Below are 115,343 nucleotides of genomic sequence, written 5' to 3'. Positions count from 1 at the left end.
AATTGGCGCAACCGCTGTTATTAGAAAATACTTGGCAAGAGTTAGAGCCTTTATTAGGACTAAAAAACAGCAGTAATCGCTCCCAATAGAACAATTTTTCGCGAGTGCTGTTACAAGCTACTGTTTTAGGCTAATGTAGCGCCCGATTTTAGGGGCTCGACATGGCACGCTTGGTGTGGTCTTTACATGCTTATCAGATTATTTTGCCGGACGAGCAAATGGATCTGTTCGCCTGTCAAAAAGAGCGCGTACACGCCGTCAGTCGCCAGTTAGAGCTTGGTAGTCAGGCTGATCGCACCTTATGTGGCAGCCTGTTACCTGCGCAACCCCATTGGCATGTCTTGGATCGCCAGCAATTGCGTACCGCACATTTTTGTCCGCAATGTCGTGACGTTATTCAAGCGCAGCGCAAACAGGCCAAGCCAGGCTGGCAGTCAGCATAAAGGTCTGTGTATCTGATGGGTAAATCCCGTACTATGCAGGCGCTAATACAAACTTTTCCGGTAGGGTTACTTCGATGTTGTTAAACATGCTCTCGTTTAAGTCTTTGCGCTTATACGGACTGTCAGTGCTGTGTGTCGCGCCTTTTGTATCGGCTTTAGAATTACCGCTGCCGCCGCCTGGTGAGGATGTCGTTGGCGAGGTTCAGGTCATTCAAGCGCGCTATGAAGATACCTTTGCTGATCTGGGTAAAACCCATGATTTAGGCTACTTGGAAATGGTTGCGGCTAATCCTAGCGTTGATGCATGGTTACCTGGCGTCGGCACTGAGATTGTGCTGCCTACACGCTATATTTTGCCGCCGGGTCCGCGTGAGGGTGTAGTGATTAACTTGGCCGAATACCGCCTTTATTACTACCCAAAAGACAAACCTGTGGTGTACACCTACCCTTTGGGTATTGGTCGCGAAGGCTGGGATTCGCCAATCAGCAACACTTCGATTACCGTGAAAACGCCTAATCCAGGTTGGACTCCACCACAGTCAATTTTGCGTGAACATGCTGAGGCCGGCGATCCATTGCCTGGTTATGTGCCGCCAGGACCGGATAATCCGTTAGGGCCTTACAAGCTGACTTTAGGGTTGCCTGGTTACTTGATCCACGGATCAAATAAAAAGTTTGGTATTGGTATGCGTGTTAGCCATGGTTGCTTTCGCATGCTCAATCATAACGTTTTGGAGTTGGCCAGCTTAGTGCCGGTTGGCGAGAAAGTGCGCATTATTAACGAGCCTTATAAGTTTGGCATTGCGCAAGGTACGTTGTATTTAGAAGCACATACACCACTCAGTGATGACGGTGAGACGTCTATTGTCGATAAACATGCAGCAGTGGTTAACGTATTACTTAAACGTGAAGATATTCAAGGTGCTCATCTTTTAGATTGGCAACGTGTGCGTGACATTGTGGCAGAAGAGCTGGGATTGCCCGTCTCTATTGCTAAGCAGGTTGATGTGGCTAGAGGTGACGGTGTTGCGGCCCAATAAATAGGGTGTTGCTCGCTAAGTGATGAAAACGATTGACAATGATTAATTTATCCGTAGAATACGCGACCATTGTAGGCACATAGCTCAGTTGGTTAGAGCACCACCTTGACATGGTGGGGGTCGTTGGTTCGAATCCAATTGTGCCTACCAAACAATTCAAAAGGTCGCCTCGTGCGGCCTTTTGTGTTTTTACTGCAGTTTTAATTTTTATGATTGCATTTTTTTCCAGTGAATCCGATTTGTGTGAGGTGGGTAAAACCTTCTGCCGCTGTAGGGCAGGTGAGCCTCAAAATAAATCGCTCTTACTGGCTCATCCCACCCATGTGACCTTTTGTAGGGGTCACCACTAGGCAGAGGAGGCGCCATGCCCGTAATTACTCTTCCTGACGGCAGTCAGCGTACATTTGATCATCCTGTTTCTATTCTCGATGTTGCCCAATCAATTGGTGCAGGTCTTGCGAAAGCTACCGTGGCCGGCCGAGTGAATGGTCGCTTACTGGATGCAACCGATTTAATTAGCAGCGACGCAACGCTGTCGATCATTACCCCTAAAGATCCCGAAGGCGTTGAGATTATCCGTCACTCGTGCGCGCACTTAGTGGGTCATGCGGTTAAGCAGTTATTCCCTGAAGCAAAAATGGTGATTGGCCCGGTGATTGACGAGGGTTTTTATTACGATATCGCCATTGCTCGTCCGTTTACGCCAGATGATATGCAAGCGATTGAAAAGCGCATGAATGAGCTGATCAATCAAGATTATGACGTGATCAAAAAGCTGACACCGCGTGCTGAAGTGATCGATATTTTCACTCAGCGTGGTGAGGATTATAAATTACGTCTGATTGAAGATATGCCTGAAGAGACAGAAATGGGCTTATATTTTCACCAAGAGTACGTGGATATGTGCCGTGGGCCGCACGTGCCTAATACGCGTTTCTTGAAATTCTTTAAGCTCACTCGATTTTCTGGTGCGTACTGGCGTGGTGACTCTAAAAATGAGCAGTTACAGCGCATTTACGGTACCGCCTGGGCCGATAAAAAACAGTTGGCTGCTTACGTTAAGCGTATTGAAGAGGCAGAAAAGCGCGATCACCGTAAACTCGGTAAGCGCTTAGATTTGTTCCATATGCAAGAAGAAGCGCCAGGTATGGTGTTTTGGCACCCGAATGGCTGGACGTTGTATCAAGTGCTTGAGCAATACATGCGCAAAGTGCAGCGTGAAAATGGCTACTTAGAGATTAAAACACCACAAGTGGTTGACCGTATCCTTTGGGAGAAGTCAGGGCACTGGACCAATTACGCTGACAATATGTTCGTGACTGAGTCAGAGTCGCGTGATTATGCAATTAAGCCGATGAACTGTCCTTGTCACGTGCAAGTGTATAATCAAGGTTTAAAGAGCTATCGCGAGCTGCCACTGCGTCTGGCTGAGTTTGGTGCCTGTCACCGTAACGAGCCGTCCGGTGCATTGCATGGTATAATGCGTGTGCGTGGTTTTGTTCAGGATGATGCACATATCTTCTGTACAGAAGAACAGATGCAAGCAGAGTCCGCTGACTTTATTCGTTTAACTCAAAAGGTTTATGCGGATTTTGGTTTTGATGAAATTGAATTAAAGCTGTCTACTCGGCCTGAGCAGCGTGTCGGTTCCGATGAGCAGTGGGATCTGGCTGAGAAAGCTCTTGCTGATGCGCTGGATTCTGCGGGTTTAGAGTATGAGTTGCAGCCTGGTGAAGGTGCTTTTTACGGCCCGAAAATTGAGTTTTCTTTGCGTGACTGTTTAGGTCGTGTTTGGCAGTGCGGTACACTGCAGCTCGACTTTAACTTGCCGGTACGTTTGGACGCTGAATACGTCAGTGAAGATAACGGACGTAAACATCCAGTGATGTTGCACCGTGCAATTTTGGGGTCGTTTGAGCGTTTTATTGGTATTTTGATTGAGCATTACGAAGGTGCATTTCCAGCTTGGTTAGCACCAACGCAAGCAGTTATTATGAATATCAGTGAGAAACAAGGCGATTTTGCGAAGAAAGTTGAAAAAAACCTATTAGAAAGTGGATTTAGAGTCTCTAGTGACTTGAGAAACGAGAAGATAGGCTTTAAAATTCGTGAGCATACTTTGCTCAAGGTTCCTTATTTGCTAGTCATTGGTGATAGGGAAGTTGAGACACAAACCATTGCAGTGCGAACTCGTGGCGGTGAAGACCTCGGCAGTATGTCGGTCGACCAGTTCAGTGAGTTATTAAATACTGCGATTTCCCGGCGTGGTCGCCAAGATTTGGAGTGATAATTATCAAGCGAGATATGAGACAAGACAGACGAGCTGCCCCTAAGGCACCCATTAATGAGAACATCACAGCCCGCGAAGTGCGCCTGATTGGTGCAGAAGGTGAGCAGGTCGGGATCGTCTCGATTGATGAAGCACTGGCCGCTGCTGATGAAGCGAAGCTGGATCTGGTTGAAATTTCTGCGGATGCATTGCCGCCTGTATGTCGCATCATGGACTACGGCAAGCACGTGTTTGAGAAAAAGAAACAAGTTGCTGCTGCACGCAAGAACCAGAAACAAATTCAAATTAAAGAAATTAAGTTTCGACCAGGGACGGAAGACGGGGATTATCAGGTAAAACTACGCAACCTGATACGTTTCCTAGAAGATGGGGATAAAGCCAAGGTTTCATTACGATTCCGTGGCCGAGAGATGGCCCACCAGGAGCTGGGAATGGAGTTGTTGAAGCGGGTTGAAGGTGACCTTGCTGAATACGGCACCGTTGAACAGCATCCTAAGATGGAAGGACGCCAGCTGATAATGGTCCTCGCCCCCAAAAAGAAAAAATAACCCCCTAGGGCACAGGCAGGCCTTAAGGTTATAGCGTATCAATCTGAATGCGGAGTATTCAACATGCCAAAGATGAAAACGAAAAGTGGCGCTAAAAAGCGCTTTAAAGCGACAGCGAACGGTTTTAAACATAAGCACGCTTTCAAGAGTCACATCTTGACCAAAATGACAACTAAGCGTAAGCGCCAACTGCGTGGGACATCTATGATGCACCCAAGTGATGTTGCTCGCGTTGAACGCATGTTGCGTGTTCGTTAATTTCGGTCTGGATAAATAAAGGTAATAGTTTATGGCTCGTGTAAAACGTGGTGTGTTAGCCCGTCGTCGTCACAAAAAAATATTGAAACTTGCTAAAGGTTACTATGGTGCGCGTTCACGCGTATTCCGCGTAGCTAAGCAAGCGGTTATTAAGGCTGGTCAGTACGCGTACCGTGACCGTCGTCAGCGTAAACGTCAATTCCGCGCTCTGTGGATTGCACGTATCAATGCTGGTGCTCGTGTTAATGGTTTGTCTTACAGCCGTTTCATTGCTGGCTTGAAAAAAGCTTCAATTGAAATCGACCGTAAAGTACTGGCTGACTTAGCAGTAAACGAAAAAGCAGCATTTGCGGCAATTGTTGAAAAAGCTAAGTCCACTTTGGCCTAAGTTTTAAAACATTGCGACATGCGTTTTTTGATAAGGGAAGGGCTTAGGCTCTTCCCTTATTTCGTATAGCATCCTTATTTTTAAAAGTCATAGTAAGAGCACCTTGCAAAGCCTGAGCGCTATGTTTTGCAAGGTCCTCTGGAGTAATGTATGGATAATCTTGATGCGTTGGTAGCACAGGCTTTAGTGGTCGTTGCAGGCAGCGAAGATTCGCAAGCGTTAGAGCAGTTACGGGTTCACTATCTTGGTAAAAAAGGTGAACTCACGCTACAGATGAAACAGCTCGGTAAGTTGTCTGCTGAAGAGCGGCCGCAAGCGGGTGCGTTAATCAACGCAGCGAAAGAGCAAGTTCAAGATGCACTAAACGCTCGTAAGCAGCATCTGGATAGTCTTGCTCTAGCCAGCAAACTGGCGGCTGAGACGATTGATGTGACCTTGACAGGTCGTGGTCAACAAAGTGGCAGTTTGCATCCGGTGACGCGTACGCTTGAGCGCATTGAACAGTTCTTTACCAAAATCGGTTATGGTATTGCTGAAGGCCCAGAAGTTGAAGATGATTATCACAACTTTGAGGCGTTAAATATCCCCGGTCATCACCCCGCGCGGGCGATGCACGACACCTTCTACTTCAACGCTAATATGCTGCTGCGTACCCACACCTCGCCGGTGCAAGTACGTACCATGGAAGCTCAGCGTCCACCAATTCGTATTGTTTGCCCGGGTCGTGTGTATCGCTGCGACTCAGATATCACTCACTCGCCGATGTTCCATCAAGTGGAAGGTTTGTTGATTGATAAAGACATCAGCTTCGCAGACTTAAAAGGCACTATTGAAGAGTTTTTACGGGTGTTTTTTGAGAAAGATTTGGGCGTACGTTTCCGTCCATCATTCTTCCCCTTTACTGAACCGTCCGCGGAAGTGGATATGCAGTGCGTGATGTGCAATGGCGAAGGTTGCCGTGTATGCAAACAAACGGGCTGGTTGGAAGTGATGGGTTGCGGCATGGTGCATCCGAATGTGCTGCGCATGTCAGACATTGATCCAGAAGAATTTCAAGGCTTTGCCTTTGGTATGGGCGTTGAGCGCTTAGCCATGTTGCGTTATGGCGTAAATGATTTACGTCTGTTCTTCGATAACGACCTGCGGTTTTTAACCCAGTTTCGCTAGGTCGATACCCTTTAGAGTTTAGGAGAGCAGCATGAATTTCAGTGAACAATGGTTACGCAGTCTGGTTGACCCACAAGCTTCCCGTGAAGAGCTTGTCGCGCGTTTGTCTATGGCTGGTTTAGAAGTCGACGCGGTGACCCCTGTGGCCGGTGTGTTTAGCGGCGTGGTAGTCGGTGAAGTGCTCAGTGCTGAGCAGCATCCAGATGCCGATAAATTGCGTGTTTGCCAAGTCAGCGATGGCGCACAAACCGTACAAATCGTTTGTGGTGCACCGAATGTGCGTGCGGGCTTAAAAGTACCCTTCGCACGCGTTGGTGCGATGTTGCCCGGCGACTTTAAAATTAGCAAAGCTAAGTTGCGCGGTGTCGAGTCATTCGGCATGCTTTGTTCGGCCAGTGAGTTACAAATCAGCGATGAAAATGATGGCTTATTAGAGTTGCCATCTGATGCTGTAGTCGGTCAATGCGTTCGTGACAGTTTACATCTCAATGATGTCTGCATTGAGGTGGATCTCACGCCGAATCGTGGTGACTGCTTGTCTCTGCAAGGCTTAGCCCGTGAAGTCGGTGCGCTGTATAATGTGCCAGTGCAATTGCCTGCAATTACAGCAGTGGCTGCCAGCCATGAGCAAACTGTTGCGGTTGAACTTGCAGCTGCGCAAGCCTGTCCGCGCTATGCGGGGCGTGTGATTACCGGTGTTGATCTAACTCAACCTACGCCTGCATGGATGATTGAGCGTTTACAGCGCAGTGATATTCGCAGTATTGATCCTGTTGTTGACGTGACTAACTACGTCATGATTGAACTCGGTCAGCCGCTGCATGCGTTTGACTTAGCGCAAATCAATGGCAGCATTTGCGTACGTATGGCGCAAGAAAACGAGCAGATCACTTTGCTCGATGGCCAAGAAATCAAACTCAAAGCCAATACCTTGGTGATTGCTGATCAGCAACGTGCTTTGGCGATTGCCGGTGTGATGGGTGGTGCAGGCAGCGGTGTGGAAGTGGGTAAAACCACCGATATTTTCCTAGAGAGTGCGTTTTTTGAGCCAGTGGCGATTGCCGGTAAGGCGCGTTCCTATGGTTTACATACCGATGCTTCACATCGTTTTGAGCGTGGAGTGGATTGGCAGTTGCCAGCGCAAGCTATTGAGCGTGCAACTGAATTGCTACTTAGCATCGTTGGCGGCAGCGCAGGACCTGTGAGCGTCACAGAAGATGCGCAACATTTGCCTAAACTAGCATCCATTACTTTACGTGCTGAGCGCGTTAAGCAGATGTTTGGTCTGAGCTTAAGTAATGAGCAGATTGAGTCTTTGTTGATTCCGCTCGGCTTAAAACTGACAACGCAAGCGTCAGGTGTTTGGACGGTAGATGTGCCAAGTCATCGTTTTGATATCACCATTGAAGTGGATTTGCTAGAAGAGATTGGCCGTTTATATGGTTATGATCAGTTGCCTGTGCGCTACCCAGCTGCACGCTTAGCGCCACAAGCACAGACCGAAGCACAAGCGCAGTTGCCAGTGTTGCGTCGTTTGCTGGTTGCTCGTGGCTATCAAGAAGCTATTACTTATAGCTTTATTGAGCCGGAATTATTTACTGCGTTTCACCCTGAGCTGAAAGCGCTGACCTTGGCTAACCCCATTTCAGCAGAATTATCAGTGATGCGTGCATCGCTGTTGCCAGGTTTATTAAAAGCGTTGCAACATAACTTAAACCGTCAACAAGATCGTGTACGTTTATTTGAAAGTGGCCTAAGATTTGTTGGTCAGCTCGAAGACTTAAAACAAGAGCGTATGCTCGCCGGTGTGATCACTGGTGCGCGTTTACCCGAGTTGTGGACGCATGGCAAAGACACTGTTGATTATTATGATATCAAAGCGGATGTTGAAGCCTTGCTCGGTGCGGCCGGTGATCGCGACAGCTTCACCTTTGTTCCTTGTCAGCAGCATGCTTTCCATCCGGGGCAGTGCGCACGGATTGAGCGCAATGGTCAGGCTGTTGGTTTTGTCGGTACTTTGCACCCGCAATTGGCTACTGAATTAGACATCGATCAGCAAGTATTGATGTTTGAAGTAGAACTGGATGCGATCAGCGCAGGACGTTTGCCCACCTTTAGTGAGCTGTCACGCTTCCCTGAAGTGCGCCGTGATTTGGCCTTAGTCGTCAATGCGGATATACCGGCACAGCAGCTGATGGATGCGATGCGCAGTGCTGCAGGCGAATGGCTGACGCAGATTCGTCTGTTTGATGTCTATCAAGGCAAGGGCGTGGAAGAGGGCTGTAAAAGTTTAGCGGTTGGCTTGACCTGGCAGCATCCTTCGCGCACTCTAACGGATGACGAGGTTAGCGCAGCAACGCAAGCGATACTGACCCTTTTGTCTGATAAGTTTTCTGCAATATTAAGGAAGTGAGTGTATGGGGGCTTTAACGAAAGCAGAGATGGCTGAGCATCTGTTTATGGAAATTGGCTTGAATAAACGCGAAGCCAAAGAATTGGTGGATACCTTCTTTGAAGAAATTCGTTTAGCCCTCGAAAACAATGAGCCGGTTAAGTTGTCTGGTTTTGGCAACTTTGAATTGCGTGATAAAAGTCAGCGTCCTGGGCGCAACCCGAAAACAGGTGAAGAAATCCCCATTAGCGCACGTCGTGTGGTGACTTTCCGTCCAGGGCAAAAGCTGCGTGATCGAGTAGAAGCCTATGTTGGAACCTAGTCATAATCGCGAATTGCCAATTATTCCTAATAAACGCTATTTCACCATTGGCGAAGCCAGTGAATTATGTGCGGTGAAACCGCATGTGTTGCGTTATTGGGAGCAAGAGTTTCAGCAGTTGGCGGAGATTAAGCGTCGTGGCAATCGCCGCTATTACCAGCGCCACGATGTGTTAATGATTCGTCAAATTCGCGCTCTACTGTACGATCAGGGCTTTACCATTGGCGGTGCTCGCTTACGCTTGTCCAGCACCGAAGTAAGCGATGAAAGCAGTCAAGTTAAGCAGGTTTTACGGCAGATGGTCGCCGAGCTTGAAGAGGTTTTAAGCCTATTGCGCAGTTAACTATAGAGTGATTCAGGCATGTCATCGAGCAGCTAACCGGTGTTAGATGTCTGATTTGATACGTTGTAATGGACTAATAAAAATTACGTTGTCGCTCAGATTGCATCAATAAGAGGATGCCCTGTGTCATCAGTTACTATCGTTATTCTGATTTTTATCGCCATTGCTGCGTTGTTGTTTATTGGCTATATTAATCAGCTGATAGAAAAAACCTCATTAGAAAAAGCCCGTCTTAAAGCCGATCTGTTAGATCGTTATCGCCGTTGCGGCATTCTCTCCGAGGCCTTGCCGGGACAGCTGATGAGCGTCGAGCTTAAGCAGTTGCTGAATCGTTTAGAACTACATTTTGTTGAGCAACTCAGCACGATTGATAGTCAAGAAGCTAAATATAAGTTGCGTGAAGAAGAGTTACGCCAATCGATAGCTGAAGCAGATGAGTTGCGGATTAAAAATCTTCCAGTCACTATTATTAGCGATCAGCAAGCTAAAGATGTGCGCTTTCAGTTGGAAAGCTTACAAGCACAAATTATTCGCGCGGTTGAAGAAAAACTACTGCCTGGTGCAGAAGGCAAGTATTGGCTGGGGCAGCTAAAACACATGTTGGTGACTGTCTATATTGATTATTTTAATAATAGTGGTCGTCAGTTTCTTGAGCAGGACAATACAGCTCAAGCACGTTTAATGTTTGAACGCGCGATACAGTATTTAAAAAAACAGAATGATGCTGCGCTGTATAAACAGCCCATGGCGCAATTTGAATCCCTCTTGGCGCGTACCAATGCTTCAATGCTGGAAGGGAGCAATCCAAGCTCTGAGCAGATCAGTGAACTGACTGAAGGTCTGGAGTTGCAAGACCAAGAAAATGAGTGGAAGAAAAAACATATTTACGATTAATCGAGGTCTCCATGAGCTTAATATTATACGGCGCTTCTTTATCTCCTTTTGTGCGTAAAGTGAGAACATCCTTATTAGAAAAAAAGCTCGATTACAGCATGGAGATGATCATTCCACGCAATCAGCCTGATTGGTATTATCAAATTAATCCGTTGGGACGCATCCCAGCTCTGCGTGATGGTGAGTTTGAAATCTGTGACTCGGCAGTGATTTGTGCGTATTTAGATGAAAAATACCCAGATACTCCAGCGCTGTGTGGCAATACCATCGAAGAAAAAGCACGTATTCGTTGGTTTGAAAAGTACGGCGACTATGAGCTTGCCCCCTTGGCAACCTTTACTGTGTTTTTTAATCGTGCTTTAGCCAAGAGCATGGGGTTGCCCAGTGATGAAGATGCTGTACAAAAAGCATTAATAAAACTAGTGACCCACTTTGATTATTTAGAGCAGCAGTTGGCTGATAACGATTATTTTGTCGGTAATCGTTTTACCTTGGCTGATATTGCAATTGTTACCCAATGGGTGAATTTATCTTATGGCCAAGAGCAGTTGAATGCCGATAAATGGCCTAAACTGGTTGCACATCAGCAGCGCGTGTTAGCTCGTGAGTCTTTGCAAGTGCTAAAAGCGGATGAGACGAAGATGCTTGCACGTATTGCTTAAGCTATACGTAAAGTTGACGTGAGACGTGTCGGTGACTGTTTTTGCGTATCGCGTCATTTTAGAATATATCGTTGTTTCGTGCATTTTTTGTGAATAAGGTCATAATAGAGTCTTTATTTTTGACTGGATAGTTCTAGTATGCAAAAAGAGTCCCGTAAGGTGCGTGAATTTCGCCGTCGTGAACAAGAAATTCTTGATACCTCTCTAAAGTTGTTTCTTGAACAAGGTGAAGACTCAGTCACTGTGGAAATGATTGCTGATGCGGTGGGCATTGGTAAGGGCACCATCTACAAACACTTTAAATCCAAAGCAGAAATCTACTTACGCTTAATGCTCAATTATGAGCGTGAGCTCAATCAGTTGTTTCAGTCGGATAGTGTTTCCAGTGATAAAGAAGCGTTGTCACGTGCTTATTTTGCTTTCCGTATGCGTGATCCACAGCGTTATCGCTTATTTGATCGCCTTGAAGAAAAAGTTCTTAAAGGTCATCAAGTCCCAGAAATGGTCGAACAACTGCATACCATTCGTGCTTCCAATTTTGAGCGTTTAACGCGTTTGATCGAAGGACGTATTGATGAAGGTAAATTGGAAGATGTGCCACCCTATTTTCACTATTGCGCCGCTTGGGCCTTGGTACATGGTGCGGTCGCCTTATACCACTCGCCATTCTGGAGCAATGTATTAGAAGATCAGGAAGGCTTTTTTCAGTTTCTAATGGATATTGGTGTGCGCATGGGTAACAAGCGCATCAAGCGTGAGGATGCGCCGCAAGATATCCAAGATACGCCTGATCAGGCCTGATAGAGGTTTTGAAAGATGACGCATAGTTTTCCTATTGATTATATTGAACCGGTATTTCGTCCGCCCAGTGAAGCCCAGTCACTGATTCTGCCAGTGACTAATGGTTGTTCGTGGAATAAATGTACCTTTTGTGAAATGTATACTGCACCACAGAAAAAATTTTCTGTGCGTGATGAAAAACAGGTACTCACAGAGATTCAGCGTGTGTCTGAACAGATGATTGTGCAGCGGGTATTTTTAGCGGATGGCGATGCGCTTGCGCTGTCAACGCGACGTCTGCTGACTATTTTACACGCCATTCAAGAGTATTTACCGACGGTGCGCCGCGTCACCAGTTACTGCTTGCCGAGCAATCTTAAAAATAAGTCTATCAGTGAGCTGCAAGAGTTGGCTGATGCTGGTTTGAAGATGGTCTATGTCGGTGCTGAATCCGGTGATGATGAAGTGCTGCGCAAGGTCAATAAAGGTGAAACCTATGCTTCGACCTTAAGTGCTTTAAGTAAGTTGGGTGAGGCGGGCATTAAGCGTTCAGTGATGATTCTTAATGGCCTCGGTGGGCGCAGCTTAAGTGCCCAGCATGCTGATCAATCCGCCGCCTTGATGAACGAAACTCAACCGGAGTTTCTTTCCACCTTGGTGGTGAGTTTTCCACAGGGAAATACACGTTTTAAGAAAAGCTTTCCTGAGTTTGAGTCTTTACAGCAGCAGGAATTGTTTATTGAGCTGCAGCGGTTTATTGGGCAGCTGCAGTTGAAAAACACAGTATTTCGCAGTGATCATGCTTCGAACTACTTACCACTTAAAGGTACCTTGGGCGCTGATAAGCAGCGTTTCTTAGCGCAATTACAGCAGGCTATCGAACAGCCCGATACCATGCCTCTGCGTGAAGAGTGGCAGCGCGGTCTTTGAACTTTTAAAAGTATAGATTGGCGCAAAACCTGCTTGTAAAATTCAAGGATTATTCTTTTGACGCTAGAGGTGGACGTTATATGCGCCAATTATTATTGATTTTATTGGTTGTTGCTTTGGCATCCTGTATGAAGGTCAGTGATTTAACAGCAGAAACTGAGTACCAGATGCGTGATGCAGGTCTGCTTAATCACAGTGAAATTAAGCGTGCTAATAATTGGCGTTTGCAGGCTGATTCTTATATCTATATCAGCCAAGGGCTGTTTATTCCGTTGGGCCATGCGTCGGCGCGCCCAAATATTGTTGCGGAAGAAACCTTTAATGCCTTTGTTGAGTATTTTCCGCGGCTAAGCCTTGCCCCTGTGCCGATGGGCTTTGAAGAGGCGTTGCAGGCTGCGCGCCATAGTGGCGCGCATTACTTGTTGTATACCCGCTTTGCGCAAGGCAACGATCGCATCGGTAATTGGGATGAGTTTAAAACAAGAAAAGACAGCGGCGCGCGTCTAGGGGTGGACCGCGGAGCAATTCATTTGATGCTGGTGGAGGTCGGTAATGGCTATTTGGTTGATACCGCTAATATCCGTAATCGCGGTGGCTTTTTAACCTTTCATAATAAGAAGCCCGAAGACATGATTCGTCCGCCGTTACGCAACTATGCGCGACGCTTGCTGGGTTTAAACCCTTAATACAGGCTTATTTTATGCACAACCCTGATCATAATGATGTATTACAGTGCTTGGCTGATAGTGCAGAGCGCTTATCCTATAATGCTGATTGGCAGCCAGCACAGTGCGGTGACAGTGAGATGCGTATTGCTCGTGATGGGCGCTGGTATCATCAAGGTGGTGTGATTGAGCGAGTGGCTTTAGTAAAGCTTTTTTCGCGATTATTGCGCAGAGAGGGCGATCAGTATTTTTTGGTGACACCGGTTGAGAAACTCAGCATTGACGTTGAGGACGCGCCCTTTGTTTCTATTAATACCTTTGTGCAGGGTGAAGGGCGTGAGCAAAATGTGTACGTGACGACTAATTTAGACGATGTTTTGATGATTGGTCCTGAGCACCCTGTGCATGTGGAGATTGACCCACAAACGCAAGAACCGTCGCCGTATGTCTCGATTGGCAAGAACCTCCGCGTGCTGTTGCAACGTAGTGATTTTTATCAGTTGGTGGAGTATGGCGAAGAGGGTGTGATAGAGGGGCAGCAGGTGCTAGGGCTGTGGAGCCAGGGCAAATATTATTCCTTGGGCGCGCTGTAAGGCTATTGTTGCCCAATGTCCGCTTGTAAAATCACAACTCAGCCCCCATCTTTATAGATTAAATCTAAATACTTGTGTGCAATTATTATGACTTTGGCGTTATCCATTAAGCAGTTAAAAAAAAGCTATGAAAATGGCTTTGAGGCCCTGAAAGGGGTTGATTTAGAAGTGGCGGAAGGTGATTTTTTTGCCCTGTTAGGTCCTAACGGCGCAGGTAAATCAACCACCATTGGCATCCTTTCCACCTTGGTCAATAAAACCAGCGGCAGTGTGCAGGTATTTGGCCATGATTTAGATACTGATCCGCTGGCGTTAAAGCGCTGTATTGGCTTGGTCCCACAAGAGTTTAATTTTAACCAATTTGAAACTGCGCAAAATATCTTAACCACACAAGCGGGTTATTACGGTATTAAGCTTAAAGATGCGCTTGTGCGTGCTGAAGAGCTGCTTAAGCAGTTAGGCCTATGGGATAAGCGTGACTCGGCTTCACGGATGCTTTCTGGTGGGATGAAGCGTCGCTTAATGATTGCTCGTGCGTTAATGCATAAGCCTCGTTTATTGATTCTCGATGAGCCAACAGCGGGTGTGGATATTGAGTTGCGCCGCTCGATGTGGGAATACCTTACGCAACTCAACGAGCAGGGAACTACTATTATTCTGACCACTCACTACCTTGAGGAAGCGGAACAGCTGTGTCGTAATATTGCCATTATTGATCACGGTACTATTGTCGAAAACACCAGTATGCGCTCTTTGCTAGGTCAGTTATCGAATGAAACTTTTTTGCTTGATTTAAAAGAGACGCAAACACAAACGCCAGAATTACATGGTTATCCTGCGCAACTACTGGATGAATGTACCTTGCAAGTACAGGTTGAAAAGCACCGAGGCTTAACTGATTTATTTACTCAGCTTTCAGCGCAAGGCATTGAAGTGCTGAGTTTGCGTAATAAAAGTAACCGACTGGAGGAACTCTTTGTGTCATTGGTAGAAAAGAACCTGGAGGGTGATCAGCTATGAACGCAGAGTTAAAATCCAATTGGGTTGCCTTAAAAACCATTGTCTACCGTGAAGCACGACGATTTCTGCGTATTTGGCCACAAACCTTATTGCCGCCGGCTATTACTATGGTTTTATACTTTGTGATCTTCGGTAATTTGATCGGTAGTCAAATCGGTGACATGCATGGCTTTACTTACATGCAGTACATCGTTCCGGGTTTGATCATGATGTCGGTGATTACCAACTCATACAGCAACGTGGTGTCGAGCTTTTTTAGTGCTAAATTTCAACACTCTATTGAAGAGTTGATGGTGTCACCGGTATCGCCACATACTATTTTGATTGGTTTTGTGATGGGTGGTGTTTTGCGTGGGCTGGGCGTAGCGGTGATTGTCTCGGTTTTATCACTGTTTTTTACCAACCTGCAGGTGCATAACTTAGCTATTACCCTTGTAGTGATTGTTTGTACATCAGCTGTATTTGCTTTAGGTGGTTTTTTAAACGCGGTATTTGCACGTAATTTTGATGATATCTCGATTATTCCTGCTTTTGTACTGACGCCACTGACCTACTTAGGCGGGGTGTTTTACTCAATTGATATGCTGGGTCCATTCTGGAAAACACTCTCTCTCGCTAACCCTATTTTGCATATGGTTAATGCGTTTCGTTACGGTATTTTAGGCGTCTCTGATATTGATATCAGCGTGGCGATTAGCCTGATGCTAGTTACGGCCTTGATTTTGTATACCGTGTGCGTACGTTTATTAATCTCTGGTCGAGGTATGCGTAGCTAGCAGATCTTGGGTTAAGCTTAAGTTGGCCTGAAAATTGCTCTTATCTCTATATGAATCGCAAAGCGTCAAAGAAGCGATAGGAGATAAAAATGAGCCAAGGTATAGAATTTAATCGGTTGATGTTAGAAATGCGTGCTATGCAGACGGATGCAATGGCGCGCGTTAAGCCCCCAGCTGTATCAGAAGTCCCTGCGGCTGGCGGCCCTAATTTCGCTGAGATGCTTGGCCAAGCCGTCGGTAAAGTGAATGAAACACAACAGGCCTCAAACCAGCTCGCTAAAGCTTTTGAAATAGGGCAGAGTGGCGTCGATTTAACTGACGTGATGATTGCCTCACAAAAAGCCAGCGTCTCATTTCAAGCAATGACACAAGTTCGCAATAAGCTGGTTCAGGCTTATCAAGATATTATGCAGATGCCAGTTTAGGGGCGATAGATCATGGTTGACGCAACCGCAAATACTCCGCAAACCACCACGCAACCAGGCAAGCCTGCTTTTGCTGGATTGGCGTTTTTGGACAGTTTGGCGCAAATGCCTGCGTTACGCCAGGTCGCTCTCTTGGTCGGTTTGGCTGCCAGTGTGGCCATTGGTTTTGCCGTTGTCTTGTGGTCGCAGGAACCTGATTATCGTCCGCTGTATGGCAGTTTGGCGGGTTTAGATGCTAATCAAGTGATTGAAACTTTGGGCACCGCTGGTATTGCCTACCGTGTTGAGCCTAACTCGGGGGCATTGTTAGTTAAAGCTGCCGATTTATCCAATGCGCGTTTAAAGCTCGCAACAGCAGGAGTGACGCCCAGCGATAATAACATTGGTTTTGAAATCCTTGATAAAGAGCAGGGCTTAGGTACCAGTCAGTTTATGGAAACCACACGTTACCGTCGTGGTTTAGAGGGCGAGCTGGCGCGCACGGTCTCCAGTTTAAATAACGTCAAAGCCGCACGTGTACATTTGGCTATTCCAAAAAGCTCAGTGTTTGTTCGTGATGAGCGTAAACCGAGCGCCTCGGTATTGGTTGAGCTGTATTCAGGGCGCAGTCTTGAACCGAGTCAGGTGATGGCGATTATTAATCTCGTCGCCACCAGTGTGCCGGAATTAGATAAATCACAAGTGACGGTGGTCGATCAGAAAGGTCATCTGTTATCCGATCAGCAAGAGCTGTCAGAAATGACCCGCGCGGGTAAACAGTTTGATTACTCGCGCCGCTTAGAAACCTTGTTTACGCAACGAGTGCATAATATTTTACAGCCTATTTTAGGGGCTGATCGCTATAAAGCAGAAGTGTCGGCAGATGTGGACTTCAGCGCGATTGAATCCACTTCGGAAACTTTTAACCCTGATCAGCCAGCGCTGCGCAGTGAACAATCTGTGATTGAGCAGCGTCAAGTTAGCAGTGGTCCACAAGGTGTGCCCGGTGCGCTGAGCAATCAACCTCCAGGCGCTGCGACAGCACCTGAGGTGGCGGGCGGTGCGCAAGCAGCAGGTGGTCCTGTTGCCGCAGGTCAGCCGTTGTTGGATGCCAATGGTGAGCAAATTATTGATCCGGCCACTGGGCAAGCAATGTTGGCACCTTATCCAAACGATAAGCGTGAGCAGTCGACCCGTAACTTTGAATTGGATCGTTCGATCAGCTATACCAAACAAGACCAAGGTCGTTTACAGCGCTTGTCTGTTGCGGTGGTGGTGGATGACCAAATTATTATTAATCCAGAAACTGGTGTGGCGACTCGCGTGCCATGGACAGAACAAGACGTTGCGCGTTTTACGCGCTTAGTACAGGATTCTGTCGGTTTTAGCGCCAGTCGAGGTGACAGCGTTAGCGTGATTAACGCCCCCTTTGCACCACTGATGCCTGAAGAAATTATTGATATTCCTTTTTACACCCAACCTTGGTTCTGGGACATTGTTAAGCAAGTATTAGGCGTCTTGTTTATTTTAGTGCTGGTCTTTGGAGTGCTGCGTCCCTTGCTACGTAATGTGGTAGGTGGCGGTACATCCAAAGAGCTGGCAACCCGTGATCGGTTAGCTGATGCTGAAATGGGTGGATTGGATGATCTCGATGCTGGCTTAGCTGAGGATCGAGTCAGTCTAGGTGGTCCACAAAACATTTTATTGCCGAGTCCCAGCGAAGGGTATGATGCCCAGCTTAATGCGATTAAAAGCTTAGTTGCCGAAGATCCTGGACGCGTGGCACAGGTCGTAAAAGAGTGGATTAACTCTGATGAGTGATAATGCTATGACAACTAAACTCAATAAAATCGATAAAGCTGCGATTTTGCTGTTATCTCTGGGCGAGAGTGATGCTGCGCAAGTGTTGCAGCATATGGGACCTAAAGAAGTACAGCGCGTCGGTTCAGCCATGGCACAGATGCGTAATGTGCATCGTGAGCAGGTCGAACAGGTGATGAGTGAGTTTGTTGAGGTGGTCAGCGATCAAACCGGCTTAGGCGTTGGTGCGGACGGTTATATCCGCAAAATGCTGACCCAGGCCTTAGGTGAAGACAAAGCTGGCAGCTTAATTGACCGTATTTTGTTGGGCGGTAATACCAGTGGTTTAGACAGCTTAAAGTGGATGGAGCCACGTGCAGTCGCTGATGTGATTCGCTATGAGCACCCACAGATTCAAGCAATTGTTGTGGCCTACTTAGACCCCGATCAAGCTGGTGAAGTGTTAGCGCATTTTGATCATAAAGTGCGTCTGGATATTGTCTTGCGGGTCTCTGCGCTGAATACCATTCAGCCGGCGGCGCTAAAAGAACTGAACAGCATTTTGGAAAAACAGTTTTCTGGAAACTCCAATACCTCACGGACCACCATGGGTGGGGTTAAGCGTGCTGCTGATATTATGAACTTCTTAGACAGTTCGATTGAAGGACCCTTGCTGGATGCTATTCGCGAGCTGGATCATGATCTGTCTGGGAAAATTGAAGACCTGATGTTTGTCTTTGATAACTTGGCTGATGTCGATGATCGCGGTATTCAGTCCTTGTTGCGAGAAGTGTCTTCCGACGTATTAGTGCTGGCGCTGAAAGGTGCTGATGAAGCCATTAAAGAAAAAATCTTTAAAAATATGTCAAAACGAGCGTCTGAACTGTTGCGTGATGACTTAGAGGCCAAAGGGCCGGTGCGCATCAGTGAAGTAGAGTCGGCGCAAAAAGAAATTCTTACCATTGCTCGCCGTATGGCGGATGCCGGCGAAATTGTGCTGGGTGGTAAAGGTGGCGAAGAGATGGTGTAGCGATGCCTGATAAAAAGCCAAGCAGTGAGCTGCTTTCAGCACAAGAAAGCCAGCTCTTTAGTCGTTGGGATTTACCCAGCTTTGATGCGCCTATCGAAGAAAAGCAGCCTGAGCCGGTTGCAGTTGAGGCAGAGGCTGAGACAGAAGTGCGGGTTGAAGACGTTACGATTGAGGACGTCAAACCGTTGACGCTTGAGGATGTTGAAAGTGTACGCCAAGGGGCTTGGAATGAAGGCTTCAGTACTGGCGAGAAAGATGGCTTTCATGCTGGGCAGCTAAAGGCGAGTCAAGAAGCGGACGGGGTACTGCGCAATAAAGTACAAGCACTAGAAAATATTATGCGCGAGTTTTTTCAGCCGATCGCCCAGCAAGATCAACAGCTTGAAGAAAGTATGCTGGATCTGGTGATGCAGATCAGTCGTCAAGTGATACAGCGCGAACTGAGTATTGACTCCAGCCAAATCAAACAGGTTGTCCGTGAAGCCTTAAAGTTGTTGCCGATGGGCAGTGAGGCCGTGCGCGTCTATGTTAATCCGCAGGATTTTGAACAGATTAAAGCCTTGCGCGCGCGCCATGAAGAACACTGGAAAATTGTTGAGGATGACGATTTACTGCCAGGTGGTTGCCGTTTTGAGTCGCTCAATACTCAAATCGACGCGAGTATTGAAACGCGTATCGAACATATTGCTACACAGATTTTAGAGCAGCAGCGCGAACTGCAAAGTCGACCGCTGGCGCCTGATCTGCAGGTGTCCTTGGATGCTGTCGATATGCCTGCTGAGCCGGCTGCGGCAGCGCAAGAACTCGGACTAGACGCTGTGATTGAGGAGGATGCCGCACAGCAGCCTGACGCTGTGACTGACGAGCCGAGCATCGATGATGATACTCAGGCTCTGAACTGACGAGGAGACGCTATGCACCTGCAACGCACGCGCTTTGCGACCCGCTTATCCAGTTATAAAAACGCTACACAGTTGTCAAAGCAACCGCTGGTTGAAGGTCGTCTGATTCGGATGGTGGGCTTGACCTTAGAGGCGCAAGGTGTGCAAGTGCCGGTTGGTAGTCGCTGTTTGGTGATTAATAATGATGGTTATCAAGCGGTGCAAGTGGAAGCTGAGGTGATGGGGTTTTCTGGTGAGAAAGTCTTTCTGATGCCAATCGGTAACCTCACAGGTATTGCTCCCGGCGCGCGAGTTGTGCCTGTTGCGGGCACTGATCGGATGCCAATGGGGCTGTCGATGCTGGGGCGCGTTTTAGATGGTGCCGGCCGCCCGCTGGATGGTAAAGGCCGTATCGAGCCGGAAGAGTGGGTGCAAATGGAAGGGCCTGCCATCAACCCACTGAAACGTAACCCTATCAGTGAACCTTTAGATGTGGGCATTCGCAGTATCAATGGCTTATTAACTGTGGGACGTGGTCAGCGTTTGGGTTTATTTGCCGGTACTGGGGTTGGTAAGAGTGTGCTGCTGGGAATGATGACGCGTTTTACCCAAGCCGATATTGTCATTGTTGGTTTGATCGGCGAGCGGGGCCGCGAAGTTAAAGAGTTTATTGAAGATATTCTTGGTGAGGAGGATTTAAAACGCGCGATTGTCGTGGCCTCACCGGCGGATGATGCGCCTTTGATGCGCCTACGCGCGGCCATGTATTGCACGCGGATTGCTGAATATTTTCGTGACAAAAACTATAACGTCTTATTACTGATGGATTCCTTAACCCGTTACGCTCAAGCGCAGCGGGAAATTGCCTTGGCCATTGGCGAGCCGCCGGCCACCAAAGGCTATCCACCTTCCGTGTTTGCTAAATTACCTAAGTTGGTTGAGCGTGCCGGTAACGCTGAAAAAGGTGGCGGTTCGATCACTGCTTTTTATACCGTATTATCTGAAGGTGATGATCAACAAGACCCCATTGCTGATGCGGCACGTGGTGTACTGGATGGTCACTTTGTGCTGTCGCGCGATTTAGCCCAAGAAGGGCATTACCCGGCGATTGATGTCAGCGCCTCGGTCAGTCGGGTGATGCCGCAAGTGGTCTCTGCAGAGCATCTGCAAGCTGCGCAACGCTTTAAACAACTATGGACACGTTACCAGCAGAGTCGTGATTTGATCAGTGTTGGCGCTTATGTGGCAGGCGGTGATAAAGATACTGACTTGGCGATTGAGCGTTATCCGTATATGTCAGCCTACTTGCGTCAAGGTTTACGCGAGACTGAATCACTGGAAAAAAGTACCGAGCACTTATTAGCGGTACTGAATCCGGCAGCCTTAAGTTGATCGTCGTATGAATAAACGTGCGCAACGCTTACTGCCGGTGGTTGATATGGCGCAAACCACTGAGCGAGAAGCGGCCGGCAAACTGCGTCAATACCAACACGCATTGCAGCAAGCACAACAACAACTGCAAAACTTGCAGCAATACCGTGATGATTATCAGCAGCAGTGGATTGATAAAGGGCAAACCGGCGTTAGCGGTCAGTGGCTGATGAACTATCAACGCTTTTTGTCCCAGTTGGAAGTGGCCATTGTTCAGCAAGAGCAGAGTTTGGCTTGGCATCAGAATAATGTCAGCGTCAGTCAAGCGGCGTGGCAGCAAGCCTATGCGCGCTTAGAGGGTTTGCGTAAGCTGGTGCAGCGTTACCGTGAGGACGCACAGAAAATGGCCGATAAGCAGGAACAGAAGCTGTTAGATGAAATGGCCCAGCGTTTAATGATGCAGCATGCTAAACAGGATTAACTATCTGCTAACGACATGTTTAGAACAGACTATAGACTGGATGGATCACTGTTATGAGAGATTTTCAATGGATGCTGGAGTATGGCATCAACCGTTTTGGTTCATTGGCTGCCTTAGATGCGCGTCTACCTATGCCAGCCAGCGCTGCTGAGCTGATTGCCGTGCCTGACGATCGCTACTTGTCATTAATTGCTCTGCGAGTGTTTCGAGCGGGTTTACGACACAGTGTCGTTGATGCCAAGTGGCCAAATTTTGAAGATGTTTTTTGGCACTTTGATCCCGATAAAGTCGTGCTAATGAGTGCTGAGCATATTGAGCGCTTAATGCAAGATACGCGCATTATTCGTCATTTGGGTAAATTGAAAAGTGTTCCGCGTAATGCGCAAATGCTGTTAGATATTCGCCAAGAACATGGTGGTTTTGGCCGTTTTCTAGCGCAGTGGCCTGAGCAAGATATTGTTGGTTTGTGGCGCTACTTAGCTAAACAGGGTTATCAGTTGGGTGGTTTGTCAGCGCCACGTTTTTTGCGTATGGCCGGTAAAGACACCTTTGTCTTGAGTGATGATGTTGTGGCGGCATTAGTTGCACAGAATATAGTTACTAAACGGCCCACCAGTCAGCGTGATTTAGCGGCGGTACAAGAGGCTTTTAATACCTGGCATAAGCAGAGTGGGCGGCCTTTATGTCAGCTATCGATGTTGCTCGCTCTGACGGTTAACCACTGAGAAAGTCACATTTGGGATCAAAAGATTTGCACTTTGTGGCAATGCAAGGCATATTACCTCGCTAAATCAGAAAGAATTTTGTATGTATGTCTAAATTGATAAAGGCCATCGCTTGCGGTGTGAGTTGTTTATTTTTGGCGTCTTGTGCCAACGTAAACACCGAACAGCGTGCTGCAACCTCAGTTGAGCGACAATCAATCGAACTGAATTCACGTGCATTGGTCGCGGTGTTAGACCGTTTTGACGAAGCACAACAAGCTGCTCTGCAATTGCAGGAAGAGCTTACTCTTGACGAATATAAGTTGCCGGGCCTAAGCGATAGTTTATTAGACCGCGGTAAAACTTTATTAGGTACGCCCTATCGTTACGGTGGTAGCAATCGTAAAACTGGTTTTGATTGCAGTGGTTTTGTCGGTTATGTGTATAAAGAAGAACTAGGCATTCAGTTGCCACGCAGTACACGTGGTTTATTGAGTATGGATGCGCCCATTGTTGCCCGCGCTGATTTAGAACCCGGTGATCTGATTTTGTTTAACGATCGCGGTCGTGGTCGCGTCACCCATGTGGGTATTTATATGGGCGACGATCAGTTTATTCACTCGTCGAGCAAGCGTAGTGGTGGTGTACGTGTGGATAGTCTCAACAGCCGCTATTGGAATTCCAGTTATTTACAAGCTAAACGCGTTTTGACCGAGCAAGAAGTGAATCAACCCATTCAGACTGAAGAGTTGCTTTCTAAAATTGTTGAGTAAACTATAAAGAATCTCTAAATACCGCTGTAGCTTGCCGACAGCGGTATTTTTTTGCCTACATTATAGGTTTAACAAGCCAGCTACATAGTCGGCATCTTTATCACCACGCCCAGATAGATTAATCAAAATCGTCTGATCAGTGTTCAGAGTTGGTGCTTTACGAATTGCCCATGCCACCGCATGCGCGCTTTCCAGTGCTGGAATAATGCCTTCTACACGTGATAAACGCATAAACGCATCTAAGCATTCTTTGTCGGTGACGCTGTCGTATTGCACACGGCCTAGGTCTTTTAAGTAGCTGTGCTGTGGTCCTACGCCTGGGTAGTCTAAACCTGAAGCAATGGAGTGAACAGACGCTGGGTTGCCATCAGCATCTTCCAGCACGTAGCAAGCCATGCCATGCAGTTGTCCTGGCTTGCCTTTGCTGAGCGTGGCTGAGTGGCGTTGTGTGTCTAAGCCTTCACCTGCGGGCTCAACGCCCACCAGTTGAACTGCGCTATCGTTGAGGAATGCAGTAAACATGCCGATGGCATTGGAGCCGCCACCGACACAGGCGGTGATGTAGTCAGGCAGGCGTTGATGACGATCTAAAAACTGCTGACGTGCTTCTTTTCCGATAATCGATTGAAAATCGCGAACCATTTTAGGGAAGGGGTGTGGGCCAACGACAGAACCAATTGCGTAAATAAAGTCTTCAGGGTTCTTAAGGTACTCTTCAAAAGCACTATCAACGGCTTCTTTTAAGGTTGCTGCGCCTGCGGTAACTGGAATTAGATCACAGCCCAAAATTTTCATCTTGACGACATTGGGATGTTCTTTTTCGATATCTGCTTGACCCATATGGATTTCACAGGGAATTCCAACTAAAGCGCAGGCCGTCGCTAATGCGACGCCATGTTGACCCGCACCGGTTTCAGCAATCACTTTCTTTTTGCCCATAAATTTAGCCAATAAGGCTTCGCCAAGGCAATGGTTAATCTTGTGCGCACCGGTGTGGTTTAAATCTTCACGCTTTAAATAAATCTGCGCACCACCCAATTGCTCACTCAGACGTTTTGCATGAAAAATTGGACTTGGACGTCCAACATAGTCAGTAAATAAACTGGCTAATTCTGCTTGGAACTCAGGGCAAGCACAGATTTCTTCGTAGGATGTATTGATCTCATCCATGATTTTTTTTAGGTGATCAGGAACATATTGGCCGCCATAAGAACCAAAGTAACCCTTGGCATCGGGCATGGCTGCAAAAGAATCAGTGCTCATCGGTAAGGTCATCCTTCAAAACGTATTGAGCATACGAGGGCATGCTTTAAAAAATAAACTTCGCGCCACGATGAGCGCTATTAAAACCATAGTTTACGACAAAGTATAAGCTTGTGTCCTGCGCGCTAAGGCTTTAGCGCGCAGATGATTGACATTAAAAATCTGTTTAGTTGGACTCTGTACGCAAGCGTAAAGTCAGACCTTTCAGAAATTGACGCAGCAGTTGATCACCACAGACTCGGTAATTGCTATGGCCTGCCTTTCTAAATAACGCACTGAGCTCAGGTTTGGAAACATCAAAATCAACTGATTTTAAAATATCCATCAGATCTGTTTCTTGTAAGGTAAAGGCAACGCGTAGTTTCTTTAAAATCGTATTGTTGGTCAGCGGCAGTTCAGTGGCTGGCGCAGCCTGAGGGCTTGGGCCGCGGCGGCTAACGATTAAACTGTCTAAAAACCCAACCATTAATTCATCGTGCATGCGTACAAAGGATTCATCTTCTTCGCTAGCTAAGTAGCTGCGCAGGGTGGCTAAGTCCAGCTCTGGTTCAACGTCGTTGAGCATCTCTAACAGCGTGTTATCACTTAAGTTGAGGGTGTAGCGAATGCTGCGCAGTACATCATTATTAAGCATAGAATCTCTCAGTTAACAGTCTTAAATAGGGTGTTAGAATTTTTGTGTGGTTGTGCAGTAACGCCATTCGCCGAGTGGCAGTTTACCCATGGACATCGCACCAATGCGCAGACGTTTCATGGCCACAACTTCAAGGTTAATGCTTGCGCATAAACGCTGAATCACGCCTGGCGATGGGTCTTTAAGAACCATACGTAGGTTCTCTTCATTTTGCTGGCTGACTTTGCAACCAGGCAAACCTGCGCCATTAAACATTTGTGCGTGGGTTAAACGTTTGAGTTTATCTGCGCTGATTTCGCCGCTCACTTGCACCACGTATTCTTGCTCAAGGCGGGTGCGGTCATCGGTTAGTTTACGTAGGGTACGCCAATCTTGGGTAAAGACTTGCAAGCCGCTGGCATGCTCTTGCAACGGCAACTCACTGCTTAAACGAGCAAAATGGCCCTTAAGCTGCAATATTGGGCTAGGGTCTTCAGCCCAGTGAGAGTCTGGATTGATCAGTGCTAATTGTTGCTCAAGACTTACATTGAGCAGCACTGGCTGATTGAGTAACAGAGTAATTGATGGCAAAGGTTCAGCGACCGCGTTAGGGCGTAACTCAACCTGTTGATCGATAATTGCAAATTGCGGCTCGTCGATGATGGCACCATTGACCAGCACCCAGCCACCTTCAATGTAAAGCTGTGCTTCACGTCGTGAGCAGCCGGTGAGATCGATTAAACGTTTAGAAAGGCGAACAGAATCAGTCATAGTAAAAAGCCAAAAGAGGAGTGCACAGTATACTGCGTCTGCCTGTTTTATACAGTGTGACACGACTATTATGCGCGGCACTTGCCTATTGTACGTGCTGCTAGCGGCCAATAAGGGTACAATCGCGGCCTTTTTACGCGTTCGCGTCTCGACTACTCAGGATTTATTTGTGATTTCCACTGCTAATATCACCATGCAATTTGGTGCAAAACCTCTATTTGAAGATGTCTCTGTAAAGTTTGGCAACCGTCACCGTTATGGTTTGATTGGTGCCAATGGCAGTGGTAAATCAACCTTTATGAAAATCCTCGGCGGCGATCTTGAGCCCTCTGCTGGCCACGTGATGCTTGAACCCAATGTTCGTTTGGGTAAGTTACGCCAAGACCAGTTTGCCTATGAGCAGTTTACCGTGATTGATACGGTGATTATGGGTCACGAAGAACTGTGGAAAGTCAAAGCTGAGCGCGATCGTATTTACTCGTTACCAGAAATGACTGAAGAAGACGGTATGGCAGTGGCTGAGCTGGAAACTGAATTCGCAGAAATGGACGGCTACACCGCGGAATCGCGTGCCGGCGAATTATTGCTGGGTCTGGGTATTGGCGTGGATGAGCATTTTGGTCCGATGAGTGAAGTGGCTCCGGGTTGGAAGTTGCGTGTGCTATTGGCGCAGGCTTTGTTCTCCGATCCTGAAGTGCTATTGCTCGATGAGCCCACCAACCACTTGGATATCAATACTATTCGCTGGTTGGAAGATATTCTGAGTAACCGTAACTGCACCATGATCATTATTTCCCACGATAGACACTTCTTAAACAGTGTCTGCACGCATATGGCTGATTTGGATTACGCTGAAATTCGTTTGTATCCAGGCAACTATGATGAGTATATGACCGCAGCCACCCAGCTGCGTGAGCGTCTATTGGGTGATAACGCCAAGAAAAAAGCACAAATTGCTGAGCTGCAAACCTTTGTTAGCCGCTTCTCAGCTAACGCCTCGAAAGCCAAGCAAGCCACCAGCCGTGCTCGTGCGATTGATAAAATCCAACTGGATGAAGTGAAGCCATCGAGCCGTATCAGTCCGTTTATTCGCTTTGATCAGGCGAAAAAGCTGCACCGTCAAGCTGTGGTATTGCATGATCTGAGCCAAGGTTTCGATGGTAAAGTCTTATTCGATACCTTGAATTTGCAAGTCGAAGCAGAAGAGCGTGTGGCCATTATCGGTCCGAACGGTATCGGTAAAACCACCTTGCTGCGCACCTTGATGGGTGAGTTACAACCGATGAGTGGTCATGTGAAATGGACTGATAGCGCAGACATCGGTTATTTCGCACAAGATCATGCCAGTGACTTTGCTGATGATATGAACTTGTTTGATTGGATGGGTCGTTGGACTCAAGACGGCGAACAAATGGTACGCGGCACATTAGGCCGTATGTTATTTTCTGGTGATGATATTGAGAAATCAGTCAAAGTGATTTCTGGTGGTGAGCAAGGTCGTATGCTGTTTGGCAAACTGATTTTGCAAAAGCCTAACGTCTTGCTGATGGATGAGCCGACCAACCACTTGGATATGGAATCCATTGAAGCCTTGAACTTAGCCTTGGAAAACTACCCCGGCACGTTGATCTTTGTCAGTCACGACCGGGAGTTTGTATCATCCTTGGCCACGCGCATTATTGAGCTGACTGAGCACGGTATCAATGACTTCCATGGTACTTATGATGACTACTTACGCAGCCAAGGTGTTTTGCTGTAAGGCTGCCTAGGTAAAACCACTTAGTCACGGAAAAATACTTGCACTAAGTGGTAACCAAACTGTGATTTAACTGGCCCGTGTATCATTCGTACGGGCTTGTTAAACACCACATTATCAATGGATTTGACCAGTTGCCCCGGGCGTACTTCGCCTAAATCGCCGCCTTTTTTTCCTGAGGGGCAGGTTGAATACTTGCGTGCCAGCTTATCAAACGCATCACCCTTATCCAGCCGATCTTTAATCGCCTGCGCCTCTGCCATTGTTTTTACTAAAATATGTCGTGCCATTGCCTTGGCCATAGCGCTTGTCTCCCAATCAGATAAACACAGCAGTTTAACCTAATTTTATCGACAATTTATGTGCAATAACGACAACGTTTGCTCTTTTGTTGCGGTATCTGCGAACATACCTTTTTGTTTTTCCAATACAACCTGACATAAAGAGAGATCTATGGCTGTTGAACAGTTTCAGGCAACTGCACATTTGCAGAGCGGTACCCAAGTTAAAGTACGTTCACGCGGATTTGAATTCACTCTAGATGAGCCGACAGAAGATGGTGGTACTAATTTAGGTATGAATCCTGTCGAGGCATTGCTGGGTGCTTTAGGCGCGTGCCAGGCTATTGTTGCGCGTGTTTATGCAAAGCGTTTTAACGTGCAGTTGGATGATTTTTGGGTGGAGTTGGAAGGTGACTTAGACTCAGATGGCTATATGGATAAGGCTGATGTGCGTTGCGGTTATTCAGCGGTGCGTTACACTTATCATATTAAGTCACCATCAGCGCAAGCAGATATAGATGCTTTTATTGCCTTTATCGGTACGAAGTGCCCTGTGGGTGACAGCTTAATGCAGTCGGTTGCTTTGCAGTTGACAGGTGTTATTCATGAAAAATAATGACTGATAAAAACCTTTTTTATCAGTCATTTAGCTGCAATAAAACTGGCAATTGATCTATGGATTGAGTGTCGGTTTAAATTGTTGAGTCAGCAAGCCATTGGTATGATTATTTGAGTCGTGTCTCTACAGTCGATAATCAATCGTGTTAAATGCTTAGATTTATGGTTATGCTGATAACGTAGATACTAATCATGGAGAGCGATCTTATGCCAGTAACAGTACGTATGACCAACCTGTTTTTGCAACTGGGCTTGGATGCAACGCCAGAGGGTGTTGCACGTTTTATTAGCGAGCATCGCTTAGCAGCAGAGATCAATGTGCTTGATGCTGATTTTTGGAATGATGGCCAGCGTCAACTTCTGAAAGAGCTATTGTGTTCTGATGGCGAGTGGGCATTAGTCGTTGATCAGCTTAATGAAGCGTTACGAGCGCCTGAAGTATAACGCCAGAGATCTTGGTAGTTGAGCTCAATTAAAATATTGCCTTGCCAGCAGTGAGAGGCAAGGCAATAGATTCTGCACAAACCATCGCAACGCATCGTTAAGTCATGGCTTGTTTGAGTGCTGCAGTTATTTTAAGCGCATCTTGACCCAGCACAGTAAGCAAATGGCGACCGTCTGAAGGTAACAACGGGGTAACTAGATAAGCCGCATCGAGCAAGCCATAATCGAGAGCTGTCAGCCAAAACTGCAGAGTATTAACGCCAAACGTGAGAGCAGCGGACGGCCGAGATACCAATTGTTAAGCAAATTAAAATTGCCGACAATGTTGTCCAACCGGTGATTATGTTGATGAGCCTTGTACGTTTAACTGAATATATACAGCTTTTTGGCGTGCTATAGAAACCTTCGATGCTAAAGCTATTACTTGAATGGTAGCAATTGCAGTTCTTTACTCTGACCCATAAAAAGTGGTTCATTGTGTTCAGTCACGGCGCGAATATAGTCCCAAATCACTCGAATACGTTTGAGCTTACGGAAATCTTGGTGACAGGAAATCCAAAAACTATTGGTCACCTGTACGTGCTCGGGCAAGACCGCTTGCAGGCGTGTATCTTGATCGGCAATAAAACAGGGCAAAATAGCGAGATGCTGGCCTTGTAAACAAGCAAAGTACTGAGAAATAGCACCTGTTGTGCAGAATGGCGTTTTTGCTTGATGAATAAACTGATCTAAATAGAGCAGCTTAGTACTAAAAGTCAGGTCTTCAACATAGTTAATAAACGCGTGTTGAGGTAAATCGCTGACGTCATTGATGGGTTGATGTCGTGCTAAATACTCGGCAGTGGCATAGAGCTGCAGGCGATAGTCACAAAGCTTGGTACTGACAAATGGACCGCGGGTCGGACGCTCTAGGGTGATGGCAATATCAGCTTCACGCTTGCTGAGGCTAACAAAGTGCGGCACGGCGAGAAGGTCAATGGAGATTGCTGGGTATTGCTTTTGGAAGTGGGTCAATTGCGGTCCTAAAAACAGCCCGCCAAAGCCTTCTGTACAGCCGATGCGCACCTTGCCTGACAGAGCAATATCAGTTCCGGTGATCTCTTCGCAGGCATTTTGCATCATCGCTTCAATGGCTTGAATGTGATCGCGCAGACCAATACCTTCACTGGTTAAGTTAAATCCGGTGTTGCGCGACTTTTCAAATAGCAGAGTCTCTAAGGTGTTTTCGAGGCTGGCAATACGCCGTGAAACCGTTGTGTAGTCGACCCCTAAGCGTTTTGCCGCACTGGTTACTCGACCACAGCGGGCCACTTCAAGAAAGAATTTTAGGTCATTCCAATTTAGAGTGTGCAAAAGGTTGATGTGTTTCTGCATATCGAGCCTGCTTTTTTGTGTGTATTTATCGTAACTCGACCTACATATACTCGAATTGAGCTAAAAACCCAAGCAGCATAGGCATACCTTATTTTGGCCGGTAGCCGCCAACAGGGATTGTACTGGCATGAGCTTGTGGCGTTTTCTAGTCAATCAGTAAGCCTTATTGACAACAATAATAAATACGTGGATCACACGTTTAAGGATAGGTTATGGAAAAAAATATTTATGCACATATTCGCAATAATCCTAAGTTTGATGAGCTCGTAACGAAACGACGGCGCTTTGCCTTAGTGCTCAGTGCCATCGTGCTCGTGCTTTTCTATGGTTTTATTATGCAGGTGGCTTTTTTCCCAGAGGTGATTGCGATGCCAATTGGCAGCGGGAAACTAACCTATGGCGTGATGGCTGGTTTCTCCCAGTTCAGCTTTTTTCTTCTGCTCACATGGCTCTATGTGCGCCGCGCCAATACTGAATTCGATCGCTTAAACGAAGCGTTAATTGATGATGCGGTGACTGGAGGTCAGGCATGAGTATTAAGTCTGTGATCACTGACAGCGTGAAACCATTGCTAGGATTTTCGCTACTGCTGTTAAGTCCATTGGCATTGGCTGCCGATAAACCGCTGAACGTACCCGCGATCAGTATGTTTTTTATCTTTGTGGTGATGACGTTATTGATTACGGTCTGGGCGGCTCGTCGCACCCGTACCACTTCAGATTTCTACACCGCGGGTGGTGGGATTACTGGTTTTCAAAATGGCTTAGCGATCGCCGGAGACTATATGTCCGCTGCGACGTTACTGGGCTTTACTGCCATGATCTACATGTCTGGGATCGACGCTTATATTTATATGGTCGCGTTTTTTGCTGGCTGGCCGATTATTCTGTTTTTAATGGCCGAACGCTTACGCAATCTTGGTAAGTTTACTTTTGTCGATATTACCTCATACCGCTTAAATCAAAGGAAAATTCGCACCATGGCGGCGATCAGTTCACTGATTGTGGTGTGCTTCTACCTCGTGGCGCAGATGGTGGGCGCCGGGCAGTTGATTCGTTTGCTCTTCGGTTTAGAGTACACCTTGGCACTGTTTATCGTCGGCGGATTAATGATTATCTATGTCACCTTTGGCGGCATGGTAGCCACCACTTGGGTGCAAATTATTAAAGCCTGCTTACTGCTGTTTGGTGGTACCTGTGTGATGCTTTTGGCATTCTCTCAGTTCGACTTTAGCTACGATAAGCTAATCAGCGAAGCCAGTGCTGTGCATAGCTTAGGTACCCGCTTGGTGCATCCTGGTAGCCTGTTGGCCGATCCTGTCACTGCGATTTCTATGGGCTTAGGCCTGATGTTTGGTACGGCCGGTTTGCCGCATATTTTGATGCGTTTTTTCACCGTATCGAATGCCAAGGAAGCACGTAAGTCAGTGCTTTATGCTTCAGTGTTTATTGCCTACTTCTTCAACGTCATTGCCATTATGGGCGTCGCAGCGATTGTTATTGTTGGGCAAAATAGCAGTTTCTTTGAGGGTGGAGAGCTAGGCGCTGCGTTGTTGGGTGGCAGTAATATGGTGGCCATGCATTTAGCGCAAGCCGTCGGCGGTAATATGCTATTGGGCTTCCTTTCGGCAGTTGCCTTCGCCACGATTCTTGCGGTAGTCGCCGGTTTGGCGTTGGCCGGAGCGACAGCGATTGCGCATGATCTCTATGCCGAAGTGTACAAAAGGGGAGATGTGACTGAGGCGCAAGAGCTGCGCGTCACTAAAATTGCGACTGCATGTCTGGGTGTTGTCGCTATTTTATTAGGTATGGCATTCGAGCATATGAACGTGGCATTTATGGCAGCATTAGCCTTTGGGGTGGCGGCATCGGCCAACTTCCCTGTGCTGATTCTATCGATGTACTGGCGCAACCTCACCACGCGCGGGGCAATGGCTGGTGGTTACGGTGGCTTACTGAGTTCTGTGACAATGGTGGTGCTATCGAAATCGGTCTGGGTCGATGTATTTGGTTTTGCCGAAGCAATTTTTCCTTATACGCAGCCCGCTTTATTTTCGATGCCAGTCGCTTTTGGTTTGGCCTATGTAGTTTCAATGAGGGATCAAAGTGCAGCAGCAGAACGTGAACGAGCCGCGTTTGCTGATCAATACGTACGGGGTCAAACCGGTTACGGTGCAGCCACTGCGTAAGTAAGCTTTATCGGTGAACCGAAGGGTACGCGCAAGCGCTCGCCCTTTTTGTATTGGTTGCTGGTTATGCTGGTTTACCTATAGGTTAAGCTGACGCATACTCAATGCAGAGTGCAGTCTTTTGCAGAGAGCTAAGAGGTTGCTAGACAATAATAAAATTATACAGCGCATAGGACTCTGGCGCTCTGGAGTTGAATATGTCTTCAAAAATAACTATCTCTCATCCTAGTGTGGCGTTCAGCTGTAACAGCTTATTAACGAGCAGTCAGTATCAGAAAATGATTACTGATGCGCGTCGACGTAGCATGCAGTATGGCTTAAATGCCTGTTCTGACTCAAAGATCGAACACTTGATAGATACTGTGCGCTTGGCTAAAGACAACCACATATTAATGAATGCAGCCAAACCCGTACTGCAGCAGTTATCTGAGCGGTGGGGAATACAGAGAAGTGATTCCCTACTTATTTTGGCGAATTCAGACTCGACCGTGCTCAGTGTCGAAGGTGACCCAGGCTATGAGCGGCAACAAGAATTGCAAGATCTTATACCTGGAGTGTGCTGGAGTGAGGAGATGCGAGGTACTAATGCGTTAGGTACTGCATTGGCTACAGCAAAGCCTATGCTTATTAATAGAGGCGAGCATTTTTTAGAGCGCTTAGGTGAATATTCATGTTCCTCAGTATTGCTCAATGACCCACAGGGTCAAGTTTGTGGGGCTTTAAGTTTGGCTCGTAAGGGTTCGCTAGCTGCAAGCAAAGATAGTGTGTTATTGCTTGCGATGACTGCTAGCTATATTGATCGAAGATTATTCATAAGTAGTCAATTTCAAGATATAACTTTAGCTTTTCATACTAATAAAAATCACCTAGATTCACCATGGCAGGGGTTGCTTTCTGTGAGTCTTGACGGTCTTATTGTCGCCGCAAATGACTCAGCCTGTGAGTTATTAAATCAACCACGACAAACATTATTAGGCCAATATTGTGAAGTTTTTCTTGGCAAACATAACCCTTTTCTTAAACAATTAACAACAGGGTTAGCAGGCCATTTGAATACAGAGAGAGGGCAGTTTTTTTATAAAATTTTACAGGTACCACAGCCCGAAAATATCAGTGCAGAGCGAGCCGCATTACCCACAAAAAAACCACCTAAATCAGGAGTTGAGCAATGGGCTGGTAATAACTCAGGATTTAGTAAGCAATTATTGTTAGCGCTGCGTGGTTTTAACAATGAGTTACCCATTTTGTTGCTAGGCGAAACCGGTACAGGTAAAGAAGTGATTGCTCAAGCGCTACATAACAGCAGTAACAGAGCTAACCAACCATTCATTGCTGTGAACTGCGCAGCTATTCCAGAGGGGTTAATAGAGTCGGAGTTATTTGGCTATAGTGATGGTGCTTTTACTGGAGCTAAACGTGGTGGCATGCTAGGCCGTTTACAGCAAGCGCATGGAGGCACGCTCTTTTTAGATGAAGTTGGTGATATGCCGTTGGCATTGCAAGCGCGTCTGCTGCGCGTATTGCAAGAGAGAAAGGTTGCGCCACTAGGTGCAGGTGTTGAGCGCGAGTTAGATATTGGTTTGATTTGTGCCACGCATCGTGATCTCAATCAGTTAATTAGCCAACAACAGTTTCGTGAAGATTTATTTTATCGGATTAATGGTCTAGCTCTTACTTTGCCAGCTTTAAGAGACCGTGAGGATTTACCTGAACTCTGTCAAAAGCTTTTACAGCAATTGAGCGATCAGCCACTACAATTGACGCCTGATCTGACCAAGTTACTGAGTCGTTATTGCTGGCCCGGTAATATCAGGCAATTGCAAATGCTGCTACGTACTTTAGTGGCTCTGCGTGAACCTGGACAGTGGATGCTTGCTGTTGACGATTTACCAGCGAGTTTAGCCGAACAGTTACAGGTGCCTGCTTCTAGCGCTAACGGTCATTGTATTCGTAGTAATGAAGATGAGCTTATTCGCTCTGCTCTTGCAAAGAAGCAAGGTAATGTTGCTGCTGCTGCACGTGAGTTAGGAATCAGCCGAGCAACGTTATATCGCAAATTAAAGCAGCTGGAGGTTTAGTTGAGTGCATTGTTAGCGAGACTTATTAGCAGTGATAAGCAGCAGCAACTGCAGGCTGCTTTAACTTGGTTATATAGCTTTGTAAAACCGCAAAAAAACGCTATTTTGCGATTGTTGGGCTTGTCAGCTATTGCTACATTTTTGGTCTTGTTACAGCCTTGGTTGACTAAAACATTAATTGATGATGGTCTCTTGGCGCGCGACTACCCGATGCTGCTAAAAGTAGCTTTTACTATGATTGGAGTAGGTTTGGTTGGCACCTTATTGGGTGGTCTAAACCGATATTTGCATACTCAGCTCTCAGGAAAAATTTTGTTTGCTTTGCGTTCATCTATTTACCAGCATTTACAGCAGCTATCGCCAAATTTTTATGCCAAGTGGCGTGTTGGTGATTTGTTTTCGCGAATTGATGGTGATGTTGCAGAGATCCAGCGTTTTGCAGTTGATGCTTTATTTGCTGCGATTTCAAGTGTCATTGGGTTTCTTGGAGCTTTGGCGCTACTGCTGACTTTATCGTGGAAGTTATCTTTGTTGGTGTTGCTGTTGCTGCCGATAGAATTACTATGGCTGAGCTGGATGCGACGTAAAGTTGAGCGACATGCGCGTAGGGTGCGAGAGCAGGCGACGGATATTTCAGCCTTTATGGTTGAAACATTACCTGCGATGAAGTTTATTCAGTCCGTGGTGCAAGAACCACGTGAAGCGAAGCGTTTAGATGGGCTTAGTGATAGCTATTTGCAGCAGTTATTACGACTGCAAGTTGTTGAGTTTTTCACCCAAGCAGTACCCAATACCTTGATTTCTTGGACGCGTGCAGCAGCTTTTATGATTGGTGGTTATTGGGTTATTCAAGGTACTTGGCAGTTAGGTGCTTTAATCGCTTTCTCTACTTATCTTGGCATGGTGATTGGTCCCGCACAGAGCTTGCTGGGATTGTATGTATCAATTCAAAAAATGAGCGTTAGTTTATTACGGGTGCAAGAGTTACAGCAGGCAGAGCCTAGCATTAAGCAAACGCAGGAAGTCATAGTGCTTCCAGTTGATGGGCGTGGTGAGCTTAGTCTAGTAAACGTATGTTTTACGCATGTTGAGCGTGAAAATCTGCTTTTTGATCAGCTCAATGGTCAGTTTGTCGCGGGCTCAAAGATTGCGTTGATTGGACCTTCAGGTGCTGGAAAAAGCACTTTAATAGATTTATTGCAGCGCTTTTATGATCCGCAAAATGGTACGTTACTATTAGACGGTATTGATATTCGCCATTTCGATCTTGCCAAGTATCGCCGCTGCTTTGCTGTGGTTAGCCAAGATATTGTTTTATTTCGCGGAAGTTTGGCGGAAAATTTACGTTATGTTGCACCTGCTGCAAGCGATCAACAATTATGGCAAGTGCTTGAGAAGGTTCAATTGCTGAGCTGGGTCGAAAGTCTGGGTCAAGGACTAGCTAGTCCTTTGGGTGAGCGTGGGCAACAGTTATCAGGTGGGCAAAAACAGCGCTTAGCAATTGCTCGCGCATTGCTCCAGCAGCCCTTAGTTCTAGTTTTAGATGAGGCGACTTCAGCTGTGGATGAAGCAACTGAAGCTTCAGTAGTGCAAGCGATTGATCTGCTTTTTGCTAAACGAACTCGAATTTATATCAGTCATCGCAGTAGCACATGGAAAAATGCAGATTACTGTTTGCAGCTGAAAAATGGTCAATTACAACGCATGGAGATTGCAGATGTTAGCTAGGCGTATTGGTATTATTGACAGTGGTTACAAGCTTGATCAGCAGCACTTAGTGCTAGAAAGTGCCAGCTTCGAGTTAACCGCGCAAGGAGTGCAGCAAAGTATTGGAGGGCTGGATGATAATGGACATGGTTCCGCTGTTTTAACCATTATTTCTGAGCATAGTCCTGAGAGTCGTTTTTTAGTAGCTAAGGTGCTTGATGAGAAAGGGCGCAGTTCAGTGGCTCAATTAGTGGCAGCGTTATACTGGTTGCTTGAGCAAGGTGTAAGCCTAGTTAACTTGAGTGCTGGTGTTGCGCAGTCCAGAGCAAGTTTGCACAGTGCGTGCCAAGCAGCTACTGAACAAGGGGTGCTGTTATTTGCTTCCAGTCCTGCAATGGGTGCTCCAGTGTATCCTGCTAGCTACTCGCATGTTTTCAGTGTGACGGGTGATGGTCGTTGTTCGGCTGATCAGTGGTCTTGGCTACAGGCTGAAAATGCTGAGTTCGCTGCACACGTACGCGGCCCTGTACCGCATGCAGGTTCAAGTATGGCATGCGCCCATCTGTCAGGAATTGTTGCTGAACAACTTGCTAGAGGGTTCGCCTCAGCAGATGTGTATGCCTACTTGCAGCGGTATGCCTATCGAGTTGGTGCTCAGCAACGCGAGTAAATTATACTGCTTGAGTCGTTAAGCTTTTTATGCAAACCATGCTTTGAGTACGGCAGCTATTGCTGCATGTTTTTACTGTTCGCAATTACACCGACTCAGTCAGCGGTGTTGTCCAGTGTTTAGGCGTGACGCTTACTGAGTCTGTGTTTAGGTGGTGTGGATTTTATATGCGAATCAGGACGGATTTGTGTTCTGTGTAGCTAAAAATAGCTTCCTCACCCATTTCACGTCCATATCCAGACATTTTATAGCCGCCAAATGGTAAGGCTGGATCCAGTGCGCTGTGGCAATTGACCCAGACAGAGCCAGATTTAATCCGAGGAATTAATCGATGAACCAGTGCTAAATCATTTGACCAAATACTTGCACCAAGTCCGTAAGGGTTATCATTGGCTAGCTCTATGACTTCTTCGATATTATCAAAGGGAATAGCGACTAATACGGGCCCAAAAATCTCTTCTTGCACGAGAGGGGATGATTGATTTATTTCTGAGATAACAGTTGGTTGCACAAAGTAACCAGGGCCAAATGATTCTCCACCACATACAATTTTAGCGCCTAGTGCCTTACCCTGATCGATATATCTTTGTACACGTTTTTGTTGTTTGGATGAAATTAATGGGCCCATATCAGTACTTGGATCCATGCCTTCGCCTAATTGCATGCTATTAGCGATAGCTGCAATTTCTTCAACGACTTGATCAAAAATTTCACGTTGTACATAAAGCCGCGAGCCAGCGCTACAAACCTGGCCGTGGTTAAAGAAAATTGCATTTGCAGCACCGGCTGCAGCAGTTTTAATATTAGCATCAGCCAATACTATTGTTGGGGATTTGCCGCCGAGCTCCAGCGTAATGCGTGTCATATTGTCCAGTGCAGCTTTGCCAATGATTTGGCCTACTTGTGTCGAGCCGGTAAAGGTTAATTTATTAACTAATGGATGCTCGCTGAGTGCAGCCCCAGCTATAGAGCCTACGCCTGTGATAACGTTAAAAACGCCTTCTGGGTAACCAGCCTCTTGTACTAACTCAGCCATTTTTAGGACACTAAGAGGTGTTTCATCGGCGGGCTTAAGTACCATAGAGCAGCCTGTAGCCAAGGCTGGAGCTAGTTTCCAACAGGCTAATAAGAGAGGAAAGTTCCACGCCACAATTGCTCCTACAACACCAGCTGGCTCTCGACGCGTAAAACCATGGAAGTCAGCGTCAGGTATTAAAGGAATAGATACATCTACGGTGCTACCTGTTATTTTAGTAGCCCAGCCAGCCATATAGCGTAAAAAGTCGATCGATAACTGCACATCCATAACTAGTGCTACTTGTGCGCTTTTACCATTATTTAAGCATTCAAGTTCAGCTAAGATTTGAGCGTCTCTCTCCATAAGATCTGCAAGCCTCCAAAGGAGGTTTTGTCGTTCACGAGGCCGCATTTTCCCCCATGCCTGACCTTCAAAAGCGTTTTTCGCAGCATGAACTGCACGATCTACATCCATGACGTCTGCTTGCGCGACACTACATAAAAACTCACCGTTAGCAGGGTTCTCTAATTCCATAGTCGCACCACTTATTGCAGCTTGGCTCTGATTATTAATAAATAAGCCGTGCTGACGCTGTGCGAAAAGCAAGGTGGAAGCTAATGGCGAAAATTGTTTAGACATATTGAGCTCTCTTATTATTAGGACTGTCTCTTTTAATAAGCAAAGGATATGCCAACTCTTTGAGAGCTATAATCTAGCGTGCTTAGCTGCATTGTTTCATTTTCACAAGATGCTTTTAATTGGCCGTTCTGTCGTAAATTGCGACATATGCCTAACACATGGTGAGACGCTCTAAGGAATGGTGTACTGCATAGGTGTGCTATAAGGCGTTTAATTATTTTAGGAGTTAAGTCTTAGTCTGGAGCATTGCTGTCTCATGCTGATACACAAACAGGTTAGTTTCCACTGCTTATACCTAAGTATATATTTTTAATAGTTTTTATTTTTTCTTTAAGTTATTGATTTTTAAAGCTATTTAAAAAGCTGGCATAGAAATAGCATGTTTTTATTAAGCCGTGAAAACTTTGCCAAGTTAGCTGAGTCTGAGCAATCAAGTTACGGTCTAACAATAAGAATAATCTGGAGGTTTTGATGAAAACGAAACTAAGACTAGCCGCTGTACCTAGTGTATTAGCCTTGGCTATCAGCTGTGTTTCCGTGGCCAGCTGGGCTGAGCCGCTTACCGGCCCGCAAATACTTGAGCAGACCTGCTCTACTTGCCATGCCCCAGGGGCAGATAATGAATTGAGCCGTATTAGCCAGCAACGTAAGACGCCTGAAGGCTGGTTGATGACTGTAGCACGAATGCAGGTGACACACGGGGTTGAGATAAATAACGACGATCGTCGTGTGTTGGTTAAGTACTTATCTGATAAACAGGGGTTAGCCCCTAGAGAAGTACAAGATGTGCGTTATGCCATGGAGCGACGTTTAAATACGCAAGAAAATTTCCAAGGTGAAGAAGAAGAGTTTGGGCAGATGTGTGCTCGATGTCACTCAGGTGCGCGTACTATTTTGCAGCGTCGACCTGCTGAAGAGTGGAGTCATTTAGTGCACTTCCATCTTGGGCAGTGGGCTTCTTTAGAGTATCAAGCGTTGTCACGTGACCGAGACTGGTTTGATATTGCTATCAATAAGACTGTCGGTGAGATTGCCAAGAAGTACCCCTACGACTCAGACGAATGGTCTAAATGGCAAGTTGAAAAACCAGCAGCTAAAACCTTAGAAGGTAGCTGGAGCTTCAGCGGGCATTATACCGGCGAGGGGGAAGTGCGCGGAAATATGCAGCTTCTAGCACAAGACAATGACCAGTTTAAAGTGACTCTTGATGGGCAATATGCTGATGGTCGCGCATTTAAAGGCTCTGGGACAGCAGTTCTTTATAATGGCTATGAGTGGCGCGCAAATATTAAAGTAGGTGAGCATGCCATGCGCCAAGTGTTTGCAGTTGTAAATGGTGAAATGCAAGGGCGTATGTTTGAGCGTGACCGTGATGAGCGTGGCCTAGACTTTACAGCAGCACAATCTGGTAAAACTCATATTTTAGCCTTGCAGCCTAGCTACTTAAAACGCGGAACTGAAGCGAGTTTGACTCTTGTTGGTACTGATTTGAAAGACGTGCCTGAATTTGGAGCAGGTGTTCAAGTTCTGAAAGAAGAGTCTAGAAGTACAGGGCAAGTGACTTACCGAGTGAAAGTCGCAGTCGATGCTGATTTAGGTTTGCGTACTGCAAGTATTGGTAGCGCTAAAGGCGGTCAATTAGCGCTGTACGATAAGATCGAGACAGTTAAGGTTTTACCTGACTACTCGATTGCTCGTGTTGGCGGTAATGGCGGCACAACAGAAAAAGTTGAAGGGCGTTTTGATGCTGAAGCGTGGGCAGTGGGTGCCGACGGTAAAACCCCATACCGTGTAGGTATTATGCCAGCAAACTGGACAGTTGCTGCCTTTGATGAGACAGCAGAAAAGCTTGAAGACGTACGTTTTGCCGGCAAGATGCAATCTGAGACAGGCATCTTTACTCCTGGTGATGCAGGTCCGAATCCTGATCGGCAAATGAACTCAAGTAACGTGGGAAATCTTAAAGTTATTGCTGAAGTTGATGATGCGGGACGTAAGTTACAAGGCGAAGGCCAGCTGATAGTAACGGTGCAACGATGGGCCATTCCACCGCTTCCTTAGTGGCAAAAATTGTGACAGCTACTTAACTAGATTTGGAGTGACATCATGGGTGCATTATTTAATATCGTTGAACATAACTTGCACGAAGTGCATGTGGATGCAGCGCGTATGCTATTTCACATTCCAACCAGTTCGCTCTTTGCCAGTGACGAGTTGACCTCTGAAATGATAGATAGCTTACGCAAAGAAAGTTGTTCTGCAGAGGAGTTGCATGCTCGCTTTAGTGATCGTTTCCCGCACGATGATGTGGTGCAAACGATACGTGATTTGATTGCTCTTGAAGTGATCAGCGATGGATCACCACTAACACCAGATATCGCTAACAAGCGTGTTGATCGAACAGCTATCAATACCGTGGTGTTGAACGTCAATACGGGTTGTAATCTCAGTTGTACCTACTGCTATAAAGAAGATCTCGACATCCCTTCTGCTGGCAAAAAAATGAGTCAGGAAACGGCTGTTGCTTCTGTGGAAATGCTACTTAAAGAATCCCCTGATGAGAAAAACTATACGGTGGTTTTTTTTGGTGGAGAACCATTGAGCAATCGACCTCTGATCGAATATGTGGTGGATTATTGCGAGAAACGCTTTGCAAGCTTAGGTAAGCGTATTGAGTTTGTGATGACAACAAATGCCACCTTGCTGACAGAGAACATTATTGATTACCTGAATGCGCACAACTTTGGTCTGTCCGTGAGTATCGACGGGCCTAAAACTGTGCATGATCGTAATCGTATTACTGTGGGTGGACAGGGCACATATGATGTCGTACGACGTAAGGCTGAAATGCTGTTGTCACGTTACACCAGCCGCCCCGTTGGAGCTCGAGTGACCCTGACTAAGGGTATTACCGATGTTGAAACAATCTGGAATCACTTGTTTAACGAACTTGGTTTTGCCGAGGTCGGTTTTGCTCCCGTCACCTCAGGTGATATCAGCAGTTTTAACTTAGAGCCAGAAGAGGTGGAGGCCGTATTTAACAATATGAAGTTGTTGGGCCGTCATTACTTGGCTGAGGCTTTAGAGCACCGCAATATTGGCTTTTCAAATCTACACCAACTGATTACTGATATTCACGAGGGGCATAAAAAATCACTGCCCTGTGGTGCAGGTCTGAAAATGTTAGCAGTTGATCACGAGGGCGAGTTGAATTTATGCCATCGCTTCACCGGTTCTACTCTGCCGACCTTTGGCAATGTGCATGAGGGTGTGAAGCAGGTTGAATTGAATGATTTTCTCTCACAACGTCTTGACCGCAGTAATACCGGTTGTGAAACCTGTCGTATTCGTAATCTGTGCTCTGGTGGTTGTTACCATGAAAGCTACGCGCGTTATGGTGACCCTACACATCCAACCTATCACTACTGTGACCTCATGCGTGACTGGGTTGATTTTGGTATTGAAGTCTACAGTCGAATTATGGCTGAGAATCCTGATTTTATTACGACTTATATCACTCCGCGCAAGGAAACTAATTATGAAACACTTAAAAGCAATTAATAATAAAGCAAAAAAAATGTTGCAGGCTATCGATGAAGATAAAGTTGGTGAAGTAATGGCGATGAGTGCTGTTGTCGGCTGTACAGCAACAACTGACCCAGGCTGGGAGGTAGACGCCTTTGGTGGCGTGAGCTCGTTATGTCAGCCTATGGAAAGTGACTTATATGGTTGCGCTGATCCATGTTGGTGGCCTGCACAGTTACCAGACATTATGAATACCCACCCTAACTGGAATAAAGACGCGATCAATTCCGATCAGGACTGGCGTAATCTCAACACCATTTTCCCGGACGATAAGTAATAGCGCGCTGATTTTGAGGATTTTGCTATGTTAAATAAAAATAAAATAGTAGTAGCTGTCGGTTTAAGCCTGTTAACCAGTTTGTTTACAGTATCAACTTGGGCTGATACCAGCCAAAAAGCCCTAGTCAAGGGGCATGAATACCTTGCAGTGACAAATTATCCCGATAACTTGCACTTAATTGATGTGGCGACTGATAAGGTCTATAAGTCGTGCAACATGCCAGGCCAGTTTGGCCCAGGTACAGTATCCATAAGCCCTGATAAGAAACGAGCTTATGTTCTAGGTAATGGTTTTCGCCAAGTGTATGGCTTTGATTTAGATACCTGTAAATTAGAGTTTAATGCTGTGTTTGCGCAAGCTGCTAACGAAGATGCGCGAGCGATGTTCTCATTTGCTGTTAGCGCTGATGGCAAAGAACTTTATAGCGTTAATAACGCGGTGCATAAATCAATAGATCACTACACGATACAGCAACCACGCCTGCAGGTATTTAGTACCGATGGCGGGGTGAATGCTAAACCTATACGTAGTTTCCCCGCGCCGCGCCAGGTGTACATCATGCAAGCAGCCGATGATGGCTCTTTGTATATGGCAGGCCCAGACATCTATAAGGTGAATGTGCAAGATGGCAGCTATACGGTTGCTATCCCTAGTCGCAACTGGAAGCGTGAGAATTATGGCCAGCCTGATGTGCTGTACTTTTGGCCGCACCAGCAAGTCAATCGCGACTTCAGTATTTTGTACACAGCGCCTAAATTTACTGACGCCAGCCAAAACTTAGAAACTGCTGAATATAAGTATGGGTTTTTTAATGTCAACCTAGCAACAGGGGAGACGGAAACTAAAGACTTTGGTGATGTTGTTGAGATCTACTTTACCGGTCAGCGCTCACCGAAAGAGCCTAATTTGATGTACGGTTTGTTGAACCGTTTAACGAAATATGACATTGAGAAGCAGGAGTTGTTGCAAGCTCAAGAATTAGACCATACCTACTACAACTTACACTTCAGTACCAATGGCGATAAAATTTATCTTGTAGGTACGCTCAACGATATTAGTATCCATGATGCACAAACCCTTGAGAAAACTGGCAGCATCAGCCTGCCGGGTGGTGACATGGCTATTACTACAGCGCAAGTCTTTATCCGCTAAGTCAGTCGCGGCAGGTGGTGTGAGCTACCTGTCGCTGATAAAAACTAATAAATAATTCAAAGGAACATCCTATGTCGACCTTTTTTAAGCAGCGTCGTGCCTATTATGCTGCATGCTTATTTGTTGGAAGTGGCTTGGTGTCAGCAGAAGCTTATGAGTTGTATAGCACTCCCGAGCAACAACTTAATTTTGATTTGTCAGCTAACTTTGGTATTTTTAACAGTAAAAAAGCCTATCAGCAAACAGGAACACAAACAGCTAAAAGTCATACTTGGCGAGAAGGAACGTTAAAGTATGGTTTTAGTGGTAGTCAGCAATTTAGTAATGCATCAGTGCTTGATGCTGGTTTAGCGTGGGTGAGTACCGCTACTTGGGGTGATGGGGATGCTGCTGGGTTTACTGATGGTTCAGAACGTCGCACTAAACTTGAGGATGCTTGGATGCGCTGGCGTTCAGGAGACCTATTCCCGGTCTTAGGGCAGCATGGTCTAGAAGTATCCGCTGGTCGTCAGCTTCTTAGTGTTGGTGATGGTTTTTTAATTAACGGTGATCAAGTATCTTTTGGTCAAGGGCTCGCTGATGGAGTCTTAGATCGAGGTGGCGCTTATTATTTAGCTGGACGTAGTAGTTTTGCTGAAACTGCGGTCTTGCGTATAGGTGGTTCTGAAGGCTGGCGTAGTGACCTTATATGGCTTAAATCAGATAACCGAGCACAAGCCAAAACTGAGTTATATGTAGGTACTTTGGAGCATGCTGCAGAACAGGGAACCTTAGGGTTGACCTTTATTAAAGGTCAAGGTGTAGACAAAAAGTATGCTGATGATGTTCAGTTAGAGCGTGATGGTATGAAAGTCTACAGCTTACGTGGACAAGGTAATTTAGGTGTTGAGCCTTTGTTTTTATCTGCTGAGTATGCTTGGCAAGATAAACCTAGTGGCAATAATAATGCCTGGTATTTGGAGGCGGGTTGGACGTTCCAAGATGTAGCGTGGTCGCCGACATTAAGCTATCGCTACAGTCGTTTTAGTAAACATTATGACCCGCTTTTTTACGGCTTTAGTCGTGGCTTTGGTACATGGTATCAGGGTGAAGTCGCTGCTAACTACGCCGGACCTTTTAACAGTAATGCTAAGGTGCATTTTGTCGGTTTAACAGCTGATGTAAGTGACAAGCTTGGGTTAGGTTTACAGCTGTTTGACTTTGCGAGTATTGACCGCAGTCAGGGTGATTTCTCTGGTAATGAGGTGGATTTGTATTTGGAGTGGCAAGCTCATCCGAAGCTAACTATTATGCCTTTAGTTGGTGTGTATAAACCGAAAAAAAGCGCTGCGCAGGTAGGCAGTCAGCTCGCAGGTAATGGACGTAATGTGTATAGCCAGTTGATTTTTAGTAGCAGTTTTTAAGCGTAAGATGCTCCATTGAGTTCTTTCTTGATGGAGCACTTTAGGGGGAATTAAACATGCTTAATGTGGTTATTCTCGGTGCAGGGCCGGCAGCTGTTGTCTGTGCGCTCGGTGTGCAGCGTCTTGGTTATAATGTCACTGTAGTCAGTGAGGCAAGACGATTCTCTGCTGTAGAAGGCGTTTCACAGCGTGTTTTAGAGTCTTTACAGCATGCAGGGTTGCGCAATGTACTGGATACTGTAGAGCAGGCATGTGTCCGATCGGTGTTATGGAATGGTGAGTATAACGAACAGAATCACGAATACTTGTTAGATCGGCCGCGTTTTGATCAGGCTCTACGCCAGCAGTTGCAAGACGCAGGAGTCCCTCTACTGACACAGCGAGTGCTTCGTGTACACAGCACACAGCACGGACATCAAATACAACTTGGTAGTGGTCAAGTAGTGACGGCCGACTTTCTTATCGAAGCTCGTGGTCGTCAAGCACCAGGCTCCGGAAAGAAAATGCGAGGCCCTGAAACCCTTAGCTTGTTAAACCGTTGGCAAGGTCCGCCACAACCAGTAAAAACCGCTCTGCATAGTCATCATGATGGTTGGAGTTGGATGGCTCAACTGGCTGATGGGCGTTGCTATTGGCAGCTGACCTTAGATGTAGCCAGTGCACAGTTGCCGTCAAAGGAACGCTTACTTAAGTATTGTCAGCAGCGACGACAAGCAAGCATCTTTGCACAAGAGTTTTTTCAGCAATATGAAGCTCAAAATATAGATCTTCATGTGCGCAGCAGCAGTTCTACTCTGTGTAATGAGAGCTGCGGTAGCAATTGGCTGCGTATTGGGGATGCTGCTATGGCTGTTGATCCGTTATCTGGCAATGGCATTTTCCAAGCTCTATCGTCCGCCTTGCAGGCTCCGGCAGTGCTGTATACATTATTAGAGAAACCACAACAGGCCGCGCTTGCTAAAGAGTTTCACCAGCAGCGAATTGAGCATTTGTTTTTACGCTTTGCTCGCTTAGGGCGTGACTTCTATACGCTGGAAAAGCAATGGTTGCATGAGCCCTTTTGGCTAGCTCGACAGCAATGGCCAGATCAGCGGTCAACGCATCATGAAGCGGATTTTAGTCAGCTACAACTAGCACATCGCCCAGTTATTGAAAATGGAGAAATAGTCTCGCGAGAGGTGGTAATTAGTCCTGATCAGCCACTAGGTATGTGGCACCATAGTGGTATCGCCTTAGCGCCCATGTTACGTCAGTTACGAGAGCAAGGCCTAAGAGATCTTCTTGGAAAGTATTCAGTTATTGAGCAAGGCTACATAAATAGTTGGCTCACTAATCAGGGTTATTTTGCTAATAAGTGATCTGTTTTTGATGTCACTGGCGATGCTGATTGGATTTAAAAGAGCATGAGATAAAACCGATAGCAAAGCTAACTATGTCGACGTTGTAAGTTTTTATTGGTGTTCTGTGTGCTTCAAAGCTATACGGGGGTGCTTTGTCGATCGACAGCAGATAGTCGTAGGACAGGATTTTCTGCTATGGACATCGCCGTATCGGAAATCTAGCACTAAATAGTAGTGCTACTGTCATCCTTCACTTGATTTTTATGATTCCGGTTAAAATGTTTAAGTCGTTGTATTGCAGGGTTGTTTTCGGCAACTTACTGAGTTTGATCTTACTGGGGGCGTATCTGGAGGCGACTTGGTGGAGCGGCCTAACTGGCTTGTTGCATGTCTTGGTAAGTTACTTTTACGTATACCTATATGTAAATATACTAATACTAAAGTCTTGCCTTTGAATGCTTTTGTTGAAGACTAGAGCCGTTATGATCGAAGTGTATCGTGCCCGCGGTTGGCGCAGGCATTGTAGATAACGAGGCTAAGCTTATGATTTATGCACAACCTGGTACTCAAGACTCTTTGCTAACGATCAAACCCCGCTACGGTAATTTTATCGGTGGCGAGTTTGTTCCGCCGGTCAATGGTGAGTACTTCATGAATACCACACCTGTTACGGGTGCTGATTGCGGTGAGTTTCCACGCTCAAGCGCAGATGACATTAACTTGGCTCTCGATGCTGCTCATGCCGCAGCGGCGGCGTGGGGTAAAACCTCCGCGCAAAATCGTGCACTGGTGTTATTAAAAATTGCGGATCGTATTGAAGAGAACTTAGAGCTTCTCGCTGTCACTGAGACCTGGGATAACGGCAAGGCCATTCGTGAAACACTGAATGCTGATGTACCACTGGCCGCAGATCACTTCCGCTATTTTGCTGGTTGTATACGAGCACAAGAAGGCACATCCGCCGAAATTGATGAGCACACGGCGGCATACCATTTTCACGAGCCTTTAGGCGTGGTCGGCCAGATTATCCCGTGGAATTTTCCGTTACTGATGGCTGCATGGAAGTTAGCTCCAGCGCTGGCAGCGGGTAACTGTGTGGTCTTAAAACCTGCCGAGCAAACGCCCTTATCTATTACTGTTCTAATGGAGTTGGTTGGTGATTTATTACCGCCAGGGGTGTTAAATATCGTGCAAGGATTTGGCCGTGAAGCAGGCGAGGCGCTGATTACTAGCCCTCGTATTGCAAAAATTGCTTTTACCGGTTCCACACCGGTGGGCTCACGGATTATGCATGCTGCTGCTGATAATATTATTCCAAGCACTGTCGAGCTGGGTGGTAAATCCCCGAATATCTTCTTTGAAGATATTATGAATGCTGAGCCTGCGTTTATTGAGAAAGCTGCTGAAGGCTTGGTTTTAGCGTTCTTTAACCAAGGCGAAGTCTGTACTGCGCCATCTCGAGCGCTGATTCAAGAGTCTATTTATGAGCCGTTTATGGCTGAGGTGATGAAGAAGATTAAGGCGATTCGTCGTGGTAACCCTCTAGATACTGAAACGATGGTGGGTGCGCAAGCTTCGTCGCAGCAGTTTGAGAAAATCATGTCCTATATGGATATTGCGGCAGAAGAAGGTGCTGAAGTACTGACTGGTGGACAGGTCGAAACGTTAGAAGGTGATTTTGCGAAAGGCTACTACATTCAGCCAACGTTGCTTAAAGGCCACAACAAAATGCGCGTGTTCCAAGAAGAGATTTTTGGTCCTGTGGTTGCTGTGACGACCTTTAAAGATGAAGCTGAAGCCCTAGAAATCGCTAACGATACCGAGTTTGGCTTGGGTGCTGGAGTGTGGACGCGTGATATTAACCGTGCTTACCGTATGGGACGAGGTATTAAAGCTGGGCGTGTATGGACCAACTGCTACCACCTGTACCCTGCACATGCGGCCTTTGGCGGTTATAAAAAATCAGGAGTAGGGCGTGAAACACACAAAATGATTCTTGATCAGTACCAGCAAACTAAAAACCTACTGATTAGTTACGACATCAATCCTTTAGGCTTCTTCTAAAGTTATTATTGAACTCGATTGCTATTATGCGTATCGAGTTCAATTTTATAATAGTATTAGTTATATTTTAAATATCTAGTTACTTTAGGTTGTTGGTTAATGAGACTGTATTACTATCTGTTTTTGTGGGCGCCTTCACATAAATTGATTTAATTTTGACAAGCTGAATATACCGTCTATCTTGAAATGTGCAGCCACGATCTATCATAAATAATAGGCAATAAAGGCTGCAGATTTTCAATCTCACAAGGACGGTGTTTATGCGAAAATTAATGATTAATTCAATCTTGGCTGCAGCCTTAGGTGCAAGTAGTTTTTTTGCTATTGCTGCCGAGCCTCCTGCTACATCAAAATCACAAGTAGTGGCCACGATTGACCAGCCTACAGTCAATATTAACAATGCTGATATAGAAACACTGGCTCGAGAGCTAAATGGCGTAGGTGCTGCTAAAGCACGCGCTATTGTTGAGTATCGTGAAGCTCATGGTGCATTTGCATCAGTGGATGAGTTACTTGAAGTGAAGGGTATTGGTATGGCGATACTGGAGAAAAATTTCAAAAAATTAACGATTGAATAAAATGACAGTTATTTAAAATGATATTTATTTTGCATGGATGCAAATACAGGAGCGTTTAATTAAAATTATCAGGATGATATGTAAGGGATTGGTTAATTAATACGCAAAATAAGTAAGCGCTACAGGAGTGGCGTTATATAACAAGGATGTTGAACAGGGAGGTTAAGCTTAATGCGTTAAATGAACGCAATAAGTGATGAGTAAAAGGAAGGAGACTGCCCGCTCTGTAGAGCGAGCAGTCTCCTAATTATTTTTTTGCACTAGTGAGCATACATTTGCAGTGCAGCAGGTAGATTCCAACTCAGCAAGACCGTAAAAGTCAGTAGTAGCATAGGAATAATTGTTTGCCACTGCTGTTTGCGTAGAGCAGGTATAGGCTGGCGAGATTGCACCAGCATTAAGCTGATCGCGCAGATGACGCAAGCTAGTAATGCGCCAGCTAAAATATCCGTTGGCCAATGCGCGGTTAGATACACCCGAGATAAAGCAATACCAACAGCTGGTACTAATGCAATGAATAGCCAAAGTACTCGCCAACGTTGCGGTTGTTGACGACTGGCTAATATGCCTAAAACTAGAAAAAAGGCAAAACCAGAAGCACTGTGCCCGCTTGGAAAGCTAAAGCTTTGTAATGGCTCAAGCAGTAACGAAGGTCGTACTCGTTCAAAAAAGTGCTTGAATAGATAGTTGCTGACGGCAGCAGTGAGTAAGGTGCTACCGGCAAAGATCAATGCTTGAAACTGTCGAAATAACAACAACAGAGCACACAATATAACGCTCACAGTCAATTGTGTGGAGAAGTCGCCTAAGCGCGTCATTACTACCATTGCATGATCAAGCCATGGTGTACGAATAAGCTGGCTAAGATCATGCAAATAAAGATCAAATATAGATAGATGCTGCCAACTCAACATCAGCGTAAACAGCGCTATAGTAGACAGCCCAGCGCTGACTAAACTACTGCTACGCCAGCCACGCAAACAGCTGAATATACTTAATACGGCGCACAGTCCTAAAGATCCCCCTAACCAGCTTGCTTGCAACCAAAAGCCTGGTGGCGGGTTTAGCTCAAAAGCAGCTCCGACCAGCCAGCCCGGCATAATGTAAGCAATGGCCCAGCCAGCAGCGGCAAAGATACTGACGGTAATAAAGCGCGTAAAGGGCATTGATAGCATGCCTGCAACTAAAGGCAGAAGCGGGCGTAAAGGACCAATAAAACGTCCCAGTAATAAGCTTAATATCCCGTAACGTTCAAAATGGATTTCGGCACTGACAAGCCAGTGTCGATGGCTGCGTAATAAGGGCAGTTGCGGCACTTTATGTTGTAAGCGATAACCCAATGCGTAAGAGATCACATCCCCACACAGACCTCCGAGCCAAGCGAGGAGGAGAACTGTTGGCAGTCCTAAGCTACTGCTACCCGCGATAACAGCTAAACCAAACATCAATACAACACCCGGCAGAACAATTCCTACCAAGGCTAAACATTCTAAGAACGCTGTAATAAAAATCGCCGTGCCCAGCCAATAAGGACTGTTGTTCGACACGATTAAAACTGTTTGTAGAAAATCATTCATATGAACAGGTACTTATTAGCGGCTGTGATTAGCAATCAGACTCAAGGTATTCGATATCGTTGTATCTCGTCGCTGGAATCGCGTTTTATCGAGTGCAATCTTGCTATGCGAGTGAGCAAACATAGAGAGAAAGGCTTAAGTTTAACGATATTTTAGCAAGAGTTCTAAGTGTTGTTGTTTTGGAAAGTCACGCCTGCTCATCTAGGCGTTAAGCTACTGTGCTAAAGTGTAAGGCCATTCTAGACTTAATAAACCTATGTTGATCCCTTTTGAACAGCTGGCGGCAGAGACGCTAACCGGCTTAATTGAAGATTTTGTGACCCGCGATGGCACTGATAATGGTGATGAAACGCCATTGCATACGCGCATTGAACGGGTGCGTCGCGCGCTTGAGAAAAAACAGGCAGTGATTCTTTTTGATGTCGAAAGTCAGCAATGCCAACTGTGTTTGCGCAATGATGTGCCTAAAGAGTGGTTGGATGATTTAAATCAGCTCACGATGCAAGAATAGAAGTATTAATCAGTTTGTCTAGGCAAGATTGTGTTATTTTTGAACTTATATGCGACCTATGAAGTCGTATTTGTTGATATATATGGAGATGACCTATGAGCAAGAAATATCTTACGGCCTTATTTGCAGCAGCAGCTTTTGTTACTTTAGCGGGTTGTTCTTCGCCCACAGTTATTACTTTAAAAAATGGTACCCAACTGGAAACCACCGACCAGCCTAAATATGACGAAGACAGTGGTTTTTACGAGTTCAAGCAGAACGATGGTAAACCAGTACGCATCAACAAAGACGATATCCACACAATTAAAAAAATGTAACACCTGTGCATGCATTATGTCGGCATGGTGTCATGCATGTGCCAGATTTCTGAGCGAAACGTTTGTGCAGTAACTAATGACTGCACAAACACTCATAAAAAATGCTACAGCGTGTGACTACTTCGTTTTAACCGCCTGAATCCAGGCCGGATCCAGTGTTTGCTGCTCGCAATCGATGCCTAACTCTTGCATGCACTGCTTGTGCGCATCGACCTCATGTACCATCTGACTGATCTCGCTGGTGTTGCCATCGAGATCATGCATCTGTAGTAGACCTAAATGGTAAAAGCGTAAAAGCTTAATTGCAGATGGGTTCTTTGCTGTCACACCATGGGTGACATTGTGCATCACATTGGTGATACTCATTAAGCTGCGCTTCAGGCGCCAGCCATAAACATTAGCGGCCATCCAAGGCTGTTTACTGAACAGCACACGAACCAATACTGCAGTAATGGCGACACCTGCGGCCACACCGGCCATGTTTAAACGAAAGTTATCACCACCCGGCTCACCAAAAAACATCACCAATAGGCTGGACAACAGCATCGCCAGCGCCACAAATACTGCAATAATAATCCAAGTGGCTTTACGGGTTTGCTGACGGTAGTCTTCAGGCTTAATGGTTGCGAGCGTAAATGGTCTAGAGTTTTTAGCCGAAGAGGGTGTATTAGCAGGTGATGGATTGCGCATAAATAATACAAAGCTCAAGATTAAACATTCAACAATCATACAGCAGCATGCTGCACCAGCCTATCCTTGCCTGCGCGTTGACTAAAGCTTAGAGACTGGACGGTAAACGCTATTATTATGCCGTCAGCTAGCCATTTAAAAAATACAGTGTCACATAGGCCAAGACAGCATAACGTCCAACTTTAGCGATACTGACCAACACAGTGAAACGCCAAAAAGGCTCGCGTAATACACCGGCAATTAATGTTAACGGATCACCAACAATCGGTAACCAGCTCAGCAGTAAGCTCCAGCGTCCATAGCGTTGATACCAGTGCTGTGCGCGTTCCAGCTGTGCCGGTTTCACTGGGAACCAGCGCCGTGTCTGCCAACGTTGCAACTGCGTACCGAGCCACCAATTGATTTGTGAGCCAAGTACATTACCCAAGGACGCGACCAGTACGAGTGAGTACACTGCGCGCGGTTCCAGTGCGAGAAGCGCAACTAAAGCTGCTTCAGATTGCATCGGTAATAAGGTTGCGGCAATACAGGCTGAGAATCCTAGGCCTAGATAGCTGATCCAACTTAGCATTGTGCTGCAGTCCATGGCTGATCGTGGTAACAGAGATGATTAAGTCTCACTGAGAGAACAACTCTAATTGCACAGCATCCTGCTGCTGTTGGTCGAGCAAGCGCACACCAACACCCAGTAGTCGTACTGGTTTATTGCCGCGCATATAGGCAGCCGACAGCAGTAGGCGATAACTGTCTAAATCCAACGCTGCACCGGCTTGTTCAACAGTGGTTTGGGTAAAGTCGTGGAACTTTACTTTTACAAAAGGCTTATCTGGATGATAACTGTCATCTAAGCGTGCTTGGCGTTTGCCTAGCTCCTCTAGCAAGTGAGGGAGCTGTGCTTGGCATGCAGATAAATCAGCTAGATCCTGCTCAAAGGTACGCTCAATACTCACAGTTTGTCTGCGGCTATAAGGCTGTACTGGACGTTCATCAATACCACGAGCCAATGACCATAAGCGCTCGCCAAAGCTGCCAAAGGCTTTGGTGAGCACCAGAACGCTGTGACCACGCAGTTGCGCGCAGTCATTGATGCCCAGTCGTGCCAGCTTAGCGGCTGTGACTTTGCCGACACCGTGGAGTTTTTTAACGGGTAAAGCTAAGACAAAATCATCTACCTGGTCTGGAGTAATCACAAACAAGCCATTAGGTTTACGCCAATCAGAGGCAATTTTTGCTAAGAATTTGTTGGGTGCCACGCCAGCGGAAATCACCAAGCGCAGCTCTTGCCAAATACGACTGCGAATTTCTTTGGCAATTAAAGTAGCGCTGCCTGAACACATCTGACAATCGCTGACATCTAAAAAGGCTTCATCCAAGGATAGAGGCTCAATACAATCGGTGTAGTCGTGCAGGATATTGTGAATCTGCTTAGAGGCTACTTTATAGGCCTCCATACGCGGTTTGATAATGACTAGGTCAGGGCAGAGTTTGACTGCACGTGCAGTCGGCATCGCTGAGTGGACACCCCAAGAGCGTGCCTCATAGTTGCAGGTTGCGATGACACCACGTCGATCTGCCGAGCCGCCCACAGCGACGGCATGTCCTTGTAAGCGCGGATCATCACGCATTTCAATGGCGGCATAAAAACAATCAGCATCAATGTGAATTATTTTTCGCGAACTCAAAGTCTCTGTAACCCCTATATACATTGACTGTACAGGTATTAGCTTAGCATTAGATCGCTAGACAACGGGGCTTTACTGTATTTAAAGTCAGTAAATGTTTGACAAGGTTCAAAAAGTAGCTATAATTTGCGCCGCGGGATGGAGCAGTCTGGTAGCTCGTCGGGCTCATAACCCGAAGGTCGTAGGTTCAAATCCTGCTCCCGCAACCAAATACTAAAGCCTTAACTTTCAATAAGTTAGGGCTTTTTTTATGCCTGCAATTCCTTGCTTTGAAATCGCCAAAAAAGCCTCCGTGCCCAAACCGTGCCCTGTGCGTGCCTTTTTCTAAAATATGAATATACTGATCAGCTAGATTTTTACTGTCAGTCTGTCTAAGGCACACAGACGGTTATCGCGCACTGTAGCGGTTTAATGGTCATTTTTTATCTCTGCTCTAAATCCGGATTACCAGCACACCTTCGATTCAACGGCGCTAGGACTGAATAATGACAGCGCGGGTGATTGGAACTGAAGGTGCAGCTAATCCTAAATCATATAAGCAAAAGGTAGGCTAAGCTTAATTAGCAGAGCATGGGCAGTTAGTGTTCTGTCGTATGTGTCCTAGTTCTGTTTTTCGTCTATCGGCAGGGTCAAGCCCACCTTTACTGCATCCATAACCACGTGTGTCTGGAAGCTACGTATATTGGCGTTATCAAAAAAAGCATCGCGGGTGAATCGCTCATAATCTCCCATGTCGAAAGCGGTCACCACAATAATAAAGTCGGTTGAACCTGTGACGTAGTAACACTGCTGTACTTCTTCACGCTGCAACATTTCTTTTTTGAATAAATCAATTAGATTGATGTGTTCTCGCTCCAGACTGATCCGCACGATGAGCGTCATAGCGCGACCGAGGGCCTTGGCATTCACCATGGAAACATCAGAGCTGATGATTTGTTGTTCGCACATCGGTTTAACTCGACGTTGGACTGCGGTAGGTGACAGACCGGTCTGTTCCGGAATTTGCTCGTAGGTGGTTCGGTTAGAATCTTGCATGATCTTGAGAACTTTTCGGTCAAAACTATCAAGTTGTAGTGGCCAAATAAAGCTCGTCCACCTTGCACTCGAAAAGCTCGTACAACTTCTCTATAGCATCAGCATCAATTCGCTCAGCTCATACTTTCTTAACAACCGAGCAGCTCTCCGAGCGCATTTATTACAACGCGCGCATCATTCTTCACCAGCTGGTCGACAAATGCTTATTTTAAGGTCGTCATTATGTGCGTCCTGTTGATGGTCGTAAGTACTTGTTTATGTGCTTAATCCAGATAATAGAATAATTGCAAATTATTCCCAAAGACCGCTCGTCAGTTGATTTGAACAAAACGTCTTTTTCTCTCTCTACTAACCATACAAAGAAAAGCCTGTTATATAGCCTTATATTTGTATATTTATATATTTCATAGATCAGAGGATGAGAAAATGAAAATATTAAATCGTAAAAATGCTGGTCTTATGGTGATGACTGCTCTTTTAAGCATTCCACTAACACAGATAATGGCTAACGAAAATAGCCCAGTTCCAGGTAACACTGATAACAGAGTAACTTCTGGTCAAGATAGCCCTATTGGGGCAGATCAAGGCATCCGAGAAGATCAAAACATGGATGTCTCTACGGATAGCACGATCAATAATGAAGTGAAATCAAGTTTTTCAAATCACAACGATTTTCGTAATACGAATATTGATGTAAAAACTGATAAAGGTGAAGTGTCACTATCAGGTGAAGTCTCTACAGAAGCACAACGCGATATGGCAATTAATAAAGCCAAAGCAGTTAAAGGCGTTAAAAATGTTAACGCTGAAGATTTAAAAATAGTTAAGTAATGAGTTTATTTAACTATTTATTTAATACTGCTTTTATTAATTTTTCAAAAAAGCAAGGTGACTTATGAATACTGATATTTTTGAAGGTAAGTGGAAACAAATTAAGGGTGATGTTCAAGCTCGCTGGGGCAAACTCACCGATGATGATCTGGATGTTGCTGAAGGAAATAGCACATACTTATCTGGAAAACTCCAAGAACGCTACGGCTTAACAAAAGAAAAAGCCGAAGATGAGATTAATAAATTTCATCGCGAATTGTAGTATTTAAAAAATGATGTGATGCTTAATGATTTAGGCATCTCATAGATTATTTATATTGGAGATATATTATGAATTACTTAAAAAACGACTCATTGGGTATTTATAGATCTTTCGAAAATGATAATAACCATGATAAAGGCCCTGGTCCTTTTCTTATGGGCGCTAACACATTAATTGGTAACAATGTTTACAATAGCCAAGAAGAAAGCTTGGGCGATATTAAAGAAATTATGCTTGATATGCGTACAGGTCGAGTGAGTTATGCGGTATTAGAGTTTGGCGGTTTTTTGGGTATGGGTTCAAAGCTCTTTGCTGTACCTTGGAGCGTCTTGAAACTAGATACTGTTGAAAAACGTTTTGTCTTTGATGTTAGCAAAGAAAGTTTAGAAAATGCGCCCGGTTTTGAAAAGGATGACTGGCCTAATATGGCTGATCCAGCATGGGAAAAAGGAATACACGATTATTACGGTGCTCCGCTGTATCGTCAGCCTTAAGTGAATATAGAATCGTACTGGGTGCTTCATACCTAGCATGATCTATTCATTCTAAAAGCTCACATTACTGTTCTAATGCTAAGTCATTATGAACAGTAATGTTTTCTTGGGGCTACGAAACAATTTTTTTGTATGCATCTGTATATGGTCAGATGATCTCTTTTTTCACACGTACAATTAAGTGACGTGAACAACCAAGTAGTTTTTGAATAGTAGAGTAGCTACTTCCATCTGCTAGTAATGAAGTATTACTAGCTCGTTTCTTCAAATCAGACGTACCTCCCGAGCGCTTTTCGCCAGCTCGCGCTTTCTCGATATTTTGCATTTGCCGTCTGCGACGATCTTCAACATCTTTGCTCGGACCGCTTAACATTTAAGTCAGATCATGCTGAACCTTTTTTAAGCAAGCTTATCAATATATTTATACAAGTATACACTAAGGAGCCTACATGGCAGGTGCCAGTTTATTAACCTTACTTGATGATATCAGTCTTATATTAGACGACGTTTCACTCATGACCAAGGTTGCCGCTAAAAAAACCGCTGCTGTCTTGAGTGATGATTTAGCGCTCAATGCTGAGCAAGTTTCAGGTGTTAAAGCAGACCGTGAGCTGTCTGTGGTTTGGGCGGTAGCTAAAGGCTCATTGGTTAATAAACTTATTTTAGTGCCATCAGCGCTGCTCATCAGTGCAATCTACCCCCCATTAGTCACCTTCTTATTAATGTGTGGAGGACTATATTTGGCTTATGAAGGGGCTGAAAAATAATTCATAAATTCTGGCCACATATTTTACCTCATGATCAAGAGCAAAATGCGCGTCTACAAGCCAATGCTGATGACACCGTTGATTTAGTTGCCTTTGAAAAAGAAAAAATAAAAGGGGCGGTACGTACAGACTTTATCCTCTCAGCAGAGATCATTGTCATTGCGCTAGGATCAGCAGTTGGAGCGACTCTCCTAGAAAAAAGCATGGTTTTGGCGATTATCGCAGTGACGATTACGGTTGGGGTTTATGGTTTGGTAGCGGGTATCGTCAAAATGGATGATTTAGGTTTATACCTAATGAAACAGACGGGTAATGCTAAGCAAAAAGCAGGCGAGTTTTTATTGTCTGCAGCACCAAAATTAATGAAGTCTTTATCTATTGCTGGGACGTTAGCGATGTTTTTAGTCGGCGGAGGTATCTTGGTGCATGGAATTGATTTTTTGCATCATGAAGTTGACGATTTAGCACACCTGACAGGCGTATTTGAAAACATAACAACCATGCTTTTAAATGCTTTAGTCGGTTTAGTCGTCGGCGTTATAGCCGTGGCTATTGTTACCCTTATTGGTAAAGTGCGTGGTAATAAAACACCTTCTGCGCATTAAAGATTATTAATACATGTGCTTGTTTATAAGGCTCGAGCTCATAAAATATAAATAAACGATCATCATTCTGTAGCAGTAGTGACTGAATTTTATTGACTGATTGATGAGGTCTGTTTCTGCGCAGAACCCAACTCACTTATAACTCCTTTTTACAGAGCAGGATCAACTATGTTGGAATTTGATTTGAGCTTGAAACTGTTGGGATATCATGCTTTGCAATTAGGCATTGCTTTCATACTTTCACTACCTATCGCTCTCAATCGCGAGATGAAAGATAAGGGTGCCGGACTCAGAACATTTCCATTGGTGAGCATTGCATCGTGCGCTTTCATGCTAGTCGCTGTAGATATTTATCATGGTTCACAGCCTGAAGCGCGGATCATGTACGCTATTATTACGGGTATGGGCTTTATCGGTGGTGGTGCTATATTTAAAGGCGAAAACACAGTAAAAGGCACTGCGACGGCAGCGAGCTTATGGAATACCGCTGCAATTGGCATTTCAGTGGCTTATGGGCGTTATGAGATAGCAATAATATTGTCGATTGTAAATTTTCTAATCCTGCAATTCTCCGAACCATTCAAATCAAAAAATAGGCTGGATTAGTGGCAATCCGCATTGGCGAAGTCTGTTATCGCTAGCAAACTAGGCTGTTAAAAACTCTGTAAACCAATAAGACGATAACCGACTTGTAGCTCAGTTATCAGGTGACGGGGCTGGGCTGCTTCAACTTCAAGCTTTTGCCGCAAGTGCGCCATATGCACGCGTAAGTAATGCGCACGTTCTGAGTACTCAGCGCCCCAGACTTTTAAGAGTAATTGTCTGTGAGTTAAGACGCAGCCTTGCCCTTCAATGAGGGCCATCAGTAAGCGGTATTCAATCGGAGTTAAATGTACCGGTTGGTCATCTCGCGTGACCTCGTGCGATGCCAGGTCTACTTTAATATTGCCAAAAGCGACTCTGCTAGAGGCGCGCTCTGGAACAATTCGGTGCCGTCTGAGTAGCGCTCTGATCCGCGCTAAAAGCTCAGGCATACCAAAGGGCTTGGACAGATAATCATCTGCGCCGACATCCAAAGCAGAGACTTTTTCTTCTTCTCGGTCGCGCGCTGACAGCACGAGTATGGGTGTTGAGCACCACGAGCGTAACTCTGTAATAAGCTGCTTACCATCGCCGTCGGGCAAGCCCAAGTCAATAATAATTACATCGGGTTGTCGGGTTGCCGCCTCGAGCAATCCTTGTTTAATCGTTTCTGCTTCAAACACTTGGAAGCCTTCATCTTGCAAGGCAATCCGAATGAAATGGCGGATATGCAGTTCATCTTCGACGATCAATAAACGTGTCAACATTACTCAAGCCCTGTGATTGCAGAAGGCGGCGGCTGACCTGCCGGTAAACTAATAGTGAAAATAACACCGCTACTTTCTCGATTATGAGCGCTTATGCTGCCTTTGTGTGCTTGAAGAATTCGCTTCACCAACGCTAAGCCTAAGCCAATGCCTGGCACATTAGATTCTGGATTGCCCCGTGTAAAAGCATCAAAGATTGAACTGCATTGGCTTTCAGTAAAAGCGTTCGGACCATTGTCCATCACGCTGATGATCATTTTATCGTGCTCAATTTTTGCTGAAATGCTGATTAAGGTGCCGCTGGGCGTATATTTGCAGGCATTGTCTAATAGATTGACCAGTACTCTTTCAATCAGCAAACCATCTATTTTTATCAGCGGTAAATCGACCGGAATGGCGGTCGCTATCAAGTGATCAGCCAATACTCCAGTGAGTTGGCGTAAGACGCTGCCAACGATTTCTTCAATTGAATGCCACTGCATATTTAGATGTGGGCCGGATTCCTGCATGCGCGCCATATCCAGTAAATTCTCAATTAAGCGGCGCATGGCCAGCGCTTGTGAATGCATGCTTTCCAATAACGCCGCGAGTGGCTGAGCTGTAGCGTAGGGTTTGGCCGCCTCTGCTGCACCGATAATAGAGGTTAGCGGGGTTTTTAAATCATGCGATATAGACGATAGCAGCGTGTTTCTTAAGCGTTCACCTTCTATTTGTACAATGGTCTTTTGTGCGATATCGACGAAGTGGACACGCTCTAAGGCAATCGCCAGCTGACTCATGCAGGTTTCGAGTAAGTGCAGCTCTTGAGGATCTTGTAAACGGTTGTCTTGACTGAACTGCACAACCAAGACACCGCGCACTCGCATCGGCGCTTTCAGCGGGAAGTAATTGGCAGAGGTTGCCGATAAGGTGTCGGTACCTCTGCCGGCAGTCTGATTATTGTCATAGACCCATTGCGCAATATTGCAGTCTATTTCGCACATCCCGCCTTGAGCTAAATCAATACGATTGTTTTCATCTGGAAGTGCAACGCTGACTTGAGCGTCAAACACACGACTGAAGGTATGCACCGCAACCTCGAGCACTTGCTCTATGGTTAAAGCCGCAGATAAATCACGGGCTAAATGTGACAGTGAGGTGGCGCGGCGCTCACGAATCGCGGCTGTACGCGCTTCTGAACGGAGCCGCACCGTGAGCTGGCCGATGATTAAAGCAATGCCGAGCATTAAGGCGAAAGTGAAGAAGTATTGCGTATCGTTGACGGTAAATGACCAGTGCGGTGCGACAAAGAAAAAATTAAGACACAACACATTGAGCAGCGCTGCCCAGATACTGGGGCCACGGCCGAAGCGTAATGCAACGATCACCACGCTGAGTAAAAAAAGCATCACAACGTTAGCCAGGTCAAAGACTTGCAGTAACAGTGAGGCTGTCACTGCGGTGGCTAAACAGGTCAAGCTGGCGCCAAGGTAATGCAGGAAAAGTCTTTTCTTGGTGTTTTTTTGCAGGGCTTTTGTGTGTTTGACCCGGTGTTGTTGATGGGTGTTTTTGGCTAAAATTATCTGGTCAATCTCAGGATGGCTTTGACTGATTTTATCGCTGATGGACAGGTGCCAAAAGCGCCATCTATTTCTGGGCTGCTGTGCCAGTAATAAACGGTTGGCATTACGTTCTTGCGCACACTGTACCAAGGTTCTGGCAATATCCTGCCCATACAGAACTGCCGTTTGAGCACCGAATTGTTGTGCTAGCGTTAAGGTTTTTAATGCGCTGGCGTGCCTGTCTCGATGCTTTGAAAAGCCACTGTCGACATAGACCGCCAGCCAATCAGCGCCAAGCTTTTGTGCCAAGCGGGCGGCATCACGCACCAAACGCTCATCTGAGCTATAACCACCCAGACCAACCAGTAAACGCTCGCGTGCAGGCCAGACGGCGTCAATTGAGCGTGCGGTGCGATACACGCGCATGTCCATATCGACGCGATCCGCGGTACGCCGTAATGCCAGTTCTCGTAGTGCTAATAAATTGCCTCGGCGAAAAAAGTTTTGCTTCGCCTGTTGAGTGCTTTTTGTCGAATATATTTGTCCTGAATTTAACCGATCTAATAATTCATCGGGCGGCAGATCAATCATGATCACTTCGTGGGCGCTGTCAAAAATATGATCAGGTACGGTTTCATGAATGGCTACGCCTACAATGCTGCGTACCACGTCATTGAGACTTTCTAAATGTTGGACATTTAATGTGGTCCACACTTCAATGCCGGCCTTGAGTAGTTCTTCGACATCTTGCCAGCGCTTGGTATGGCGCGAGCCAGCAACATTACTGTGCGCCAGTTCGTCAATTAAAATGATCTCTGGATGACGGGAAAGGGCAGCATCTAAATCAAACTCTAAAAGTGTTTTGCCATGGTAGGTCAGTTGGTTTAATGGCAATACCTCCAGCCCAGACAGCTGTTTAATCGTTTCAGGGCGACCATGTGTTTCAACAATGCCAACTACAATATCGCGCTTTTGCAGCTGCTCACGTTGCGCATGAATCAGCATGCTATAGGTTTTTCCAACGCCGGCATTGGAGCCAAAATAAATATGCAGCTTGCCTGCAGGGATCTGTGAGTCTTGCTTGATTTGTTCCAGCAACCTATCTGGGTCGGGACGCTGAATATCTGCAGAGGGGTGTGCGTAATTCATATCTGACCTTAACCACATAGGTTGCTAAAAGGTTGCTAAAACACAAGTGCTGCTTAATACAGTCCAGTTGCGGTGAGCAGCATATCAATCAGTTTAATGCCGATAAACGGCGCAATAATGCCGCCTAAGCCATAAATCAATAAATTGCGATTGAGCAAAGCTGTTGCACCGATTGCTTTATAGGTCACACCGCGTAAGGCCAAAGGCACGAGCGCAATGATAATCAGCGCGTTAAAAATCACAGCGCTTAGTATTGCTGATTTTGGGCTGCCCAGGTGCATAAAATTCAGGCTTGATAACTGTGGGTAGGTTGCAATAAACGCAGCTGGAATGATTGCAAAATACTTGGCGATATCGTTAGCCAGACTAAAAGTGGTTAACGCACCACGGGTCATCAGCATTTGTTTGCCGACTTCGACCACTTCAATCAACTTGGTTGGGTTGTTGTCGAGGTCGACCATGTTGCCTGCTTCCTTAGCGGCTTGGGTACCACTGTTCATCGCCAAAGCCACATCGGCTTGGGCTAAGGCCGGGGCATCGTTGGTACCATCACCGGTCATTGCCACTAAGCGGCCTTGCGCTTGATAGTCGCGGATCATTTGTAATTTATCTTCAGGGCGCGCTTCGGCTAAAAAGTCATCAACACCTGCTTCAGCGGCAATGGCGGCAGCAGTCAGCGGGTTGTCGCCCGTGATCATGACTGTTTTAATGCCCATATTACGCAACTCAATAAAGCGTTCTTTAATCCCAGGTTTAACCACGTCTTTGAGTTCAATCACCCCGAGAACGATGTTGCCCACCGAAACAACCAAGGGTGTACTGCCGCGCCGAGATACTTCATCAATACGGATTTGTAGCGCTTGCGGTAGTTGCCCGCCCAGTTCTTCAACGTGTTTGCGGATGGCATCGGCAGCGCCTTTACGGATAATCCGTCCGTCGGGTAAATCGATACCACTCATACGTGTTTGCGCGGTAAAAGGCACAAAGTACTCGTGTAGTCTGTCTGTGTCATGCTCTGACAGGTAGTTTTGTTGCTCGGCTAAGAGCACGATGCTGCGGCCTTCTGGGGTCTCATCGGCAACAGAGGCCAGCCACGCTGCTTTGACAAACTCACTTTGTTGAATATCAGGAGCAGACCATAAGTGACTGGCGTGACGATTACCTAAGGTAATAGTGCCGGTTTTATCGAGGAGTAACACATCGACGTCACCGGCAGCTTCGATTGCTCGACCAGATGTGGCAATCACGTTGGCCGCCATCATTCGGCTCATACCCGCAACACCAATTGCCGACAGTAGGCCACCAATGGTGGTGGGGATTAAGCAAACTAACAGCGCGATTAACACCGTTATGCTCACCGGGCTGCCTGCGCCGCTGATAGCAACGGAAAATGTAGAGAAACTGCTTAACGTCACAATCACCAGTAGGAACAGTAAGGTGAGACCCACCAGAAGAATAGCTAAGGCGACTTCGTTCGGGGTTTTGCGGCGCTGAGCCGATTCCACCATGCTGATCATGCGGTCGATAAACGACTCGCCAGGATTTACCGTAATTTCGACCACTAACCAGTCGGATAAAACTCGAGTACCACCGGTTACCGAAGAAAAGTCACCGCCTGCTTCTCGAATCACCGGCGTAGACTCACCAGTAATGGCACTTTCGTCCACCGAGGCAATGCCTTCAATAACCGTACCGTCGAGTGGGATTAAATCGCCTGCTTCAACCAATACCACCATTGTTTTATGCAGAGTGCTGGAATCCATTTGTGTCCAAGCGGCACCGTAGTGGGGTTCCTTTAGAACTTTGGCAGGTGTTTGTTGTTTCATTTTGCGCAAACTTGCCGCCTGTGCGCGGCTGCGGCCTTCAGCCAGTGCTTCAGCAAAGTTAGCAAACAGAACGGTAAACCAGAGCCATGCGGCGATGCTCAAGATGAAGCCACTTGAATCATCGCCGGCACCGCTTAACGATTGCAGCCATAACAGTGTGGTTAAAATACTGCCGAGATACACCACAAACATGACGGGATTGTGCCATTGGTTTTGTGGCAGTAGCTTAGTGATGGCTCCACGGCAGGCTGCGATTAATAAGCTGCGTTCAAACACAGGCAAACGTTTTTGCTCATTCTTCATGATTGTTCTCGTGCAATTTTGTTGTCGGTAACACAGGTTTAAATTGCTCATCCAGTGCGATGTTTAGTTGCAGTACATTAATTCTCGGCTCACCAAACAGCTCCAATGTGCGCGGCACGCTATGCGCTTTTACGACAGCCAGTATTTGCTCTTGGCTCATACCGCGATTGACTCGTACGCGCTGCGCTTGCAGGTAAGCATTGGCTAACGAAATATGGGGATCTAAACCGGATGCGGAAGCGGTGACAGCGTCGACAGGCACGGCAGTATTGGCAGATAAGTCATTCAACTTACGATACTCCTGAACTCGGCTGTGTACGCTGCTGAGCAAGCTTTTACTGGTTGGACCCAGGTTGCTGGCAGCACTCAGAGCTGGATTGTAAGGGTGACTGATGCTGCTGTTTGGATCGTTAGGATCAGTCATCTGCGTCATACTTGGGCGTGAGTGGAAGTAATAGGGCTGGGTAAAGTTCTGACCAATCAGCGCCGAGCCAAGGGTTTTCCCATCACGCGTGATAACACTGCCTTGAGCCTGAAAGGGGAACAGTGTTTGCCCTGCTAACACGGTGAGCAATGGATATAACAAACCCGTGATCAGCATGAACAACACAGCGGCTATCAAGGCTGGGCGTATGATTTGCGGCCACATTAATATTTTCGTTGGGAAAGTCATCTTCGCGATCCTTAGTTAAAAAGTTTGGCCGGAGAGCATGAGAAGTTGCTCAACCAGTGGGCCTAAAGCCAGTGCCGGTAAAAATGTCAGTCCGCCTACAACCAGGATGATAAAGACCACTAAAAACATAAATAAAGGTGTGGCGGTGGGTACCGTTCCAGCACTTTCAGATAAGGTTTTTTTAGCCGCTAACGAGCCTGCTACGGCCAGCAGCGGCAGCATGGTAAAGAAACGGCCCAATAACATGGCCAGACCAATAGTGGTGTTAAAGAAAGGTGTGTTGGCATTGAATCCGGCAAATGCTGAGCCATTATTGGCAGTACCTGAGGTGTAGGCATACAGCAGCTCACTAAAGCCGTGCGGCCCTAAATTGTTCAAACTGTCGAGTGTGCCAGGCCATACTGTGGCTAACGCAGTAAAGCCAAGTACGCACAGTGGGTGAGCCAGAACCGATAACATGACCAGCTTGATTTCTTTCGCTTCGATTTTTTTACCGAGAAACTCTGGGCTGCGACCAATCATCATGCCGACGAAAAAAACAGTCAAAATGGCGTACTGAATCAAGTTGATCAGACCAACACCATCGCCGCCAAACACACAGTTGAGCATCATTTGCGCTAAAGCAACCAAGCCGCCCAGTGGTGTTAAAGAATCATGCATCGCGTTAACCGAGCCCGTGGTTGCGCCGGTCGTGGTGGTTACAAATAAGCTGGTGTCAGCGATACCGAAACGTAACTCCTTACCTTCTAAGTTACCGCCACCTTGCAAGCTGTTCACACTTTGATCGGCGCCTAATGCGCTGAGTAGAGGGTTACCGGTTTGTTCGGCGTGATAGGTCAGCGCGAGAAAGCCAATAAACAGCACTAAGAAAGTACCGAAAAACACCCAGCCTTGTTTACGTTTCATCAACATGCTGCCGAAGGTATAGGTCAGCGCTGCGGGAATTAATAACATGCTTAGAATGTGTAAAAGATTAGTCAGCGGTGTTGGGTTTTCAAACGGGTGAGCCGCATTCATGCTGAAGAAGCCACCGCCGTTGGTACCGATGTGTTTAATGGACTCAAGACTGGCAACCGCACCGACAATGAGCTGCTGCTTAGCGCCTTCTAGCGTCGACACGACAGCACTGGAATCTAAGGTTTGTGGTATGCCTTGCCAGATATACAGCAGCGCCATTACAAAACTTAATGGCAGCATGACGCGGTACGTCGTGCGGGTGAAGTCGACCCAGAAGTTACCTATCGCTTGAGCGCTGCTGCGACTCATGCCGCGCATAAAACCTGCCGCAGCGACAATGCCAGAGGTTGAGCCAACAAACATCAGGAACGTGATGACTGCCATTTGGCTGAAGTTGGATAAGCTGGTTTCGCCTGAATAAGCTTGCCAGTTGGTGTTGGTAATAAAGGACGCGGCTGTATTAAAAGCCAGATCGGGTGTTTGTGCAGCAATATTTAAATCATTCCACGGCAGCCAAGTCTGCAATCTTAACAATGCATAGCCGAGCAGCATCATCACGGCATTCGACATTAATAAGGCCAAGGCGTAATGCGACCATGACATCTCAGTACTAGCGTCAATGCCTAATAACCTATAGGTCTGCCGCTCTGCTAAAGAGTGTGAACCTAGATTAAAGACCCGTGCCAAATACATGCCCATAATGACTGCTAATCCCGTCATAAGAGCGAGGACAACAGCAAATTTTGCGATAGTGATCAACATTTTAACGCCTCATTCAAATCGCGTTGATGCCCATAATTAATAGAGCTGTGATGCCAAAAAAGGCGATTGCCAAACTTATAAAAAGCAGGTCGAACATAAAATTTTCCTTGTGTAGGGCTTCCAAGATACGGATGAGGCCGGTCTGTTTAGCGTGAGCGGGCTAGAAGCTTTCAGCACGGATGAGGCTGTAAGCCAAATATCCAAATAAACCTGCAGCACTAATGCCGCAGAGCCAATGAATGAGGACTAACATCGAGACAGTCATGTTTAGATCCAACTGATGTATGAGGTGAGTACTTTAGGCGCAGCGATATTAAGAGCGGGTATTGATTGCGAGGTAGGGCGTTAAGATGGCGTTAAGAAATTGGTATAAAAGATGACTACTGGCGCTATAGCGGAGTTGGATAGCTGACGCTGCATCACTGTGGTGCTGAGTAGGCTGCTGGCGCACTATTTTGGTGCATGTTTGTCGCTCCTGATTGATGTGAGCCCTTGTATTAACTGACTTTTTCTTGTGGCATGGAATTTGCTAAATCCTCTTTAGTGCAGCAATGAGCTGTGATTATCGCTTTGACTTAGAGGAGTCATTTTTTATGTCTACCAAGACCCTGTCACTGATTAAAGAGCATCATGCCCTATGGGTAGACCTACGCTTTACCGATACCTTAGGTAAAGAACATCACATTACTTTCCCATCAGAAACCTTAGATGAAGAAGCTTTTGAAGAAGGCAAAATGTTTGATGGATCGTCTATTCATGGCTGGAAAGGCATCGAGGCATCCGATATGACGTTGTTGCCGGATGACTCCACTGCGGTCATGGATCCGTTTGCGACGGTGCCGACGGTGATTGTGCGTTGTGATGTGGCAGACCCTACCACCTTGTCTAACTATGACCGCGACCCACGTTCGATTGCGCAGCGTGCCGAAGTGTATCTGCGCTCGACGGGTATTGCTGACACCGCATATTTTGGTCCAGAGCCAGAGTTCTTTGTGTTTGATGCGGTGACCTGGGAAGAGTCGATGAACAAAGTGGGTTTTGAAATCCACTCCGGTGAAGGCGCTTGGGCAACCAAAACCTTAGCTGAAGGCAAAAATAGCGGTCATCGCCCACGGGTGAAAGGCGGTTACTTTCCTGTTCCGCCCGTGGATTCACTGGTTGATGTGCGCACCGCCATGTGTGACGCCATGAAAGCGATGGGTTTGGGTATTGAAGTGCATCACCATGAAGTGGCTAATGCGGGCCAGTGTGAAATTGGTGTGCCGTTTAACACCCTGGTGAAAAAAGCCGATGAAGTGCAGTTACTGAAATATTGCGTGCACAATGTCGCGCATGCCTTTGGCAAAACCGCCACCTTTATGCCTAAACCTTTGGTTGGCGATAACGGCTCAGGTATGCATGTGCACCAGTCCTTGGCGAAAGATGGTAAGAATTTGTTTGCGGGTGATAGCTACGCCGGTTTGTCTGAAATGGCCCTGCATTATATTGGCGGCATTATTAAACATGCGCACGCGCTAAATGCCATCACCAACCCCGGTACTAACTCTTACAAGCGTCTAGTGCCAGGCTTTGAAGCGCCAGTAATGTTGGCGTATTCAGCACGTAACCGTTCTGCTTCGATTCGTATACCTTGGGTTAAAAACCCTAAAGGCAAGCGTATTGAGTGCCGCTTCCCAGATCCAAGTTCTAACCCGTATTTAGCCTTTGCAGCGTTATTGATGGCGGGTCTTGATGGCATCAAAAATAAAATTGATCCAGGCGAGGCAATGGATAAAAACCTGTATGACTTGCCGCCCGAAGAAGCTAAAGATATTCCACAAGTGGCTTACAGCTTAGATCAAGCGCTGGAAGCGCTGTGGTCAGACCGACACTTCTTGCTAGAAGGCGGCGTATTTTCTGAAGACATGCTCAGTGCCTATATTGAGTGCAAAATGGGTGAGGTCACGCGCTTGCGTCAGTCTGTGCATCCCGCTGAGTTTGATATGTATTACAGCCTGTAAATACTTATGCCCCTTTTTGGGGCATACTTATTTTTATAGAGACTTTCTGTCAGTAAATCACCTATGAACTCAGCCGTTTTAGGCAATGCCTTACTCGAACAACTCTCCACAGCGGTCTTGCTGCTTGATCAACACTTGTCTGTGCGCTACGCCAATCCTGCTGCGGAGCAGCTGTTTGCGACCAGCCGCACGCATTTGCTGGGGCGCTCGATTGCGCTGTTTTTTTGGGAAGATGATGAGTGTTTGGATGCACTCAACAACGCTTTGTTAGATCAGCAGCCCTATACGCGTCGTGAAGCACGCCTGCATTTTCCCAGTAACGGACAAGTGATTACCATTGATTATACCGCCACGCCATTCAATGGCGTTGGGCAAGCAGGCAAGCAATTACTAGTCGAGTTGTTCCCGCAAGACCGTGTTTTGCGTCTGAGTCGCGAAGATAATTTATTTACTGCCCATCAAGTGACCCTTGCTTTAGTGCGCGGCGTAGCACACGAGGTTAAAAATCCGCTGGGCGGCATTCGCGGAGCGGCGCAACTGCTGGCGCGGCAATTGTCCTCGCCAGAGTTACAAGAATATACCGATGTGATCATTGCCGAGACTGACCGCTTAAGCCATGTCGTCGACCGCATGTGGGGGCCGCGTCAGCGTTTGAATTTTACTCGGATCAATATTCACCAAGTGTTAGAGCGTGTGCGCCTTATTTTACAAGCAGAAGTGGGCGAGGCGATTACGCTGATCTGTGATTACGATCCCAGCCTGCCAGAGTTGTATGCCGATTTAGATCGCCTGATTCAAGTGGTGCTTAATATTGTCCGTAATGCTGCGCAAGCCTTATTAGAAAATCCGAGCGAGCGTCCTGCTGAAATCATCTTGCGTTCGCGGGTGTTACGACAGTTTATGATTGGCGCGCACCGACATCGCTTGGTCTGTTTGGTTGAAGTCGAAGACAACGGTCCAGGTATTGATGGACCGTTGCTGGAAACACTGTTTTATCCGATGGTTACTGGCCGCGCTCAAGGCACAGGGCTTGGCTTGCCGATTGCGCAAGGCATCATTCAAGAGCATGAAGGGCTGATTGAGTGTGAGAGCACGCGCGGACGTACAGTTTTTCGTATTTTAATCCCTGTTGATCCGCATCTTGAATCTTACCCAGGAGTACTGCGCCATGACTGACCAAGTTTGGATTGTCGATGATGATAAGTCGATGCGTTGGGTGTTGGAAAAAGCTTTAAGCCAAGCAGGTTTCAGCACCACAACCTTTGCCAGTGGTGAAGAGGCATTGGCGCAGCTGGCAGAGACGCAACCTGATGTCATCATTACCGATATTCGCATGCAGGGTATGGACGGTTTGGCTTTGTTGGCCTTAGTGCATGAGCGTTATGCACATGTGCCAGTGATTGTGATGACGGCGCATTCTGATTTAGACAGTGCGGTTAAATCCTACCAAAGCGGTGCGTTTGAATACCTGCCTAAACCCTTTGATTTAGATGATGCGATTGCCTTAGTGCGACGCGCTTTAGCCCATTCCAAGGACGCTGCTGCAAGCACTGAATGCAGTGCTTCTGCTAGCGCTATTATTGGTGAAGCGCCGGCGATGCAGGAGGTGTTTCGGATTATCGGTCGGCTCTCGCACTCGCACATGACCGTGTTGATTCATGGAGAGTCTGGCACTGGTAAAGAGTTGGTAGCCAATGCTTTGCATCAGCACAGCCCTAGAGCGCATCAGCCTTTTATTGCGCTGAATATGGCCGCGATACCCAAGGACTTAATTGAGTCTGAGCTGTTTGGTCATGAGAAAGGTGCTTTTACCGGGGCCGCCAGTGTGCGCCATGGGCGTTTTGAACAAGCGCATCAAGGCACGTTGTTTCTCGATGAGATTGGCGATATGCCATTGGATACACAAACGCGCTTGTTGCGCGTGTTAGCCGATGGCACCTTTTATCGAGTCGGTGGGCACACGCCGATTCGCGTGGATGTGCGGATCATCGCGGCAACCCACCGTGATCTTGAGGTGCTGGTGCGCCAAGGCTTGTTTCGCGAAGACCTCTACCATCGCTTGAATGTGATCCGTATCCATCTGCCAAGGCTCAGTGAGAGGCGTGAAGACATTGCTACTTTAGCTGCGCACTTTCTGCAAAAAGCGGCGGATGAACTCGCGACTGAAAGGCGCGTGTTATTGCCTGAAACAGAAGTGTATTTAAGCCAACTCGACTGGCCAGGTAATGTGCGCCAGCTGGAGAATACCTGCCGCTGGTTGACCGTGATGGCCTCCAGTCGCGAGGTGATGGTTAGCGATCTACCGGTCGAACTGTTACATCACACAACCGCAGGCGCGGCTTCTCCGGACTGGGAAGTATCTTTGCGGCGTTGGGCTGAGCAGGCTTTGCAGCAGGGCGATAAAGGTTTGCTGGATCGTGCGCTACCGATGTTTGAGCGGGTGATGATTGAAGCTGCTTTAGCCCATGCTAGCGGGCGGCGGCGTGATGCCTCAGAGTTGTTAGGCTGGGGACGCAACACCTTAACGCGAAAAATCAATGAACTGGGCGTGCAAGAAGGTGCTGTCGACGAGGACAACGCAGAATAAAGCCGCTGCGCACAGCTTTGGTGCGTGGCTGCATGGTTTTGGTGCGAAAACACCGTGAAAAGACCGGTAAATCTTAGTCTAAGTGCCTGTATGGCGCGTATTTAGGGCGTTTCTATAGGTTGGCCTAATCCTTGCTGAATAGAGAGTAAAGCGCGACAACTTTAGTTGCTTCGCCGCATTTATTTTTTATTTAGATAGGGAGTGTTCCTATGCCTAAGGCAACGCCGCAAGCGCCAACGTCAGAAACTGTCCGAGCTGCAAGCGCAGAGGAAATTCAACACGCGATCGACACAGGTCTGTATGCCAATGCCGAGCATGACGCCTGTGGTGTTGGCTTCGTTGCGCATATTAAAGGGATTAAATCGCACGCCATTGTTCAGCAAGGGCTGAAGATTCTGGAAAACATTGACCATCGTGGCGCGGTTGGTGCTGACCCATTAATGGGCGATGGTGCAGGTTTACTGATTCAAATTCCTGATGCGTTTTACCGTGCCGAGATGGCCAAGCAAGGCGTGCAGCTGCCACCAGCGGGTGATTATGGCGTGGGTATGGTGTTTCTGCCTAAAGAAGCGGCCGCCCGTCAAGCCTGTGAGCGTGAGTTAGAGCGGGCGATTGCCGCTGAGAAGCAAGTGCTGCTGGGCTGGCGTGATGTGCCGGTCAATCGTGATTTACCGATGTCTGCGGATGTGCGCGCCAGTGAGCCGGTGATTCGTCAGGTATTTATTGGCCGTGGTGCCGACATCATGGTGTCTGATGCGCTCGAACGTAAGCTGTATCTGATTCGTAAAACTGCTTCAGCCAAGATTACTCATTTACGCCTCACTCACAGCTTTGAATACTATGTGCCGAGCATGTCGTGCCGCACGGTGATCTATAAAGGTTTATTGCTAGCAAATCAGGTGGGTCAGTACTACCTCGACTTGCAAGATCCGCAGTTGGTCTCAGCCTTGGCCTTAGTGCATCAGCGCTTTTCCACTAACACCTTTCCTTCCTGGCCGCTGGCTCACCCCTATCGCATGGTGGCGCATAACGGTGAAATCAACACAGTGAAAGGTAACTTTAACTGGATGCGTGCCCGCGAAGGGGTGATGTCGTCGCCGGTGCTCGGTGATGATTTACAAAAACTCTATCCGATCAGCATGGATGGCCAATCCGACACGGCAACCTTTGATAACACCTTAGAGTTGCTGGTGATGGCTGGTTATCCGCTGGCGCAAGCAGCGATGATGATGATCCCAGAAGCCTGGGAAAAGCATAATCAGATGGATGCGCAGCGTCGTGCTTTTTATGAGTACCATGCGGCGATGCTCGAGCCTTGGGATGGTCCTGCGGCGATGGTCTTTACCGATGGTCGCCAAATTGGTGCAACCCTTGATCGTAACGGTCTGCGACCTGCGCGCTTTATTGTCACCGATGATGACATGGTGGTATTGGCTTCAGAAACTGGCGTGTTACCGATTCCTGATCAGCGGATTGTGCGCAAGTGGCGTTTACAGCCGGGGAAAATGTTTCTGATCGACTTAGAACAAGGCCGCATCGTTGAAGATGAAGAGCTGAAGCAGCGCTATGCGCAGGCCAAGCCTTATCGTCAGTGGATCGACAATGTGCGTATGTGTCTAGATACCTTAAGCGCCGATGCTGAGCCATTGACCTTTGCCGAGCCGTTGTTAGTGCGTCAGCAAGCCTTTGGTTATAGCCAAGAAGACATTAAGTACCAATTGGCACCAATGGCGGTGAATGCTGAAGAAGGCATTGGCTCAATGGGCAACGATGCGCCATTAGCGGTGCTGTCAGCGCGTAACAAGCCTTTGTACCATTACTTTCGTCAGCTCTTTGCGCAAGTGACCAACCCGCCCATCGATTCGATTCGTGAAGCGGTGGTGATGTCGCTGGTGTCCTTTATTGGCCCGCGTCCTAACTTGTTGGATATCAATGCCAGCAATCCACCACTGCGTTTAGAAATCTCGCAACCGATCTTAGATGTCGCCGATATGGCACGTTTACGCCATATCGAGCAGAGCACGGGCGGTAAGTTTCGCAAATGTGAAATTGATATCACCTACCCCAGTCAGTGGGGCAAAGCCGGCGTTGAAGCGCGGATTGCTTATCTGTGCTCGGAGGCTGAAGAGGCGATTCATGCCGGCTGCAATATTCTAATTATCACCGACCGCCACATGAGCCGTGATCAAGTGGCGATTCCAGTGTTATTGGCCTTATCAGCTATTCATCAGTATTTGGTGCGTGCAGGTTTGCGTACCACTGTTGGTCTTGTGGTAGAAACCGGCAGCGCCCGTGAAGTGCATCATTTTGCGGTCTTGGCAGGTTTTGGTGCTGAAGCCATTCACCCTTATTTAGCCTTAGAAACACTGGCTGACATTGCTCCTGAGTTAGGTGTGAGTGCTGAGCAAGCGTCACAGCATTTTGTTAAGGCCGTGGGTAAAGGCTTAACTAAAATCATGTCGAAAATGGGCATCAGTACCTATATGTCGTACTGCGGTGCGCAGATTTTTGAAGTGGTGGGTTTAAGTGAAGAGCTGGTGAATAAGTATTTTGCCGGCACGCCTTCAAAAATTGGTGGGCTGGGTATTTTTGATATTGCTGACGAGGCGATTCGCAGTCATCAGCACACCTTTAATCCTGCTGCCTTGGCTGACCAACAATTAGATGCTGGCGGTGAGTTTGCTTGGCGTGCTGGCGCTGAAGAGCATGCTTGGACGCCGGATGCGATTGCTAAGTTACAGCACAGCACCCGTAGCAATCGTTATGAAACTTTTGCTGAATATGCAGCGATTATTAATGATCAGTCCAAGCGTCATACCACGTTGCGCGGTTTGTTTGAGTTTCGCATTCAACCTGAGCGCAGCATTGCTGTCGAAGAAGTGGAAGCGGCCAGTGAAATCGTTAAGCGTTTTGCCACCGGAGCCATGTCATTAGGCTCAATTTCCACCGAAGCGCATATGAACCTGGCGATTGCCATGAACCGTCTTGGTGGCAAGAGCAATACCGGTGAGGGTGGTGAAGATCACGCGCGCTATCGTAATGAAATGCAAGGCCAAGCAATTGCTGCAGGGACCTTATTGAGCGAGGTGATGGGTCAAGACACCGTTGAGGTGGACTACATCCTGCGTGAAGGCGACAGCCTGCGCTCGAAAATCAAGCAAGTGGCCTCAGGACGTTTTGGCGTCACCACGGAGTACCTGGTCTCAGCCGATCAAATCCAGATCAAAATGGCGCAAGGTGCTAAGCCCGGCGAAGGCGGGCAGTTACCGGGCAACAAGGTGTCCAGCTACATTGGTAAGTTGCGCCATTCGGTGCCGGGCGTGGGATTGATCTCGCCACCACCGCACCATGATATTTACTCCATCGAAGATTTAGCCCAGCTGATTCACGACTTAAAAAACGTCAATCCCAGTGCTGATATTTCAGTCAAGCTGGTTTCAGAAGTGGGCGTGGGCACCATTGCTGCTGGTGTGGCGAAAGCTAAAGCCGATCACATCGTTATTGCTGGCCATGATGGCGGCACCGGAGCGGCGTCTTGGAGTTCAATTAAGCACGCCGGCACGCCGTGGGAATTGGGTCTGGCAGAAACCCAGCAAACCTTAGTGCTCAACCGTTTGCGTGGGCGAGTACGGATCCAAGCTGATGGTCAGATGAAAACCGGCCGTGATGTGGTGGTGGGGGCCTTATTGGGCGCGGATGAGTTTGGTTTTGCCACCGCGCCTTTGGTTGCTTCAGGCTGCATTATGATGCGCAAATGTCACCTCAATACCTGTCCTGTGGGCATTGCTACGCAAGATCCAGAACTGCGTAAGAAGTTTTCTGGCAAACCTGAAGATGTGGTCAATTTCTTCTTCTTTATTGCCGAAGAAGTCCGGCAGGTCATGGCGCAACTCGGTGTGCGCCGCTTTGACGAGCTGATTGGCCGTACCGACTTACTCGACATGCGCCAAGGCGTTGAGCATTGGAAAGCGCAAGGCTTAGATTTTAGCCGCGTATTTGCCTTACCCACGGCGCCTGCAGAAGTGCCACGCTTACACAGCAGTCAGCAAGAACATGGTCTGGAACATGCACTTGACCAGCAGTTAATCGCTCAGGCGCAGGCGGCTTTGCTACATGGCAAGCCTGTGCGCATTGAGACTCAGGTCAGAAACACCAACCGTACGGTCGGCGCGATGCTATCGGGTGCGCTGATTAAGCATCACCCAGATGGTTTAGCCGATGACAGTATCCATGTGCATTGCACTGGTACTGGCGGTCAGAGTTTTGCTGCCTTCCTTGCTCAAGGGATTACCTTTGATCTAGTCGGCGAAGCCAATGACTACAGTGGTAAAGGCTTGTCCGGCGGGCGCTTGATTGTGCGTCCAAGCCGCGACTTTAAAGGTATGTCGAGCGACAACATCATTGTCGGTAATACCGTGTTGTATGGCGCCACCTCAGGCTCAGCTTTCTTTAGTGGCGTGGCCGGCGAGCGCTTCGCGGTACGTCTTTCCGGCGCGAGCACTGTGGTGGAAGGTGTGGGTGATCATGGTTGTGAATACATGACCGGTGGCACCGTCGTCGTGCTTGGACAAACCGGGCGTAACTTTGCCGCGGGGATGTCGGGTGGCGTGGCTTTTGTATATGACCAAGACGGTCAATTTGCCCTGCGTTGTAACACCGAACAAGTCGGCCTAGAACCGCTGCTGGATCCTGCTGCGCAAGCGGCTGCTGGTATCCCATTGCATGGGCAAACAGCCGATGAAACCTTATTAAAGGGTTTGCTTGAAGAGCATTTGCATTTGACTGGCTCGTTACGTGCAGAAGAACTACTGGCCAATTGGGCGACAGCCAAAAAGCGCTTTATCAAAGTCTTCCCGCATGAATACCGTCGCGCGCTGGAACAGATCAATGCTGCTGCGCAGGCCGCTGCGCCTGTCATCGCCAGTGTAAGTTGCTAGGAGGAAGAATCAATGTCAAAAGCTACTGGATTTATAGAGTTTCAACGTATCGAAGAAGAATACGACGCAGTTGAATTACGTCTAAAAGATTACAACGAATTTGTGCACGGTTTGACGCCAGCACAAGCGCACCAACAAAGTGCACGTTGCATGGATTGCGGTACACCGTTTTGTCACAGTGCTTGCCCTGTGAATAATATTATTCCGGACTTTAATGACTTGGTGTATCGCGATGATTGGCACAACGCCAGCAAGGTCTTGCACTCCACCAATAACTTCCCCGAGTTTACCGGGCGTGTGTGTCCTGCACCTTGTGAAGCGGCCTGTACCTTAAATATTAATGCACAGCCGGTCGGCATTAAGTCCATCGAGCATGCCATTGTTGATCGCGCCTATGCCGAAGGCTGGGTCCAACCACAAATAGCTAGCAATAAAACTGGGAAAAAAGTGGCGGTGGTGGGTTCTGGTCCTGCAGGTCTTGCAGCGGCGCAGCAATTGGCGCGGGCAGGGCACAGTGTCACCCTGTTTGAAAAAAATGATCAAGTAGGTGGTTTGCTGCGCTTTGGTATTCCTGATTTCAAGCTGGAAAAAGTGCATATCGATCGTCGCGTTGAGCAATTACTGGCTGAAGGCGTCGAGATTCGTACCAATACCTTGATCGGCGATTTATCTGCCGATAGCAAAGTGACCAATTGGGCTACGCAGAGCGTTAGCCCAAGCAGTCTGCTGCAGGACTTCGACGCAGTATTACTCACCGGTGGTGCCGAACAATCACGTGATTTACCAGTGCCGGGGCGTGAGCTAGATGGCGTGCATTTCGCCATGGAATTTTTGCCGCAGCAAAACCGCGTCAATGCAGGTGTGGCGATGCCTGAGCAGCTGCGCGCTGAAGGTAAGCAGGTCATCGTGATTGGTGGCGGTGATACCGGCTCGGATTGCGTGGGTACATCCAACCGTCAAGGCGCCGCCAGCGTAGTGCAATTTGAAGTGATGGCGCGTCCGCCAGAGCAAGAAAACAAACCGCTGACGTGGCCGTACTGGCCCTACAAATTACGCACTTCGTCCAGTCACCAAGAAGGCTGTGAGCGAGAGTTTGCGATAGCCACCAAAGAGTTTGTTGGCAGCAACGGCAAACTGACGGGCCTCAAAACCGTACGCGTTGAGATGCAGCAGGGCGCTTTTGTCGAAGTGCCAAACAGTGAACAGCTTTGGCCTGCCGATTTGGTGCTGTTAGCCATGGGCTTTGTCAGTCCTGTGGCCACGCTTCTAAAAGGCTTCGGTGTGGAACTGGATGGCCGTGGCAATGCTAAAGCCAGTGTTGATGCCCAAGGCGGCTATGCCACTACTGTGGCGAAAGTGTTCAGTGCTGGCGACATGCGTCGCGGTCAATCGCTGGTGGTGTGGGCAATTCGTGAAGGTCGCCAAGCGGCGCGAGCAGTGGATCAATTCTTAATGGGCAGCAGCACGTTGCCGCGTTAATTCTACGTCGATAAGGTCATTATGATTCGTATTAATGAGCACTACCAAAAACTGCAAAACAGCTATTTGTTTGCTGAAATTAACCAGCGCATCCAGGCTTTTCAACAACAACACCCTGAGCGTGAATTAATCCGCTTAGGTATTGGTGATGTCACCCAGCCGTTACCCGACGCCTGCGTGCAAGCCATGCACAAAGCGGTCGATGAGCTGGCTGAGAGTCAGACCTTTCGCGGCTACGGCCCTGAACAAGGTTATGATTTTTTACGCCAAGCCATCGCCGAACATGATTTTCAAGCGCGTGGTGCCAACATCAATGCTGATGATATTTTTGTCAGCGACGGTGCCAAGTGCGATACCGGCAACATTCAAGAACTGTTTGCGCAAGATCTGCGCTTAGCCATTCCTGATCCGGTATATCCGGTCTATGTCGATACCAATGTGATGGCCGGACGCACCGGCGCGAGCCAAGCAGGGCGTTATCAGGGTTTGGTCTATCTTGAGTGCACAGCTGAAAACAACTACATCCCTGCGCTACCGAGCGAACCGGTGGATTTGATCTATCTGTGTTTCCCCAATAACCCCACCGGAGCGAGTATCACCCGTGAGCAACTGCGCCTGTGGGTGGATTATGCGCTTGAGCAGCAAGCGCTGATTCTGTTCGATGCTGCCTACGAGGCCTTTATTCAGGATGAGGATGTACCCCATTCAATTTATGAAATCGAGGGTGCTGAAAAAGTCGCGATTGAGTTTAGAAGCTTCTCGAAAACCGCAGGTTTTACTGGTGTGCGCTGTGCCTATACGGTCGTGCCTAAAGCCTGTACTGCTTACACCGCAGCGGGTGTTGCGGTCTCGGTGCGTGACTTATGGATGCGTCGACATACCACCAAGTTCAATGGCGTGTCTTACCCAGTCCAGCGCGCAGCAGAAGCGGTCTATAGCCCAGACGGTAAAGCGCAAGTGGCCGAGCTGATTGAGTACTACCTAAAAAATGCAGCGTACATTCGTCAAGCCTTTCAGCGCATGGGCTTTGCATGCAGCGGCGGTGATAACTCACCGTACATTTGGATCGAGGTTAAGCAAGATGCCTGGGCATTCTTTGATTTCTTACTGAATAACGCTGGGGTGATTTGTACCCCCGGTGCTGGTTTTGGTCGCTGCGGCGAACAGCATATTCGCATCAGTGCGTTCAATAATTTCGAGAAAGTCCAGCAGGCCATGCAGCGCATTGAAGCGGCATTGCTACACCATTCACCACTTTAAGGGGGCTTGCTTATGCCTATTTCTACCGATTTTAGTCAACGTTTGTACCCAAATCTGCGCAGTATCGCTGCTGAATTTGGCACACCATTTCATATTTATGACGAGCAGGGTATTCGCGATACCGGTCAACGATTACAACAAGCCTTCGCCAATGTTCCAGGCTTTCGTGAGTACTACGCGGTGAAAGCACTGCCCAACCCCAGTATTTTAAAGATCATGGCGGATTTGGGGTTTGGCTTTGATTGCAGTTCGATTGCCGAGTTGGTGCTGTCGCGTCAAGCCGGTGGCCAAGGAGAGGACATTATGTTCACCTCCAATAACACTTCAATCGAAGAGTTTGTGGCTGCGCAGGAACAGGGCGGCTGCATTCTGAATTTAGATGACATTGGCCTGATTGATAAAGTCCCAGACATGCCAGAATTGGTGTGTTTTCGTTATAACCCAGGCTCAGCACGCAGCGGTAACAGCATCATTGGCGTACCAGAAGAAGCCAAATACGGTTTAACCCACACGCAAATTTTTGCCGCCTTTACCAAAGCACAAGCGCGTGGCGCGAAACGCTTTGGCTTGCACACCATGCTGGCGTCCAATGAGTGCAACCCCGCATATATGGTTCAAACCACGCAGATGTTGTTAGATCTCGTGGCTGAAGTGGGGCAAGCGCTGAATATTGAGTTTGAATTTATCAATATCGGCGGTGGCTTGGGTATTCCATATTGCCCAGAAGAAACAGCCTTTGATATTGAGTTGTTAGGCCACGAAACCGCAGTGCTATTGCAGACATTTGCCGCGCAGCATGGCTACCAGCCCAAGGTGTATATGGAAAGTGGCCGCTATATCACCGGCCCACATGGGGTGTTGGTAACTCAGGCAATTAACCGTAAAGACATTTATCGCACTTATGTGGGTGTCGATGCTTGCATGTCAGCGTTAATGCGTCCCGGCATGTACAACGCCTATCATCATATTGACGTGCTCGAAAAAACGCCCAGCCCTGACGATGCGATGGTCGATGTGGTGGGCTCGCTCTGCGAAAACAACGATAAATTTGCCGTGCAACGGGCTTTGCCTGAGATCGTGGATGGTGACTTGCTGATTATTCAAGATACCGGTGCCCACGGCCATGCCATGGGCTTTAACTACAACGGCAAACTGCGCCCGCAAGAGTTGTTGCTCAGAGCCGATGGCAGCGTTGAACGGATTCGCCGTGCCGAAACCCAGGATGATTATTTTGCCACCTTGCATTTTGCCGCTAAGGTGTGGTCGTCTAATTAAAACACGGCTTGACCAACCCTTGAGTCATGCCTGACATGATTCAGGGGCAAGCAAGTAGTCCAATACCTCACTCATCAACTGATTGATCGCCGCATAACGCTCAGGTGCTGCTGCCATTATTTCGGCGGCGCTTTGGATATAGCGTCCTTTGACCAGTTCAGCTTGGCAGTGGCTGGCTAGCGCTTTGGCCGTTTGTTGAGTGGCTTCTAAGTGAAACTGTAAACCAATAATATGTCGCCCGAGCTGAAATGCCTGCTGAGCACAGCCTTGACTGTGCGCTAAACAAATGGCTCCCTGCGGCAAGCTAAAGGTTTCTCCGTGCCAGTGAAACACTTCAATGCAACTGGGGAATTGAAACACCTGATCCTTGCCATGATTGCTAGTGCTGATCGGGTGCCAGCCGATTTCTTTTTCTGGGTTGGCGTATACATCTGCAGCCAAAGCATTGGCGATGAGCTGCGCGCCGAGATATATACCCAGCATGGGCTTGCCGGTGGCGGCAAAGCGGCGAATAAACTCAATTTCATCACGCAGCCAAGGGTACTCAGCGTGATCATGCGCACTCATTGGGCCGCCCATAATAATCAGGGCATCTATGTGCTCAAGGGAAGGCAGGCAAGGGCTAGCGAAAAATTCGCTATAGCTGATCTGATGCTGTGCTTGATTAAGGTAGTGCTCAATGTATCCAAGCCCTTCAAAGGATACATGCTGAAAGACTTGGATATGCATGGTGACTCCTCAGCTTATAAGACGCGTTGTGGTGCAGTACGGACATGGGTTGTGTATAGCGCTAGACCGGTAAACAACAGGCCGCCAGCGAGGTTGCCTAATACGGTAGGGATTTCATTCCAGAGCAAATAGTCCATTACGGAGAAGTCGCCACCCATCAACATCGCGCTGGGAAATAAGAACATATTGACCACCGAGTGTTCAAAGCCCATGTAAAAGAACAGCATTACAGGCATCCACATGGCAATCGTCTTACCGCTGACACTGGTGGAGAGCATGGCACCTACCACACCCATTGACACCATCCAGTTGCACAGCATGCCGCGAATGAAGATAGTCACCCAGCCACTGGCACCGTACTCGGCATAACCTAGCGTACGAGATTCGCCAATCGAGGCCAGTTTGGCAGCAATAGCGCCCGGTTCGGTCGCAAAGCCCATGGTAAAGGTGAAGGACAATAGCAAGGCCACCAGCAGCGCTCCGCTAAAGTTGCCTAAAAACACCCAGCCCCAGTGGCGCAGTACCACCCCCGGAGTGACACCTGGCCGACGATCCAACCATGCCAAAGGCGTTAACATGAGCACTCCTGTTAGCAAATCAAAACCCATTAAATAAAGCATGATAAAACCAACAGGGAACAGCACAGAGGCCAGTAAGTGCGAGCCTGTTTGCAGCGCGACTGTGACTGCAAAGGCCGCAGACAGTGCCAAAATAGCACCGGCCATGCAGGAGCGAATCAGCACATCGCGGCGCGACATGCGCAACTTGGCTTCACCTGAATCGACCATTTTTTTGGCAAATTCACTCGGTATAACATAAGACATATAAACCCCTTGATAATCTAGAAAAACATCAGAAAACGATCATTAAAACGAAGTGCTGGTTGCTTGTGTTGCAGGGCGCATAACCTGCAAGACATTCCCTTCTAAGCGAACCTGCCATACCGGTAAACGCACTTCGGGTTGCTCAAGGCAATGGCCATCGAGTAACGAGAAGTGCTCTTTATGCAGTGGGCTGGCGACGACAGGTTCGCCTTTGATATCGCCGATGATGCCGCGGGCAATAATGTTCAGGTCGTTAAAAGGGCAGAGGTTGCCCACAGCAAACAGTTGGTTATGTTTTTTTAAGTAAAACAGCGCGACTTGTGCACCAACGCCGGCACCGTCGATTAAATCGCTGCGCTGGCCTACGGTTATCCACGTCTGTTGTTCTGTCATGGCAGCCTCCAAAGGCTTAGATTTACACGCTAACAAGAGGGATTTGCTGCGCACGTTCCTGCGCATTAGCGGGGCGTTTTTGTCCTCGTTCTGAGACATAGAGTAATTGTGGGTCGTCTCCAACACTGTTAATGGTCTGCCGGAAGCGTTTTAGGCTTTCTGGATTATTCAGTGTGGTTTGCCATTCGCATTGATAACTGGCCACCAAGTGCGCCATTTGTTGGTCGAGGTCGGCATTTAAACCGAGCGAATCGTGCAAAATGACTTTTCGTAAATACTCCAAGCCACCTTCAAGGCTCTCTAACCAGCGTGCGGTGCGTTCTAGACGCCCAGCGGTACGGATGTAGAAAATCATGATGCGGTCGATGGTGCGAATTAAACTGTCGGTGTCTAAATCCTTCGCAAACAGATCCGCATGACGTGGGCGCATTCCACCATTGCCAGCGACATACAGGTTCCAGCCTTTTTCTGTGGCGATGACGCCAAAGTCTTTGGACTGCGCTTCAGCACATTCACGGGTACAACCACTGACGGCAAATTTAAGTTTGTGCGGCGCGCGAATGCCCTTGTAGCGATTCTCTAAATCAATGGCCAAGCGCACACTGTCTTGCACGCCATAACGACACCAAGCACTGCCCACGCAGCTTTTCACTGTGCGTACGGATTTGCCGTAGGCTTGCCCTGTTTCAAAGCCTGCTTCTATCAAACGTTGCCAGATGGCGGGCAGTTGGCTGAGTTCAGCACCGAACAGGTCAATGCGTTGGCCACCAGTGATTTTGCTGTAAAGACCAAAGTCACGCGCCACTTTGCCCAGGAGAATGAGCATCTCCGGAGTGATCTCACCCCCGGCAATGCGTGGCATCACAGAATATGTGCCGTCTTTTTGCATATTGGCCAAGAAAGCATCGTTAGTGTCTTGCAGGCCAAGGTGATCGGCAGAGAGTACAAAGTCGTTCTGCACCGAGGCAAAAATATTGGCAGCTGTCGGCTTGCAAATATCGCAGCCCATACCCTGACCATGACGCTCTAGCAGTTGGTTAAAGTTCAGGATGTTTTCGGTGCGAATCATGTGTTCCAGCTCTTGCCGAGTGTAGGCAAAGTGTTCACACAATGCGCTGCTCACGGCCATGCCCATCGCCGCCATTTGCTGCTCTACTAGGCTTTTCAGCTGGCTGCTACAACCGCCACAACCAGTGCTGGCGCGCGAGAGTTCGATGACTTCAGCCACGGACGCACAGCCACCTTGCAAGCAATCAACAATGTCGCCTTTGCTGACATTGTGGCAGGAGCAAATAATCGCGCTGTCTGGTAAGGCGGCCATGCCGAGCAAGGGTGAGCTACCAGACTGGCTTGGCAAAATAAGGCTTTCTGGGTGAACGGGCAGATCTAAACCGTTGCGGTAATACTGCATTAAAGTGTCGTAATAGCTGTTGTCACCCACCAAAATAGCACCCAGCAAACGTTGACCATCGGCGGATACCACCATCTTGCGGTAGTGCTGGCTGATTTGATCAAGGTAACGGTAGATCTTGGTTCCTACGTTTTGATTGCCTTGAGTGTCGCCAATTGCACCGACATCAACACCTAACAGTTTTAACTTGGTGCTCATATCAGCACCGGTAAACGCCAACTCTTCTCCGATTAAGTTAGCCAGAGCTACTTTGGCCATTTGATAACCTGGGGCGACCAAGCCAAAACAACAGTTATTCCAAGCTGCGGCTTCGCCAATCGCGAGAATCTGCGGGTCGCTGCTTTGACAGTGATTGTCCACTGCTACGCCGCCGCGCTCGCCCAGCAGTAAGCCTGCAGCGCGCGGCAACTCATCGCGTGGACGAATACCGGCAGAAAACACAATTAAATCGGTTTCTAGCTTTTTGCCGTCGGCAAACTCCACGCATAACCGCGCTCCGAGTCCTTCAGTCACGCGCAGAGCTGCACGCTGGGTGAGCACTTGAACGCCTAAGGCTTCAATCTTTTCTTGCAGCAGTTCGCCGCCTTCTTGGTCAATTTGCGCATTCATTAAACGCGGCGAGTGTTCAACAACAAAAGTGTCTAGATCCAAATCACACAGGGCTTTGGCCGCTTCCAATCCCAATAAACCACCACCAATGACGACGCCGGTATTGGCGGTCTTGGCACTGCTGCAAATAGCATCAAGGTCAGTAAGGGTGCGATAGGTAAAACAGTGCTCAAGCGTACTGCCCTCAATCGGCGGCACAAAAGGGTATGAGCCGGTTGCTAAGATCAATTTGTCATAGCTGAGCTCGGTACCATCGTCGAGCTGTACTTTGCGTGAACACGGCTCGATGGCGGTGGCTTTTACCCCTAAATGCAGCTTAAAGCCCCAATCTTTATATTGCTTTGCACTGCCTAAGGCGAGCTCGTCGCTACTTTTCCCTTGGAAATACTCAGACAGATGTACACGGTCATAAGCACAATAGTTTTCTTCGCCGATGACCGTCACTTGAAACGCGTGAGCGTTAGGGCTGGCAGCCAGTTGTTCTAAAAAATGGTGACCGACCATGCCATTGCCAATGACCACTAAATTCAGCTTGTTCATAGGATCTCCTGTTGCGGCTGGCTTGTATGATTTTTGCAATGTCTACTTGGAGTGCCGTCATGCGTCTCTAACCATGACGGTGTGCGCTATGGGTTAGCCTCGATTGGTGAACTCTGGGTAGGCTTCCATGCCGCATTCGCTAATGTCAGCGCCTTGATACTCGTCGTGTGGGCTGATACGTAGGCCAAAGAATCTTCTCAGCAACCACCAGACGATTAACGAGGCGACAAAGGCCCAGGCGAAGAGGGTTGCCGCACCGACCAATTGGCCGAGGAAGGTCGTGCCTGGAGCGCTTAATGGCACCACTAAAAGACCCAATAAACCTGCTACACCGTGTACGGAAATAGCACCAACGGGGTCATCCAGCTGGAGTTTGTCCATTAACAAGATGGAAAACACCACCAGAGCACCAGCGGCCAAACCAATCAGCACTGCCAGTACTGGCGTTGGGGTATCGGGGCTGGCAGTAATGGCGACTAAACCGGCTAAGGCACCGTTGAGAATCATGGTGAGGTCGGCTTTGCGATACTTTAGGTAGCTGATCAGCAGCGCCCCAAGTAAGCCGCCCGCAGCTGCAGCGTTGGTGTTGAGAAACACCACGGCCACTGAGTGTGCGCTATTGATGTCGCCCAGTTTCAGCACCGAGCCGCCGTTAAAACCGAACCAGCCAAACCATAAAAGAAAGGTACCGAGTGTCGCCAAGGGTAAGTTAGCCCCAGGGATGGCGCGTGTTTCACCGCGCTCGCCATATTTACCCAAACGCGGACCAAGCAGCATCACCCCAGCCAGGGCGGCACTGGCACCGACTAAGTGCACCAGACCTGAGCCGGCAAAGTCTTTAAAAGCGAAATCTTCAGTGAGTGAGTACAGGCCAAACACCGCTTGACCACCCCAGCCCCAACTGCCGCTGACTGGGTAAATCAAGCCAGTCATGAGCACAGCAAAGAGCAAAAATACCCAGAGCTTCATGCGTTCAGCAATCGCACCGGAGACGATCGACATACAGGTGGCGACAAATACCGCTTGGAAGAAAAAGTCAGCCGCTGGCGAGTAAATCGCCGCGCCGCTAAAACCCTCTTCACGTACTGAAAATTGTGTCAGCACCGCTTCAGGATCCAGCGTGGTAATGCCGGAAAGAAAGTAGCCGCCGCCATACATCAATTGATAACCCACGGCTAAGTACAAGGTACAAGCGAGGGCGTACAAAACGATATTTTTAGTCAGAGTTTCTGTGGTGTTTTTAGCGCGCACTAAGCCTGCTTCGAGCATGGCAAAGCCTGCCGCCATCAACATCACCAAGGCTCCGGCGATTAAGAAGTAAAAGGTGTCGAGTGCGTACTGCAAAGCAAACAGATTGTTTTCCATCATGGTCTCCTTAGACACATTCAGTTGTCGGGCAGTGGAGAGTTACAGAGCTTCTGCACCTGTTTCGCCTGTACGGATGCGCACGACGTGTTCTAAATCGGTCACGAAAATTTTGCCGTCGCCAATGGAGCCGGTATGTGCGGCCTTAATGATGGCGTCGATGACTCGATGCAGGTTGTCGTCGCTGACCGCCACTTCGAGCTTGAGCTTGGGAAGAAAATCCACCACGTACTCGGCGCCGCGATACAGTTCGGTATGGCCCTTTTGCCGACCAAATCCTTTGACTTCGGTGACGGTGATGCCTTTTACACCAATATCAGAAATGGCCTCACGTACATCGTCGAGTTTGAAGTGTTTGATGATGGCTGAAATGAGTTTCATGCTGTTGTCCCTGAGAGTGAAGATGAACGAATGATTGAACGACTCAGTAGTGTTAAAGCAGCACTCATGCCAACTTAAAAAAGGCGATATATTTCAATGGGATAGGTGTTATTTATGACTGTTTAACAAGTTATTTTGCGTGATAATGAAGAGTTTTAGTGCAGTTGGGCACTAAAAAAGTGCGCCGTGATTAGTGCTTGACATAAGGTTTGCGCTGTCAGTAGTTTTGCCTGCTGGATTAATTTAAACAGGGGTATTTGTATGCAAAACTGTCAGGCTGAGATCGCCCGTGCCCTTCATGTAGCCGCCCCGTTTCGTGATGAAGCAGAGCTGGCTGCGGACATTGCGCGGCGGATTACTTTTATCCAAACAACCTTGCAAGAAAGCGCTTTAAAAACTTTAGTACTGGGCATCAGTGGTGGAGTGGACTCCAGCTTGGCAGGGCGCTTGGCGCAATTGGCAGTCGAGGGCTTGCGCGCGCAGAGCGGTGATCACCGCTACCGTTTTATTGCGGTACGTTTGCCTTATCAACATCAGCAGGACGAAGCGGATGCCCAGTTGGCGCTGAAATTTATTCGTGCCGATGAAGAAAGTACTGTCAACATTGCGACTAGCGTTGCGAGCTTATGCCAAGAAATAGGCCAGCTGGACAGCCTCAGTGCGACTCGCGCCGATTTTGTCCACGGCAATATCAAGGCGCGAATGCGGATGCTCGCGCAGTATGCCATTGCTAACGCCACAGACGGGTTAGTGATTGGCACCGACCATGCGGCTGAGGCGGTGATGGGCTTCTTTACCAAATTTGGTGATGGTGCTTGCGACCTTGCTCCTTTAAGCGGTTTAGTTAAGGGGCAAGTCCGAGCCATGGTCTGTTATTTAGGTGCACCTACAGCGCTGGCCGACAAAACACCGACTGCTGATTTAGAAGAACTGAGCCCAGGGAAACCTGATGAAATGGCGTATGGCATCAGCTATGCGGACATCGATGCTTTTTTACACTGTCAGCCTGTGTCTGCGGCTGTTTTTGCATGTATCACGCGTAGCTATGCGGCCAGTGCACACAAACGGCAATTGCCAAAAACACCTTGCAGGTAAGTGCATGCTTTAGGTGCGCTTGCCTTCTTATGGCGCAGAGTATTGCTGGCACAGTCTGACAAACTCGCGGTTTCTCAGGCTTTTCTGCATATTAAAAGCTGGCACAGTTTTCGCTAGAGACTTTCGTCTATATTATTAGGGAATCTCCAGCATGAGCGTTATCCCATCTCCTTTGCTTTTTACCAAAATGCACGGTCTTGGCAATGATTTTATGGTGTTAGATGCTACGCGTGAGCCGATCTTATTAACCGCTGGGCAGATTCGCCAGTTGGCCGACCGACATTTTGGCGTCGGCTTTGATCAGCTCTTGTTAGTTGAGGCCGCTAAGCAGTCAGGCGTGGATTTTAACTATCGTATCTTTAATGCTGACGGTAGCGAGGTTGAGCAGTGTGGTAATGGTGCACGTTGCTTTGCACTCTATGTGCAGGGGCAAGGCCTTACTATGAAAAATCCGATTCGTGTGGCCACGCAGGCGGGTATCATCGAGTTAACGATCAATAATGCAGGACTGGTCCGAGTAGACATGGGTGTTCCCAAAACGAGGCCAGCAGATATTCCATTTATCGCCGATGGCAATTCCAACTTCTATCAACTGGACGTCGCAGGGGAAATGCTAAAGCTTGCCGTCGTTAATATGGGGAATCCTCATGCAGTACTGCCTGTGCACTGTGTTGAACAAGCACAAGTGCAACGTTTGGGACGGCTTATAGAGACACACCCGCGTTTTCCAGCCATGGTCAACGTTGGTTTTATGCAAGTGCTGGCACGTGATGTCATCAAACTTCGTGTGCACGAGCGTGGCACCGGTGAAACATTGGCCTGTGGTAGTGGCGCATGTGCTGCAGTAGTGGCAGGTATCCGCGCGGGCTGGTTGGACGCTAAAGTTCAGGTGCTGCTTACCGGTGGTTCGTTACAAATAGAATGGGGCGGTGATACTGCGCCAGTGCTGATGCAAGGCTCTGCAAGTAAGCTGTATGAGGGGCAGTGGGTTGCGAGTTTATGAATGCAATGTAGTAATAAATTATAATTTAAAAAGGACTGAATCTTTGAATGTATGGGCATTGTCCTGTGTCATTTTGATTGGTTTAGATTTAGCAGTAGTATCAGTATAAATGAGCTGTCATAAGGGGTTTTTATGTTGAAACTGTTGCATATAGCATTCAATTGATCGATGAATCCGTACGGTTTATTTCCGAATTTAATATTGAAGATTATTTAGAACGTGGAGTGATGCAATGGTTGTTACCGGATCAACAGCGTATTTTACTCAAGTTACGCGTCAGTTTATGGCTCGTGCAACACCTTGAAGAAACGCCTTTATCCAAATCAACAAGGGTTAGCAGCAGAGCACGACAACTCAGAATACTATCTGCTTGAAGCTGAAGTGCTCGACTGTATGCAGTTACGCCGCTGGCTATTGAGCCAAGGTGCCAGTTTGCAATGAACCATTGCGCGAGCGGATGAGGGATATTGTGCGGGAGCAGGCGCTCTCTTACTTGGCCAAGTAAGAGAGCGCCTTAAGAGTTAACTATGCTAGGTTACTACCGTCGAGCAAGGGCTTAGACGTTTATCTATGTCTAATCATAGTGTCTAGAATAGAGCCCAGGCCGGTCGTGAAAGAACGGCCTATATGGCTATTTAACATCGTTAATGTGAGTTGCATCCTCGGCAATTTTAGTCTGATCGTTTTTAACATCCTTGCGTTCTTCTGGTGCTTTCGGCGGTACAAGGCTGATCAGTGTGGAGTCTTCGTCGAGTTTGAGTTTGTCCATTGATTTTACTGGCTCGATGTGATCTTTACCGTCAATTAAGAACAAGACTAGAGCTTGATGTTGATACTGCTCGAGAAAATCCTGATAGCTGAACTCTGCGCTGAGTTGGGTGGTTTTTATCACATAGCCTTGACTGGCTAAGCTGGCAAGCTTGGCGTAGCTGACACCATCAAACAGACCACGAGTCTGCTGTATTTTCTCAGCAGTCTTATGACGGGCTTTCTGGTCTTGCTCACCTTCGGTAAGACTGAACACACTGTCGTGGTCGCCAAACCAGTCGAGAAAGTGATAGGTGGCCAATGAGTTCATGTGTTTGTAAGGTGAAATAACTAGAAGATTACCAATGCCGGTCAAGTTGAGCTGGTTTGAAGCGTGCTCGGAGACTGGATTACCAAAGTAAACTTGCAGGTTTTCCATACGCGCTTGGCGAACATTCTCCCAGTTGGTATCCGCTAACATAACGGGGACTTCATGTTTTTTAAGTTCTTTACCAATCATGCGCGCGACTGGGTTAGCACCTAGAATCAGAAATCCAAACTCCGGAGGTTCGGCTACACCCAGCAACTTGGCCAACGGACGGGCAGTCAGACTCTGGATCGTCACGGTGGCAATAATTAGCATAAACACCAGAGGTACCAAGGTTTCTGCACCCTCGTAGCCGTTGCTTTGTAGTTGGAATGCAAACAGCGCCGAGACCGCGGCTGCAACAATACCGCGTGGTGCAATCCAACTTAAAAACAGTTTTTCCCGCCAGTTCAGACCGGTTCCAATGGCCGACAGCACGATGCTTAACGGGCGAGCCACCCACATCAATATCACCAAGACTAAAGCCAGTCCCCAGCCGAGATCGACGATGGCTGAAAACTCGATACGCGCTGCCAAAATAATAAACAAAGCGGAAATCAGCAGGACACTTAAGGATTCTTTGAACTCCAGAATACCGTCTACCGATACCTGCTTCATATTGGCCATCCAGATGCCCATGATGGTCACGGTTAACAGGCCAGATTCGTGAGCAATTTCGTTGGACAAAGCGTACACGCCTAACATAAACGTCAGTGTGCCGGCGTTGTGCAGATAATGCGGTATCCAGTGTTTACGTAGCACCTGACCATTCAAATACCCAGCCGCCGCACCCAATACGCTGCCGACTACGATGGTTTTTCCAAAAATATACAGGGAGTGACCAAAAACGTTGCCCATGCCCCACGATACGATACCTTCATACACCAGCACCGCGAGCAAGGCGCCAAGCGGATCAATAATGATGCCTTCCCATTGCAGTATGTTGGCCAGCTTGGCATTAGGTCGTACCGAGCGTAATAAAGGTGCGATCACGGTGGGGCCCGTCACTACGGAAATAGCACCGAACAGTAGAGAAATTTCCCAGGAAATAGCTAAAATCCAGTGTGCAGAGAGGGTGCCGATAATACCGGTGACAACCGCACCCACTGGGATCAGGTTACGTACCATCTTGCTATGACCGCGAATCTCTGAAAAACGCAGAGTTAAGCTGCCTTCAAAGAGGATAATGGCCACCGCGAGGGAGATCATTGGAAACAGCAGATCACCGAATACTTCTTCTGGGTTTAGATAGTGAAGAACCGGTCCGCAGGCGATACCGCAGGCTAGCAGAAATAAAATGGCTGGTACACGCACACGCCACGCCAGCCATTGACAAAACAGCGACAAAACACCAATAGAAGCGAGCAGCAAAACAGTGCTAACGGGCATAAACAATAGAGTCCATAAATTGTGACTGTGCACGCTGGCAGATTTTATCCAACAGCGGTGAAACAGTAAAAGTCTAAGTGGGTGATTATTGAGCGCGCTCACAGCAAAGCCCAATCTACTCTAGGAGTATACGGTCTTTATGCTGAAATGCTGATACGGATTGCGAGCAGTTAATGAGAATGGTTTTTCTCGCGATTTTTTAGATATTTGATCGTCTAGCTAAGCTAGGAGTTGACCTCCGTTATCTAGCCTAGAGTTATTTAACGTAGAATATTTTCAATCACATCTACAATTATGTTGGTGACGTTATCAACCATCAAAATATCATCGTCGACCCTAACATAGCGGTAATTATCCTGAGGCGGCGATAGACGATAGCGCAGCTCCTTGGGCAGATCGTAGTACTGGGTATGCTTGGTGAAATGTTTGCCTTTTTTCCATTTTTTAGCATAGCCAGGAGGTTGGCAGCGATTATTCTTTTTCGCTAATCCACGTGGGCATTTGCCTTGGTAGTGCTGGTCGCGATAATACTGGTTGATCAAGCGTCGATCATTATTGTAAAAACCATATCTTAGCGGACGATCGCGGCGATTATCATTGCCGTATCTGCCATTGTGATGTTTGTCGTTGTTGTAACGATAATTATGATTTTTCTCGTAACGATATTCTTGTCCTTTGCGATTATTGCCTTGCGCCCAATGCGGTTTATCAGCGAAAGCGCTGCCTGCTAAAAGCGACAGCATAATGCCGATCATAATGAAGGGAAACGATAATTTTCTAACAATATTCAGCATGACAGATCCTGTGTGCTAAAGGGTGTGCAAATTAAAATGGGTAAAAATACTGCATCGTTTTAGTCGTGCTGCTACTTTTTAAGTTCATCAGTAACGGAAATATTTGAGTGAATGGAACTGATTGGCATTCTAGGTGCCTAAACGGCAATCTTTTACTCAGAGCGTACTCTTGATGTCGGTCGTTAAGCCTTTCCAACGCTATATTAGCAGCACTAAAACGCAGTTGTTGTTAGCCGGTACACTCTCGGTGATAGCTTTAGCGTTTGCTGTCAGTCAAATATGGGCAGATCCAAAACCTGCTGATCTTTCAGAAAGCCCCTTTGCTTTAACAGCTAACTTACTTGCTGAATGGCAGGACGGTGACGTGATTGTTTTTGTGCGTCATCTAGAGCGTTGCAGTCGCGTTGAGGCAGCCTGTCTAGGTGAACCAACAGGAATTACACAGCGCGCAACCACGATCGGCTTAGAACTGCGTGAGCAGTTTTTAGGCTTAGGTCTTGAATCCGCTGATATCTACAGCAGCCCATTGATTCGCACCAGCCAAACCAGCGAATTGGTATTCGCTGCTCCGGTTACTCACGAAGACTTTTTGTATCAATGCAAAGAAAACTTCGTTCAAGATGCGCTCGCTAAAAAAATACCTGGACGTAATTTGGTGCTAGTGACTCATAGTAGCTGCATGGATGAGGTTAACGAACATTTAGACTACGCCGACCTGGATTATGAATACGGCGCATCGGTATTTATGAATGTTGAAAGCCATGCTAAGCAACAGATTTTAGGTTTTATTGATGCAGATGACTGGTCTATGACTTTAGCGCCAAAATCATAAGCCATGGAGCCTGCCTGCTGAAACCGTTAAATAGTCCCTTGCAACTCATACACTGTTCGTTCAGCCATTTATCAATATAAAAAACCTCAAGGCCTATAAGGACGCTTGAGGTTTTTTAGTGTGACACTTAAGTCATGCCAAGTAACGCTTAGTAACGCGCGTCTTTTGGTTTTTTACCGGTCGGCCAGTCATTCACTTTGCCAGCGAAGTCAGGGCGTGGTTTATGGGTAAAGAACTCGGCAACATCAACGGCGTCTTGATCGCTGAGCACATTACCATGTCCCCATAGGCCTTTGGTTTGGATACCCATAGGCATATTGTATTTTACAAAAGCCGCCGCTTTGTAAGTCCGCGCCATGCCTGCACCGATATTAAAGGACTCATCGCCCCATAACGGCGGGAAGACGATATCGCCGCGGCTGTCTTTCATTCCTTCACCGTTGTCACCATGGCAGGCTGCACATTGCACGTGATAGATTTTCTCACCGCGTACCGTGTCAGGAACTAACGAGGTATCCACTTCACCGGCATTGTTGATGGCGACTTTTTGGCTTTTGGGGGTGTTTTGCGCCAACCATTTCATGTAGGCAACCATCGCCAGCATTTCAGCTGAATCACGGTCGACCGCCTTACCGTTCATCGAACGTTGGAAACAGCCGTTAATTCGCATCTCTAAATCAACCATTTTCTCGGCACGTGGCATCACCCGCGGGTAGAAGTTGTAGCTGTTGATGTACGGATCGCCCAGCGGGATTTTACCTTGCGAGATATGGCAGCTATTACAGTTCATCGCCGCACCGACGTGGTCAGGCATCAGGCGCTTGGTTTCATTGAGGAGTCGCTTGCCATAGAAAATCTGCTCAGCATTAGGCTCTTTCAAGATAGAAGTATCTTGCGGGAGAACATAGGTGCCGATGTCTTCGTTCGCATCATCGGTGGTGACCAGATCAAACTGAGGAGCATTACGTTCAATTGGCTTCGGGGCATCACAGCCGCTGATTGCGAAAACGCACACAGTAGCAAGTACAGTCATCGACAGGCTAAAGGGGTTAACACTGGCAACATCAGGCAGGTTTAAGAGTGATTTATTCACGGTTTGCTCCTTTTGCTGCAGCAGTAATACTTAGATCAGGTGCTACGTCTGTACCTGTTTTTGGTTTTTTGCTGAGGAAGTGACGCATTTTCACCACATCATCCACGTCAACCTTACTGCCTTGGTTGGTCCAACTGTTGCGGATATAGTTGACTACTTCAGCCACATCCGCATCACTCAGGTTAATAAACTCCGGCATGGTAAAGGCCATGCGATCATGTGGCGTATCGGGCATGCGGCCACCGCTTAAGGTGATCTGCAGTACCGAGTCCGCGTCGCGTGAATAGACGGCGCTATTGCCCTCAAGAGCAGGGAAAATACGCGGAACACCTTTACCGTCAGCACGGTGGCAGATTTGGCAATATTCAGCGTATAAAATCGAACCGCGTGAATCATAAACGCCATCCATGAGCTTCTGCGTAGTGACATCTTCTTTGGCTGCGATGGTTACAGGTTCGCCGGGTTTTGGACTTAGCGTTTTCAAATAGGCTGACATCGCGTAAAGGTCGTCTTCAGTCATATATTGAGTACTGTGTTCGACGACTTCGGCCATTGCCCCAAAAGCAGCGGTGATGTCAGTACGACCGGTTTTGAAAAAATCAACCAGCTCAGCGGTACTCCAGATTGCCAGACCGTCATGCTCACCACGTAGGCTTTTTGCACGCCAGCCGTCGATGACGGCACCACTTAAAAACTCTTCTGAGTCAGCGTTAGACAATGCCAGCTCTTGAAAGCCAATCCCGCGTTCGGTATGGCATGAGCCACAGTGGCCTGGGCCTTCAATCAGGTACTGACCACGCGCGAGTACGGCGTCATCAGTCTCAGCAATAAATTCACGCTCAGGCGCAAAGATGGCTTGCCAGTAGGCTAACGGCCAACGCCAGTTCAGCACAGGCGGCATCTCACTGGGTTTGTTGGTTTGCTTGACTGCTTTTACACCTGACATAAAGTAGGCGTACATCGCGGCCATGTCTTCCTCTGGCATGATTTGGTAGGACGGGTAGGGCATGGCAGGGTAGAGCGCGCTATTGTCTTTACGCACACCATGTTTAGTGGCGTTATTAAAATCGTCAAAGGTGTAATTGCCGATACCGGTTTCTTTGTCTGGGGTAATGTTGGTTGAGTAAATAGCCCCAAGCGGTGTCAGCATGGGTAAACCACCAGCAAAATCTTCACCATTAAGAGTGGTGTGGCAGGCGACGCAGTCCGCTGTGCGTGCAACATACTGGCCTTTTTTGATCAGTTCAGGATCATTGATATTGACTTCAATAGTACTGGTGCTCGTACGTAGATTGGGCAGTGCTTGCCCAAGAGCAAACGCCAGTGCCAGTCCGCCGACTCCGAGGACAGCGATAGTGAGTGGCCACTTTTTCATAAGCCATATTCCCTTAGACAAGTATAATTGCCATCGTGCATGATTAAATTAGGCATCTTTTATGCGAGCCAATGATTCGATTTTGCTGAGTGAGCCACTCAACTTATCTTATTAGTATATATCTTAATAATATAAGTGATTAAATAGAAGTAAATAGTCGAAAATAAGACAGAATTCGAAGGTATTGCCATAAAATGTCAATACTTTGTCAGATAACTGTTGTTTTGATAGCGACTTTATAGCTCTGTGAACAGGTCTACTTTTTTCTTCAGTAGGATCGGCGGGCTTGATTTTATAGCGCTTATAGGGCGTGCTGTGTTGCTTTTGCAGTCAGTACAACCCCATTAAATGTAAGTGATCCGAGCTTTTAGTGGGGTTTCTGGTTGTTGTTACAACACTTAATTACTGATTATTTTAACAGCGGGTGTCGCTTGCTGATTACCCTCGGCAGCAACTAGCTGTGTGGCCTCGCAACGCATAAGAAAACTTATCGCAGGGCTGCTGGTGTCTTTTTTCACGATGAGTTCGAGTAAGCTGCCTCTGAGCAAAGCACTGGTGAGCTCTGCCGGTTTACCATTGATCCAAGCTAAGCCGGTGAGTTGCTGATACTTTTGCTTAAGCTCAACGCGGTAGGTTTCATTGCTTGTTGTTTGCCACTCCCAAGTGCCAGCAATTTTTGCCGGTACGATCCACTTGTATAAATTGACACTGCCGCAACTCTGCCGCTGATCCGCCTTCCAGTCACCCATATTAAAGGCATGAGAAACAATGCGAGTGCCTGGACGGAGTTCGTCGAGCATTCGAGGCCGTAGTTGAATGTTAACTAAATCAAGTAGGTAGAGCGTGACGACGGTGGCTTGGCTAAAATCAGCTTCGAGTAAGTCGCCTTCAATAAAATTAACTAAATACTCTACACCGCTGTAACTTGCGTACTCAAACGCTTCGGCGATACGCATTGGGTCGATATCAATCCCTACGCCGTGTGTATTGCGCTCTAAAGCGGCAGCAACAACGATGCGGCCATCACCACAGCCGAGGTCGTATAGAACATCTTTGCTGTGAATCTCAGCCAAGTCGAGCATGGCATTAACAATTTTTTCATCGCTGGGTATGAATGGTACATCTAAAACAACATCTGACTGATCGCTAGAGTAATCAGCAAAATCGAGGTCTCTAAAACCTCGATCAGAGAGGGAGTCATCATCAATGTTGTAACCTAAATCTCTAAGTTCATCGATCAACTCATCATCATGATTAAATGCTAATTCTTTGTACAAAGCTGACCCCTGAAGATTAAAAAATTATATTTTATGCTGTTCTGATATTTAATGTATGGCGGGTTAAAACACAACAGCACGTGATAAGTGTGTATCTGCTCTAGCCTATTAATAGGTATAGCTGCTTTCGCCTAAACCTTGGCACTTAATCTACCTCAACATATTTAGGCGTGCCGTGACGCGACTCGCTGCAGTCGGAGTGCTCTTAACTTAGCGGCTTACTGAACAAACTCACTATATTAGAGGGTGTAGATGCTTCTTCTAGTTGAGTACTAAAGGGTGAGATTTTCACTTTTAAACACTGTCTGACACGCTTTAAACGCTCATCTGGGTCGAGAACTTTAACTGCGATCATTTCCCAAGCGAGGTAGGTAGACAGTAATGTTGAATCACTCATATCCTCTAAAAGCTCAATACTGAGATATTCCAGCATGTCGACAGCAAAGACCTTAACTGCATTGTTCAGCGTCTCATTAGGGTAAGCGGTGCCGCGCTTAGTCCCGCGGATAATGGCTCTTAAGCGTGATTCTAACATTGTCTTAATAGCCCCAATAAATCGTTAATAATTCACCGTAATACGTTTGCTCGGTCGACGATACCTGAAGGTCATAGCGGATTTCGTAAGAGGTAGGTGATCTGACGTTATGATGTTATCTCATCTTATACTGGGTTGCGCAGTAACCGCGGCTGATATCTGGATGTCGCAGCTTGAGGTGCTTGGTTTTACGACCGCTGACTCTACAGCGCCATAGGCGAAAGGATGAGGCTTTTAACTCGCGACGCATCAGCTCAATTAAAGCGCTTTGATTTAAGCCATAGAGTTGCTGTATTGCTTCAAATGGGGTGCGATCTTCCCAAGCCATTTCTATAATTCGCGAGAGATTGGCTGTATCGAACTGACTCATGTTTATACGTCCTCAGTTGGCGGGATGATAAAACGATCGCCCATTAATCCTGCATCAATATGACCGACTTTAACGTAAATAAGCGCCCCTTGCTCTAAGGTAAAAGGGGCATGGTTGCTGTATCGAGGGCTTCTTAGCCAGCTGCCTGCAGGGTATTCCCCATGCTCATCACAGAACAGGCCTTCCAAGACTAAAATCTCCTCACCACCGGCATGAATATGTCGGTTAAATTGTATATTAGCAGCCCAGCGCACCAGCGCTGTGTTAACACCATTGTGTTCATGTAATGGCAATACAGATAATCCATCAACTACGCCAGGACGCCAGCAGGCATCTTTTGTATTGAAGGTTAACTGGGTTGTATCGTCTTCGGAAAATTGCCACAGCTTAACCAGCAGGGTGCAGCCGCTCACTGAGAACGGCTGATGTGACGTACCAGGCGGATTACGCAAATAAGTACCAGCAGGATAATCACCATGCTCGTCAGAGAAAACACCCTCCAGCACCAAAATTTCTTCGCCCCCGTTATGGGTATGTGCGATATACCCGCTACCAGCGGCATAACGGACAATACTGGTGGCACGAGCGATTTCATGACCTGCACGCTCAAGCATCATGCGGCTGACCCCCGCTAAAGGGGACTCGATAAATTCATATTGCTCAGGGTGGATAACCACGCGCTGGCTGAAATCGCTATTTAACTGCATGCTATAAAGTCTTAATTAAAGTGGTTAAAGCAGAGCTTATTGCCGTCTAGATCTTTGACATAGGCGCCGTAAAAAACCTTAGGGATCCGCTCACCTGGAGCGCCATCACAGGTCGCACCAAGAGCGATAGCTTTGTTGTACATCGCATCTACGCCCTCCTTACTACCAGGAGCAAAGGACACCATCGTGCCGTTACCAGCCTGTGCAGGTTCTTCGTTGTAAGGAATACATACCGCAAGCATCGGTGCAGCCATGCTTTTACCAATGAAGCTGATACGTTCCATATCAATCAGAACTTTAGCACCTTGATCGGCCAGTAACTCGCTATAAAATGCTTTTGCTGCGGATAAATCACTAACACCCAAGGTTACGTAATTGATCATATTTTAGGTTCCTGATGATATGAGAAAATAACAATAAACACTTTACGCTAGTCGCGTCATGTTGATGCACTGTTTTGATTGTCTTACAAATAAAGTGACAGCTTATCAAGGCTTATGGGTGCGCTTGGCATCATTTTACTATATGGCTCTGATTGATTTTATTTATCGAGTGACGCCCGCATCAACAACCTAACTCTTTACCCTATGGTAAACTATGATTTTTGAATGCTAGCGTAAAATGCTGCAAACGTTTTAGAAAGAAGGTGTATATGAGAAGGGTTATTACGACGGTTTTTTGTCTGCTTGTTTCTGTCTCCAGTTACTCACTGGCTAACGATATCAATGACATTACAACTAAGGCAAAGCAAGGGAACGCAGAGTACCAAGCTGTTTTAGGAGGTCTGTATTACCAAGGCAAGGGTGTGCGTAAGGACTATAAGCAAGCCAGTCAGTGGTTAACTAAAGCGGCTAAGCAAGGCTACGCAGAAGCGCAATACAGTTTGGGCTGGATGCATGAGAAAGGCGATGCTGTACGGCAAGATTATGGTCAAGCAGTCAAGTGGTACACAAAAGCTGCTGAGCAAGGGCATGCAAAGGCTCAAGCCGGTTTAGGTGGGATGTATTACGCTGGCCGTGGCGTACGTCAGGATTATATACAGGCTGAGCAATGGCTGAATAAAGCGGCTCAACAAGGTCATGCAGAAGCGCAATACAGTTTGGGCTGGATGTATTACCAAGGTGAAAAATTACCTAAGCATCAGATGTTGGCTGCACAGTTATTTGACGCAGCGGCCCAGCAAGGTCATGCCAAAGCTCAATACAGCTTAGGTTGGATGTATTTCAAAGGTGAAGCAGTAGCGCCTAATCCAACGATGGCAGTGCAGCTATTCGATAGTGCTGCTCGGCAGGGGGATGTAGATGCGCAATTAACGCTGGGTGCGATTTTTTATAAAGGTGATGTGATCCAGCAAAACTATAAGACCGCAAAGCAATTATTTGAGCAAGCGGCTCAACAAGGCAGTGCGAAAGCGCAGGTTCTTTTAGGTGCGATGTATGAGTCTGGTCAAGGCGTACAGCAGAGTACAGTCGCGGCTAAAGAACTGTATAGAAAAGCCTGTAATAGCGTGGAAAAAGTGGGTTGCGATGAACACCGAAGACTGAGCAGTCACTAGACGTTGAGTCTGTTACATATTGCATGGTTTCACTTTTTAACCAGCCTAGTGCTGGTTTTTTTAAGTAGAAGAAGTGAGACCGTGCTTAATCCTCTTGAAACAGATTGGCTTAGGCGCTGCTGTCGATATGCAGCGGTTTAATATCTTTAAGACGTCCTCTACGGTAAGTACCTGGCGTACTGCCTGTCCAGTTGCGAAAAGCACGATTAAAACTTGCCAAGTCTTCAAAACCAAGCTGTCCGGCCAGTACGGCTAAAGAGACAGAGCTGCTGGTGAGCTGTTGGATAGCAAAGTCACGACGAACTTCATCTTTTACCGCTTGAAAGTGAGTTCCTTCTGCCGCTAAGCGGCGTGATAAGGTTCTAACTGACAGATGCAGTGCTTGTGCAACCTGCTGGATAACCGCGCTGATTTGTTCCGAGACACTTAAATAATCACGCACACGGTGCGCAAGCAGTTGTTCGCTAAAAGAAACATACATCCAATCTGCTGGGGCTTTTTGCAAAAAATCACTTAACTGCTGTTTACTTTGACGGATGGGTTTGCGTAGAAACTTGCGGTCAAAATGGATCGCGGTCCAAGGTTGGTCAAAGGCGACCTCACCCGGATAGAAGTACAGGTACTCATGACTATGCTGAGGTTGATGGTACGCACAACTTATTTTTATCGGCGGGATTTTCTCTGCAATCAGCCACGAAGCCATACCGTGTACCAGCTTTAGCATCAACTCATGCACTAACACTCTATCGCCTTGCGGAACCGCTTTCTCTACAAACCGCATAGAAGCGACCTCATGGCTGACGACGAGCTGATAAGCAGCATCATCTAAGATTAAGCGGAAAAACTGACTGAAACGGTGCAATGCCACCTGTAAGTTAGGCGCATCCATAACACTTAGACATAAATATTTCAGTGTGCCGCCACGTAAGGGACGGCTAAAAAAACCAGGTGTTTCATCGTCGTATTCATTGGCTAGCAGGCGGTACAAGCGTGCAAATTGTAAAACAGTCACTCGACCATGTGGGGCTTCTAATAGAAACAAAGGAATCTTTGCTTGCGACAAGAAAGACTTGCGTCGTATCAAGCTTGTGCTCAGGCCTTGAAACAGGTTGTGAACAAAATGCATGGGCACGGTGGTGGCAGAGGTATCCATTTTAAACTCGTCTTAAACTATAAAATTGGCATGAAATGTTAATAATTTGGCTTAAATCGCCAAACACTTATTTTAAATTAGCCTAGTATTCATCATGTGAATCTGTAGTGAAACTAATAATCACCAAGATATTAGCCTGCTACACAGATAAATTGTCAGGTAGAACAAAAATAATAAATTGAAATGGAGAACTATGATGTTTATCAAGATCATCTCTAATATGGCCGCTTTAGTTAGTCACTCGCGCTTGTTTTTTTCATTATTTGCTGCCACTACTGCAAAAAAAACGGTGGGGTATCGATGCGTTAATGCCGATCATGTGCTTAGCCAGGCAGGAGCATCTATATTATGAGCAGTTGCCCTCAAGCCAATACGATTAGCGCTGCACTCAGTCGTAGCGCACGTAAAAATGCTCGCGCTGTGGCATTAAAATTCCAAGATCGACAGTGGACGTATCAGGCGCTCAATCTGGCCGTTAATAAAGTGGCTAACCAGCTATTACAGCAAGGGCTTAAACCTGGCGATAGAGTCGTTGCTTATGGCAAGAACTCAGATGCCTATGTGCTGGCTTGGTTGGCTATTTTGCGTGCTGGACTTGTGCATGTGCCCTGCAACTTTGGCTTAAGTGGCGAAGAGTTGCGCTATGTTATTCAGCAGTCAGAGGCGCGTGGACTGATCAGTGATGTCAGCCTTGCTGCTCAGGTTGAGCCAGCGATTGTTGGGCTGGATCTGAGGTTGCAAGCACACTTCTATAATGACGAGCCGAGTCATGTTGATATTTTACAATTGGCGTTGGCGGATCTACCAGCACACTCCCCAGAGGTCAGTGTTACGGGTGCTGATGTCGCACAGTTTTTATATACCGCAGGCACCACCGCAGCACCTAAAGCCGCGATGATGACGCATCAAGCACTGATGGCCGAGTACTTTGCTTGCATGGTGGAATTAGACCTCAAAGCCAATGAGCCGATGTTGGCTGCCTTGCCGCTCTATCACTCAGCGCAAATGCATGTGTTCTTAATGCCTGCGTTGCTGTTGGGTGCCACTGTGCGTTTGCTGGAAAGTCCGGTGGCGGATCTGTGCTTACAATGGATTGAGCACGAATCGATTGTGTCATTTTTTGCCCCGCCAACTTTTTGGATCGCCTTATTGCGTCATCCTGATTTTGATCAGCGCAATCTCAGTAGTCTAAAAAAAGCCTATTACGGCGCATCTATTATGCCGGTGCCAATACTGAAGGAATTGCAGCAGCGCTTACCAGGCGTGGGCTTGTACAACTGCTATGGGCAAAGTGAAATAGCGCCACTGGCCACTGTCTTGCGTCCAGACGATCATGAGGCTCGTCCGGCCTCAGCAGGACGCCCCATCCTTACTGTCGAAACACGTATTGTTGATGCGCAGATGAATGATCTGCCGGCGGGTGAACAGGGCGAAATAGTGCACCGCTCGCCACAACTGCTGACGGGGTATTGGAATAATCCGCAGATGACCGTAGAGGCTTTTAAAGGCGGCTGGTTCCACTCCGGCGATGTCGGCTATATGGATGAAGAAGGTTACTTGTTTATTGTTGATCGTATTAAAGATGTGATTAACACCGGCGGGGTGATGGTGGCCAGTCGCGAAGTGGAAGAAGCTATTTTTACTCATCATGCGGTTTCTGAAGTCGCGGTGATTGGTATGCCCGATGATAAGTGGATTGAAGCCATTATCGCTGTGGTGGTGCTTAAAGAAAATTTGACTGCCAGCGCTGATGAGATTATTCAGCATGTGCGTCTGCATTTGGCCGCTTTTAAACTGCCTAAAAAAATCGTTTTCAGTCAGACTCTACCTAAAAGTAGCGCAGGGAAAATACTTAAACGACTGCTGCGAGAGGAGCTTCAATAATGCTTGAACAGGATGATAATACAAGGCTTTTCTACGAGATGATTTGCCGTTTCTTAGAACGCGAAGCTGACCCGTATTACCCCGAATGGGAAGCGGCAGGGCAGGTGCCGCGAGATTTTTGGCTGAAACTCGGTGAAGCGGGGATGTTAGCCATTGATCTGCCTGAAGAGTATGGCGGCACTGCTGCTGATTTTGCTATTACGCAGTTGGTCTTAGAGGAAATTTCGCGGCGTGGTTTTGGCGGGCTTGCTAGCGCTTATAACATTCATGCCAATATTGTCATCCCTTACCTTGAACACCTCGCCAACGAAGAGCAAAAGCAGCAATGGTTGCCGCGCATGGCCACGGGTGCAGTGATGAGCGCGATTGCCATGACGGAACCGGGGGCGGGCAGCGATTTGGCTAACATCAAAACTCGTGCTGTAAAAGTGGTGGACGGCTGGCTGCTTAGCGGTTCAAAGATTTTTATCACCAACGGTATGATCGCTGACATGGTCATTGTCTGCGCGAAAACAGATCCTGCTGCTGGTGCAAAAGGTATGTCGTTGTTTTTGGTGGATGCACATTTGCCAGGCTTTTCCCGTGGCAAGCCGATTCAGAAAATAGGTCAGCATGCCAGTGATACCGCCGAATTGTTTTTTGAGCAAATGCTGCTGCCGGCCAATGCGTTGTTAGGTGAGGAAGGCGCAGGCTTTGCTTACTTGATGCAAGAGTTGCCACGTGAACGCCTCGGTGTTGGTGCGCAAGCATTGGGAGCGATGGAAGGGGCGTTAGCCTTGACGCTGGCTTATGTCAAAGAGCGCAGTGCCTTTGGTCAGCCGATTGCTAGCTTTCAAAATACTCGTTTTAAACTTGCGGAAGTACGAGCGCAAATTGATATGGCACGAGCGTACTTCAATCACTGTCTCACTTTATATCGACAAAAACGCATGACCAGTACCGATGCTGCTATTTTAAAATTACAGCTCACTGAAATGCAGTGCCAAACCATTGACCAATGTTTACAGCTGTTTGGTGGTTATGGCTATACTTTGGACTATCCTATTTCACGTTTCTATGTGGATGCTCGGGTACAAACTATTTACGCCGGCACTTCTGAGATTATGAAAGAAGTGATTGCGCGCTCAATGCTTGGTAAATAAACAATAAGGACAAGAAGATGAAATTTAACTCAGTTGTTATCGTTGACGGTGTGCGTACGGCTATTGGTGGCTTTGCGGGTAGCTTGGCGGCTTTAAGTCCCGCTGAAATGGGTATAGCCACGGCCAAAGAAGTGATTAAGCGCAGTGGTGTTGATGCCAAGCTCATTGATCATGCGGTGTATGGACATATTATTACCACCGCGGCGCAAGATGCTTACCTTGCTCGACATATTGCCATCAATTCCGGCTTAGCGGATAGCTCAGCGGCGTTTAACGTCAATCGACTCTGTGGTTCTGGGCTACAAGCGATTATTTCTGCCGCGCAAATGATTGAGGCCGGCGATAGCAAACTGGCCTTGGCCGGTGGTGCCGAATCGATGAGCCAAGGTGGATACTTGTTACCGAAAGTGCGCTCCGGCCTGCGTATGGGTGATAGTACGGTGCAAGATTTGACTCTCGGTATTCTCAGCGATCCGTTTGGCACCGGTCATATGGGCGTTACTGCGGAAAACATTGCGGCTAAATACGGCTTTACTCGCCAACAACTGGATGAGTTTGCCCTTGCCAGCCATCAAAAAGCGGCGGCAGCTATCGCTGCAGGACGTTTTGCCGAGCAAATTGTGCCGATTATGGTTAAAAAAGGTCGTGAAGAAGTACGCTTTGACACTGATGAGCATGTGCGTGGTCAAGTGACTCTAGACGATTTAGCTAAGCTCAGACCGGCCTTTAAAAAAGACGGTTTAATTACGGCTGGAAATGCTTCCGGGATTAACGATGGTGCGGCTTCGTTACTGCTAGCGGATGCAGCAACAGCGGCTGAACAAGGCCTTAAAGTACGTGCGCGTTTAGTCGCTAATGCCTTCTCTGGTGTTGATCCGAGCTTGATGGGCTTGGGACCTATTAGTGCCGTGAATAAAGCTTTACAGCAAGCCGGTCTGACGATTAATGATATTGATGTGATTGAATCTAATGAAGCTTTTGCGGCGCAAGCGATGGCGGTTGCGCAAGAGTTAGGCTTTGCGAGCGAGCGAGTCAATCCCAATGGTGGTGCAGTGGCGATGGGGCATCCTGTCGGTGCCACTGGTTGTATTCTGACGGTGAAAACCCTGTATGAGCTAGAGCGCTGCCAGGGTCGTTACGGTTTAATCACCCTGTGCATCGGTGGTGGCCAAGGTATTGCTCTAATTATCGAGCGAGTGGACGGATAACCCTTGGCTAGGGTAACGGTATATACAGTTTTTTCGGATTAAGATCATAATCTCAACGGGTTGACGCACATCTGTCTGATGCTGAGCTAAGATGAGCTGATGCAAACGACTATAAGATTGAGTATCAACGAGACATTATGATATTTTTACCGCTGTATCGCACCGTTGCCCAACGCTTATCTGAAGGTGATTGGCCGAGCTTTTTTGATTCGGCCACTGTGCCTCAACTCGCTGCTATTTTGTTTATCCAAAATGCGCAGAAGTTAGCTGGCGAGCATGTCGCTCAGGCGTCTATGGAGCGACAGTTTGCGAAAATGATTACCCTCGGTAATCAAGTTAATCGCGTTAACACATCGGCCTTTCAAGCATTGCTGCGTGAGCGCTTTGCTGTGGAGCTGTTTGCGACGGGTTTGTCGCAGCTGGCAAAAATTAAAGTGGCGCTGTTAGATGATGACCATCCTGCCGATGAGTCGCGCTATATTGATGACGATGGCGAGTGGCTGTTTACTTTTAACGCCGCTTACCGGAAAGAAGTGATGCCGCTGCAACGCGTTTACTTTGATGAGTATCAGGCCGAACTGTCGGTGACTGACCCACAAAATAGAGCACTGCGTGAATTTTTAGCGGCTTCTGATGAGTCATTTAATCTGCAAGGTTATGCCGGCTCTGGCAAAACACATCTGATCAGTCGTTTTACTCAGTTATTGCACCCCAAGCGCACGCTGCTTTTGGCAAATACCTTTGGTCAGTTGCAAGCCTTGAAAAAAAGAGCAGGGCAGCACTTTGTCGCAGCGACATTTGGTCAAGCAGCAGGACAGGTGCTGGATAACAACTTACTGGCCGACAGCTGGCGGCTTAAAGATAAATCACGTTTACAGCGCACATTTCAGATCACTGCTGCTCAGTTGGCTGAGACATTTGCGATGCCGCCAGTGAGTTATTTATCACCAGAGCAAGTGGCACGCGTGTGTCTCAGAACAGTGGCCAGTTACTGCAATAGTACCGCGCAAGAAATTGATACGGTGCATCTACCTGCAGACGTTGCCAGTCATTTGTTGATGTTGGATAAAGTGGTTTTGTTGGAGATCACTAAGCAGTATTGGCATGAGCTCAATAAACCTTCAGCTGAGCACATTAGATTGCCGATCCGTGGTTACCATCGGGTTAAATTATTGTCTTTAATTGATGGCGTACTGGACACGCAGTACAGCCATATTATTGTTGACGAAGGGCACGATATCCCCACGCCCATGCTACAAATTCTTGATCGCAGCCCGCAAGCGGTGATCACTCTAAGTGATGAGCTGCAAAATCTAAATGGTATGGCGCCGGTTCGACATACGCAGATTCGTCAACGATACATTGCCCAGTCGGTACGTCTGGGCAAGCAAGTCGAGGAGGTGATTAATCCATTGATTCAAGCGCACCCAGGAACGACCAAACAGCTGTTTACTGGCCGCTCAGATCATTGCACCCACTTACAGCATTACCAAGGTTGGCAGATTCCCCAGCAAGCTACGACTATTATTGTGGCTGATGAATTTGAGCTGTTTGCTTGGTTTCAACGACTGACGCATGCGGGGGCATCGTTTGAATTAGCAGAGGCGACTTTTAAAGATTTTATGATGTTTGCTCAGGACTGCATTGGTCTTTACAACAATGCAGAGCGGCCACGACATGGTTTGATTTTTCGTTATGCTTCTTGGGATGCTTTGCGTGAGGCAATGACTAATAATGCCTCCTTTGATGCGATTGAGCGCATGTTACAAAAAGGCTATTCGCAAACAGACTTTCAACAAGCGGTTGCTCGTTATGTGCGCAAGGGAGCTGGGAAAATCATTCTGGCCCGCGTTAGCGATACTAAAAATATGGAATTTTCCAGCGTGTATTTGTCGCAGGGCTTATTGGTCAAGCCGACAGCGCATGACAATAAAGACAGCCGCGCACGTTTATTTTCCAGCTTGTATACCGCTTGCACCCGTGCGCAGCATGAACTGGTTGTACCTGATGGCTTTTCTGACTGGATTACAGATGCAGTAAAGTAGTCTTTTGGACGAGATAGAAAAGGTGAGTGAGATACTGTTAGAGCAGCAACCCTGTTGGTACTTTCTGCTGTTGATAGGTACTGCTTCAACCACGGTTAGGGCAGTACCTATCTGAAAGTGTTGGTTGATTAGCGTTTCGCGCTCGGATAAGGGATGTATTCTTGATTGTCACTTGGGATGTCAGGGAATTGTCGATCAATCCATTGCTGGCGCGCTTGATCCAAGCGCTCTTGGCGGCTAGAGACAAAGTTCCAGTCAAGATAACGAGGGCCCAGGTCATCTCCGCCAATTAAAACAATTTGCGAGTCACGCTCGGCACTAATAACAACGTTGCCGTTCGCGCCCAATAGCGCCATGGTGTGTTGTGTTATGTGTACATCGTCGCTTCTGAGCTCACCCTGCAGTACATACAGACCGCGCATCGTTGCATTAGGTAAGGTTAATGATTGTCCAGCGCTGAGCCGCGCCTCAATATATAAGGTTGGACTAAAAGTTTTTACCGGTGAGCTAACACCGTAGGCAGTACCCATCAGTACTCGAACGAGCACACCATCGATATTTAGAGCCGGTAACTGATCAGCGGCATAGTGATAAAAAGCTGGATCTGTTTCTTCATCTTTTTCTGGTAAAGCCAACCACAATTGTAAGCCGTGAATAGAGTGGGAGCGGCTTTTGACCTGAGTTGATTGTCGTTCGGAATGCACGATGCCAGAGCCTGCCACCATCAAGTTGAGATCCTGTGGACAGATCTTTTGTATGTTGCCGATGGAGTCCTGATGCAGCATCTCACCATCTAGCAAGTAGGTCACCGTGGCCATATTGATATGTGGATGTGGCCGTACATTAACACCTTCACCGGCTGGAAAGCTCACAGGACCCATATGATCAAAGAAAACCCATGGCCCAATATGCTTAACGCTTGGATTTGGAAAACTACGACGTACAGAAAAACCACCGAGATTTTTCTCTTTGGAGCGTAGTAATAGTTGAATAGTAGCAACTGAGCTATCTGGCTGTGATGGTGTTGACTGGCTATGGCTCATAACGTTGTCCTCCGTTAGACTGGATGCAATCAGTTTTTAGCGCAGGTCAGCTGCAGTGTAGCCAAAACGACTCTGTAAAGCATAGTGTTCTTGTCATCGAGTATGGATGGCAAGGTCGTAGGGGAATAACTGTTTGCCTGATAGACGTGATGGATTATGTAATCATTATTAAATATTATTGATGTATTTATATATTGTTTTATAGAAGGAGTTAACCATGCTTGAAAAGCCGCAAATTCTTGCTGATACGCATTTTACATATGCTGCTGAACGTTTTGAACAGAGTCCTATTTCACTGCAGTTGACGGCGTTAGCTGACAAAGTGTTCCCTTCATTAGCGCTGGATAAACATCAACATTGGTTGGATTTTGGTGCCGGGACTGGCGCCTTGAGTGTGCCTTTGGCTGCGCATGTTAAGCAGGTTACGGCGCTGGATACGTCTGCAGCCATGCTGGCTAAGCTGACTGCGAAAAACGTAGAGAATATCACCACGCTTGAACAGGATGTTTTTTACGGGCTTAGTGACACCTATGCGGGGGTAATCAGCAGTATGGCCTTGCATCATGTGGCTGATATTCCGCAGCTGTTAAGTTGTATGCACCAATGCTTAGAGGATGGCGGGCAGTTGGCGTTAATTGACCTATATAGCGAAGATGGTAGTTTTCATGGTGACAATCAGGCTAAAGGTGTCGTGCATCTTGGCTTTGATCCTCAGCAGTTACTTGAAGAGGCGGCTAAAACTGGGTTTAAACATCTGAGTTGTCGTGAGATTTTTAATATTGAGCATAAAAACGGCAACAGCTATCCGGTTTTTTTATTATTAGGTCGTGCTTAAGTTGCATGCTCTGCTAGAACGGGGCTGTCGAATTTTTATTTATATCGTCGCCCCCTAGAGGCTTACTGTGTTTTTTCTGTCGCAGCGCTACGCTCATTGAGCGCGACTAAATAATGTAAGCTGGCTTCAGTCGCAGGCTGTAAGTGTTCGATAGCTTTATCGGTAACTTTTAACATGCCATTGGCGTCTCGTGTCATAAAGCCGAGCTCTTCGAGCTTATGTACTTTACGGCGCACGGTTTCTCGGGCGATACCGCTGCATTCGGCAATTGATTGGATATTAATGGGCTGGTTGAGACGGTTTTTCTTATTGTCATTGATAAATTCAGTGTAGGTCATATTACTCGTCTGGCGAGCAGGTAATGCGCGTGAGCCGACAATAGCTAAAATCAGCATTAAATCTAAATCCCCAAAACATTGCTGACGCAGTAGGATTAATAACTCACATAACCCCTCAATATGAGTCGGAAAAATATGACCGAAGTGATGAGTGACTTTCTCGTAGCTTAACGGCATTGCTGTGTTCTCTTGGTAAAACGTTGAATAAAATAATGATACCCAATTTGGGTATAGAGTACGTTGCTTAGTTTTTCTGCTTCAGCGAGACTATACAATTATGTATTAGTGTCGCGCTGTCGTATCAGTGTTGATGAGTGCATCGATCAGGAGTATCAGAATTGATAAAGCGTATTGGCTGGCTCGTAAGCGTCATTGTCCTTACAGGATTAAGTGGCTGTGGGGAAGGCGAGACTGTTGATGAGGCGGTTGAGGTGTCACGACCGGTACCAATGATGGTGGTAGATACCTCAGGTAAAACGTCAAGCCTACGTTTCCCCGGCCGTGTGCGTGCAGCGCAGCGAGCAGACTTAACCTTTAATGTGCCTGGGCGAGTGATTGAGTTACCCGTTGAGGAAGGGCAACTGTTGGAAAAAGGTCAGTTGGTCGCGCGCTTAGATGATGCCAATTATCGCATCCAAATGCGCTCAATGCTGGCTAAGTACAATAAGGCGCGCACCGATTACAGCCGAGTGGAGCAACTCTGGCAGCGCAGTCAAGCGGTAGCCAAAGCAGAGGTTGATAAGCAACGCACGGCAATGGATGTGGCACAGGCCGACTATTCTCTCGCTAAAAAAGATTTTGATGATACTCGCCTTATTGCGCCGTTTGCTGGTGTGATTACTAAGCGTTATGTTGAAAACTACAGCAATGTAGAAGACAAAGAACCTATTGTTAGCCTGCAGGATCTGAATAACCTTGAAATTGTGATTAATGTGCCCGAACGCGTGGTGCGCAATGCACCCAAGCAACCTGAGCAGGTGATGGGCTACGCCGTTTTTGCTGACCAGCCTGAGCAGTTACTGCCTGTTACTCTGAAGTCTTTTGCGTCGGACAGTGACAGCCAAACGCAAAGCTATGAGGTGGTGCTGGCGCTTGATCCGGGTTACGAGGTGACAGTTTTACCCGGTATGTCAGTGGATGTATTGCCGCAGAAGACGCTTGGTGGTGTGTCGACGGGGCAGGCAAAAGTGCCGCTTAACGCTATTTTTTCTACAGCGAATGGTGTGACTGGTGTTTGGGTCTTTGATCCTGAAACTTCACGAGTGACCTTGCAAGCAGTCGAGCTGGGTGAGGTGCTCGGTTCTGATGTTGTGGTGAAGACGGGGCTAGTCGGCGGTGAGCAGATCGTTACTGCCGGTGTCAGTCAGCTACGAGAAGCAATGTTGGTTCGCCCCCTTTAAATCTGGGGTTGACGATAAATATAGGGTAGATAAACAGTGAATATTGCTGAACAAACACTCGCTAAGCGGACGATTGCATGGATGGTCGTGCTGTTGGTGTTGCTGGGAGGCTACATCAGTTATGAAAAATTGGGTCGCTTTGAAGACCCGGAATTTGTGATTCGCCAAGCAGCGATTACCACGCTATACCCTGGCGCTTTACCGTCGCAAGTGGCGGAAGAAGTCACCGAAGTTATTGAAGAAGCGGTGCAACAGCTGCAAGAGATTAAAGAGGTAACCTCTGTTTCGCGGATGGGTAACTCGCTGGTTAAAGTTGAGATAGCGTTGGAGTTTGCCCCAAGTAAAGTAGAGCTTGAGCAGATCTGGGATAAGCTCAGACGTAAAGTTAATGATGCACAGCATAAGCTGCCGCCTGGGGCAGGACCGTCGATTGTCAATGATGACTTTGGTGATGTGTATGCGTTATTTTTTGCGGTTACGGGTGAGGGCTATACCCTAAAAGAAATCAAGGACTATCTTGATATTCTTGAGCGTGAGCTGTTGCAAGTCCCAGGTGTTGCGCGAGTAGCAACATTAGGCCAGTCGGAAGAAGCGATATTTATTGAGATTTCCTCAGCTAAAGCTGCACAGTTGGGTATTGCTCAAGATGAAATTTATCAATCATTGCGTCAGCAAAATGTGATCACTGACTCAGGCAATCTGCTTATTGGCCCGCAGCGGGTGCAGTTTAGTCCGCAAGGACAAGTCGACTCTGTTGAAGCGTTAGGCAATATTGCTCTAGGTTCGGCCAGTGGTGAGCAGGTGATTTTCTTAAAGGATATTGCCAACATCAGGCGTTCAACCATTGAGCCGCCACGCGCTTTAATGAATTTTGATGGGCAGCCGGCAATTGGCTTAGGAATTTCCCAAGTGGCTGGCGGCAACATCGTGGATGTGGGCGATGCGGTACGTGCGCGCTTACAAGAGCTGGAATCGCAGCGTCCTATTGGTATTGATCTGCAGATTGTGTCCTACCAGTCTGATTCGGTTCGTGAAGCTGTGGATGGTTTTGTTGCGAACCTCGTTGCTGCTGTCGTCATTGTGGTGCTAGTTCTGATTGTGTTTATGGGGTGGCGCAGTGGCGTTATCGTTGGCAGTGTTTTATTGCTGACGGTCGCTGGTACTTTAATTGCCATGTATATGGATGGCATTGCCATGCAGCGTATTTCCTTGGGTGCATTGATTATTGCACTAGGCATGCTGGTGGATAATGCCATTGTCGTCACTGACGGCATTATCGTGCGTATGGAAAAAGGCGAAGCCGCAGACAGTGCTGCCATTGCTGTAGTTAAAGGCACGCAGTATCCACTGCTGGGTGGCACCGTCGTTGGGATTCTGGCCTTTAGTGCGATTGGTTTGTCGCCCACAGATATGGGCGAGTACGCCGGTTCGTTATTTTGGGTGATCATGTATTCGATGATGCTCAGCTGGTTGTTTGCTGTTACTTTAACGCCGCTATTCTGTGTTGCTTTGCTTAAAGTCAAAGTGATACCTGACGGCACGGCAGAGAAGCAAACAGGTATTTTGTACCGTTACCGTGGCTTATTAAATGTAGCGCTGCGTCATTGTTTGTTCACTGGTGTAGTTATGCTGAGTTTATTGGCCAGTGCTATTTTCGGTTTTAACTGGGTAAAACCTGGGTTTATGCCTGACTCAGCTCGTCCGCAGTTTGTCGTGGATATGTATCTACCACAAGGATCAGATATTCGTGAAACCGCTAAAGAGTTGGAGAAAATGGCGGAATATGTTCATGAAAAACAAAGCGTCACCCATGTCACTCGCTTTGTTGGACAAGGGGGTTTGCGCTTTATGCTGACGTATAGCCCTGAAGACCCTAATAGCAGTTATGGTCAGTTGTTGATTGATGTTGACGATGCATCTGGAATCGCTGAATTGGTCGATGAGTTGCAGAGTGAACTGTCTGAACGTCATCCACTGGCCGCCATTAAAGTATGGAAATTTATGCTCGGCCGCGGCGGCGGTAAAAAAATCGAAGTGGCCTTTAAAGGACCTGATCCAGCAGTACTGCGTCAATTAGCTGAGCAAGCGAAAGCTATTATGGCTGATGATCCGGGTGCGATTGCCATTCAAGATGACTGGCGTGATAAAACACCGGTACTTCGACCTGTGGTCAATGAAGTGGCGGCACGCCGTGCTGGGGTTGATATTACCCAGATCAGCCAAGCACTGAACCGTACTTTTACCGGTGCACGAGTGGGGGTCTATCGTGAAAAAGATAAGCTGATTCCGATTATTGCTCGCGCACCTTATGACGAGCGTACACAAGCTCAAGATGTCGAAAACGTACAGGTGTACAGTCCGACGGCAAAAAAATACTTACCAATGAGTCAGTTGGTCAGTGATGTGAAAGTCGAGTGGTCGGATGCGATTTTACGTCGAGTGGATCGTTTTCCAACCATTATGGCCCAAGCCGATCCCTTGCCAGGTCAGCAGTCCAATCCTTTATTCGATCGACTCAAACCTAAAGTTGAAGCCATCGAGCTGCCTCCAGGTTACAGCATGGAGTGGCATGGTGAGTATAACGACTCGAAGGAGTCTAACGAAGGTTTAGCGATTTCCGCTCCTTATGGCTTTACCGCAATGATCTTGGCCGTGGTGCTGATGTTTAACGCACTACGTCAGCCTTTGGTCATCTGGCTGACTGCGCCGCTGGCCATTATTGGTGTGACGGTTGGTTTAGTCATCTTCCAAGTGCCCTTTGAGTTTATGGCGATTTTAGGTTGCCTAAGCTTGGTGGGAATGCTGGTGAAAAACTCGATTGTCTTGGTCGATCAAGCCGATGTGGAAATACGCGAAGGTAAAGCTGGCTTTATTGCGGTGATCGATGCGTCTGTGAGTCGTGCTCGTCCGGTATTTCTCGGTGCCTTCACCACCATTCTCGGAGTTGCGCCGTTACTCTTTGACCCGTTCTTTAAGAGTATGGCTGTGGTCATTATGTTTGGTCTGACCTTTGCTACTATCTTGACGTTAGTGGTCGTGCCGTTGTTGTATGTGGTGATTTTCCGTATACCAGTGGAGGCAAAAGAGACGATTGTATAGAACGTTAACCGTACATAGCTGGCAAATACAATCGAGCATTATGGCGACTGGTGATGTGGAGGGAATGGAGCGCGGCGGATCGCCCGCAATAGAGAGCGGGTAAGCTCCTAGCGGCCCTTAAAAGCCGCTGCCCGTCGCTCCATAAAGGAGCGCACTCCTTCTGCGGCATCCTCGCTGCTCATGACCTTTGGCATATCCTCAAATACCTGCGCTAAAGCAGCATTGTCACCGTGCAGGCGGGCTATTTTTGCGGACTTGAGTGCAGCTTGTACGCCCAACGGTGCCGCCGCAGCTACTTTTAACGCCAGCTCGCGCGCGCGTGCTTGCAGCTGTTGCGCTTCACACAGTTCGGTGAGCATGCCCCAGTCATACGCTTGTTGGCCGCTAAATTCATCGCCAGTGAGTAAATAACGTTGCGCACGGGCCCAGCCGATTTCTTCCGGTAAACGCACTGTACCGCCGCCACAGGGATAAATACCGCGCTGTACCTCCAATTGAGCAAAGCGGGTTTGTGCTGTGGCTAAACGAATATCGCTGTTGAGCAATAACTCAAGACCTGAGGTATAGCACAGGCCTTGTGCGGCAATGACTAAAGGTTTAGTCAATATTTCGCCAGCGATGCCGTAAGGATCAATTTCACCTTCTGCCACTGCCAAAGCCTGACCTTGAGCAAATAAAGGTGCCCACTTATCCAACTCTAATCCTGCGGTAAAGTGCTTGCCGTTGGCTTGAATAATGCCAACTCGCAGATCGTCATCGTGCTGTAAACGGTGTAACGCTTGCGCGAGCAAATGATAGCTTTCTGGATCCAGTGCATTGAGCTTGTCCGGACGGTTAAAAGTTATAGTGAGAATATGCTCACTGGCTGCAATCAGCACTTTATCAGCGTTACTCATGGCAACTCCTTAATCATTAGCTGTGACTAGAACATAGCCTAAAACCAGTCGCTATGCATATCTAAACAGGTGCGGTCAAAGCGTTGCAGCAAGCGCGCTTGCAGTTCCACTTCAGGCAATTCCCAGCGAATAAAGTAGTGTGCGGCTTGTAACTTACCAGCAAGAAAATTTTGATCTTCGCTATTGCTTGAGTCTGCAAAAGTATCCAGTGCTTTATCAGCCATTTCTAACCACAGCCAGCCAACTACGGTTTTGCCCAGCATATCCAAATACAGCGCTGAGTTGGCCAGTGCTTGGTTGACTTGGCCTTGTTGTAGTGCAGCGCCGAGTTTTAAGGTAGTGGTTTGTACCAGAGTCAAGTAGTGCTCGAACTCGCTGACCAGTTCACTCAGTTGTGGTTTGTGCATAGCAGAGGCAAGGGTGCTATGCATACGCGCCATCAGTAGTTTTAGACCTTTGCCATTGTGCTGCCAAAGTTTACGGCCTAATAAATCTAAAGACTGAATGCCGTGCGTGCCTTCATGAATTGGATTTAAGCGGTTATCGCGGTAGCACTGTTCCACTGGATACTCGCGGGTGTAGCCCGCACCGCCCAGCACTTGAATGGCTAAATCGTTGGCGCGTGGGCCATAAAAGGAAGGAAATGATTTGACCATCGGTGTCAGCAAATCCAGCAAAATACCAGCATCTGCATCGTGCCCAGCTTCTTGCTCATCCACTAAACGAGCAGCTAATAAACACAGCGCTAGCGAGCCTTCAACATAGGATTTTTGCGCTAACAGCATACGCTTTACATCGCTATGTTCGATGATGTTTATCGGTTTGCTGTCGGGACTTTTCTCTGTGGCAGCGCGGCCTTGTGGACGGTTGCGTGCATAGTCTAAAGATTCTAAGTAACCACGATAACCAATCATCGCGGCACCGAGACCCACACCAATCCGCGCCTCGTTCATCATTTTGAACATATACATTAAGCCCTTACCGGGTTCACCGAGTAAGTAGCCGACGCAATTGTCGTGCTCACCAAAGTTGAGCACGGTAGAGGTGGTGCCGCGGTAACCCATCTTGTGTAATAAGCCCGCCAGTTGCACGTCATTGCGTTCGCCTAAGGAGCCATCTGCATGAGTGATGAACTTAGGCACAATAAACAATGAGATACCTTTCACTCCTTTTGCTGCGCCCTCAATCCGTGCCAAGACTAAGTGCACAATGTTCTCGGTGATATCTTGATCGCCGCCAGAAATGTACATTTTCTGACCTTTA

General features: G+C 47.4%; 105 protein-coding genes, 2 tRNA genes and 1 pseudogene (2 of these 108 running past the window's edge). 71 read left to right on the top strand and 37 right to left on the bottom strand.

The annotated features are described in order from the left end of the window. The 28 genes from JYJ62_RS02380 to JYJ62_RS02245 all read left to right on the top strand — a co-directional run. Positions 1–89, top strand: the 3' end of a protein-coding gene (locus JYJ62_RS02380) for an arylesterase (RefSeq protein WP_205340577.1). The gene continues 547 nt to the left of window position 1, outside the view; 89 of the gene's 636 nt are visible here — the last part of the coding sequence; the start codon falls outside the window, past its left edge; the stop codon is at positions 87–89. A gap of 72 nt (positions 90–161) precedes the next feature. Next, positions 162–443 (top strand): hypothetical protein, encoded by a 282-nt coding sequence (locus tag JYJ62_RS02375; protein ID WP_205340576.1) that lies wholly within the window; start codon positions 162–164, stop codon positions 441–443. 86 nt (positions 444–529) lie between these two features. Continuing rightward, positions 530–1,483, top strand: a complete 954-nt coding sequence (locus tag JYJ62_RS02370; protein ID WP_205340833.1) for a L,D-transpeptidase family protein — start codon at positions 530–532, stop codon at positions 1,481–1,483. A 73-nt stretch (positions 1,484–1,556) separates the two neighbouring features. Continuing rightward, positions 1,557–1,633, top strand: a tRNA-Val gene (locus JYJ62_RS02365). Between the two features lie 214 nt (positions 1,634–1,847). Next, positions 1,848–3,770 (top strand): threonine--tRNA ligase, encoded by a 1,923-nt coding sequence (thrS, locus tag JYJ62_RS02360; protein ID WP_205340575.1) that lies wholly within the window; start codon positions 1,848–1,850, stop codon positions 3,768–3,770. Then, positions 3,770–4,321, top strand: a complete 552-nt coding sequence (gene infC, locus JYJ62_RS02355) for a translation initiation factor IF-3 (RefSeq protein WP_205340832.1) — start codon at positions 3,770–3,772, stop codon at positions 4,319–4,321. Before thrS ends, infC begins: the two co-directional genes overlap by 1 nt. 63 nt (positions 4,322–4,384) lie before the next feature. Next, entirely contained in the window at positions 4,385–4,579 is a 195-nt protein-coding gene (rpmI, locus tag JYJ62_RS02350; RefSeq protein ID WP_022965883.1) for a 50S ribosomal protein L35, read from the top strand. A 31-nt stretch (positions 4,580–4,610) separates the two neighbouring features. After that, a complete protein-coding gene (rplT, locus tag JYJ62_RS02345) occupies positions 4,611–4,967 on the top strand; it encodes a 50S ribosomal protein L20 (protein WP_205340574.1) in 357 nt (118 codons plus the stop codon). 150 nt (positions 4,968–5,117) lie between these two features. Continuing rightward, positions 5,118–6,134, top strand: a complete 1,017-nt coding sequence (gene pheS, locus JYJ62_RS02340) for a phenylalanine--tRNA ligase subunit alpha (RefSeq protein ID WP_205340573.1) — start codon at positions 5,118–5,120, stop codon at positions 6,132–6,134. A 31-nt stretch (positions 6,135–6,165) separates the two neighbouring features. Next, positions 6,166–8,547, top strand: coding sequence for a phenylalanine--tRNA ligase subunit beta (gene pheT, locus JYJ62_RS02335; protein ID WP_205340572.1), 2,382 nt, complete (start codon positions 6,166–6,168; stop codon positions 8,545–8,547). Between the two features lie 4 nt (positions 8,548–8,551). Beyond that, complete coding sequence (gene ihfA / locus JYJ62_RS02330; RefSeq protein WP_205340571.1) at positions 8,552–8,848, top strand: integration host factor subunit alpha; 297 nt, start codon at positions 8,552–8,554, stop codon at positions 8,846–8,848. Beyond that, positions 8,835–9,191, top strand: coding sequence for a MerR family transcriptional regulator (locus JYJ62_RS02325; protein WP_205340570.1), 357 nt, complete (start codon positions 8,835–8,837; stop codon positions 9,189–9,191). The genes ihfA and JYJ62_RS02325 overlap by 14 nt, the downstream gene beginning before the upstream one ends. Before the next feature lie 123 nt (positions 9,192–9,314). Beyond that, positions 9,315–10,085, top strand: coding sequence for a hypothetical protein (locus tag JYJ62_RS02320; RefSeq protein ID WP_205340569.1), 771 nt, complete (start codon positions 9,315–9,317; stop codon positions 10,083–10,085). Between the two features lie 11 nt (positions 10,086–10,096). After that, complete coding sequence (locus tag JYJ62_RS02315; RefSeq protein ID WP_205340568.1) at positions 10,097–10,747, top strand: glutathione S-transferase family protein; 651 nt, start codon at positions 10,097–10,099, stop codon at positions 10,745–10,747. Between the two features lie 138 nt (positions 10,748–10,885). Continuing rightward, entirely contained in the window at positions 10,886–11,548 is a 663-nt protein-coding gene (locus tag JYJ62_RS02310) for a TetR/AcrR family transcriptional regulator (protein ID WP_205340567.1), read from the top strand. Between the two features lie 15 nt (positions 11,549–11,563). Beyond that, positions 11,564–12,457, top strand: coding sequence for a radical SAM protein (locus JYJ62_RS02305; protein ID WP_205340566.1), 894 nt, complete (start codon positions 11,564–11,566; stop codon positions 12,455–12,457). Positions 12,458–12,537: 80 nt separating this feature from the next. Continuing rightward, a complete protein-coding gene (locus JYJ62_RS02300; RefSeq protein WP_205340565.1) occupies positions 12,538–13,143 on the top strand; it encodes a DUF4823 domain-containing protein in 606 nt (201 codons plus the stop codon). A 14-nt stretch (positions 13,144–13,157) separates the two neighbouring features. Then, on the top strand, positions 13,158–13,715 hold the full coding sequence (locus tag JYJ62_RS02295) for a DUF1285 domain-containing protein (protein WP_205340564.1): 558 nt from the start codon (positions 13,158–13,160) through the stop codon (positions 13,713–13,715). An 87-nt stretch (positions 13,716–13,802) separates the two neighbouring features. After that, complete coding sequence (locus JYJ62_RS02290) at positions 13,803–14,735, top strand: ABC transporter ATP-binding protein (protein WP_205340563.1); 933 nt, start codon at positions 13,803–13,805, stop codon at positions 14,733–14,735. Then, positions 14,732–15,511, top strand: a complete 780-nt coding sequence (locus tag JYJ62_RS02285; RefSeq protein WP_205340562.1) for an ABC transporter permease — start codon at positions 14,732–14,734, stop codon at positions 15,509–15,511. The genes JYJ62_RS02290 and JYJ62_RS02285 overlap by 4 nt, the downstream gene beginning before the upstream one ends. Before the next feature lie 89 nt (positions 15,512–15,600). Continuing rightward, positions 15,601–15,936: a flagellar hook-basal body complex protein FliE gene (gene fliE / locus JYJ62_RS02280; protein ID WP_205340561.1), complete on the top strand. Its 336-nt coding sequence runs from the start codon at positions 15,601–15,603 to the stop codon at positions 15,934–15,936. Between the two features lie 12 nt (positions 15,937–15,948). Next, positions 15,949–17,736, top strand: a complete 1,788-nt coding sequence (gene fliF, locus JYJ62_RS02275) for a flagellar basal-body MS-ring/collar protein FliF (RefSeq protein WP_205340560.1) — start codon at positions 15,949–15,951, stop codon at positions 17,734–17,736. After that, on the top strand, positions 17,729–18,745 hold the full coding sequence (gene fliG, locus JYJ62_RS02270) for a flagellar motor switch protein FliG (protein WP_205340559.1): 1,017 nt from the start codon (positions 17,729–17,731) through the stop codon (positions 18,743–18,745). The genes fliF and fliG overlap by 8 nt, the downstream gene beginning before the upstream one ends. Positions 18,746–18,747: 2 nt before the next feature. Next, on the top strand, positions 18,748–19,647 hold the full coding sequence (gene fliH, locus JYJ62_RS02265; protein WP_205340558.1) for a flagellar assembly protein FliH: 900 nt from the start codon (positions 18,748–18,750) through the stop codon (positions 19,645–19,647). Positions 19,648–19,659: 12 nt separating this feature from the next. Continuing rightward, positions 19,660–21,018, top strand: coding sequence for a flagellar protein export ATPase FliI (gene fliI / locus JYJ62_RS02260; RefSeq protein WP_205340557.1), 1,359 nt, complete (start codon positions 19,660–19,662; stop codon positions 21,016–21,018). A gap of 7 nt (positions 21,019–21,025) precedes the next feature. Then, positions 21,026–21,478, top strand: coding sequence for a flagellar export protein FliJ (fliJ, locus tag JYJ62_RS02255; RefSeq protein ID WP_205340556.1), 453 nt, complete (start codon positions 21,026–21,028; stop codon positions 21,476–21,478). Between the two features lie 53 nt (positions 21,479–21,531). After that, entirely contained in the window at positions 21,532–22,203 is a 672-nt protein-coding gene (locus tag JYJ62_RS02250; protein ID WP_205340555.1) for a DNA-3-methyladenine glycosylase I, read from the top strand. Positions 22,204–22,289: 86 nt separating this feature from the next. After that, the gene (locus tag JYJ62_RS02245) at positions 22,290–22,955 is read left to right on the top strand and encodes a C40 family peptidase (protein ID WP_205340554.1); all 666 of its coding nucleotides are present in this window, start codon (positions 22,290–22,292) and stop codon (positions 22,953–22,955) included. Positions 22,956–23,015: 60 nt separating this feature from the next. On the opposite strand, the gene trpB is transcribed toward JYJ62_RS02245, so the two are convergent. The 3 genes from trpB to JYJ62_RS02230 form a co-directional block, all read right to left on the bottom strand. Further along, positions 23,016–24,218: a tryptophan synthase subunit beta gene (gene trpB, locus JYJ62_RS02240; protein WP_205340553.1), complete on the bottom strand. Its 1,203-nt coding sequence runs from the start codon at positions 24,216–24,218 to the stop codon at positions 23,016–23,018. 166 nt (positions 24,219–24,384) lie between these two features. Further along, positions 24,385–24,852: a DUF1456 family protein gene (locus JYJ62_RS02235; protein WP_205340552.1), complete on the bottom strand. Its 468-nt coding sequence runs from the start codon at positions 24,850–24,852 to the stop codon at positions 24,385–24,387. 33 nt (positions 24,853–24,885) lie between these two features. Next, entirely contained in the window at positions 24,886–25,602 is a 717-nt protein-coding gene (locus JYJ62_RS02230) for an rRNA pseudouridine synthase (RefSeq protein WP_205340551.1), read from the bottom strand. Positions 25,603–25,771: 169 nt separating this feature from the next. On the opposite strand from JYJ62_RS02230, the gene JYJ62_RS02225 reads away from it, so the two are divergent. After that, positions 25,772–27,361 (top strand): ABC-F family ATPase, encoded by a 1,590-nt coding sequence (locus tag JYJ62_RS02225; protein WP_205340550.1) that lies wholly within the window; start codon positions 25,772–25,774, stop codon positions 27,359–27,361. Between the two features lie 20 nt (positions 27,362–27,381). On the opposite strand, the gene JYJ62_RS02220 is transcribed toward JYJ62_RS02225, so the two are convergent. Continuing rightward, positions 27,382–27,660 carry a peptidylprolyl isomerase gene (locus tag JYJ62_RS02220; protein WP_205340549.1) on the bottom strand — a complete coding sequence of 93 codons (279 nt, stop codon included), beginning with the start codon at positions 27,658–27,660 and terminating at the stop codon, positions 27,382–27,384. Positions 27,661–27,811: 151 nt separating this feature from the next. Between JYJ62_RS02220 and JYJ62_RS02215 the strand changes: the two genes are divergently transcribed. Both JYJ62_RS02215 and JYJ62_RS02210 read left to right on the top strand, forming a co-directional pair. Continuing rightward, on the top strand, positions 27,812–28,255 hold the full coding sequence (locus tag JYJ62_RS02215) for an OsmC family protein (RefSeq protein ID WP_205340548.1): 444 nt from the start codon (positions 27,812–27,814) through the stop codon (positions 28,253–28,255). Positions 28,256–28,464: 209 nt separating this feature from the next. Beyond that, positions 28,465–28,701 (top strand): DUF2789 family protein, encoded by a 237-nt coding sequence (locus tag JYJ62_RS02210; RefSeq protein ID WP_205340547.1) that lies wholly within the window; start codon positions 28,465–28,467, stop codon positions 28,699–28,701. 420 nt (positions 28,702–29,121) lie between these two features. On the opposite strand, the gene JYJ62_RS02205 is transcribed toward JYJ62_RS02210, so the two are convergent. Beyond that, entirely contained in the window at positions 29,122–30,075 is a 954-nt protein-coding gene (locus tag JYJ62_RS02205) for a LysR family transcriptional regulator (RefSeq protein WP_205340546.1), read from the bottom strand. Between the two features lie 212 nt (positions 30,076–30,287). Here JYJ62_RS02205 and JYJ62_RS02200 point away from each other — a divergent pair, with 212 nt between their 5' ends. The 5 genes from JYJ62_RS02200 (at position 30,288) to JYJ62_RS02180 (ending at position 36,718) form a co-directional block, all read left to right on the top strand. Next, positions 30,288–30,608 carry a DUF485 domain-containing protein gene (locus JYJ62_RS02200; RefSeq protein WP_205340545.1) on the top strand — a complete coding sequence of 107 codons (321 nt, stop codon included), beginning with the start codon at positions 30,288–30,290 and terminating at the stop codon, positions 30,606–30,608. After that, complete coding sequence (locus JYJ62_RS02195; protein ID WP_420042812.1) at positions 30,605–32,263, top strand: cation/acetate symporter; 1,659 nt, start codon at positions 30,605–30,607, stop codon at positions 32,261–32,263. The genes JYJ62_RS02200 and JYJ62_RS02195 overlap by 4 nt, the downstream gene beginning before the upstream one ends. A 197-nt stretch (positions 32,264–32,460) precedes the next feature. Beyond that, positions 32,461–34,341 carry a sigma-54-dependent Fis family transcriptional regulator gene (locus JYJ62_RS02190; RefSeq protein WP_205340544.1) on the top strand — a complete coding sequence of 627 codons (1,881 nt, stop codon included), beginning with the start codon at positions 32,461–32,463 and terminating at the stop codon, positions 34,339–34,341. Continuing rightward, entirely contained in the window at positions 34,342–36,069 is a 1,728-nt protein-coding gene (locus JYJ62_RS02185) for an ABC transporter ATP-binding protein (protein ID WP_205340543.1), read from the top strand. After that, positions 36,059–36,718 (top strand): S8 family serine peptidase, encoded by a 660-nt coding sequence (locus tag JYJ62_RS02180; RefSeq protein ID WP_205340542.1) that lies wholly within the window; start codon positions 36,059–36,061, stop codon positions 36,716–36,718. The genes JYJ62_RS02185 and JYJ62_RS02180 overlap by 11 nt, the downstream gene beginning before the upstream one ends. Before the next feature lie 163 nt (positions 36,719–36,881). Here the strand turns inward: JYJ62_RS02180 and JYJ62_RS02175 are convergent, their stop codons facing one another. After that, positions 36,882–38,375: an aldehyde dehydrogenase family protein gene (locus tag JYJ62_RS02175; protein WP_205340541.1), complete on the bottom strand. Its 1,494-nt coding sequence runs from the start codon at positions 38,373–38,375 to the stop codon at positions 36,882–36,884. Positions 38,376–38,846: 471 nt separating this feature from the next. Here JYJ62_RS02175 and peaA point away from each other — a divergent pair, with 471 nt between their 5' ends. The 8 genes from peaA to JYJ62_RS02135 all read left to right on the top strand — a co-directional run bounded on the left by peaA (position 38,847) and on the right by JYJ62_RS02135 (position 48,777). Further along, positions 38,847–40,436, top strand: coding sequence for a quinohemoprotein amine dehydrogenase subunit alpha (gene peaA / locus JYJ62_RS02170; protein WP_205340540.1), 1,590 nt, complete (start codon positions 38,847–38,849; stop codon positions 40,434–40,436). Between the two features lie 45 nt (positions 40,437–40,481). Then, complete coding sequence (peaB, locus tag JYJ62_RS02165; protein ID WP_205340539.1) at positions 40,482–41,936, top strand: quinohemoprotein amine dehydrogenase maturation protein; 1,455 nt, start codon at positions 40,482–40,484, stop codon at positions 41,934–41,936. Continuing rightward, positions 41,914–42,237, top strand: coding sequence for a quinohemoprotein amine dehydrogenase subunit gamma (qhpC, locus tag JYJ62_RS02160; RefSeq protein WP_205340538.1), 324 nt, complete (start codon positions 41,914–41,916; stop codon positions 42,235–42,237). The genes peaB and qhpC overlap by 23 nt, the downstream gene beginning before the upstream one ends. 27 nt (positions 42,238–42,264) lie before the next feature. After that, positions 42,265–43,392 carry a quinohemoprotein amine dehydrogenase subunit beta gene (gene peaD / locus JYJ62_RS02155; protein ID WP_205340537.1) on the top strand — a complete coding sequence of 376 codons (1,128 nt, stop codon included), beginning with the start codon at positions 42,265–42,267 and terminating at the stop codon, positions 43,390–43,392. Positions 43,393–43,463: 71 nt separating this feature from the next. Then, entirely contained in the window at positions 43,464–44,795 is a 1,332-nt protein-coding gene (locus JYJ62_RS02150; protein ID WP_232365694.1) for an alginate export family protein, read from the top strand. A 56-nt stretch (positions 44,796–44,851) separates the two neighbouring features. After that, the gene (locus JYJ62_RS02145) at positions 44,852–46,153 is read left to right on the top strand and encodes an NAD(P)/FAD-dependent oxidoreductase (protein WP_205340536.1); all 1,302 of its coding nucleotides are present in this window, start codon (positions 44,852–44,854) and stop codon (positions 46,151–46,153) included. 525 nt (positions 46,154–46,678) lie between these two features. Then, positions 46,679–48,199 carry an aldehyde dehydrogenase family protein gene (locus JYJ62_RS02140; protein ID WP_205340535.1) on the top strand — a complete coding sequence of 507 codons (1,521 nt, stop codon included), beginning with the start codon at positions 46,679–46,681 and terminating at the stop codon, positions 48,197–48,199. A 260-nt stretch (positions 48,200–48,459) separates the two neighbouring features. Beyond that, positions 48,460–48,777, top strand: a complete 318-nt coding sequence (locus tag JYJ62_RS02135; protein ID WP_205340534.1) for a ComEA family DNA-binding protein — start codon at positions 48,460–48,462, stop codon at positions 48,775–48,777. Positions 48,778–49,037: 260 nt separating this feature from the next. Here the strand turns inward: JYJ62_RS02135 and JYJ62_RS02130 are convergent, their stop codons facing one another. Further along, the gene (locus tag JYJ62_RS02130; RefSeq protein WP_205340533.1) at positions 49,038–50,354 is read right to left on the bottom strand and encodes a bifunctional DedA family/phosphatase PAP2 family protein; all 1,317 of its coding nucleotides are present in this window, start codon (positions 50,352–50,354) and stop codon (positions 49,038–49,040) included. Between the two features lie 256 nt (positions 50,355–50,610). Between JYJ62_RS02130 and JYJ62_RS02125 the strand changes: the two genes are divergently transcribed. Both JYJ62_RS02125 and JYJ62_RS02120 read left to right on the top strand, forming a co-directional pair. Continuing rightward, positions 50,611–50,865, top strand: coding sequence for a YheU family protein (locus tag JYJ62_RS02125; protein WP_205340532.1), 255 nt, complete (start codon positions 50,611–50,613; stop codon positions 50,863–50,865). 95 nt (positions 50,866–50,960) lie between these two features. Continuing rightward, positions 50,961–51,182, top strand: coding sequence for a YgdI/YgdR family lipoprotein (locus JYJ62_RS02120; RefSeq protein ID WP_205340531.1), 222 nt, complete (start codon positions 50,961–50,963; stop codon positions 51,180–51,182). Positions 51,183–51,299: 117 nt separating this feature from the next. Here the strand turns inward: JYJ62_RS02120 and JYJ62_RS02115 are convergent, their stop codons facing one another. The 3 genes from JYJ62_RS02115 to dinB all read right to left on the bottom strand — a co-directional run bounded on the left by JYJ62_RS02115 (position 51,300) and on the right by dinB (position 53,554). Further along, positions 51,300–51,872, bottom strand: a complete 573-nt coding sequence (locus JYJ62_RS02115) for a DUF3087 family protein (RefSeq protein ID WP_205340829.1) — start codon at positions 51,870–51,872, stop codon at positions 51,300–51,302. Positions 51,873–51,999: 127 nt separating this feature from the next. Then, a complete protein-coding gene (locus JYJ62_RS02110) occupies positions 52,000–52,443 on the bottom strand; it encodes a YqaA family protein (protein ID WP_205340530.1) in 444 nt (147 codons plus the stop codon). A 46-nt stretch (positions 52,444–52,489) separates the two neighbouring features. Beyond that, positions 52,490–53,554 carry a DNA polymerase IV gene (dinB, locus tag JYJ62_RS02105; RefSeq protein ID WP_205340529.1) on the bottom strand — a complete coding sequence of 355 codons (1,065 nt, stop codon included), beginning with the start codon at positions 53,552–53,554 and terminating at the stop codon, positions 52,490–52,492. A 132-nt stretch (positions 53,555–53,686) separates the two neighbouring features. Here dinB and JYJ62_RS02100 point away from each other — a divergent pair. Further along, positions 53,687–53,763, top strand: a tRNA-Met gene (locus JYJ62_RS02100). Positions 53,764–54,154: 391 nt separating this feature from the next. Here the strand turns inward: JYJ62_RS02100 and JYJ62_RS02095 are convergent. Next, positions 54,155–54,637 (bottom strand): Lrp/AsnC family transcriptional regulator, encoded by a 483-nt coding sequence (locus JYJ62_RS02095; RefSeq protein WP_269751389.1) that lies wholly within the window; start codon positions 54,635–54,637, stop codon positions 54,155–54,157. A 378-nt stretch (positions 54,638–55,015) separates the two neighbouring features. On the opposite strand from JYJ62_RS02095, the gene JYJ62_RS02090 reads away from it, so the two are divergent. The 5 genes and pseudogenes from JYJ62_RS02090 to JYJ62_RS02070 all read left to right on the top strand — a co-directional run bounded on the left by JYJ62_RS02090 (position 55,016) and on the right by JYJ62_RS02070 (position 58,154). Then, positions 55,016–55,420: a BON domain-containing protein gene (locus JYJ62_RS02090; RefSeq protein ID WP_232365692.1), complete on the top strand. Its 405-nt coding sequence runs from the start codon at positions 55,016–55,018 to the stop codon at positions 55,418–55,420. Between the two features lie 64 nt (positions 55,421–55,484). Beyond that, the gene (locus tag JYJ62_RS02085) at positions 55,485–55,682 is read left to right on the top strand and encodes a CsbD family protein (protein ID WP_205340528.1); all 198 of its coding nucleotides are present in this window, start codon (positions 55,485–55,487) and stop codon (positions 55,680–55,682) included. A 68-nt stretch (positions 55,683–55,750) separates the two neighbouring features. Continuing rightward, complete coding sequence (locus JYJ62_RS02080) at positions 55,751–56,176, top strand: PRC-barrel domain-containing protein (RefSeq protein WP_205340527.1); 426 nt, start codon at positions 55,751–55,753, stop codon at positions 56,174–56,176. A 449-nt stretch (positions 56,177–56,625) separates the two neighbouring features. Continuing rightward, positions 56,626–57,548: pseudogene (locus JYJ62_RS02075) on the top strand (DUF808 domain-containing protein). A gap of 168 nt (positions 57,549–57,716) precedes the next feature. Beyond that, a complete protein-coding gene (locus tag JYJ62_RS02070; RefSeq protein WP_205340526.1) occupies positions 57,717–58,154 on the top strand; it encodes an MgtC/SapB family protein in 438 nt (145 codons plus the stop codon). Positions 58,155–58,201: 47 nt separating this feature from the next. Here the strand turns inward: JYJ62_RS02070 and JYJ62_RS02065 are convergent, their stop codons facing one another. The 6 genes from JYJ62_RS02065 to JYJ62_RS15935 form a co-directional block, all read right to left on the bottom strand. Further along, positions 58,202–58,897: a response regulator gene (locus tag JYJ62_RS02065; RefSeq protein ID WP_205340525.1), complete on the bottom strand. Its 696-nt coding sequence runs from the start codon at positions 58,895–58,897 to the stop codon at positions 58,202–58,204. Beyond that, positions 58,897–61,587: a sensor histidine kinase gene (locus JYJ62_RS02060; protein ID WP_205340524.1), complete on the bottom strand. Its 2,691-nt coding sequence runs from the start codon at positions 61,585–61,587 to the stop codon at positions 58,897–58,899. Before JYJ62_RS02060 ends, JYJ62_RS02065 begins: the two co-directional genes overlap by 1 nt. A 53-nt stretch (positions 61,588–61,640) precedes the next feature. Beyond that, positions 61,641–63,716: a potassium-transporting ATPase subunit KdpB gene (kdpB, locus tag JYJ62_RS02055; RefSeq protein ID WP_205340523.1), complete on the bottom strand. Its 2,076-nt coding sequence runs from the start codon at positions 63,714–63,716 to the stop codon at positions 61,641–61,643. Beyond that, positions 63,706–64,389, bottom strand: coding sequence for a K(+)-transporting ATPase subunit C (kdpC, locus tag JYJ62_RS02050; protein WP_205340522.1), 684 nt, complete (start codon positions 64,387–64,389; stop codon positions 63,706–63,708). The genes kdpB and kdpC overlap by 11 nt, the downstream gene beginning before the upstream one ends. Before the next feature lie 15 nt (positions 64,390–64,404). After that, positions 64,405–66,108 (bottom strand): potassium-transporting ATPase subunit KdpA, encoded by a 1,704-nt coding sequence (kdpA, locus tag JYJ62_RS02045; protein ID WP_205340521.1) that lies wholly within the window; start codon positions 66,106–66,108, stop codon positions 64,405–64,407. A 160-nt stretch (positions 66,109–66,268) separates the two neighbouring features. Beyond that, positions 66,269–66,361 carry a potassium-transporting ATPase subunit F gene (locus tag JYJ62_RS15935; protein WP_420042815.1) on the bottom strand — a complete coding sequence of 31 codons (93 nt, stop codon included), beginning with the start codon at positions 66,359–66,361 and terminating at the stop codon, positions 66,269–66,271. Positions 66,362–66,701: 340 nt separating this feature from the next. Between JYJ62_RS15935 and glnA the strand changes: the two genes are divergently transcribed. The 7 genes from glnA to JYJ62_RS02005 all read left to right on the top strand — a co-directional run bounded on the left by glnA (position 66,702) and on the right by JYJ62_RS02005 (position 79,646). Further along, positions 66,702–68,108, top strand: a complete 1,407-nt coding sequence (gene glnA, locus JYJ62_RS02035) for a type I glutamate--ammonia ligase (protein WP_205340519.1) — start codon at positions 66,702–66,704, stop codon at positions 68,106–68,108. A 63-nt stretch (positions 68,109–68,171) separates the two neighbouring features. Beyond that, positions 68,172–69,284, top strand: a complete 1,113-nt coding sequence (gene glnL / locus JYJ62_RS02030; RefSeq protein ID WP_205340518.1) for a nitrogen regulation protein NR(II) — start codon at positions 68,172–68,174, stop codon at positions 69,282–69,284. Beyond that, positions 69,277–70,695 carry a nitrogen regulation protein NR(I) gene (glnG, locus tag JYJ62_RS02025; RefSeq protein ID WP_205340517.1) on the top strand — a complete coding sequence of 473 codons (1,419 nt, stop codon included), beginning with the start codon at positions 69,277–69,279 and terminating at the stop codon, positions 70,693–70,695. Before glnL ends, glnG begins: the two co-directional genes overlap by 8 nt. Positions 70,696–70,904: 209 nt before the next feature. Further along, positions 70,905–75,632, top strand: coding sequence for a glutamate synthase-related protein (locus tag JYJ62_RS02020; RefSeq protein WP_205340516.1), 4,728 nt, complete (start codon positions 70,905–70,907; stop codon positions 75,630–75,632). A gap of 12 nt (positions 75,633–75,644) precedes the next feature. After that, a complete protein-coding gene (locus tag JYJ62_RS02015) occupies positions 75,645–77,111 on the top strand; it encodes a glutamate synthase subunit beta (RefSeq protein ID WP_205340515.1) in 1,467 nt (488 codons plus the stop codon). A 21-nt stretch (positions 77,112–77,132) separates the two neighbouring features. Continuing rightward, the gene (locus tag JYJ62_RS02010) at positions 77,133–78,371 is read left to right on the top strand and encodes an LL-diaminopimelate aminotransferase (protein WP_205340514.1); all 1,239 of its coding nucleotides are present in this window, start codon (positions 77,133–77,135) and stop codon (positions 78,369–78,371) included. 12 nt (positions 78,372–78,383) lie between these two features. Continuing rightward, positions 78,384–79,646 carry a diaminopimelate decarboxylase gene (locus JYJ62_RS02005; protein ID WP_205340513.1) on the top strand — a complete coding sequence of 421 codons (1,263 nt, stop codon included), beginning with the start codon at positions 78,384–78,386 and terminating at the stop codon, positions 79,644–79,646. A gap of 24 nt (positions 79,647–79,670) precedes the next feature. On the opposite strand, the gene JYJ62_RS02000 is transcribed toward JYJ62_RS02005, so the two are convergent. The 6 genes from JYJ62_RS02000 to JYJ62_RS01975 form a co-directional block, all read right to left on the bottom strand. Continuing rightward, a complete protein-coding gene (locus JYJ62_RS02000) occupies positions 79,671–80,375 on the bottom strand; it encodes a type 1 glutamine amidotransferase (RefSeq protein WP_205340512.1) in 705 nt (234 codons plus the stop codon). Positions 80,376–80,389: 14 nt separating this feature from the next. Further along, positions 80,390–81,199 (bottom strand): formate/nitrite transporter family protein, encoded by an 810-nt coding sequence (locus JYJ62_RS01995; RefSeq protein WP_205340511.1) that lies wholly within the window; start codon positions 81,197–81,199, stop codon positions 80,390–80,392. Positions 81,200–81,241: 42 nt separating this feature from the next. Then, positions 81,242–81,592 (bottom strand): nitrite reductase small subunit NirD, encoded by a 351-nt coding sequence (gene nirD, locus JYJ62_RS01990; RefSeq protein ID WP_205340510.1) that lies wholly within the window; start codon positions 81,590–81,592, stop codon positions 81,242–81,244. Positions 81,593–81,614: 22 nt separating this feature from the next. Then, positions 81,615–84,152 carry a nitrite reductase large subunit NirB gene (nirB, locus tag JYJ62_RS01985; RefSeq protein WP_205340509.1) on the bottom strand — a complete coding sequence of 846 codons (2,538 nt, stop codon included), beginning with the start codon at positions 84,150–84,152 and terminating at the stop codon, positions 81,615–81,617. A gap of 93 nt (positions 84,153–84,245) precedes the next feature. Then, positions 84,246–85,517, bottom strand: coding sequence for an ammonium transporter (amt, locus tag JYJ62_RS01980; protein WP_205340508.1), 1,272 nt, complete (start codon positions 85,515–85,517; stop codon positions 84,246–84,248). A 42-nt stretch (positions 85,518–85,559) separates the two neighbouring features. Next, positions 85,560–85,898, bottom strand: coding sequence for a P-II family nitrogen regulator (locus JYJ62_RS01975; RefSeq protein ID WP_205340507.1), 339 nt, complete (start codon positions 85,896–85,898; stop codon positions 85,560–85,562). Between the two features lie 261 nt (positions 85,899–86,159). On the opposite strand from JYJ62_RS01975, the gene nadE reads away from it, so the two are divergent. The 3 genes from nadE (at position 86,160) to JYJ62_RS01960 (ending at position 88,437) form a co-directional block, all read left to right on the top strand. Then, on the top strand, positions 86,160–86,993 hold the full coding sequence (gene nadE, locus JYJ62_RS01970) for an ammonia-dependent NAD(+) synthetase (RefSeq protein ID WP_205340506.1): 834 nt from the start codon (positions 86,160–86,162) through the stop codon (positions 86,991–86,993). Positions 86,994–87,144: 151 nt separating this feature from the next. Continuing rightward, positions 87,145–87,996: a diaminopimelate epimerase gene (gene dapF / locus JYJ62_RS01965; protein ID WP_205340505.1), complete on the top strand. Its 852-nt coding sequence runs from the start codon at positions 87,145–87,147 to the stop codon at positions 87,994–87,996. Between the two features lie 300 nt (positions 87,997–88,296). Continuing rightward, positions 88,297–88,437, top strand: a complete 141-nt coding sequence (locus tag JYJ62_RS01960) for a hypothetical protein (RefSeq protein ID WP_205340504.1) — start codon at positions 88,297–88,299, stop codon at positions 88,435–88,437. A 190-nt stretch (positions 88,438–88,627) separates the two neighbouring features. On the opposite strand, the gene JYJ62_RS01955 is transcribed toward JYJ62_RS01960, so the two are convergent. Beyond that, positions 88,628–90,499 (bottom strand): cation:proton antiporter, encoded by a 1,872-nt coding sequence (locus JYJ62_RS01955; RefSeq protein WP_205340503.1) that lies wholly within the window; start codon positions 90,497–90,499, stop codon positions 88,628–88,630. A 260-nt stretch (positions 90,500–90,759) separates the two neighbouring features. Then, on the bottom strand, positions 90,760–91,293 hold the full coding sequence (locus tag JYJ62_RS01950) for an RcnB family protein (protein WP_205340502.1): 534 nt from the start codon (positions 91,291–91,293) through the stop codon (positions 90,760–90,762). A 172-nt stretch (positions 91,294–91,465) separates the two neighbouring features. Between JYJ62_RS01950 and JYJ62_RS01945 the strand changes: the two genes are divergently transcribed. Continuing rightward, the gene (locus JYJ62_RS01945) at positions 91,466–92,125 is read left to right on the top strand and encodes a histidine phosphatase family protein (RefSeq protein WP_205340501.1); all 660 of its coding nucleotides are present in this window, start codon (positions 91,466–91,468) and stop codon (positions 92,123–92,125) included. Positions 92,126–92,273: 148 nt separating this feature from the next. Here JYJ62_RS01945 and JYJ62_RS01940 read toward each other — a convergent pair whose 3' ends face one another. The 7 genes from JYJ62_RS01940 to JYJ62_RS01910 form a co-directional block, all read right to left on the bottom strand. After that, positions 92,274–93,218 carry a c-type cytochrome gene (locus JYJ62_RS01940; RefSeq protein WP_232365691.1) on the bottom strand — a complete coding sequence of 315 codons (945 nt, stop codon included), beginning with the start codon at positions 93,216–93,218 and terminating at the stop codon, positions 92,274–92,276. Next, positions 93,211–94,593: a cytochrome c gene (locus JYJ62_RS01935; protein ID WP_205340500.1), complete on the bottom strand. Its 1,383-nt coding sequence runs from the start codon at positions 94,591–94,593 to the stop codon at positions 93,211–93,213. Before JYJ62_RS01935 ends, JYJ62_RS01940 begins: the two co-directional genes overlap by 8 nt. Before the next feature lie 398 nt (positions 94,594–94,991). After that, positions 94,992–95,870, bottom strand: coding sequence for a class I SAM-dependent methyltransferase (locus JYJ62_RS01930; RefSeq protein WP_205340499.1), 879 nt, complete (start codon positions 95,868–95,870; stop codon positions 94,992–94,994). Positions 95,871–96,075: 205 nt separating this feature from the next. Continuing rightward, complete coding sequence (locus JYJ62_RS01925) at positions 96,076–96,405, bottom strand: hypothetical protein (RefSeq protein ID WP_205340498.1); 330 nt, start codon at positions 96,403–96,405, stop codon at positions 96,076–96,078. Positions 96,406–96,520: 115 nt separating this feature from the next. Next, positions 96,521–96,775 carry a TIGR03643 family protein gene (locus tag JYJ62_RS01920; protein WP_205340497.1) on the bottom strand — a complete coding sequence of 85 codons (255 nt, stop codon included), beginning with the start codon at positions 96,773–96,775 and terminating at the stop codon, positions 96,521–96,523. Between the two features lie 2 nt (positions 96,776–96,777). Further along, positions 96,778–97,482 carry a cupin domain-containing protein gene (locus JYJ62_RS01915; protein WP_205340496.1) on the bottom strand — a complete coding sequence of 235 codons (705 nt, stop codon included), beginning with the start codon at positions 97,480–97,482 and terminating at the stop codon, positions 96,778–96,780. 11 nt (positions 97,483–97,493) lie between these two features. Beyond that, positions 97,494–97,865 (bottom strand): VOC family protein, encoded by a 372-nt coding sequence (locus tag JYJ62_RS01910; RefSeq protein WP_205340495.1) that lies wholly within the window; start codon positions 97,863–97,865, stop codon positions 97,494–97,496. Positions 97,866–98,134: 269 nt separating this feature from the next. Here JYJ62_RS01910 and JYJ62_RS01905 point away from each other — a divergent pair, with 269 nt between their 5' ends. Beyond that, positions 98,135–99,037, top strand: coding sequence for an SEL1-like repeat protein (locus tag JYJ62_RS01905; RefSeq protein ID WP_205340494.1), 903 nt, complete (start codon positions 98,135–98,137; stop codon positions 99,035–99,037). Between the two features lie 109 nt (positions 99,038–99,146). Here the strand turns inward: JYJ62_RS01905 and JYJ62_RS01900 are convergent, their stop codons facing one another. Continuing rightward, positions 99,147–100,190: an AraC family transcriptional regulator gene (locus JYJ62_RS01900; protein ID WP_205340493.1), complete on the bottom strand. Its 1,044-nt coding sequence runs from the start codon at positions 100,188–100,190 to the stop codon at positions 99,147–99,149. 348 nt (positions 100,191–100,538) lie between these two features. On the opposite strand from JYJ62_RS01900, the gene JYJ62_RS01895 reads away from it, so the two are divergent. From JYJ62_RS01895 to JYJ62_RS01880, 4 genes are all read left to right on the top strand, one after another. After that, positions 100,539–102,074: a fatty acyl-CoA synthetase gene (locus JYJ62_RS01895; RefSeq protein WP_205340492.1), complete on the top strand. Its 1,536-nt coding sequence runs from the start codon at positions 100,539–100,541 to the stop codon at positions 102,072–102,074. Next, a complete protein-coding gene (locus tag JYJ62_RS01890) occupies positions 102,074–103,216 on the top strand; it encodes an acyl-CoA dehydrogenase family protein (protein WP_205340491.1) in 1,143 nt (380 codons plus the stop codon). Before JYJ62_RS01895 ends, JYJ62_RS01890 begins: the two co-directional genes overlap by 1 nt. 17 nt (positions 103,217–103,233) lie before the next feature. Continuing rightward, positions 103,234–104,424, top strand: a complete 1,191-nt coding sequence (bktB, locus tag JYJ62_RS01885) for a beta-ketothiolase BktB (protein ID WP_205340490.1) — start codon at positions 103,234–103,236, stop codon at positions 104,422–104,424. 137 nt (positions 104,425–104,561) lie between these two features. Next, positions 104,562–106,469 (top strand): hypothetical protein, encoded by a 1,908-nt coding sequence (locus JYJ62_RS01880; protein WP_205340489.1) that lies wholly within the window; start codon positions 104,562–104,564, stop codon positions 106,467–106,469. 128 nt (positions 106,470–106,597) lie between these two features. Here the strand turns inward: JYJ62_RS01880 and JYJ62_RS01875 are convergent, their stop codons facing one another. After that, positions 106,598–107,512 carry a pirin family protein gene (locus JYJ62_RS01875; protein WP_205340488.1) on the bottom strand — a complete coding sequence of 305 codons (915 nt, stop codon included), beginning with the start codon at positions 107,510–107,512 and terminating at the stop codon, positions 106,598–106,600. Positions 107,513–107,729: 217 nt separating this feature from the next. Between JYJ62_RS01875 and JYJ62_RS01870 the strand changes: the two genes are divergently transcribed. Next, positions 107,730–108,347, top strand: coding sequence for a class I SAM-dependent methyltransferase (locus JYJ62_RS01870; protein ID WP_205340487.1), 618 nt, complete (start codon positions 107,730–107,732; stop codon positions 108,345–108,347). 62 nt (positions 108,348–108,409) lie between these two features. Here the strand turns inward: JYJ62_RS01870 and JYJ62_RS01865 are convergent, their stop codons facing one another. Next, on the bottom strand, positions 108,410–108,862 hold the full coding sequence (locus tag JYJ62_RS01865) for a DeoR family transcriptional regulator (protein ID WP_205340486.1): 453 nt from the start codon (positions 108,860–108,862) through the stop codon (positions 108,410–108,412). Between the two features lie 161 nt (positions 108,863–109,023). Here JYJ62_RS01865 and JYJ62_RS01860 point away from each other — a divergent pair, with 161 nt between their 5' ends. After that, entirely contained in the window at positions 109,024–110,085 is a 1,062-nt protein-coding gene (locus JYJ62_RS01860; protein WP_205340485.1) for an efflux RND transporter periplasmic adaptor subunit, read from the top strand. Between the two features lie 36 nt (positions 110,086–110,121). After that, a complete protein-coding gene (locus tag JYJ62_RS01855; protein WP_205340484.1) occupies positions 110,122–113,184 on the top strand; it encodes an efflux RND transporter permease subunit in 3,063 nt (1,020 codons plus the stop codon). A 107-nt stretch (positions 113,185–113,291) separates the two neighbouring features. Here the strand turns inward: JYJ62_RS01855 and JYJ62_RS01850 are convergent, their stop codons facing one another. Continuing rightward, positions 113,292–114,080, bottom strand: a complete 789-nt coding sequence (locus tag JYJ62_RS01850) for a crotonase/enoyl-CoA hydratase family protein (protein WP_205340483.1) — start codon at positions 114,078–114,080, stop codon at positions 113,292–113,294. Between the two features lie 38 nt (positions 114,081–114,118). Further along, positions 114,119–115,343, bottom strand: the 3' portion of a protein-coding gene (locus JYJ62_RS01845; RefSeq protein WP_205340482.1) for an acyl-CoA dehydrogenase. 566 nt of this gene lie beyond the right edge of the window; 1,225 of the gene's 1,791 nt are visible here — the last part of the coding sequence; the start codon falls outside the window, past its right edge; the stop codon is at positions 114,119–114,121.

It is taken from the genome of Denitrificimonas caeni, assembly GCF_905120345.1.
Lineage (GTDB): Bacteria > Pseudomonadota > Gammaproteobacteria > Pseudomonadales > Pseudomonadaceae > Denitrificimonas > Denitrificimonas caeni_A.
This window is presented reverse-complemented; position numbering and strand designations above follow the sequence as displayed.

Excerpts from the sequence above, each read along its gene's own strand:
- JYJ62_RS02375 (WP_205340576.1), top strand. The coding sequence starts at position 162 with ATGGCACGCTTGGTGTGGTCTTTACATGCTTATCAGATTATTTTGCCG.
- JYJ62_RS02370 (WP_205340833.1), top strand. The coding sequence starts at position 530 with ATGCTCTCGTTTAAGTCTTTGCGCTTATACGGACTGTCAGTGCTGTGT.
- thrS (WP_205340575.1), top strand. The coding sequence starts at position 1,848 with ATGCCCGTAATTACTCTTCCTGACGGCAGTCAGCGTACATTTGATCAT.
- rpmI (WP_022965883.1), top strand. The coding sequence starts at position 4,385 with ATGCCAAAGATGAAAACGAAAAGTGGCGCTAAAAAGCGCTTTAAAGCG.
- rplT (WP_205340574.1), top strand. The coding sequence starts at position 4,611 with ATGGCTCGTGTAAAACGTGGTGTGTTAGCCCGTCGTCGTCACAAAAAA.
- pheS (WP_205340573.1), top strand. The coding sequence starts at position 5,118 with ATGGATAATCTTGATGCGTTGGTAGCACAGGCTTTAGTGGTCGTTGCA.
- pheT (WP_205340572.1), top strand. The coding sequence starts at position 6,166 with ATGAATTTCAGTGAACAATGGTTACGCAGTCTGGTTGACCCACAAGCT.
- ihfA (WP_205340571.1), top strand. The coding sequence starts at position 8,552 with ATGGGGGCTTTAACGAAAGCAGAGATGGCTGAGCATCTGTTTATGGAA.
- JYJ62_RS02325 (WP_205340570.1), top strand. The coding sequence starts at position 8,835 with ATGTTGGAACCTAGTCATAATCGCGAATTGCCAATTATTCCTAATAAA.
- JYJ62_RS02315 (WP_205340568.1), top strand. The coding sequence starts at position 10,097 with ATGAGCTTAATATTATACGGCGCTTCTTTATCTCCTTTTGTGCGTAAA.
- JYJ62_RS02310 (WP_205340567.1), top strand. The coding sequence starts at position 10,886 with ATGCAAAAAGAGTCCCGTAAGGTGCGTGAATTTCGCCGTCGTGAACAA.
- JYJ62_RS02305 (WP_205340566.1), top strand. The coding sequence starts at position 11,564 with ATGACGCATAGTTTTCCTATTGATTATATTGAACCGGTATTTCGTCCG.
- JYJ62_RS02300 (WP_205340565.1), top strand. The coding sequence starts at position 12,538 with ATGCGCCAATTATTATTGATTTTATTGGTTGTTGCTTTGGCATCCTGT.
- JYJ62_RS02295 (WP_205340564.1), top strand. The coding sequence starts at position 13,158 with ATGCACAACCCTGATCATAATGATGTATTACAGTGCTTGGCTGATAGT.
- JYJ62_RS02290 (WP_205340563.1), top strand. The coding sequence starts at position 13,803 with ATGACTTTGGCGTTATCCATTAAGCAGTTAAAAAAAAGCTATGAAAAT.
- JYJ62_RS02285 (WP_205340562.1), top strand. The coding sequence starts at position 14,732 with ATGAACGCAGAGTTAAAATCCAATTGGGTTGCCTTAAAAACCATTGTC.
- fliE (WP_205340561.1), top strand. The coding sequence starts at position 15,601 with ATGAGCCAAGGTATAGAATTTAATCGGTTGATGTTAGAAATGCGTGCT.
- fliF (WP_205340560.1), top strand. The coding sequence starts at position 15,949 with ATGGTTGACGCAACCGCAAATACTCCGCAAACCACCACGCAACCAGGC.
- fliG (WP_205340559.1), top strand. The coding sequence starts at position 17,729 with ATGAGTGATAATGCTATGACAACTAAACTCAATAAAATCGATAAAGCT.
- fliH (WP_205340558.1), top strand. The coding sequence starts at position 18,748 with ATGCCTGATAAAAAGCCAAGCAGTGAGCTGCTTTCAGCACAAGAAAGC.
- fliI (WP_205340557.1), top strand. The coding sequence starts at position 19,660 with ATGCACCTGCAACGCACGCGCTTTGCGACCCGCTTATCCAGTTATAAA.
- fliJ (WP_205340556.1), top strand. The coding sequence starts at position 21,026 with ATGAATAAACGTGCGCAACGCTTACTGCCGGTGGTTGATATGGCGCAA.
- JYJ62_RS02250 (WP_205340555.1), top strand. The coding sequence starts at position 21,532 with ATGAGAGATTTTCAATGGATGCTGGAGTATGGCATCAACCGTTTTGGT.
- JYJ62_RS02245 (WP_205340554.1), top strand. The coding sequence starts at position 22,290 with ATGTCTAAATTGATAAAGGCCATCGCTTGCGGTGTGAGTTGTTTATTT.
- trpB (WP_205340553.1), bottom strand. The coding sequence starts at position 24,218 with ATGAGCACTGATTCTTTTGCAGCCATGCCCGATGCCAAGGGTTACTTT.
- JYJ62_RS02235 (WP_205340552.1), bottom strand. The coding sequence starts at position 24,852 with ATGCTTAATAATGATGTACTGCGCAGCATTCGCTACACCCTCAACTTA.
- JYJ62_RS02230 (WP_205340551.1), bottom strand. The coding sequence starts at position 25,602 with ATGACTGATTCTGTTCGCCTTTCTAAACGTTTAATCGATCTCACCGGC.
- JYJ62_RS02220 (WP_205340549.1), bottom strand. The coding sequence starts at position 27,660 with ATGGCCAAGGCAATGGCACGACATATTTTAGTAAAAACAATGGCAGAG.
- JYJ62_RS02215 (WP_205340548.1), top strand. The coding sequence starts at position 27,812 with ATGGCTGTTGAACAGTTTCAGGCAACTGCACATTTGCAGAGCGGTACC.
- JYJ62_RS02210 (WP_205340547.1), top strand. The coding sequence starts at position 28,465 with ATGCCAGTAACAGTACGTATGACCAACCTGTTTTTGCAACTGGGCTTG.
- JYJ62_RS02205 (WP_205340546.1), bottom strand. The coding sequence starts at position 30,075 with ATGCAGAAACACATCAACCTTTTGCACACTCTAAATTGGAATGACCTA.
- JYJ62_RS02200 (WP_205340545.1), top strand. The coding sequence starts at position 30,288 with ATGGAAAAAAATATTTATGCACATATTCGCAATAATCCTAAGTTTGAT.
- JYJ62_RS02195 (WP_420042812.1), top strand. The coding sequence starts at position 30,605 with ATGAGTATTAAGTCTGTGATCACTGACAGCGTGAAACCATTGCTAGGA.
- JYJ62_RS02190 (WP_205340544.1), top strand. The coding sequence starts at position 32,461 with ATGTCTTCAAAAATAACTATCTCTCATCCTAGTGTGGCGTTCAGCTGT.
- JYJ62_RS02180 (WP_205340542.1), top strand. The coding sequence starts at position 36,059 with ATGTTAGCTAGGCGTATTGGTATTATTGACAGTGGTTACAAGCTTGAT.
- JYJ62_RS02175 (WP_205340541.1), bottom strand. The coding sequence starts at position 38,375 with ATGTCTAAACAATTTTCGCCATTAGCTTCCACCTTGCTTTTCGCACAG.
- peaA (WP_205340540.1), top strand. The coding sequence starts at position 38,847 with ATGAAAACGAAACTAAGACTAGCCGCTGTACCTAGTGTATTAGCCTTG.
- peaB (WP_205340539.1), top strand. The coding sequence starts at position 40,482 with ATGGGTGCATTATTTAATATCGTTGAACATAACTTGCACGAAGTGCAT.
- qhpC (WP_205340538.1), top strand. The coding sequence starts at position 41,914 with ATGAAACACTTAAAAGCAATTAATAATAAAGCAAAAAAAATGTTGCAG.
- peaD (WP_205340537.1), top strand. The coding sequence starts at position 42,265 with ATGTTAAATAAAAATAAAATAGTAGTAGCTGTCGGTTTAAGCCTGTTA.
- JYJ62_RS02150 (WP_232365694.1), top strand. The coding sequence starts at position 43,464 with ATGTCGACCTTTTTTAAGCAGCGTCGTGCCTATTATGCTGCATGCTTA.
- JYJ62_RS02145 (WP_205340536.1), top strand. The coding sequence starts at position 44,852 with ATGCTTAATGTGGTTATTCTCGGTGCAGGGCCGGCAGCTGTTGTCTGT.
- JYJ62_RS02140 (WP_205340535.1), top strand. The coding sequence starts at position 46,679 with ATGATTTATGCACAACCTGGTACTCAAGACTCTTTGCTAACGATCAAA.
- JYJ62_RS02135 (WP_205340534.1), top strand. The coding sequence starts at position 48,460 with ATGCGAAAATTAATGATTAATTCAATCTTGGCTGCAGCCTTAGGTGCA.
- JYJ62_RS02130 (WP_205340533.1), bottom strand. The coding sequence starts at position 50,354 with ATGAATGATTTTCTACAAACAGTTTTAATCGTGTCGAACAACAGTCCT.
- JYJ62_RS02125 (WP_205340532.1), top strand. The coding sequence starts at position 50,611 with ATGTTGATCCCTTTTGAACAGCTGGCGGCAGAGACGCTAACCGGCTTA.
- JYJ62_RS02120 (WP_205340531.1), top strand. The coding sequence starts at position 50,961 with ATGAGCAAGAAATATCTTACGGCCTTATTTGCAGCAGCAGCTTTTGTT.
- JYJ62_RS02115 (WP_205340829.1), bottom strand. The coding sequence starts at position 51,872 with ATGCGCAATCCATCACCTGCTAATACACCCTCTTCGGCTAAAAACTCT.
- JYJ62_RS02110 (WP_205340530.1), bottom strand. The coding sequence starts at position 52,443 with ATGCTAAGTTGGATCAGCTATCTAGGCCTAGGATTCTCAGCCTGTATT.
- JYJ62_RS02090 (WP_232365692.1), top strand. The coding sequence starts at position 55,016 with ATGAAAATATTAAATCGTAAAAATGCTGGTCTTATGGTGATGACTGCT.
- JYJ62_RS02085 (WP_205340528.1), top strand. The coding sequence starts at position 55,485 with ATGAATACTGATATTTTTGAAGGTAAGTGGAAACAAATTAAGGGTGAT.
- JYJ62_RS02080 (WP_205340527.1), top strand. The coding sequence starts at position 55,751 with ATGAATTACTTAAAAAACGACTCATTGGGTATTTATAGATCTTTCGAA.
- JYJ62_RS02070 (WP_205340526.1), top strand. The coding sequence starts at position 57,717 with ATGTTGGAATTTGATTTGAGCTTGAAACTGTTGGGATATCATGCTTTG.
- JYJ62_RS02065 (WP_205340525.1), bottom strand. The coding sequence starts at position 58,897 with ATGTTGACACGTTTATTGATCGTCGAAGATGAACTGCATATCCGCCAT.
- JYJ62_RS02060 (WP_205340524.1), bottom strand. The coding sequence starts at position 61,587 with ATGAATTACGCACACCCCTCTGCAGATATTCAGCGTCCCGACCCAGAT.
- kdpB (WP_205340523.1), bottom strand. The coding sequence starts at position 63,716 with ATGAAGAATGAGCAAAAACGTTTGCCTGTGTTTGAACGCAGCTTATTA.
- kdpC (WP_205340522.1), bottom strand. The coding sequence starts at position 64,389 with ATGACTTTCCCAACGAAAATATTAATGTGGCCGCAAATCATACGCCCA.
- kdpA (WP_205340521.1), bottom strand. The coding sequence starts at position 66,108 with ATGTTGATCACTATCGCAAAATTTGCTGTTGTCCTCGCTCTTATGACG.
- JYJ62_RS15935 (WP_420042815.1), bottom strand. The coding sequence starts at position 66,361 with ATGTTAGTCCTCATTCATTGGCTCTGCGGCATTAGTGCTGCAGGTTTA.
- glnA (WP_205340519.1), top strand. The coding sequence starts at position 66,702 with ATGTCTACCAAGACCCTGTCACTGATTAAAGAGCATCATGCCCTATGG.
- glnL (WP_205340518.1), top strand. The coding sequence starts at position 68,172 with ATGAACTCAGCCGTTTTAGGCAATGCCTTACTCGAACAACTCTCCACA.
- glnG (WP_205340517.1), top strand. The coding sequence starts at position 69,277 with ATGACTGACCAAGTTTGGATTGTCGATGATGATAAGTCGATGCGTTGG.
- JYJ62_RS02020 (WP_205340516.1), top strand. The coding sequence starts at position 70,905 with ATGCCTAAGGCAACGCCGCAAGCGCCAACGTCAGAAACTGTCCGAGCT.
- JYJ62_RS02015 (WP_205340515.1), top strand. The coding sequence starts at position 75,645 with ATGTCAAAAGCTACTGGATTTATAGAGTTTCAACGTATCGAAGAAGAA.
- JYJ62_RS02010 (WP_205340514.1), top strand. The coding sequence starts at position 77,133 with ATGATTCGTATTAATGAGCACTACCAAAAACTGCAAAACAGCTATTTG.
- JYJ62_RS02005 (WP_205340513.1), top strand. The coding sequence starts at position 78,384 with ATGCCTATTTCTACCGATTTTAGTCAACGTTTGTACCCAAATCTGCGC.
- JYJ62_RS02000 (WP_205340512.1), bottom strand. The coding sequence starts at position 80,375 with ATGCATATCCAAGTCTTTCAGCATGTATCCTTTGAAGGGCTTGGATAC.
- JYJ62_RS01995 (WP_205340511.1), bottom strand. The coding sequence starts at position 81,199 with ATGTCTTATGTTATACCGAGTGAATTTGCCAAAAAAATGGTCGATTCA.
- nirD (WP_205340510.1), bottom strand. The coding sequence starts at position 81,592 with ATGACAGAACAACAGACGTGGATAACCGTAGGCCAGCGCAGCGATTTA.
- nirB (WP_205340509.1), bottom strand. The coding sequence starts at position 84,152 with ATGAACAAGCTGAATTTAGTGGTCATTGGCAATGGCATGGTCGGTCAC.
- amt (WP_205340508.1), bottom strand. The coding sequence starts at position 85,517 with ATGGAAAACAATCTGTTTGCTTTGCAGTACGCACTCGACACCTTTTAC.
- JYJ62_RS01975 (WP_205340507.1), bottom strand. The coding sequence starts at position 85,898 with ATGAAACTCATTTCAGCCATCATCAAACACTTCAAACTCGACGATGTA.
- nadE (WP_205340506.1), top strand. The coding sequence starts at position 86,160 with ATGCAAAACTGTCAGGCTGAGATCGCCCGTGCCCTTCATGTAGCCGCC.
- dapF (WP_205340505.1), top strand. The coding sequence starts at position 87,145 with ATGAGCGTTATCCCATCTCCTTTGCTTTTTACCAAAATGCACGGTCTT.
- JYJ62_RS01955 (WP_205340503.1), bottom strand. The coding sequence starts at position 90,499 with ATGCCCGTTAGCACTGTTTTGCTGCTCGCTTCTATTGGTGTTTTGTCG.
- JYJ62_RS01950 (WP_205340502.1), bottom strand. The coding sequence starts at position 91,293 with ATGCTGAATATTGTTAGAAAATTATCGTTTCCCTTCATTATGATCGGC.
- JYJ62_RS01945 (WP_205340501.1), top strand. The coding sequence starts at position 91,466 with ATGTCGGTCGTTAAGCCTTTCCAACGCTATATTAGCAGCACTAAAACG.
- JYJ62_RS01935 (WP_205340500.1), bottom strand. The coding sequence starts at position 94,593 with ATGAAAAAGTGGCCACTCACTATCGCTGTCCTCGGAGTCGGCGGACTG.
- JYJ62_RS01925 (WP_205340498.1), bottom strand. The coding sequence starts at position 96,405 with ATGTTAGAATCACGCTTAAGAGCCATTATCCGCGGGACTAAGCGCGGC.
- JYJ62_RS01920 (WP_205340497.1), bottom strand. The coding sequence starts at position 96,775 with ATGAGTCAGTTCGATACAGCCAATCTCTCGCGAATTATAGAAATGGCT.
- JYJ62_RS01915 (WP_205340496.1), bottom strand. The coding sequence starts at position 97,482 with ATGCAGTTAAATAGCGATTTCAGCCAGCGCGTGGTTATCCACCCTGAG.
- JYJ62_RS01910 (WP_205340495.1), bottom strand. The coding sequence starts at position 97,865 with ATGATCAATTACGTAACCTTGGGTGTTAGTGATTTATCCGCAGCAAAA.
- JYJ62_RS01905 (WP_205340494.1), top strand. The coding sequence starts at position 98,135 with ATGAGAAGGGTTATTACGACGGTTTTTTGTCTGCTTGTTTCTGTCTCC.
- JYJ62_RS01900 (WP_205340493.1), bottom strand. The coding sequence starts at position 100,190 with ATGGATACCTCTGCCACCACCGTGCCCATGCATTTTGTTCACAACCTG.
- JYJ62_RS01895 (WP_205340492.1), top strand. The coding sequence starts at position 100,539 with ATGAGCAGTTGCCCTCAAGCCAATACGATTAGCGCTGCACTCAGTCGT.
- JYJ62_RS01890 (WP_205340491.1), top strand. The coding sequence starts at position 102,074 with ATGCTTGAACAGGATGATAATACAAGGCTTTTCTACGAGATGATTTGC.
- bktB (WP_205340490.1), top strand. The coding sequence starts at position 103,234 with ATGAAATTTAACTCAGTTGTTATCGTTGACGGTGTGCGTACGGCTATT.
- JYJ62_RS01880 (WP_205340489.1), top strand. The coding sequence starts at position 104,562 with ATGATATTTTTACCGCTGTATCGCACCGTTGCCCAACGCTTATCTGAA.
- JYJ62_RS01875 (WP_205340488.1), bottom strand. The coding sequence starts at position 107,512 with ATGAGCCATAGCCAGTCAACACCATCACAGCCAGATAGCTCAGTTGCT.
- JYJ62_RS01870 (WP_205340487.1), top strand. The coding sequence starts at position 107,730 with ATGCTTGAAAAGCCGCAAATTCTTGCTGATACGCATTTTACATATGCT.
- JYJ62_RS01865 (WP_205340486.1), bottom strand. The coding sequence starts at position 108,862 with ATGCCGTTAAGCTACGAGAAAGTCACTCATCACTTCGGTCATATTTTT.
- JYJ62_RS01850 (WP_205340483.1), bottom strand. The coding sequence starts at position 114,080 with ATGAGTAACGCTGATAAAGTGCTGATTGCAGCCAGTGAGCATATTCTC.